The 87,694-nt window shown below is 59.2% G+C and carries 81 protein-coding genes and 7 pseudogenes; 27 read left to right on the top strand and 61 right to left on the bottom strand.

Annotated elements, in window-relative coordinates; genetic code table 11:
- The first annotated feature begins 239 nt into the window (after positions 1-239).
- Genes QCE64_RS24115 through QCE64_RS24125 form a run of 3 tightly spaced genes read left to right on the top strand, consistent with a single transcriptional unit; the run spans position 240 to position 4,153 of the window.
- Positions 240-602 carry a HigA family addiction module antitoxin gene (locus QCE64_RS24115; RefSeq protein WP_310006596.1) on the top strand — a complete coding sequence of 121 codons (363 nt, stop codon included), beginning with the start codon at positions 240-242 and terminating at the stop codon, positions 600-602.
- Complete coding sequence (locus tag QCE64_RS24120; RefSeq protein ID WP_310006598.1) at positions 592-2,091, top strand: ATPase domain-containing protein; 1,500 nt, start codon at positions 592-594, stop codon at positions 2,089-2,091. Before QCE64_RS24115 ends, QCE64_RS24120 begins: the two co-directional genes overlap by 11 nt.
- A gap of 7 nt (positions 2,092-2,098) precedes the next feature.
- On the top strand, positions 2,099-4,153 hold the full coding sequence (locus tag QCE64_RS24125) for an ATP-binding protein (RefSeq protein ID WP_310006599.1): 2,055 nt from the start codon (positions 2,099-2,101) through the stop codon (positions 4,151-4,153).
- Positions 4,154-4,548: 395 nt separating this feature from the next.
- Here QCE64_RS24125 and tnpC read toward each other — a convergent pair whose 3' ends face one another.
- The 9 genes from tnpC to QCE64_RS24165 form a co-directional block, all read right to left on the bottom strand.
- Positions 4,549-6,123, bottom strand: a complete 1,575-nt coding sequence (gene tnpC / locus QCE64_RS24130; RefSeq protein ID WP_310006601.1) for an IS66 family transposase — start codon at positions 6,121-6,123, stop codon at positions 4,549-4,551.
- 65 nt (positions 6,124-6,188) lie between these two features.
- The gene (gene tnpB, locus QCE64_RS24135) at positions 6,189-6,557 is read right to left on the bottom strand and encodes an IS66 family insertion sequence element accessory protein TnpB (protein ID WP_309839676.1); all 369 of its coding nucleotides are present in this window, start codon (positions 6,555-6,557) and stop codon (positions 6,189-6,191) included.
- A complete protein-coding gene (gene tnpA, locus QCE64_RS24140) occupies positions 6,524-6,910 on the bottom strand; it encodes an IS66-like element accessory protein TnpA (protein WP_310006603.1) in 387 nt (128 codons plus the stop codon). Before tnpA (QCE64_RS24140) ends, tnpB (QCE64_RS24135) begins: the two co-directional genes overlap by 34 nt.
- Before the next feature lie 508 nt (positions 6,911-7,418).
- Entirely contained in the window at positions 7,419-7,757 is a 339-nt protein-coding gene (locus QCE64_RS24145; RefSeq protein ID WP_310006605.1) for a type II toxin-antitoxin system RelE/ParE family toxin, read from the bottom strand.
- Complete coding sequence (locus tag QCE64_RS24150; protein ID WP_310006607.1) at positions 7,757-8,041, bottom strand: type II toxin-antitoxin system Phd/YefM family antitoxin; 285 nt, start codon at positions 8,039-8,041, stop codon at positions 7,757-7,759. The genes QCE64_RS24145 and QCE64_RS24150 overlap by 1 nt, the downstream gene beginning before the upstream one ends.
- A 597-nt stretch (positions 8,042-8,638) precedes the next feature.
- A complete protein-coding gene (locus tag QCE64_RS24155; protein WP_404987430.1) occupies positions 8,639-10,105 on the bottom strand; it encodes an ISNCY family transposase in 1,467 nt (488 codons plus the stop codon).
- 155 nt (positions 10,106-10,260) lie between these two features.
- On the bottom strand, positions 10,261-10,737 hold the full coding sequence (locus tag QCE64_RS37985; RefSeq protein ID WP_404987460.1) for a ProQ/FinO family protein: 477 nt from the start codon (positions 10,735-10,737) through the stop codon (positions 10,261-10,263).
- A 180-nt stretch (positions 10,738-10,917) separates the two neighbouring features.
- Complete coding sequence (locus QCE64_RS24160; protein ID WP_310006609.1) at positions 10,918-11,397, bottom strand: RES family NAD+ phosphorylase; 480 nt, start codon at positions 11,395-11,397, stop codon at positions 10,918-10,920.
- Positions 11,394-11,834 (bottom strand): antitoxin Xre/MbcA/ParS toxin-binding domain-containing protein, encoded by a 441-nt coding sequence (locus tag QCE64_RS24165; protein WP_310006611.1) that lies wholly within the window; start codon positions 11,832-11,834, stop codon positions 11,394-11,396. Before QCE64_RS24165 ends, QCE64_RS24160 begins: the two co-directional genes overlap by 4 nt.
- 163 nt (positions 11,835-11,997) lie before the next feature.
- Between QCE64_RS24165 and QCE64_RS24170 the strand changes: the two genes are divergently transcribed.
- Complete coding sequence (locus tag QCE64_RS24170; RefSeq protein ID WP_310006613.1) at positions 11,998-12,273, top strand: CsbD family protein; 276 nt, start codon at positions 11,998-12,000, stop codon at positions 12,271-12,273.
- A gap of 364 nt (positions 12,274-12,637) precedes the next feature.
- On the opposite strand, the gene QCE64_RS24175 is transcribed toward QCE64_RS24170, so the two are convergent.
- The gene (locus tag QCE64_RS24175) at positions 12,638-12,970 is read right to left on the bottom strand and encodes a ProQ/FinO family protein (protein WP_310006615.1); all 333 of its coding nucleotides are present in this window, start codon (positions 12,968-12,970) and stop codon (positions 12,638-12,640) included.
- Between the two features lie 474 nt (positions 12,971-13,444).
- Here QCE64_RS24175 and QCE64_RS24180 point away from each other — a divergent pair, with 474 nt between their 5' ends.
- Both QCE64_RS24180 and QCE64_RS24185 read left to right on the top strand, forming a co-directional pair.
- The gene (locus QCE64_RS24180; protein WP_310006617.1) at positions 13,445-13,915 is read left to right on the top strand and encodes a helix-turn-helix domain-containing protein; all 471 of its coding nucleotides are present in this window, start codon (positions 13,445-13,447) and stop codon (positions 13,913-13,915) included.
- A complete protein-coding gene (locus QCE64_RS24185; protein WP_310006619.1) occupies positions 13,915-14,496 on the top strand; it encodes a PIN domain-containing protein in 582 nt (193 codons plus the stop codon). Before QCE64_RS24180 ends, QCE64_RS24185 begins: the two co-directional genes overlap by 1 nt.
- A 191-nt stretch (positions 14,497-14,687) precedes the next feature.
- On the opposite strand, the gene QCE64_RS24190 is transcribed toward QCE64_RS24185, so the two are convergent.
- Both QCE64_RS24190 and QCE64_RS24195 read right to left on the bottom strand, forming a co-directional pair.
- The gene (locus QCE64_RS24190; RefSeq protein ID WP_310006621.1) at positions 14,688-15,107 is read right to left on the bottom strand and encodes a PIN domain-containing protein; all 420 of its coding nucleotides are present in this window, start codon (positions 15,105-15,107) and stop codon (positions 14,688-14,690) included.
- A 162-nt stretch (positions 15,108-15,269) separates the two neighbouring features.
- A complete protein-coding gene (locus QCE64_RS24195) occupies positions 15,270-16,343 on the bottom strand; it encodes a carboxyl transferase domain-containing protein (RefSeq protein ID WP_310006623.1) in 1,074 nt (357 codons plus the stop codon).
- Between QCE64_RS24195 and QCE64_RS24200 the strand changes: the two genes are divergently transcribed.
- Positions 16,243-16,869 (top strand): hypothetical protein, encoded by a 627-nt coding sequence (locus QCE64_RS24200; protein ID WP_310006625.1) that lies wholly within the window; start codon positions 16,243-16,245, stop codon positions 16,867-16,869. The genes QCE64_RS24195 and QCE64_RS24200 overlap by 101 nt on opposite strands.
- Positions 16,870-17,026: 157 nt before the next feature.
- Here QCE64_RS24200 and QCE64_RS24205 read toward each other — a convergent pair whose 3' ends face one another.
- The 9 genes from QCE64_RS24205 to QCE64_RS24245 form a co-directional block, all read right to left on the bottom strand.
- Positions 17,027-18,445 (bottom strand): amidase, encoded by a 1,419-nt coding sequence (locus QCE64_RS24205; RefSeq protein ID WP_310006628.1) that lies wholly within the window; start codon positions 18,443-18,445, stop codon positions 17,027-17,029.
- A complete protein-coding gene (locus QCE64_RS24210) occupies positions 18,442-18,645 on the bottom strand; it encodes a hypothetical protein (protein ID WP_310006630.1) in 204 nt (67 codons plus the stop codon). The genes QCE64_RS24205 and QCE64_RS24210 overlap by 4 nt, the downstream gene beginning before the upstream one ends.
- A gap of 58 nt (positions 18,646-18,703) precedes the next feature.
- Complete coding sequence (locus QCE64_RS24215; RefSeq protein ID WP_310006633.1) at positions 18,704-19,861, bottom strand: porin; 1,158 nt, start codon at positions 19,859-19,861, stop codon at positions 18,704-18,706.
- A gap of 77 nt (positions 19,862-19,938) precedes the next feature.
- Complete coding sequence (locus QCE64_RS24220; RefSeq protein ID WP_310006635.1) at positions 19,939-21,495, bottom strand: amidase; 1,557 nt, start codon at positions 21,493-21,495, stop codon at positions 19,939-19,941.
- A gap of 65 nt (positions 21,496-21,560) precedes the next feature.
- Positions 21,561-22,490: an ABC transporter permease gene (locus tag QCE64_RS24225; RefSeq protein ID WP_310006637.1), complete on the bottom strand. Its 930-nt coding sequence runs from the start codon at positions 22,488-22,490 to the stop codon at positions 21,561-21,563.
- A 23-nt stretch (positions 22,491-22,513) separates the two neighbouring features.
- Positions 22,514-23,461, bottom strand: coding sequence for an ABC transporter permease (locus tag QCE64_RS24230; protein WP_309834604.1), 948 nt, complete (start codon positions 23,459-23,461; stop codon positions 22,514-22,516).
- A gap of 76 nt (positions 23,462-23,537) precedes the next feature.
- A complete protein-coding gene (locus QCE64_RS24235; protein WP_310006639.1) occupies positions 23,538-25,091 on the bottom strand; it encodes an ABC transporter substrate-binding protein in 1,554 nt (517 codons plus the stop codon).
- A 61-nt stretch (positions 25,092-25,152) separates the two neighbouring features.
- The gene (locus QCE64_RS24240; RefSeq protein ID WP_310006642.1) at positions 25,153-25,956 is read right to left on the bottom strand and encodes an ATP-binding cassette domain-containing protein; all 804 of its coding nucleotides are present in this window, start codon (positions 25,954-25,956) and stop codon (positions 25,153-25,155) included.
- Positions 25,957-25,995: 39 nt separating this feature from the next.
- Complete coding sequence (locus tag QCE64_RS24245; RefSeq protein WP_310006644.1) at positions 25,996-26,961, bottom strand: ABC transporter ATP-binding protein; 966 nt, start codon at positions 26,959-26,961, stop codon at positions 25,996-25,998.
- 41 nt (positions 26,962-27,002) lie between these two features.
- On the opposite strand from QCE64_RS24245, the gene QCE64_RS24250 reads away from it, so the two are divergent.
- From QCE64_RS24250 to QCE64_RS24260, 3 genes are all read left to right on the top strand, one after another.
- A complete protein-coding gene (locus QCE64_RS24250) occupies positions 27,003-27,383 on the top strand; it encodes a hypothetical protein (RefSeq protein ID WP_310006646.1) in 381 nt (126 codons plus the stop codon).
- On the top strand, positions 27,380-28,150 hold the full coding sequence (locus tag QCE64_RS24255; RefSeq protein WP_310006648.1) for a GntR family transcriptional regulator: 771 nt from the start codon (positions 27,380-27,382) through the stop codon (positions 28,148-28,150). The genes QCE64_RS24250 and QCE64_RS24255 overlap by 4 nt, the downstream gene beginning before the upstream one ends.
- A gap of 383 nt (positions 28,151-28,533) precedes the next feature.
- A complete protein-coding gene (locus tag QCE64_RS24260; RefSeq protein ID WP_310006650.1) occupies positions 28,534-29,628 on the top strand; it encodes a hypothetical protein in 1,095 nt (364 codons plus the stop codon).
- A gap of 27 nt (positions 29,629-29,655) precedes the next feature.
- Here QCE64_RS24260 and QCE64_RS24265 read toward each other — a convergent pair.
- Positions 29,656-30,709, bottom strand: a pseudogene (locus tag QCE64_RS24265) (branched-chain amino acid ABC transporter substrate-binding protein).
- On the opposite strand from QCE64_RS24265, the pseudogene QCE64_RS24270 reads away from it, so the two are divergent.
- Both QCE64_RS24270 and QCE64_RS24275 read left to right on the top strand, forming a co-directional pair.
- Positions 30,702-31,190, top strand: a pseudogene (locus QCE64_RS24270) (LysR substrate-binding domain-containing protein); the annotation flags it as partial. The pseudogenes QCE64_RS24265 and QCE64_RS24270 sit on opposite strands and share 8 nt — an antisense overlap.
- Before the next feature lie 328 nt (positions 31,191-31,518).
- Positions 31,519-32,574, top strand: coding sequence for an SDR family oxidoreductase (locus tag QCE64_RS24275; RefSeq protein ID WP_310006651.1), 1,056 nt, complete (start codon positions 31,519-31,521; stop codon positions 32,572-32,574).
- 155 nt (positions 32,575-32,729) lie between these two features.
- Here the strand turns inward: QCE64_RS24275 and QCE64_RS24280 are convergent, their stop codons facing one another.
- The 11 genes from QCE64_RS24280 to QCE64_RS24330 all read right to left on the bottom strand — a co-directional run bounded on the left by QCE64_RS24280 (position 32,730) and on the right by QCE64_RS24330 (position 44,671).
- A complete protein-coding gene (locus tag QCE64_RS24280; RefSeq protein WP_310006653.1) occupies positions 32,730-33,791 on the bottom strand; it encodes a maleylacetate reductase in 1,062 nt (353 codons plus the stop codon).
- A gap of 38 nt (positions 33,792-33,829) precedes the next feature.
- Positions 33,830-34,126 (bottom strand): Dabb family protein, encoded by a 297-nt coding sequence (locus tag QCE64_RS24285; RefSeq protein ID WP_310006655.1) that lies wholly within the window; start codon positions 34,124-34,126, stop codon positions 33,830-33,832.
- Between the two features lie 141 nt (positions 34,127-34,267).
- Positions 34,268-35,491, bottom strand: a complete 1,224-nt coding sequence (gene mmsB, locus QCE64_RS24290; protein WP_404987431.1) for a multiple monosaccharide ABC transporter permease — start codon at positions 35,489-35,491, stop codon at positions 34,268-34,270.
- Positions 35,469-37,007 (bottom strand): multiple monosaccharide ABC transporter ATP-binding protein, encoded by a 1,539-nt coding sequence (gene mmsA / locus QCE64_RS24295; protein ID WP_310006657.1) that lies wholly within the window; start codon positions 37,005-37,007, stop codon positions 35,469-35,471. The genes mmsB and mmsA overlap by 23 nt, the downstream gene beginning before the upstream one ends.
- 90 nt (positions 37,008-37,097) lie before the next feature.
- Positions 37,098-38,168, bottom strand: coding sequence for a multiple monosaccharide ABC transporter substrate-binding protein (gene chvE, locus QCE64_RS24300; protein WP_310006659.1), 1,071 nt, complete (start codon positions 38,166-38,168; stop codon positions 37,098-37,100).
- 96 nt (positions 38,169-38,264) lie between these two features.
- Positions 38,265-39,353 carry a Gfo/Idh/MocA family oxidoreductase gene (locus QCE64_RS24305; protein WP_310006661.1) on the bottom strand — a complete coding sequence of 363 codons (1,089 nt, stop codon included), beginning with the start codon at positions 39,351-39,353 and terminating at the stop codon, positions 38,265-38,267.
- 24 nt (positions 39,354-39,377) lie between these two features.
- Positions 39,378-40,370, bottom strand: coding sequence for an inositol 2-dehydrogenase (iolG, locus tag QCE64_RS24310; protein ID WP_310006663.1), 993 nt, complete (start codon positions 40,368-40,370; stop codon positions 39,378-39,380).
- Between the two features lie 41 nt (positions 40,371-40,411).
- Positions 40,412-41,407: a TIM barrel protein gene (locus tag QCE64_RS24315; protein WP_310006666.1), complete on the bottom strand. Its 996-nt coding sequence runs from the start codon at positions 41,405-41,407 to the stop codon at positions 40,412-40,414.
- Entirely contained in the window at positions 41,356-42,195 is an 840-nt protein-coding gene (locus QCE64_RS24320) for an intradiol ring-cleavage dioxygenase (protein WP_310006668.1), read from the bottom strand. Before QCE64_RS24320 ends, QCE64_RS24315 begins: the two co-directional genes overlap by 52 nt.
- A 213-nt stretch (positions 42,196-42,408) precedes the next feature.
- A complete protein-coding gene (locus QCE64_RS24325; protein WP_310006670.1) occupies positions 42,409-43,323 on the bottom strand; it encodes a LysR family transcriptional regulator in 915 nt (304 codons plus the stop codon).
- Positions 43,324-43,468: 145 nt separating this feature from the next.
- Entirely contained in the window at positions 43,469-44,671 is a 1,203-nt protein-coding gene (locus tag QCE64_RS24330) for a phytanoyl-CoA dioxygenase family protein (protein WP_310006672.1), read from the bottom strand.
- Between the two features lie 89 nt (positions 44,672-44,760).
- On the opposite strand from QCE64_RS24330, the gene QCE64_RS24335 reads away from it, so the two are divergent.
- Positions 44,761-45,804 carry a LacI family DNA-binding transcriptional regulator gene (locus tag QCE64_RS24335; RefSeq protein WP_310006674.1) on the top strand — a complete coding sequence of 348 codons (1,044 nt, stop codon included), beginning with the start codon at positions 44,761-44,763 and terminating at the stop codon, positions 45,802-45,804.
- 62 nt (positions 45,805-45,866) lie between these two features.
- Here QCE64_RS24335 and QCE64_RS24340 read toward each other — a convergent pair whose 3' ends face one another.
- A complete protein-coding gene (locus QCE64_RS24340; RefSeq protein ID WP_310006677.1) occupies positions 45,867-47,171 on the bottom strand; it encodes a porin in 1,305 nt (434 codons plus the stop codon).
- A 389-nt stretch (positions 47,172-47,560) separates the two neighbouring features.
- On the opposite strand from QCE64_RS24340, the gene QCE64_RS24345 reads away from it, so the two are divergent.
- Together QCE64_RS24345 and QCE64_RS24350 are read left to right on the top strand one after the other, a co-directional pair.
- Positions 47,561-47,881: a hypothetical protein gene (locus tag QCE64_RS24345; RefSeq protein WP_310006679.1), complete on the top strand. Its 321-nt coding sequence runs from the start codon at positions 47,561-47,563 to the stop codon at positions 47,879-47,881.
- A gap of 471 nt (positions 47,882-48,352) precedes the next feature.
- Positions 48,353-48,685 (top strand): DUF4148 domain-containing protein, encoded by a 333-nt coding sequence (locus tag QCE64_RS24350; protein ID WP_310006681.1) that lies wholly within the window; start codon positions 48,353-48,355, stop codon positions 48,683-48,685.
- Between the two features lie 51 nt (positions 48,686-48,736).
- On the opposite strand, the gene QCE64_RS24355 is transcribed toward QCE64_RS24350, so the two are convergent.
- From QCE64_RS24355 to QCE64_RS24410, 12 genes are all read right to left on the bottom strand, one after another.
- Positions 48,737-50,026 (bottom strand): MFS transporter, encoded by a 1,290-nt coding sequence (locus QCE64_RS24355; protein ID WP_310006683.1) that lies wholly within the window; start codon positions 50,024-50,026, stop codon positions 48,737-48,739.
- Between the two features lie 40 nt (positions 50,027-50,066).
- The gene (locus QCE64_RS24360; RefSeq protein ID WP_310006685.1) at positions 50,067-51,086 is read right to left on the bottom strand and encodes a porin; all 1,020 of its coding nucleotides are present in this window, start codon (positions 51,084-51,086) and stop codon (positions 50,067-50,069) included.
- 78 nt (positions 51,087-51,164) lie between these two features.
- Positions 51,165-52,094, bottom strand: coding sequence for a phosphate ABC transporter substrate-binding protein (locus tag QCE64_RS24365; RefSeq protein ID WP_310006687.1), 930 nt, complete (start codon positions 52,092-52,094; stop codon positions 51,165-51,167).
- Entirely contained in the window at positions 52,094-52,951 is an 858-nt protein-coding gene (locus tag QCE64_RS24370) for an aldolase/citrate lyase family protein (RefSeq protein WP_310006689.1), read from the bottom strand. The genes QCE64_RS24365 and QCE64_RS24370 overlap by 1 nt, the downstream gene beginning before the upstream one ends.
- A 31-nt stretch (positions 52,952-52,982) precedes the next feature.
- Complete coding sequence (locus tag QCE64_RS24375) at positions 52,983-53,837, bottom strand: amidohydrolase family protein (RefSeq protein WP_310006691.1); 855 nt, start codon at positions 53,835-53,837, stop codon at positions 52,983-52,985.
- An 11-nt stretch (positions 53,838-53,848) separates the two neighbouring features.
- Entirely contained in the window at positions 53,849-54,874 is a 1,026-nt protein-coding gene (locus QCE64_RS24380) for an amidohydrolase family protein (protein WP_310006693.1), read from the bottom strand.
- Positions 54,875-54,889: 15 nt separating this feature from the next.
- Complete coding sequence (locus QCE64_RS24385) at positions 54,890-55,756, bottom strand: amidohydrolase family protein (RefSeq protein WP_309834569.1); 867 nt, start codon at positions 55,754-55,756, stop codon at positions 54,890-54,892.
- Positions 55,757-55,783: 27 nt separating this feature from the next.
- Positions 55,784-56,170, bottom strand: a complete 387-nt coding sequence (locus QCE64_RS24390) for a RidA family protein (RefSeq protein ID WP_310006695.1) — start codon at positions 56,168-56,170, stop codon at positions 55,784-55,786.
- Positions 56,171-56,184: 14 nt separating this feature from the next.
- On the bottom strand, positions 56,185-56,988 hold the full coding sequence (gene hpaH / locus QCE64_RS24395; protein ID WP_310006697.1) for a 2-oxo-hept-4-ene-1,7-dioate hydratase: 804 nt from the start codon (positions 56,986-56,988) through the stop codon (positions 56,185-56,187).
- A 5-nt stretch (positions 56,989-56,993) separates the two neighbouring features.
- On the bottom strand, positions 56,994-57,854 hold the full coding sequence (locus QCE64_RS24400) for a fumarylacetoacetate hydrolase family protein (RefSeq protein ID WP_310006699.1): 861 nt from the start codon (positions 57,852-57,854) through the stop codon (positions 56,994-56,996).
- A gap of 37 nt (positions 57,855-57,891) precedes the next feature.
- A complete protein-coding gene (locus QCE64_RS24405; protein ID WP_310006701.1) occupies positions 57,892-59,229 on the bottom strand; it encodes an MFS transporter in 1,338 nt (445 codons plus the stop codon).
- Between the two features lie 152 nt (positions 59,230-59,381).
- Positions 59,382-60,212 carry an IclR family transcriptional regulator gene (locus tag QCE64_RS24410; RefSeq protein ID WP_310006703.1) on the bottom strand — a complete coding sequence of 277 codons (831 nt, stop codon included), beginning with the start codon at positions 60,210-60,212 and terminating at the stop codon, positions 59,382-59,384.
- Between the two features lie 187 nt (positions 60,213-60,399).
- Between QCE64_RS24410 and QCE64_RS24415 the strand changes: the two genes are divergently transcribed.
- Entirely contained in the window at positions 60,400-61,209 is an 810-nt protein-coding gene (locus QCE64_RS24415) for an aldolase/citrate lyase family protein (RefSeq protein WP_310006705.1), read from the top strand.
- Between the two features lie 518 nt (positions 61,210-61,727).
- Here QCE64_RS24415 and QCE64_RS24425 read toward each other — a convergent pair.
- Positions 61,728-62,024, bottom strand: a complete 297-nt coding sequence (locus tag QCE64_RS24425; RefSeq protein WP_310007359.1) for an FCD domain-containing protein — start codon at positions 62,022-62,024, stop codon at positions 61,728-61,730.
- Positions 62,025-62,084: 60 nt separating this feature from the next.
- Positions 62,085-62,258 carry a hypothetical protein gene (locus QCE64_RS24430; protein ID WP_310007406.1) on the bottom strand — a complete coding sequence of 58 codons (174 nt, stop codon included), beginning with the start codon at positions 62,256-62,258 and terminating at the stop codon, positions 62,085-62,087.
- Between QCE64_RS24430 and QCE64_RS24435 the strand changes: the two are divergent.
- Positions 62,254-62,487: pseudogene (locus QCE64_RS24435) on the top strand (IS30 family transposase); the annotation flags it as partial. The gene QCE64_RS24430 and the pseudogene QCE64_RS24435 overlap by 5 nt on opposite strands.
- Positions 62,488-63,298: 811 nt before the next feature.
- Here the strand turns inward: QCE64_RS24435 and QCE64_RS24440 are convergent.
- Positions 63,299-64,381, bottom strand: coding sequence for a glycosyltransferase family 4 protein (locus QCE64_RS24440; RefSeq protein ID WP_310006707.1), 1,083 nt, complete (start codon positions 64,379-64,381; stop codon positions 63,299-63,301).
- Positions 64,382-64,476: 95 nt separating this feature from the next.
- On the opposite strand from QCE64_RS24440, the pseudogene QCE64_RS24445 reads away from it, so the two are divergent.
- A pseudogene (locus QCE64_RS24445) lies at positions 64,477-65,308 on the top strand (IS5 family transposase).
- A gap of 930 nt (positions 65,309-66,238) precedes the next feature.
- Here QCE64_RS24445 and QCE64_RS24450 read toward each other — a convergent pair.
- Positions 66,239-66,517, bottom strand: coding sequence for a hypothetical protein (locus QCE64_RS24450; RefSeq protein WP_310006709.1), 279 nt, complete (start codon positions 66,515-66,517; stop codon positions 66,239-66,241).
- Between the two features lie 357 nt (positions 66,518-66,874).
- Positions 66,875-68,404 (bottom strand): PLP-dependent aminotransferase family protein, encoded by a 1,530-nt coding sequence (locus tag QCE64_RS24455; protein WP_310006711.1) that lies wholly within the window; start codon positions 68,402-68,404, stop codon positions 66,875-66,877.
- Between the two features lie 111 nt (positions 68,405-68,515).
- Between QCE64_RS24455 and QCE64_RS24460 the strand changes: the two genes are divergently transcribed.
- Together QCE64_RS24460 and QCE64_RS24465 are read left to right on the top strand one after the other, a co-directional pair.
- Positions 68,516-69,253 carry an NAD(P)-dependent oxidoreductase gene (locus tag QCE64_RS24460; RefSeq protein ID WP_310006713.1) on the top strand — a complete coding sequence of 246 codons (738 nt, stop codon included), beginning with the start codon at positions 68,516-68,518 and terminating at the stop codon, positions 69,251-69,253.
- 251 nt (positions 69,254-69,504) lie between these two features.
- Complete coding sequence (locus QCE64_RS24465) at positions 69,505-69,771, top strand: cupin domain-containing protein (RefSeq protein WP_310007361.1); 267 nt, start codon at positions 69,505-69,507, stop codon at positions 69,769-69,771.
- Between the two features lie 161 nt (positions 69,772-69,932).
- Here the strand turns inward: QCE64_RS24465 and soxR are convergent.
- The 3 genes and pseudogenes from soxR to tnpA (QCE64_RS24480) form a co-directional block, all read right to left on the bottom strand.
- Positions 69,933-70,403: pseudogene (gene soxR, locus QCE64_RS24470) on the bottom strand (redox-sensitive transcriptional activator SoxR); the annotation flags it as partial.
- Positions 70,404-70,444: 41 nt separating this feature from the next.
- A pseudogene (gene tnpB, locus QCE64_RS24475) lies at positions 70,445-70,792 on the bottom strand (IS66 family insertion sequence element accessory protein TnpB).
- A complete protein-coding gene (gene tnpA / locus QCE64_RS24480; RefSeq protein ID WP_310006715.1) occupies positions 70,789-71,214 on the bottom strand; it encodes an IS66-like element accessory protein TnpA in 426 nt (141 codons plus the stop codon). Before tnpA (QCE64_RS24480) ends, tnpB (QCE64_RS24475) begins: the two are co-directional and overlap by 4 nt.
- Here tnpA (QCE64_RS24480) and QCE64_RS24485 point away from each other — a divergent pair.
- A complete protein-coding gene (locus QCE64_RS24485; protein ID WP_310006717.1) occupies positions 71,192-71,617 on the top strand; it encodes a hypothetical protein in 426 nt (141 codons plus the stop codon). The genes tnpA (QCE64_RS24480) and QCE64_RS24485 overlap by 23 nt on opposite strands.
- Before the next feature lie 608 nt (positions 71,618-72,225).
- Here the strand turns inward: QCE64_RS24485 and QCE64_RS24490 are convergent.
- Positions 72,226-73,470, bottom strand: a complete 1,245-nt coding sequence (locus QCE64_RS24490) for an alpha/beta fold hydrolase (protein WP_310006719.1) — start codon at positions 73,468-73,470, stop codon at positions 72,226-72,228.
- A 631-nt stretch (positions 73,471-74,101) separates the two neighbouring features.
- Positions 74,102-75,160 carry a LysR family transcriptional regulator gene (locus tag QCE64_RS24495; RefSeq protein ID WP_310006720.1) on the bottom strand — a complete coding sequence of 353 codons (1,059 nt, stop codon included), beginning with the start codon at positions 75,158-75,160 and terminating at the stop codon, positions 74,102-74,104.
- Positions 75,161-75,456: 296 nt separating this feature from the next.
- Here QCE64_RS24495 and QCE64_RS24500 point away from each other — a divergent pair, with 296 nt between their 5' ends.
- Both QCE64_RS24500 and QCE64_RS24505 read left to right on the top strand, forming a co-directional pair.
- Positions 75,457-75,900 carry a GNAT family N-acetyltransferase gene (locus QCE64_RS24500; RefSeq protein ID WP_310006722.1) on the top strand — a complete coding sequence of 148 codons (444 nt, stop codon included), beginning with the start codon at positions 75,457-75,459 and terminating at the stop codon, positions 75,898-75,900.
- A gap of 28 nt (positions 75,901-75,928) precedes the next feature.
- Complete coding sequence (locus QCE64_RS24505; protein WP_310006724.1) at positions 75,929-76,558, top strand: NAD(P)H-dependent oxidoreductase; 630 nt, start codon at positions 75,929-75,931, stop codon at positions 76,556-76,558.
- Here the strand turns inward: QCE64_RS24505 and QCE64_RS24510 are convergent, their stop codons facing one another.
- Positions 76,559-78,067, bottom strand: a complete 1,509-nt coding sequence (locus QCE64_RS24510) for a PLP-dependent aminotransferase family protein (RefSeq protein WP_310006726.1) — start codon at positions 78,065-78,067, stop codon at positions 76,559-76,561.
- Between the two features lie 195 nt (positions 78,068-78,262).
- A complete protein-coding gene (locus QCE64_RS24515; RefSeq protein ID WP_310006728.1) occupies positions 78,263-78,727 on the bottom strand; it encodes a carboxymuconolactone decarboxylase family protein in 465 nt (154 codons plus the stop codon).
- Between the two features lie 148 nt (positions 78,728-78,875).
- Here QCE64_RS24515 and QCE64_RS24520 point away from each other — a divergent pair, with 148 nt between their 5' ends.
- Positions 78,876-80,249, top strand: a complete 1,374-nt coding sequence (locus QCE64_RS24520; protein WP_310007363.1) for a PLP-dependent aminotransferase family protein — start codon at positions 78,876-78,878, stop codon at positions 80,247-80,249.
- Positions 80,250-81,318: 1,069 nt separating this feature from the next.
- On the opposite strand, the gene QCE64_RS24525 is transcribed toward QCE64_RS24520, so the two are convergent.
- Positions 81,319-82,344, bottom strand: a complete 1,026-nt coding sequence (locus QCE64_RS24525) for a hypothetical protein (RefSeq protein ID WP_310006730.1) — start codon at positions 82,342-82,344, stop codon at positions 81,319-81,321.
- Positions 82,345-82,759: 415 nt separating this feature from the next.
- On the opposite strand from QCE64_RS24525, the gene QCE64_RS24530 reads away from it, so the two are divergent.
- The 3 genes from QCE64_RS24530 to QCE64_RS24540 all read left to right on the top strand — a co-directional run bounded on the left by QCE64_RS24530 (position 82,760) and on the right by QCE64_RS24540 (position 85,951).
- Positions 82,760-82,957, top strand: a complete 198-nt coding sequence (locus QCE64_RS24530; RefSeq protein WP_310006732.1) for a GntR family transcriptional regulator — start codon at positions 82,760-82,762, stop codon at positions 82,955-82,957.
- 234 nt (positions 82,958-83,191) lie between these two features.
- On the top strand, positions 83,192-84,220 hold the full coding sequence (locus QCE64_RS24535; RefSeq protein WP_310006734.1) for a PLP-dependent aminotransferase family protein: 1,029 nt from the start codon (positions 83,192-83,194) through the stop codon (positions 84,218-84,220).
- A 597-nt stretch (positions 84,221-84,817) separates the two neighbouring features.
- A complete protein-coding gene (locus tag QCE64_RS24540; protein WP_310006736.1) occupies positions 84,818-85,951 on the top strand; it encodes an IS110 family transposase in 1,134 nt (377 codons plus the stop codon).
- 355 nt (positions 85,952-86,306) lie between these two features.
- Here the strand turns inward: QCE64_RS24540 and QCE64_RS24545 are convergent.
- Both QCE64_RS24545 and tnpB (QCE64_RS24550) read right to left on the bottom strand, forming a co-directional pair.
- Positions 86,307-86,822, bottom strand: a pseudogene (locus tag QCE64_RS24545) (transposase); the annotation flags it as partial.
- A 45-nt stretch (positions 86,823-86,867) separates the two neighbouring features.
- Positions 86,868-87,212: an IS66 family insertion sequence element accessory protein TnpB gene (gene tnpB, locus QCE64_RS24550; protein ID WP_250517964.1), complete on the bottom strand. Its 345-nt coding sequence runs from the start codon at positions 87,210-87,212 to the stop codon at positions 86,868-86,870.
- Positions 87,213-87,694: the final 482 nt, after the last annotated feature.

Here is an 87,694-nt window from a genome sequence, read left to right on the forward strand (position 1 = left end):
GGCAGCTTCGATCCCGCCGCCTTCGATCTCGTGCTAACGAATCAGCGGCTCTCAGAGGTCAAGTTCTGATCGTCAAGACGGCCTCAGATTGACGCTTACCAATTAGCCAATCCTTGCGCGAACAAGTAGCCCGCCCGAGTTGTTGGACCAAACCGCATAGCACGTCTTGGATCAGCTGTGCGGCCGCAGCGATGGGGACGTGCTATGCTGAACGATGTGTCACGCAGGAGGTTACACCCATGTCTGAATCAGTACCCTTGGAGGTGGCGCATTACCTTCGCGAGGCCCGACATCCGGGCGGCGTTCTGAAAGATTTTGTGCTGCCGTGTCTGGATCTCTCGGTTAGCCAGGCGGCTCGAGATCTGGGTGTGTCTCGACAAACCTTACATCGAATCTTCGACTCGAGCGCAAGCGTTACACCAGAAATGGCGGTGAGGCTTGAGGCGCTATGCGGAATCTCGGCCATGTTTTGGCTCGAACTGCAGTGTGCGTACGAGTTAGGCAATGCCCGCTCATCGCTGGCGCAATTGTTACCCCTTATTCCTCAATACTGCCTCCCGAATAAAGTGATAAAGAAGCTCGGAGCAACCGATGGACGCTAACACCCTTAATTCGACCTACGCAGAAACCGGGGTGCCCGGCTTGGATGACATCCTTGCCGGTGGCCTAAGCAGGGGCAGCGTGTTTTTGCTTGAAGGGAGCCCTGGCACCGGCAAGACGACGATAGCGCTTCGTTTTCTGATGGCTGGCGCAGAATTGGGCGAACCCTGCCTGTACATTACCTTGTCGGAAACGACGTCCGAATTACGACGGAGCTCACTGTCACATGGGTGGACGCTCGCAGACGAGATAAGCATTTTTGAAGTTAGCCCATCGGAGAACCTGCTGGACCCGGAACAACAACAGACGCTCCTCTATTCGTCCGACCTTGAGTTAGGTGAGACGACGCGCGCCATCCTCGAAGAGTTCGAGCGGATTCGGCCCATGCGAGTCGTGATCGACAGCCTCTCGGAGATTCGTCTGCTTGCACAGAGTTCGTTGCGCTATCGTAGACAGATCCTTGCGTTTAAGCATTATTTCGCTGGTCGCGATGCGACCGTCTTGCTGCTAGACGATATGACATCCGAAGCTGCCGACAAAACGGTGCATAGCGTGGCTCATGGTGTCATCAAGTTGGAGGAACTGTCGCCACAATACGGTGCGGAGAGGCGGCGTCTTAGGGTGCTTAAGTACCGAGGACAGAAGTTTCGCGGTGGCTATCATGACTTCGCGATCAAGAAGGGGGGTGTAGCAGTCTACCCACGATTGGTGTCCGGTGAACATCGCACCAGCTTTGAGCGAACTCAGATGACAAGCGATGTCGCGGAGTTGGATGCTCTGCTTGGTGGCGGGGTGGAGCAGGGCTCTAGTACACTCATTCTTGGCCCAGCTGGGACCGGGAAAAGCTTGTTCGCCATCCAATTCGTTGCGGCCGCTGTGCGGCGAGGCGAGAAAGCGGCGATGTTCGTGTTCGACGAAGAGCTCGGGTTACTGTTTGATCGGGTCCGCACTATGGGAATCGATCTTCAGGCAATGAAAGAGTCGGGCAACCTCCATATCGAACAACTGGATGCTGCTGAATTGTCACCCGGCGAATTCGCTCACCGAGTGCGAGCCAGCGTCGACGGGATGCAGGCAAAAACGGTCGTCATCGATAGTCTGAACGGCTACCAGGCGGCCATGCCTGAAGAGAATGCGCTCGTACTGCATATACACGAACTGCTCCAATATCTTAACCGGCAGGGCGCAAACACGTTCTTGACAGTCGCACAACATGGTCTGGTTGGGGATATGAAAGCGCCGGTAGACGTGACGTACCTGGCAGACACCGTGATCCTTCTTCGCTATTTTGAGGCGCTAGGTCGCGTCCGCCGTGCAGTATCCGTCATCAAGAAGCGCACGGGCGCACATGAAGAGTCGATCCGCGAGTTTCGTATCAGTTCCAAAGGGCTGACGCTAGGGGGCCCACTAGACGAGTTCCAGGGTGTGTTGCGTGGAGTACCGACCTTTGTGGGGAATTCCGCGCCGCTTCTCACGCCGAAACAGGACTAGCCGTCGGATGTCTGAGATCGAACACTGTCCGGCCCTCATTCTCACGCCGTTTGGACGCGACCTAAGCGTAGCTCAAGAGCTTTTGACTGCAACTGGAGTCCAATCCAGGGCCTGTGCCGACATGGGGCACCTATGTGCCGGACTGAGCGACGATATTTGTTGCGCAATCATTGCCGACGAGGCGTTAAATGGCACTGATATCACCGCGCTGACACAGTGGATAGAAGCACAGCCCCCATGGTCCGACGTACCGTTTATCGTTTTAACGCGTCGAATCGGCGCCACCGATCGCAGGCTAGTGGCTGAGCGGCTGACTAAAGCGCTTGGAAACGTGACGTTCATTGAGCGACCGTTTCACCCAACCACCTTCGTAAGCGTTGTGGAGACTGCGGTACGTGGCCGACGTCGCCAGTTTGAGGCTCGGGCCCGGATTCAGGAGTTGCATGAAGGGGAGCTGCGCCTACGCACAGCTTTAACCGCTGGGCAGCTCGGTTCGTGGACTTTAGACCTGGATACTTTGACGCTGACAGCATCAACAACCTGCAAGGCGATTTTTGGACGTGGTGAGGACGAAAGTTTCGCCTATGAGCAGCTTATCGCCAGTGTCCACCCAGAAGATCGACCGAGAATGCGGGCTGCGGTGAAAAGCAGCGTCCAGACGGGCTGTGATTATGTGATTGAATATCGCGTCGTCGTACCTGATGGATCAATTCGGTGGGTCGACATCCGTGCACGTATAGTGCTTGATAGTCTCGAAAAGGCGTCTCGGCTGGTCGGCGTATCTTCTGACATCACTGCGCGGAAGACAGCGGAAGATCAGCTGCGTCGAGTCAATGAGACGCTTGAAGCGAAAGTCATGGAGCGAACGGCCGAACTCCAGAATGCCCATCGGACTGTGCTCGAGGAAATTCAACAGCGCGAAGATACCGAGAAGTTGTTAAGGCAGATTCAGAAGCTCGAGATGATCGGGCAGTTGACTGGCGGCATCGCGCACGATTTCAACAATCTTCTCATGGCCATCATGGCGAATCTGGAGCTTGTGCGAAAAGAAGTGCCATCACAGGAACGCGTCGGCCGACTAGTGGATGGCGCATTCAAGGGCGCGCAACGAGGTGCCGCACTGACGCAACGGCTTCTTGCGTTCGCGCGCCAACAAGTGCTCAAGGTTGAGCCCGTGCAGATGTCGGGATTAGTGTCTGGAATGACCGACCTGCTCGAGCGATCGCTCACCTCGGTAATCGAGCTGAGAGTGAACGCGGTTACCAATCTTTCATTCACGATGGCCGATGCGAATCAAGTCGAACTGGCAATCTTGAACCTCGTTGTGAACGCCCGTGACGCTATGCCTGACGGAGGTACCATTGAGATTACAGTCGACACCTTGCATTCAATGGGCGACAGTGAACTGGCGGATGGGGAATATGTTCGTGTGACTGTCGCCGATACTGGCACAGGTATGGATGCCGCAACGCTTGCTAAAGCCACTGAGCCGTTTTTCACGACGAAGGAATTGGGTAAAGGAACGGGACTTGGCTTATCCATGATTCATGGTCTGGTCCGCCAGTTGCACGGGGCGCTCCGTCTAGAAAGCGAATTAGGAAGCGGCACGCGAGCAACGATCTGGCTTCCGGTCGCTGACACACGTGCCACGTCGGTCATCCCGGGACCGTTGCATAGTTACGCCCAGGAAGATACCCCGCAGTTACGGGCGACGGTGCTGGTTGTAGACGATGATCCGCTGATCTCCTCCAGCACGTCCTTCCTACTGCAGGACCTGGGACAAGATGTAATTGAAGTGAATTCGGGTCACGCCGCGCTTGAAGTCTTACGTAGCGATCGCGAGGTCGATGTGATGCTGACAGATTATTCGATGCCCAAAATGACTGGACTCGAACTGGCGAAGGCTGCTCAACTGCTGAGGCCTTCCTTGCCGGTCATCCTTGCAACGGGTTATGCGGAATTGCCCGAGGGTACAGAGGCCGATCTTCCGAAATTGCGAAAGCCCTATCAGCAAAGCCAACTCCTTTCGGAGATTGCGAAGGCGGTGAAGCCTAGCCATTGAGGTAGCTGGCTTACGGGCTAGCACGCGTACCTTACGATACCTCCAAATATGACCTCTGGACTACCAAGCTAAAGTTCGCTCCTCGGCGTGCGGTCGCGAGCGAATGGTCCTACCGAGCGATTGAAGGGCTGCTGCAGTATCGAGAGCGCCTAGCGTCTAATGGTCGAAGGTATTTCACCTTGGTCACCCTATGTACGAGTGGCATGCATCTGCGCGACGTCATACGGCCGCTCCAAGATCGGTACCGGCCATCTGCAGCGCGCTGGAACAAATGTCTCTTGAGGGTCGGGTGCCGCCGTTCGACGAACCTCCAGTAGAGCGCGAACGCGCATGCAATGAACGTTAGGGTCCATTCAGCGTAAGCGGCCAGGGAACCCGTCTTGACGAACGATGGATTACTCGACAGGTGCGAGAGGCTGCCAGTTATGCGGCAGCAAAGTTGCGATGTCGATTGCTTTGTGGGCCGACAGGCGGGTCAGGATGTCCTTGAGATATGTATGGGGTTCGTGCCCGTTGAGTTGCGCCGATCGGATGAGGCTCATGATCGCAGCGGCGCGTTGGCCAGCGCGCAGCGACCCTGCGAACAACCAGTTGGACCTGCCGATGGCCCATGGACGTATCTGATTTTCGACCCAATTGTTGTCGATTGGTACATGCCCGTCTTCGAGATAACGCGTCAGCGCTTGCCAGCGCTTCAGGCTGTAATCCAAAGCCTTAGCAATGGCGGAGCTGTCGGAAACGAGTTTGCGCTGCGTAACCAACAACTCGTAAAGCGCGTCGCTTACTGGCTTGGCCCGGCTCTGTCGAAGCCGGTGGCGGGCATCGGCATCGAGATTCGCGGCATCCCGCTCGATGGCATAGAGCTCAGTGAAGAATGGTAGCGCTTGCCCAGCGAGCTGGCTGCTGTGATTGGCGTGCAGCTCGAAGAATTTGCGCCTCGCGTGAGCTGCGCAGCCGATCTCGGTGACGCCCTGAAGGAAGGAGGCCTTGTAACCGCCGTAGTCGTCACATACCAGCTTGCCGTGCCAGCGGGTCAAGAAGGTGCGGGCATGCTCGCCGGCTCGGCTGCCGGCGAAGTCGTACACCACCGCGCGAAGGTTGCTGAACTGCGTAGGCGTATACGCCCACAGATAAGCCCGATGCGTCTTCCCCTTACCGGGGCTGAGCATTTGCACCGGGGTCTCGTCCGCGTGCAACACGCTTTCCTTCAAAATCTCTCGATGGAGGGCATAGACCAATGGCTTCAACTGCTCGCCGCAGGTGCCCACCCACGCGCCTAGCGTAGATCTCGGTATCGCCAGGCCCGCACGCGCAAAGATCTGCTCTTGGCGATATAGGGGCAGGTGATCTGCGAATTTGTTGACTAGGACCGATGCCAGAAGTCCGGTGGTTGGGATGCCCTTATCGATGACGTGCGAGGGTACGGGTGCCTGGATCAGCGTCTCACAGTTACGACATACCCATTTACCGCGAACGTGCCGCTCCACCGTAAACACGCCCGGTGCGTAATCCAACTTCTCGCTAATGTCTTCGCCGATACGAACACGTTCGCATCCGCATTGGCACACCGTGTTGTCCGGTTCATGACGGACGTCGACACGCGGCAACTGCGGCGGCAAGGGTGCGCGTTTTGGCTGCTCGGGTCGGCGCTTGCGTGCAGGCTCGAGCTCTTCGAGCTCTATCTCGATGGCGGCCAGGTCGCCATCAATCGCCTCGTCAAGCAGGCTCATTTGCTCGTTGTTGAGCTGCTCGCTGCGACGGCCAAACTGCTGGCGCCTGAGCACGGAGATCTCGTGAGTCAGTTGGTCGATGCGGGTTTGCCGGTAATGCAGCTCCCGTTCCAACGCATCGACTTCTCTGCGTTTCTCCGTCACCTCCTGGTCCTTCGCGCGGACCTCAGCGAGCAGTTGCGTGGCAAGGGCACGCAACTGCTCTGGACTGAGGTCGTCGAGGTCGGCCGGCGGGTTCATGCAGACCAGTCTGCCAGAATCCCGCACGCGCGAGAAGGAGAACTGTATACGTCACCGCCGACGCGTCAGATGATGCGGATCACGCCATCCTGGCCGATGCGTTGCCACGGCAGCCCCAGCACCAAGCCCGCCAATTGTTCGTGCGTGAGCACCTGCTGCTTGGGTTCGCTGCCAGCGTGGGGCCAGACGAACTGCCCCTGATTCAGCCGCCGCGCTGCCAACCAGATACCGATGCCGTCGTGGACCAGGACCTTGAGTCGGTTGGCGCGGCGGTTGGTGAACAGGTACGCGTGGTGCGGATGCGCGGCGCCGAAGACCTTCACCACGCGCCCCAACGCCGTGTCGAAGCCGGCCCGCATGTCCAGCGGATCAACTGCTAGCCAGATCTCGTCGACACGAATCACCGCAGCCACTCGCGCAGCCATGTCGCGCATTGCGCGGCTTCGGAGACCGGCCAGCTCACCGTTATCGACTGATTGCCCCGGCGAACTTCGACCTTGATCTCCGTCGAAGCTACCTGCTTCGCCGCCATAGCAACAGGAACGAACGCTGGTAGTGGTGTCGATTGAGCTTCTACCGGGCGTTCAGACAACCGCTTCGGAAGTCTGCCTTCTGCCTGATCAAGCCAGCGTCGCAGTAGGTTCGCGTTGAGCCGATGTTCCAGCGCGACCGCCGACACCGACACGCCGGTACCCTGGCAAGCGGCAACAACGCGTGCCTTAAAGTCTTCGGTGTAGCGCCGACGACGGCGACGGGTCGGCAACGCCTCTTCTTCGATCGTGTTCACGTGTCCGCTTATTCGCTTTAGTGGACACGATACTCCCAAGCGCTTCAACGACAATCAAGGCGAGTTGGCCAGCCGCTTACCATTCAGCTGCTACCGATTGACAAACATTCGGTTCGGTCGGTTGAGCAGCGGTTGATTGTTGGCCGGAGATGCAGGAGAAGAGCCCGGTGGGTATCGAGCAACCCAACATACCCACGGATGGGTGCGATGCCGCGGCTGAGCTGATTGGCACCGTTTGGACGCGCGCAACGACCTCCTCCTAAGCGCCATTACGGCAAATATGAGCGGCAAGATGGTGAGATGGTGGACTGGTACGCCGACGATGGCGAATGGAAGCGCTCGAAATAATTGCCGTCACACGGCCCCGGCCACGCCTTCGGATCCGAAGCCGCGGTCTTGCGAGCGAAATACCAGCGATCCAAATCGCTCAGCGCGCATCGGTTGGCCACGGCTAAGGAAGCGTCGTTCGCGCAAGGTTGCTGCTGCCGTACCCGAGCGATACGATTCGCTACATCAGGCGAACGACAATTCGCTGTAGAAGCGCCTGTAAATCACGCCGGGTGTCGCAGACGAGATGAACATAAAGAACATCGGCGCGCACCTGATAAATGATCCGGTTCTTACCGGAAAGCACCTGTCGGAAAGTCTCGTCGGCGAACCCGTCGAGCTCCGGAGGAACGCGACCACTCTCAGGAAACTGGCGGATATGCGCGATGGTTTCTTGGAGATGCGCCGAAGTCTGACGCCACGTCTCCCAACCGAATGTGCGGACGATGTAGCTTCTCAATTCATCTATACCAATCCGCGCCGTCGGCAGGACACGGTACTTCAACGGCGGGATTTGCATCAACGGATTTTCTGCTGCCGGTCGAGTTCGTCGAGTTCCGAGAAAAAATCCTCCCCGTCGAAATGGTCGCCTTGGTCAATCTGCTTCTGTCCGAGCGCGAGAAGTTTCAGCAGCGCGAGCGTCTGTTGCGTGGCTTCGTAGCTCCGAACATCCTGAACGACGAGCTTCGCTTCGCCGTTCTGAGTGATGATGAGCGGCTCACCCGAGTCGGCCAGGTCTTTGACGATCTGGGCCGCCTCGCTTTTGAGGTAGCTGATGGGTTTCACATGGTCCGCGAGGTGCATCCTACCTCCGTAGTGATGATGCCAATAAGGACTGAATATAGACTAAGTTTAGTTCGACAGCAACGCGGGTCTATGCTGCCTGTACGCGGTGCTCCCCGGAGACCGCTCAGGAACCTGTTCCGCCCGGTAGTCGCTTGAGATGAGAGCATACCTTGCTCTGAAAGACGTTTGCTGCCCTGTGGCCACACGCCACATTACGAATACTGTATATACGTACAGTATCTGAGGCTACGTTGGAGCATCTGGTTAAAGTGCCCATTGAGGATGATCGCCTATCGCTGGAACATTTGCGGAGAGAGAAAGGCGACATTGCTATTGCCCGGGCAGTCGAACAGTGCGGTCGATCAGGCAAACTCTGTGTCCCCGCGGTCTGCAGGGATTAGTCCTCAGAACGCCTGCGTTTTCAGCGCGCAGTCAACCAGCGACCAGTCCAGTGGCCGAAGAGCGATTGGTTACAATTCGCAGCATCCTGACCGCCCGCACTAAACCGACTCGGACGAGTATCGGATTGCCGCTGATTGCTGCCATGAGATAAGCCGCGCGCGGCCTTCAAGTACTTCATGTTGTTGCCGCTAAGTTCAAATGTCGGGGTCTCCGCTAAGTAGAAATGTCGGGTTTCGAAGCGATGTTTCTGTTCGGGTTGTGGGGTTGGGGCGGCGCAGCCGCCCCCCGTTCCCTCATTGCTTTTGCGCTGACTTCGAGAATCGCTTCGTTCATGTCGGCGATGCTTAGTGCGCGTTGCTTCTTCAGTCCTTCAAGCGCCTTTTTGGCCCGAACCTGTTCACCGCGAGGCGTGCGTGAAGGTGCATCACATGCACGACGATCGTCTCGTTTGGCTTGCAGCAGCCGTGCGGCCTCGAGTGCATGCGCCAAACGCTTGTTCTCGACTTCCGCGCCCTGATCAATCCGCGCAATACGGTCGTAAGTGCCGCGGGAAAGCACCTCGCCGCCTGCCTGCACCTCGACGCAGCCGCTCGGGTATTCGACCACCTCGACCTGCTGGTGAATCAATAGGCGATTGGCAGGCGTGTCTTCCAGCAGATACATCACCCGATCGTATTGCACCGTCAGCGCGTGCGTGACCTTGCGCCACACGCGATGTGCCAGTAGTTGCGTCAAATCGTCGTCAGCACGCAAGGGCCGATGAGCATCGTGGTCGCTACGTGGCGGCTTGCCGAAACGTTGATTGAAGTCAGCGATGAAGGAGGGCGCATAGGCATTGGCTGCTTCCCATGTGCTAATGCTGCGCAAGCGCAACTCTTTGACCAGCCGGTCCTGCAGGGTCAGGTTGGCGCGCTCGACACGCCCCTTGGCCTGACTCGTATTCGCGCAGAACGCATCGATGTTCAGTTCGTACAAGGCTCGCCCGAACTGCGTCACGCCTTTGCCAGCGGTCTGCGAGCGGTTCTTGACGTAAAAGACGCTGGCCTTGTCGCTATAGAACGCGATGGGCTTACCGTGCGCGTGCAGATACTTCGACAGCGCTTCAAAGTAACTAAAGGTCGACTCGGTCGCGGTGAAGTGCAGCGTCATCAGCCGGCCCGTCGCATCGTCGATAAATACCAGCAGCGTGCAGGCCGGCGCGCGCTCCTCGAACCAGCGGTGATCGCTGCCATCGATCTGGATTAGCTCGCCCAGACACGAGCGGCGGTTGCGGGGCTGGTGAATCCGCGGCGGGCGCTGTTTGCGAGGCACCCAAAGGCCCGCAGCCGTCATCAGGGAACGAATCGTCTCGACGGCCAGTTCAATGCCGTGGCATTCCCGTAACTTCTCGCACGCCAGTGTCGGACCAAAATCAGCGTAACGCTCGCGGATCAACGCGAGCGCGCGTTGCGCCACGCCGTCCGGCAGACGGTGGTTACTCGCGCGTCCGCGCTTGCCGGACACCAGAGCACGTGCACCGTCCGCACGATAACGCAAGACGAGCCTCTCGATTTGCCGCACGCTCACGCGCAGCCGATCGGCGGCACGGCCTGGCTTGAGCTGGCGTTCGGCGACTGCCTGAATCACTCTGAGTCGGTCCAGTTCGCGCATCGACATGGTGATGGTCCCGGTCGTGTTCATCGCCAGCGCTCCTCAAACGCTTGTCTGGCAACGAAGCTACGTCAAAATGCGACATCTCTATTTGGCAGAAACACGACATTTGAACTTGGGACCTACACATGTAATATCGATCATTAGGTTTATGTCAAATATAGCCTGCGGTTAGGTTTCGCCGGTCAACGCATATGACCATGTCGATTGTTCGCAATCTGTTCTCGCCTGCGCGCGAGCCGGGCCTTCTCCTGACTTGCGCCGTACTCCGCTTCGGCAGCGGACACAACGCCAGTGATTGCGCCGGTAAGATCCACGCGTATGTTGCCTTCGACGAGACAGGTCCAATAGCGTTGGCCGCGACACCAGAGCTTGACGCCATTACGAGCGTCTCGGTCGCTCGGCCCAGGCGACGCCGCTCGGGCAAGCACATCCTTGAGAATCCCAACCTTGAGAGGCACCTTTCTTGCGGGACTGTGCGGAAAGGCGTGCGGAAAATGTCGTTGCAGCGTAGTGACTGCACGCGTGGCCGCGTCAGCAGATGTTCGCGGACGCTTCGGTGGCTGCTTAATTTCCCTTTCGACTCCTACTGGCGCCGACGTCCGGTGCGATGCGGCCTTTTTGCCCTTCGCGTCCTGGTTCAGCTGCGCCTTAAGCGCAATGAGCTGTTCGAATCACATGGTGCATGCCTGCAATCAGTCGCCAGATTTTACCAGTCGCCTTCAAACGTCGACGTTCAGCGCCCGTGGCGGTTCTCCTAGGCGGCAGTGCCGAACGCGGCCGAAACTCTAGCTCAATCCCGTTTGCGAAAACAAAATGCCGGTTGCACGCAACGACCGTTGTCATGCATCGTTTCGAGCGGCGCGCCGCAACAATCGTGGGTCAGTTTCCCATTCATCGCGCGCCCCAAGCGCGATTTGCGCGAAGTCTGGATGACTGGGGTTGAGCAGGTAGTTAGTTTCGGCAGGGACGACCGCGCTCGGCACCGCAAGCACCGCGCTCGTTCGCTTCTGCGCCCACGTAGCACCAATCTGTTGCAGCTCGGTCCGTGCACTGAGCTCTCTCCAGTCGGGCGGCAAATTCGCAGCATCGACTCGCTCGATCAGGGTCTCAGGAATTCGCGCCGGGATCATCACATACCGGGCCCGCAGCGGTGAGTCCTGCACGAGCATCTCGAGAAGCGCAAGCGATTGTGTCTGTGCTGTATATACGAGCGCGACCCCTTTCGGGTTCCACCGCCCACCATAGAGGCGCGCACCTTCGCCGGAAAAGGCGCTATCGGCATACCGCTCTGTCACTACCCGCCATGCCATCAAGGTCATGCAAAAACACCATGCTCGATGCGCCCGAGCGTATCCATCACGCTATCAGCACCAATGTCCGTATCGAGAAGACTGAGCGGAGTAGCATCGCCTAGTGCCGCTGCCGGCGCCTTGAGCCACCCGACCGCGAGATCGAGATCTTCAAATACTTCCGCCGCGCGCGCCGCGACACGCGCGAGTCGTAGCAACTTGGCAGACTCCTCGCGGCTGAAAACGCCTTCTCGCTTGCGCCGCGCCAAGGTGCGCTCAGGAATATCGAGCGCCTGCGCCAGTTCTGACTGCGAAATCGCGATGGATTTGAGCATTGAGTCGAGCGCCTGGGAGGAGATGCCGTGACGAACGATATCCACCCAATCGAGGCCCGACCGCGGTGCGCGGCGCAAGACCGAGCGTCCGCCCAACAACGAGTCCGCCGAAATTTTGTCGATGACGGTCATAGCGCCTCCTGCCAATTGGCATCTATATTACACCAAATTGGCAGCGCCGGCCGCTGGCGTACTTTCGCCGCTCAGAACGAGTTGACCGAGGCCGCGTGCAATCCGTAGGTATGGCGGTTGCGCGGCAGCCCTCGCTGAGCCGACAACTTCTGGGAGACTGGAAATGGACACGACCGAGGCGAAAGGAATGTTGAAGGAGGCGACAGGCACGGTACAGGAGGCCATCGGCAGCGGTGCCGGCGACGCGATGAGTCAAATCAAAGGTAGGGTCGGGCAAGTCGCCGGGACCACTCAAGAGTTCGTGGGCCGCACGGTGGACATGGTTCGGGATCAGACCGGCGAAAATCCGCTGGCCGTCCTGGGCATCGTTGCGGTCTCGAGCTTTTTGCTAGGTCTGTTGATCGGCAGTGCAGGCGCGTCGAAACAATTATTTCGGTGAGGGCCCTCGCTCACCCATTGATTGAGTCAAAGGGGTCGCGCGGCGCTCGCCGCGCGAGTACAGTCCGCATGCTCGCTGATTGAACTATCCCATGCAACCGAACGGCCTACGCGCGACGCAGTTTGGGTCATCAACCGATCGTGACCGTCCGTGAGGCTCCTCTGTGCTCGCCGAACCCGAAGCTGCACCAATTGGCTGTTGCTAGAGGAAACATCTAGGACGACCCTCTCTTCTCATTCCAGTTTGCTTGACGGTTTCTCGGAACACCACTAGCCTGCCAATCCGATTGCGTCCGCATGTTACGTTTTGGAATGCGAACTATTATATTACTTATGTCAAGGTATTATCGCGACCGTCTTGCCGATCACCGTGGCCGATCAAGTCGCTTGTTCACCATCTGCTCTTGCCTGCGCGCGAGCTGAGCCTTCTCTTGACGTGTGCCGTACTCCGCTTCGGCAGCCGAGACAACGACGGTGATTGCGCCGGCAAGATCCACGCGCGCACTGCCTTCGATGAGGCAGGTCCAGTAGCTGTGGCCACGACACCAGCGCTTGACGCCGTTACGCGCGTCTCGCTCGCGCAACCCAAGCGACAACGCTTGCGCAAGCATGTCCTTGAGGATCCCAACCTTGAGAGGAACCTTCGGAGCGGGACTGCGTGGAAACGCGTGCGGGAATTGTCGTTGCAGCGTACTCACAGCGCGCGCGGCAGCACGATGGGATGCGAAAAGCTCGCTGCGCTCAAAGCGCAGCTGACCCAAGGCGAAAGCAGCAAAACGGTTGCTTCACGCACGACGTCATCGCCGGTGGCCGTCACACGGAAAGCAGGAAGCCAGCAAAGCCTCCGCGAACATCTGCTGCGCCTTCAAACATCGCCGCCGCCAGCCTGCGTCCTCACTGTCACCACAGTGTCGACCTCTCGCGTCACTTCGTGCATAGCTCTCGACGCTCTTGGCTGCATCCTAAAACTTATTGAGGTCCGGTTCGTCGCGCTCAAGCAGGCCTCCACTGACGACGACATTCCTCGCCAAATCCATCGCGCCGCGAGTCCAGCGCCTAGGTCTGTACCGCCCGCGGCCCATCCGGAGCAGGGGCGGACAGATGTTTCACCTGTTGCATTTATTTCGTTTATGGCGTAGTCTGGTCTAGAAAATTAAGACGAGGGGTATCCCATGACAACGACGAATCGAATCCGCGAGGTGTCTCCGCCTCCGATGAGTCAGCATGATCTCGAGATGGCGCGGGTTGCACAGCGTTGCATTATGGAAGCGCTCGATCACTCGCGTGCGGCCGCGATTACATTGACGACCGACACGGGCGAGCATCCGTCTATCGACGTGCCGCCAGCGGCGCTCAAGCTCATTGGTCAGCTTCTGGGTGCAATGAGCGAAGGGTGCGCGATCTCGGTCGTGCCAAGTCAGAAAGAGTTCACGACCGTCGAAGCAGCGCACTTCCTCAACGTTTCACGGCCTTTCGTGATCAAGGAAATCGAAGCGGGAAGACTTCCGCATCGGATGGTCGGGACGCATCGGCGAGTGGCTTTCGGAGATCTGATGGCCTACGCCAATCAAATGCGCGAGCGGCAAGAATCTGCATTGGACCGTATGGCAGACAACGCACGCGATCTCGGCCTGGATTACTGATGGCGGGGAATGCGCGCTACACAGCCATACTTGATGCTTGCGTGCTCTACTCTATCGCCCAGACGGATGCGCTGCTTAGTCTGGCAACCGCTGGGCTTTTCAGCGCCAAATGGTCGAGCAGAATCGAAGAAGAATGGATGCTGGCGCTTGTGCAACGTCGTCCGGATCTGAAGGACAGGCTGGGGGTACGACGAGACGCTATGCGCGACGCCGTACCAGACTGGCAAGTGCTTGATGAAGCGTGGTCTCCGCTGGTCGAAAGTCTCAATCTCCCCGACCCCAATGACAGGCATGTTCTGGCGGCCGCCCTAGCCGGTCATGCGGATTGCATCGTCACCGCTAATGTGCGCGATTTCCCCCGAAGCGCGGTTGCGCCGTACGGAATTGAAATTGTACATCCTGATCGATTCATCGTGAACCAATGGGATCTTGAGCCGCTAGTCGCGATCTCATCATTCAAACGAATGCGTGCTCGGCGCAAACGACCACAAAGTTCAGTGGAAGAGTTCGCGACAGTGCTCGAGCAAAATGAGCTGCCGATGGCCGCTCAGCGAATTCGTGAAGCTGGCGAGTTGATCTAGACTCCGCAGCGCTCGTGCAACGTCCGCTGCTCCCTCCGTGAGTTCCTCATGCCCTCGGCCCGATCAATATTTCGCATCACATATTAATGTGTGCCAGTGTTCATCGTGAAAAATGTTACTGCGGAGCTGGAGCCTGCGTGCTTTGAACGATCGCTTCCGAGGCCTCACTAGTGCGGTCGCTTTGAGAACGGTTAAGAAAAGGGGTTGATCACAGTCAGCTGGTCGAAGATAACTTGACCATGATGCATGTCTTCGCTGTAGGGCACCTCGCAATCTGCGAGCAATGCAAAAGCAACGATGCAAGAATCGTAAAACCTAAATCCGTAATGAGCTGCAACTCGGCGCGCTTCTTTATGAACGTCGAGCGCCAGGGGCACGACTTCGCAAAGCACTTCGACGTCGTCTAAGATGCGCTCGATTCCACGCCACGATAGGCCCATCTTCTGGCTCATCACAAGCGTGACCTCGTTCATGACCTGGGTACTGATGACTGGCTTGGAATTTCCGCCAGCCACCAGTGCTTCAGCCCTGTCAGCCTTTGCGACGTCGCCAGAAAACAGATTGACGATGACGTTGCTGTCGACGGCGAAGCGAGTCGGTGCTGCCTCCATGTTCCTGCCGCCGTCTCCCGGTGTGCTGTGCGCCTTGTACGGCATGGTCGTTTGAGGCGCCGCTGGGCTAAAGACGCTGGCCGACGTGCTGCGTCATCAGGCGCTATCCCGATCGCCGAGTGATTCCCGATCGAACTTGAAATCCGCGGGCAGACGAGCACTTTAGGCATCCACGCGATGCTTGAACCCCGTCCTGCGTTTTTTCGTAACCCGCTCCAACGTCTGCACAATGACGCGACGCGTTTCAGCCGGATCGATGACATCGTCGATCAATCCAAGTGCAGCCGCTTCGTAGGCACTCGATTGCGCGTCTATAGTCGCCGCGATCTCGGCGCGTCGCGCGTCCGGATCCGCCGCCGCAGCGATCTCGCGGCCGTGCATCAGTTCCACGACCGCCTCGGGACCCATCACATCGAAATGCGCGCCCGGCCATGCAACGATGGCATCGGGTCCACTCGCGCGTCCACCCAGCGCGAGATAAGCCAGTCCGATCGCCTTGCGAGCGACGATCGTGATTTTCGGCACCGATGCGCCATAGACCGAATTCAACAACCGGCTGGCGAGCGACACCATGCCTTCCTTCTCGATCTCCGGTCCTACCAGAAAACCCGGCGCATCCGCGATAAAAACGAGCGGGACATGAAACGCATCGCAGAGGTCGACGAACTTGCGCATCTTTCGCGCGTTGCGCTGGTCGAGCACGCCCGCGCGCATCATCGGGTTGGAAGCCACCACGCCCACCGAATGCCCGTCGATGCGGGCGAGCGCCGTCGTCACGCCGGGACCGAAGCGGGCGCCGTACTCGAAGAACACGCCGCCGTCCGTGAGCAGCGCCAGCACCTTGCGCATGTCGTAAGCCTGGCGACGTGAATCAGGAATCAACGCGCGCAGCCGGGCAGCGCCCGCTTCGCTGTCGACCGCGGCCGCTTGCGACGGCATACGGGGCGGAAGCTCGTCACAGTTAGAGGGCAAGTACGACAGAAACGCGCGGATCGCTGCGAGCGTATCGGCCTCCGTTTCGCCTATGTGATCGGCCTGACCCGTCACGGCGGTGCTCATCTGCGCACCGCCGATGTCTTCCCGCTCGACCTCGGTGCCGATCCCGACCTTGACCACCAGCGGACCGGACATTCCCATGAAGCCCGTTCCCTTCACGATGCTCGTGAAGTCCGACTGGCATGCGGTGAACGATGGGCCGCCAAAGGCCGGTCCCATGACCGCGGCGATCTGCGGCACCCGCCCCGAGAGCCTGAAGTGCTCGGCAAAGCGCGTCCCCATTCCGGCGGCGGCCGCGCCGAAGGTCTCGTGCACGCGCGCCGCGCGCAACCGCAGCTACAGCCATGCGGCGAGCGCTCGTCCCGCCGACGATCCGCAAATCCTGCAGATCGCAGGCCGCGTGCGAGCCCATGCATGGGCCGCCGGTGCAACGGCGGCGCATGCCGCACGCGCCGTGGAACGCGCCGCGCACGCGCAGGCGCGCGGCGCGGGCGATTCGCTGGCGGTGCTCGCCGAAGCAGAGATCGAAGTGTGGCAGGCGCAGACCGTGGCGTCGCAACTGGTCATCGATGCGGCGGCGAGCGTCTTCGATGCGCTCGGCGCGTCGGCGACGCTGCGTCAGGCTGGACTCGACCGCCACTGGCGCAATGCGCGCACGGTTGCATCGCACAATCCGCGGATTTACAAGGATCGAATCGTCGGCGACTTCGCCGTGAATGGCACGCTTCCGCCCGGGCAATGGCGTATCGGGACGCCTGATTCGTGACCCGGGAGAGGAAGACTGTCCGGCTGGTGACGTCGATGGTGGCCGTGCGCCGGGAGGGCTAGCACTTTTTCCAGTTGGCGTCGCGTTGCGCAGGGGTTCGAGGCTCAGATCCGTTCCCGACACCGTCCTCCCCGGCACGCCGCGTTCAACCTGAGTTTCAGCAGAACGCCGGCCGCCGCCGATGCCAATCCGTTGCACGTTCATGCGCTCTCGCCGCCCGCAAGACCAGTCTGTCCTCGTGCAGACGGCCTGCGATTTGTATCGATAGCGGAAGATCGTGTGCATCGAATCCAGCGGGGATCGCAATGGCCGGCTGACCTGTCATATTGAAAGGCGGGCAATAGCGCGTCAGCGCGGCCATCAGGTTTTCGGTCGACCCGCCGAAGGACACCTCGTCCGCGCCGACCGGCCACGCGGGAAAGGGCATGACCGGCATGGCGAGCAGGTCGACATCGTCCATGACTCGTGCGTAAGCGAGCGCGATCTTCTGGCGCACGCGCTGCGCATGTACATATTCGGTCGCAGGAAGAAGCGCGCCTTGCAGGATCGAATCTCGCACGCGCTCTGAATAGGCCTCGGGCGTGTTGCGCAAATGATCGCGATGCGCTTCGGCAAGTTCGGTCGCGGCGATCGCCCACATCACCTCGCGCGAAAGAAGGTGATCGGGCAGGGTCACGTCGATCAGCCGGGCGCCCGCGCGTTCCAGTGTCTGGATCGCCATCGCGCAGGCCTGCTGCACTTCCGGCTCGATTGCCTCGCTCGGCTGAACCCGCGGCACACCGATCCGGAGGCCGTCGATGCCGTCCTCGATCCCGTCGAGAAAGTTTGGCGCGGCGCGCTGCGAACCCGCGGGATCGCGGGGATCGGGGCCTGCAAGCGTCTGCAGCATCAACGCACAATCCGTCACCGTTCGGGTGAGCGGCCCGATGTGATCGAGACTGTATCCGGCGGCCAGAACGCCCGCCCGGCTGACGATCCCGTACGTTGGTTTCAGTCCGACCAGCCCGCAGGCCGCCGCCGGAAGCCGGATCGAGCCGCCGGTGTCGGTGCCGAGCGAGCCGAAGGCGAGACCTGCGGCGACCGCCGCCGCCGGCCCGCTGCTCGATGCGCCGCAAGCGCGTGCGAGGTCCCACGGATTGCGCGTCTCCCCAAAATCCGCATGGACGCCGCCAAACGCCAGTTCATACAGGTTGAGCTTGCCGAGCAGCACGGCGCCCGCGTCATGCAAGCGCTGCACCACGGTCGCATCCTGCTGGGGAATCCAGTCCGCGAAGATTTTCGATGCGCCCGTGGTTCGGATGCCTGCCGTCGCGATGTTGTCCTTGACGGCGATCGGCACGCCGTGCAGCGGGCCCACCCTGCCGCCGCTTGCCAGCAACGCGTCCAGGCTTTTCGCGCGGGCCAGCGCGGTATCCGCCACGACGGTGATGAAGGCGTTGAGCGAGGGGTTGAGCGCTGCAATGCGATCGAGCATCAACGCTGTCACTTCGGCGGAACTGATCTCGCGTGAAGCGATATGCCGGGCGAGTTCCACTATCGACAGAAACGGCAGGTCTGCGTCAGCGGGCCGGCTCATGATTGCACCCGGTCGATCGGAAAGGCGACGAAGGGCTCGACGCCGTCCACATTCACCGCGCGTAATGCCGCCAGTCCGGCGAGGCCCGCCGAAAGGCTCCGGGCCAGCCTCGTGCAGTCGTCGGCGGACAGCGTGATATCGAACATCGCCGCGTACGCGCCGATACGCCCGGCGGTCACTTCAAAAGCAGGACGGTCCATTTTCAGATCCTCTGCAAGTGTGCGCCGCCACTCCGAAGAGTCCCGGCGATGGAAAAATTCAAAACGAGTGCCGGATGCCTACGATCGCCATCTCCTGCGTACTCGCGCCCGAGGCAATGTCATACGATCCGACCACCGCTTGCGCCGGACTCAACACACCGCTCGCGTCACGTTGCTCGCCGAGCGCATGGACATAGGCGGCCAGCGCATAGACGACCGTGCGTTTGCTGAGCGCGTAGTTCGCTCCGAGTTCGAAAGAGTGATACTTGGCCGAAGCGTCACCGAGCGCCCGCGAATAGTTGTAGCCGAGGCCCACCAGAAATGCCGGCGTGATGTTGTACGCCGCGAACACCGAGCCGTTATGAAACTTCTGCTTGTTCGCGAACGTCGATGAGCCGTCGCGGTTGTAGACGGAATAGCTATAGGCCGCGCCGGCCTGCACGCCGTGATCGACATATTCCGCGCCCACTCGTGCGATGTCGACCGAACTGGCGGACGCATAGCCTGCGTTGACGGGACTGTTGAAGAGCGAATCGGCGCTGCTCGTGCCGCGCGCGACAACCGTCGGATTGCCGTTGTCGATATGCAGATAGCCTGCAGCGAGGAACACGGGCCCCGCGTGGTATGCGAGGGCGCCGGACCACGTCTGCCCGGAGCCGGTCGCGCCCGCCACGCCGCCGAGCGAATACATCGCCTCCGCCTGCACCCCACGGTAAGCCGGGCTGGTCCACTTGACCGCGTTACTGAAACGCGCGGAATCGTCGTAGTTGTCGAAGTCGCCGGGTGGGGCGAAGATCGGTCCGAATACCCAGTCGGCGGTGATCGCCTGGACCAGGTCGGTGACCGGATCGTATTGCCGTCCAAGCGTGAAGGTGCCGAACGTGCTGCTCGCCAGACCCACATACGCGGAACGCCCGAACTCCAGATTGTTTCCCCCGAGTCGTCCCGTCCCCACGCTGAAGCCGTCTTCCAGAACGAAAATGGCCTTGAGCCCTCCTCCGAGATCCTCCTCGCCCTTCAGGCCCCACCGTGGACCCGCCTCTCCCACGGTCATCGCGATCTGTGTCGCCTTGCCGCCGCTGTTGTGAATATAGGCAATTCCCGAATCGAGAATGCCGTAGAGCGTGACTGAACTCTGAGCGCTCGCTACTTGCGAAGTAATTAGCATGCCTGCATACGAAAGCGAAACAAGGCTGGTCTTGACCGCACGATTCATGATGGCCGTCTGATTGAGAATTGCGTGTTGAGGAAAATGCCCGCCCGGGCGTTCGGACGGGCGCGGGAACCTCTGTCTTACATCGTCTTCCAGTCGCCGAGGCTTTCGAATGCCGCGGATGCCGCGATCAGTGTCGAGTCCTCCAGGCGCCGCCCGGTCAGCATCATGCCGATCGGCAGGCCGTCGGACATCCCGCACGGGATGCTCATCGAAGGATGACCGGTGACGTCCGCGACACAGGTGTTGCGAAGCATGTTGAACGAGCTGCCGATCGTCTCGGCGATCGACGCATCGCGACCCACGCGCTTGGTCGCGACGATCGGCGTGGTCGGCATGACCAGGATGTCATAGGAGGCGAGCGCGTCGTCATAGGCTTGCACGACGAGACGGCGCAGATTCTGCCCCTTGCTGTAGTAGCGGCCGAAATAGCGGCGGCGCATGTATTCCCCCGTCAGCAGCACCGAAAGCACCTGGGCCGGGACCTCGCCTGGATGCGACTTCATCCCGCGCGCAAGCGCTTCGCTCAGGTTCGTGTCATAGAAGCCGAGCCAGTTGCTGCCCACGCCCATGCCCTTGATCATGAAGTCCGTCGCGCCTTCCAGCATGATCGCCGTGTAGACGTGGTAAGCGCTCAGATGCATCGGCAACGAGACTTCTTCGACGATCGCGCCGAGATCGCGGAATTGCTGCGCGGCCGCGTGCACGCGGGCATCCACCTCCGGCTGCGACGACGGCACGCCCATCTCGGTTCCGTCGATCTTGAAGCCCTCGCGCACGATACCGATCCGCAAGCCCTTCACCGGTTTCTCGAGCGACTCCATGTAATCGAACTTGAAGTCTTTTGGAATCACACCGCGCTGACGCGGATCGAGCGGGTCGGTGCCGGCGATCGCGGTCAGCAGTTTGGCGATTCCCGCAGTACTGTTCGCCATCGGGCCAATGTGATCCATCGTCTGCTCGATCATGCCGCAGCCGGTGTAAGGCACGAGACCATAGGTCGGCTTGAGACCGTAACATCCCGACCAGGAGGCGGGAATGCGGATCGAGCCGCCCTGGTCACCGCCGATCGCCATGCTCACGTCGCCCGCGCCGATCACAGCGGCGCTGCCGCACGAGGACGCGCCCGGATTGTGATCCGGCTTGAACGGGTTGCCGACCGGACCGTGGCTGCACGTATGACCCGTGCCCGAGAACGAGGTGTCGTCCGTATTGGTCTTGCCGACGATAGTGCCGCCTGCATCCAGGATGCGGGTGACGATGGTCGCATCGTAGTCCGGGACATAGCCCTCCAGCAGACGCGATCCGTTGGTGAACGGAAGTCCCGCTACCGAAACGACGTCCTTCAGGCCAATCCGTTCGCCCTTGAGGATACCTTCCGGCGCACCCTCGATTTCGCAGCGCCACATCCAGCCGTTGAGCAGGTTGTCGACGGGCTCCGGGCGGTATCCGGCATCGCGCTTGTACTTGACCGGCAACTTCGGTTCGGGCATGGCCTCGACGGCGCGGTACGAGTTGATCGAATTCTTCATGAGCGAGCGATAAGTCGCCGCATCTTCGCCGCTGAGACTGATGCCGTAGTCGCGAGCAATGGCGACGAGTTCATCTGTGGAAGGATATTCCGGACCGATAGGCATGAAACCGACTCCTTAGGATGACGATATGTTGGAAGTAGCCGCCGGCCCCACGCGGGCCGATCGGACTACTTTCTGCGCAGGGTGCGCTGGCGCGGATCCAGAGCATCGCGGATGCCGTCGCCGATGAAGTTGAAGGCCAGTGCGACGACGACGACGATCACGCCGGGAATCGTGGCGACGAGCGGACTCGTGCTGAGCACGGCAAGACCGTCGGAAGACATGATTCCCCAGTCGGAGATCGGCGGCTGCACGCCCAGCCCGAGAAAGCTCAGGCCGGAAGCAAAGACGATCATTGCACCGATGGCCGTGGTGGCATACACGAGCACGGGCGCCAGCACGTTTGGCAGGACCTCCTTGAGCAGAATGCCCAGCGTGGAGCTTCCCGCGATGCGCGCGGCATCGATGTAATCGCGGCTGCGCACGCCGACCGTTTCCACATACACGACGCGCGTGAAGTACGGCACCATCACGATCGACATCGACAACATGACGTTCATCATTCCCGGGCCAAGCACCGCGGAGACGGCAATCGCGAGCAGCACCATCGGGAAGGCGAACAGCACGTCCATCGGGCGCATGATCAGATTGCCGATCCGTTCGCCGAAGAATCCGGCGGTGATGCCGAACACGAGCGCAACCACCGTGGTCACGAGCGGCGGCAAAATGCCGATCGGCAGGGAGACGCGCCCACCCCAGATCAAACGGCTGAACACGTCGCGTCCCTGACCGTCCGTGCCCAGCCAGTGGCCCGGCGAGAAGACCGGCAAGAAGGTCTGCACCGTATCGCCGGCGGTGTTGGGATCGTAAGGCGCAAGCCACGGCGCCAGCAGCGACGCCATGGCCACCAGTATCACGAACGCGAGACTGAGCGTGGCGGGACGATCCGCCAGGAAGGCACGGCAGGCGAGCCGCCATTGCCGCTCGGTATGGGGTGCGACTGGCGCCTTCACCGGTTCAACAACCTCGGCGCCCTTCTCGATCGACAGATTGGTCATTCGAATGCTCCAGTATCGCTGGCTTAACGGCGCACGCGGGGATCGAACGCGGCCTGCGTCACGTCCGAGACGAAGTTCACCAGCACGAACACCGCGCCCACGACGAGCACCACGGCCTGGATGGTGGGTACGTCCCGCGAGATGATCGAGTTGTACATGAGCTGACCGATCCCCGGCCAGTTGAAAACGACCTCGCTGAACAACGCGGTTCCAAACATGTAGCCAAGCTGCATGCCGCAGATGTTCACCACGCCCGGCAGCACGTTGCGCAGTGCGTGTCCTGCGATCACGCGCCGCTCCGGCAGCCCGCGCGCCCGCGCGGCCGTGATGAACTGCTGCTTGAGGGTATCGATCATGGCCTGGCGCGTCAGGCGCATGATGACCGCGAGCGGAATCAACGCGGCGGTGACGGCGGGCAGGATCAGGTGAGCGACTATTACGCCGGCGCCGCCTGGCCGTCCGATGACGGTCATGCCCGAAGCCGGCAGCCAGTGCAGCCTGAGCGCGAAGTACAGGACCAGCAGGAAGCCGAGCCAGAACGGCGGCGCGTTCGCCAGCACGAGCGCGACGGTCACGCTCGCGCGATCGAGGATCGAGTTCTGCGTGACTGCCGCCAGCACACCGAAGCCTACCCCCAGCACACAGGCGATGACGAACGCCGCCAGCGTGAGGAGTCCGCTGTTGAAGGCGCGCGGGAGGAGCACCTCCGTCACCGGCATGCTCAATGCGATCGAGCGGCCGAAGTCGCCGGTGATCACATGCTTGAGCCAGATCCAGTATTGCAGCACCGGCGGCAGGTCGAGTCCGAGATTCTGGCGCAACGAGACCAGCGCGTCGGCAGTCGCGTACGGACCCAGCAGCGCGGCGGCCGCGTCGCCCGGGATCATCCGCATCAGCGCGAAGACCAGCACGGAGACTCCGAAGATGATGAACGGCACGGCAATGATGCGGCGTAACGCGAATCGCAGCATGCTGACTCCCAGCGGAGAGTTGATCGGACTGACGCGGTGACGGCCCGGCGGCCGCACCCGTCATGCAGGAACGCGCCTACTGCGTGATCCAGATGTTTGTGTAGTCTTCGAGCCAGTCGGAAGCACGGACGAAGCCATGCACCTTCTGAGACATCGCGAACGCACCGAGATCGCTGACGATGGGAATGTGGTACACCTCGCTCATATTCCGCTCGGCGATCTTGCGCGCAAATCCGACCCGCTGGCTGTCCGAGTCGGCCGCCACCATCTGGTCCAGCAGGCCGTCCATCTGCGGATCGTCAATACGGCCCGAGTTCGGTTTCGACGTGCTGCGAAACGGTTGCTGCAACCAGAAATCGGAGTTCGATCCCCACGACTGCTGGTCCATGCCGACATCCGGGCCCATGCCGTTGAGCCAGCGGCCCAGGTAGGTATTCCACTCGTACGTCTTGAGCGCAACCTTGATGCCGATCTTCGCGAGGTCCCGCTGGATCCACTCGGCCATCGGCACCGGGATCATCTCGCCCGATCCTGACGTAGCCTCTTCGTAAATGGTCGAGAAGCCATTCGGGTAGCCGGCATCGGCAAGCAGTTTCTTTGCGCCGACCGGATCGTACGGGTACGGCGGCTTCCAGTTGGGGTCCCACGCAGGCGAGGTGCGGCTCACCATGGAAAATGCCGGCGCCGCGGTGTTGCGCAAAAGCTCGCGCGCCATGCCGTCCTTGTCGATGGCCATGGCCACGGCGCGGCGTACCCGCACGTCGTCGAACGGCTTCGCATGCACGTTGAGCGTCAGATACCAGATGTGCGGCAACGGATTGGTCGCGACAATGAATTGGTCCTTGCGCAACGGCGCGACGTCGTTCGGCGGCACACTCACGATCATGTCTACTTCGCCGGCGCGCAGCGCATTGACGCGCGTGAGCGGGTCCGGAATCTGCCGGAAGATCAACTGATCCACGTACGGATAAGGTTTGTTCCAGTAGTCCGGATTGCGCTTCATCGCCACGTATTGACCTTTCACTTGCTCGGTGACGATGAACGGCCCGGTGCCCACCGGATGATTGCCGAAGTCGTCGTTGCCGTACTTCGCGATCGCCGTCGGGCTGCCGATGGTTGGAAGCCCAGGCGATGCGCTTTCCGCAAGCTGATAGACGAAGAACGAATTCTTCTTGCTCAGGGTGAACACCACTGTGTTGTCGTCGGTGGCCTTGACGTCTTTCAGATAGAGATAGCGAAACGGCGGAATGCCCGCGGCTCGCTTGGTGAAGTACTGGAACGACGGGTCCCAGACGCGCCGGACGTTGAATACGACCGCCTGCGCATTGAACGGCGTGCCGTCCGTGAATTTCACGTTCTTGCGCAGGTGAAACGTGTAGGTAAGCTGATCGGCGCTCACGTCCCAGCTCGTCGCGAGTTTCGCGACGACCGGCGGCGGCGCGCCCTTGGTGTCGGCCTTCAGATCACGCGCGACCAGCCCCTCGAAGATGAGCTGGTTTACACGCGCCGCGGCACCCGACTCGCTGATCGCCGGGTCGCGCGTTCCGAGTTCTGTTTCCGCGCCGACCACCAGCGTCCCGCCGGGAACGGGCGTGGCGGGCGCCGCCGCGGCTGCGGCAGAAAGGGTCATCAGGCCGAGCAATCCGGCCCTGCCAATCAAACGTCCGAACTTCATCTCTTCGATCTCCGGTTCAGGATGGTGTGGAAGGACTGACCGCATGCCGCACATTCAGCGAAGCGTCGATCAGGCGTTGCGTGAAGGATTGCGCAGGATGCTCGAACACATCGTCGGCATCCCCCGTTTCGATGATTCGGCCCCGGTCGAGGATCGCCACGCGATCGCTCATGAATCGCGCCATCAACAGGTTGTTGGCCACGAACAGATACGTCAGGCCAAGCGACGACTGGAGTTCCTTGAGCAGGTTCGCCACTTGGGCTTGCACAGAAACATCGAGGGCGGACAACGGTTCGTCGAGAAAGATGAAGCGCGGATCGGTCGCGAGTGCGCGCGCGATACCGGCACGCTGACACTGGCCGCCGCTCAGTTCGTGCGGATACCGGAGCGCGAAACGGGCGTCGAGCCCGACGACGCCCAGCAGGTGCGCGATCTTCTCGCGCCGCTCACGTGGCGTGCCGAGCTGGAAATTGACGAGCGGAAGTTCCAGACTCTCACCGATGGTGCGGCGCGGATTGAACGCCGCCAGCGGGTTCTGGAAGATCATCTGGATGTCGCGCCGCTGGCTCATCGCCGCGGCGCCCCGCCATAGAAGCGGCTTCCCCGCGTAGCGCAGCACGCCTTCGCTCGGCTTGAGCAGGCCAAGCACCAGCCTGCCGAGCGTGGACTTGCCCGATCCGGAAGGCCCGACGAGCCCGAGCGTTTCTCCTTCGTAAATCGACAGATCGATGTTCTCGACGATCTGCCGATCGCCGATACGCAAGCCCAGCCCGCGCATCTCGACGAGGGTTTTCGTCGTCTTTTCGGTTGCCACGTTCATCGCATACGCTCCGTGCGCCCGTTCGGGCGAGGAAGAAATTCAGGCTGCGTCCGAGTAGAGCCAGCAGCGGGCCGTTCGTCCGTCGCCGACCGGCAGCGCGACCGGCTCATCGCTGCCGCAACGCGTCTGCGCACGATCGCAGCGCGCGCGGAACGCGCAGCCGGCCGGCAATCTCGCCAGATCGGGAATCTCGCCGGGGATTTGCCGCAGCCGTCCGCGCGCATTGGCGTCGGGCACGGACGCAATCAGACCGCGTGAATAGGGATGACGCGGTTCGCCCAGCAAGGCATCGACGGGACCGGACTCGACGGCCCTCCCGCCATACATGACGACTACCCGGTCCGCGAGGCGCGAGACCACGCCGAAGTCGTGCGTGATCAGCCAGATCGCCATGCCAGTACGCGCCTGTATCTGCTTGAGCAAGGTCAGGATTTCATCCTGCGCGACGGCGTCGAGCAAGCTCGTCGGCTCGTCGGCGATCAGGAGATCCGGTTCGCCCGCAAGCGCGAACGCCAGCATGGCCCGTTGCGCGTCGCCCGCGCTGACGTCGAACGAATAGCGCTTCATCAGTGCGGGCGGATCGACGAAGCCCAAGCTTCTGAGCAGATCGACGCCGATGCGCAGGGCATCGCTACGCGATACTTCGCGATGCAGCACGATGGTTTCAAGGAGCTGATCCCCAATGCTGCGCAACGGATGAAGGGCCGCGAAGGCGTTCTGGAACAGCATCGCTACGCGTCGGCCGAGAAGACGGCGCATTTTGCGCATGGGCAGCGCAAGCATGTCTTCGCCGTCGAGCAGCGCGCGGCCGCTCTCGATGATGGCGGGCGGTTGCGGCACGAGACGCGTGGCGGACAGCGCGGTCACGCTCTTACCCGATCCCGACTCACCGACCACCGCTAGCACTTCACCCCGGTCGATCGAGAAACTGACCTGGTTGACCGCCCTGACGGGCCCCGACGCCGACGGAAACACCGTCGTCAAATCTTCAAGCGAGAGCAACATAATGAATACGTAGTCCTGATTGAGTGAACAGGAGCGGGACGATGACAGACGCGCCGACTACGAAATTTCCGGGTCGCAAGGACCCTGCTGCGAACGAACTGAAGCGATGCGATGCGATGCGATGCGATGCGGAGAACCGTGGTGCCGCCCGAGATTTGCTGCACTGCGATACGGTGAATGAAGCGTATTGGATGCTGTCGACAGTCGTCAATAAGAAAAAAAATAAAGCGAACCTCTGTCAGCGCTCGCTGCACAGGAAGCTGGCATGTCGTCTGTCGACAATTCGTTGGCTTGGCCGTAGAATCCAGTTCAAAATGCCCGGAGATGGCGCATTCCCGGAACGGTCGGACCCGATCTACGAGGGTCTATTCGCGCCCACTCAACAGCCGGTCATATGTTTCCTAGTCGAGGATCACCCATGAGTGAATTCGCCGCGCTCACCCGCGTTCCTTCACTGGCCGAGCAGGCAGTAGAGAAGCTCACCAAGGCTATCGTCGCCGGGCACTTCCAGCCTGGGCAGAGGCTGATCGAAACCGAACTGTCTCTCACCCTCGGAATCAGTCGTGCCATGTTGCGCGAAGCATTGCGCACGCTCGCCAGCGAAGGGCTGGTCGAAACACGTAACAACCGAGGCTGCTACGTGATCGAACCGTCGCGTGAGGACATGGCTCAAGTCGTCATGCAGCGCGCCATTCTCGAAGGCGCGGCAGCGCGCATCGTTGCATTCAGACGGGACCCTGACGCACTCGCCAAGCTATCGCGCATCTATCAGGGCATGCAGCTGGCGACGGTGTCGTCGGACACCTTCCGTTTCCGCAACGAACTGTGGAACTTCCATCGCTCACTGATGGCAGCGACCGGCAATCGCTTCATGCAGCAGTCGTGGTCGAATATCAGCAACATGCTGCAGTTGTATATCGTGCAGGCGCCCTCCGAGACCTCGGACCCGAACTTCATACTGAAGCACATGCAGTGCTTTCTGCAGTGTCTTCACGAAGGCTCACCCGAGGAGGCCGAGCAACTCTTTCGCAGCCAGATCATCTGGATCGCTTACGAGATGCTGGGCGCTCCGATCGAAGATGAGCTGCAGGGTTACCTCACTATCGTGGCAGACGACCGTGGCCGTATTCGTCGTCTTGGCGAAGCGGAAGTCAAAGCGCGTTTGCGCTCTACCGTCGAGCGGAAATAGCCGAGACTGCGTCGCCGGAATCGGCGAGATACGCGCCGCGTTCGAAGAGCCGTCCGGGCGCAGTTTCGTCGGCTGGAGAAGGGCGCTATTCCTGGCCACCGACGATGACCGGTTCACGCGGTTACCACGATACGGCCTGGTCTGTCACGATCCGCGTGCTGCCGAAAACCACAGCACCGATCATGCTGCTCGTACCGTAGACACACTCGCTCGAGCGTTTTCACGAAGCGCCCGAGCGCGCCGAGCGAAAGCGAGCGAAAACACTCATCCTGCAGCCGCATGATCGAAGTATTAAGCGATCGCTATAATCGTCCGGCGCACGATAGCTGCGTATCGAGATACGCCTAAAACCCTCAACAAAAACATTTCCGGAGGAGACGTCCATGGCTTTCCCTGCTAACCGCATTGCAAGAGCAGGCTCCATCGCGCTGTGCGTGGCATCGCTGCTTGGGGCATGCGCCGCACAGCCGGCGCGAACGGATGCGGTCGACTTGCATGCGCCGTTGCAGATCCAATCGCAGGGCAGCTTCTTCGTGGGCGGCACCGCCAGACCCGCGACCGACCTGAGCGGCACGAGCGAAGGACCGGAAGTGACCCGGCAGGGAACCGTCACGACCGGCCAGATGTACGTCCAGTATCAGGTTCCGGTCAAGGCAAATCACCTGCCCGTCGTGATGATTCACGGCGGTGCGCTCAGTGGCCAGGGTTATGACACGACACCCGATGGAAGAATGGGTTGGAGCGAATATTTCCTTCGCCAGCAACGCCCGGTCTATGTAGTGGATCAGGTGGGCCGGGCGCGGTCCGGATACGACGGGTCGAAGATCAACGCGGTCCGGGCGGGACACCTGCCTGCGAACGCGTTGCCGCCGGTTCTCAACATCGGGCATGAAATGGCATGGACGTGGTTCCGGATCGGCCCTACGTTCGGCGTGCCATTCGCGGACACGCAGTTCCCTGTGGACGCCGTCGACGCGTTCTACAAGATGTGGATTCCCGACTGGAATGCCGCGTTGCCGGCGCAGAACCCCACCTACGCGAATCTCGCTGCGCTGTCGGACAAGGTGGGCGGTGCGGTGCTGATCGGACACTCCGAGTCGTTCATGTTTCCCGAGCGCGCGGCGCTGGTCGATCCGGCTCACATCAAGGGCATCATCAGCCTGGAGAGCGGCTATGCGTGCAATACGACCTTTACCGAGGGGCAACGCGCAACACTTGCGCGCATTCCCATCCTGATCATGTTCGCCGATCATCAGCGCGACGCACCGGAACCCTTTGCCTCGACCTGGACGAAGTCGATGGCGCAATGCCGTGCATTCGCCGACGACATACGCGCCGCCGGCGGCGATGTCACGTTCATTCATTTGCCCGAAATGGGAATACACGGCAACACGCACATGTTCATGCTCGACAGGAACAATCTGCAGATCGCCGATCTCCTGATTCATTGGATCAACGAGCACGTGGAGCGTCGGTAAGGCAAGGCCAAGGCTTTGCATGCCTGCTTACTTCGCGGCCACCCGCTGGCCGCCGCCGAGCATCTTCTTAATGCTCCATTCGCCATTGACCACCTTGAAAATGGTGAACGCCGGATCGCGCAGATTGCCTTGCGCATCGAAGGCGATCGTTCCGGTGATGCCCTGCCGGCTGACCGCGTGTACCGCGGCAGTGGGCGTGGCCGGATCGGTCGACTGAGTTTGTTCGACCGCCACAATCAGCGTGGCAGCGGCGTCGTAGGCAAATGGCGCTTGCAATTCGACCGGATGATGAAACCTCGCGCGATAAGCTTCGTCGAATTGATTTCCGCCCGGCATCCGGTCGAGCGGCCGGCCCGGTTCGAGCGCAATCACCCCGTCCGCGCCCGCTCCGGCAAGTTGCACGAAGGTGTGGCTCGTGCCGCCCGCGCGCAGCAAGGTCGCCTTGATGTTCAACTTCTTCAGACGGCGCGCCACTTGCGCCTCTTCCGTATCGAGTCCGCCAAAGAACAGCACGTCGACGTGCTCGGCCTTCAGGCTCGTCAACACGCCGTTGAAGTCGACCGTCTTGTCGTCCACATACTCGTGATCCACAATCGTCCCGCCACTGGCTTCGACGCCCTTGACGAATTGCGTGGCAAGCCCGGAACCGAAAGCAGTCCCGTCGTCGATCACGCCAATGTGCCTGCCTTGCAGCGTCTTGACCGCATATGCCCCGATTATCGCGCCCCTCAGGTCATCGTGGCCCATGATGCGAAAAGCCGTGTCATAGCCTTGCAACGTATATTGATGGCCGGTGGATGCAAGCGCCTTCTCGGGAATGCCCGCAGTGATAGACCCGTGAAACAGGAATGCTGCAGCCCGTGTTCCAGTGCCCCACCACACCCACCACGTGCTGATCGACGAGTTGCTGCGCGACGGTGATGGCCGTGCGCGGGTCGGATGCGTCGTCGACGGAGACCAGCGCGAACGTGACCGGTTTGCCGTCTAGCGTAGGATGCCGGGCGTTGGCGTCGTCGACGGCCAGTCGTGCGCCGTTTTCGAGGTCCTTGCCGATGCGGGCGGACGGACCGGTGAGCGGCATCTCAATCCGTTGTGGCGCGGGTGATTGGCCGGGTTACACACGAAAGAAGCTGATGTCTGGAAAGGTGGTGCCCGTGTGCAGCCGGGCATTCCTGTCGAAGCATGGTCCGGTCAATGCAGCCACGGATCTCACCGGCTTTCCGCTGATCCATGACGAGGACCGCGCAACCTGGGTGGCGTGGCTGCCTCAGCAAGGCGTGCCGAACGTGCATCATGCGCTCGGGCCGCTCTTCGAGGACGGGCAGCTGACGCTGAACGCGGCGCAGGCGGCGCTTGGCGTTGCGCTGTTACGCGAGCCGCTGATCTGCCGCGAACTGGCGTCGGGAGAACTGGTCAGACTCTTCGACACGCCGCTGGACGACGGCCGGGACTATTAGCTCTGCGCCAGAAGCGGCGCCGAACTGCCGGCCGGTGCCCTGCGTCTCGCGAACTGGATTGAAGAGGAGATGGGAAGCGAAGCTCCGGCGCGCGCCGGCACGTGATGAAAACGCGGTAGCAGGATAGCACCGTTCGCGGTCGCGCAAGCCGTGATGCGCGTGTCCTGATGCTGCCGTCCGCTTTCGAAGCCTGTTCCCCCTGACGATGGGTGAATCTTGTTTCTGCAGGTCTCCAGTTGCGCGCGAGACGGCACCACCTTCGTGAAGACGCCGGCTGTCAGGCCGGCCCCGGACACCCACGGCTCAACGAAACCGATGCTACGATCGGCCATCCCGGTAGGCATCGCATCGGCTGCGCTGAATCGAGCCAACATCGCGGCGCGTGTCGCGGAGAGATGCCGGACATTCTTAATTGCACAGCGGAGAAAGCTGGATGACACGAACGAAAAAACATGCTCTGGTCGCCGGAGGAATGGGCGTCATTGGCCGTACGCTTGTCGAGCACCTCTCTTCACAACCGGGCTGTACCGTCACGGCGATTTCTCGCCGGCCGCCTGACTTCGAGTCCGCCGCTTCCTTCGTTTCCGTGGATTTGCTGGACGAGGCCGCGACGAGGCAATGCCTTGCTCATCTCGACGATGTCGACCACATTTTCTACGCGGCCTATCAGGCGCATGAAGATGTCAGGAGAAGAGGCGACACGAACCTCGCGATGCTTGCCAACCTCGTCAATGCCGTCGATGAGTGTTCACCCGCACTTCAACGGGTGTGCCTTTACGAGGGAGGCAAATACTACGGATCCCACCTCGGTGCCTTCCCCACTCCCGCCCTCGAGAGCGACCCCCGGCACATGCCGCCGATGTTCTACTACGACCAGGAGGACTGGCTCAGGGAGCGCGCGCGAGACCGCCCCTGGGATCACATCGTCCTGCGACCCGACACGGTATGTGGCCTCGCGCTGGACAACCCGATGAACCTGGCCATGGTGATCGCGGTGTACGCAGCCATTTCCAAAGAGCTGGGCTTGCCGCTGCGGTTTCCGGGCTCGGTCGACTGCTACAACCGTCTTGCCCAAGTCACGGATGCGACGCAGTTGGCGCGCGCTTCCGAGTGGGCTGCGGAACACGCGACCAGAAGCGAGGCCTACAACATAACGAATGGCGACCTCTTCCGCTGGCGCCCGATGTGGGAGAAATTTGCACGCTTCTTCGACATGCCGCTTGCAGACCCGATGCCGATCTCCCTCGTATCGATGATGGCGGACAAGGGCGATGTCTGGAACCGCGTCGTCGCCCGATACGGATTGAGCACGACCCCGTATGAGCGCGTTGCTTCCTGGGCGTTCGGCGACTACATTTTTCAGCGCGACTACGACGTCATCTTCTCGACGACGAAGATACGTCAGGCCGGTTTCCACAGCGTCGTTGATTCGGAGTCGATGTTCTGCGCGCTCTTCAATGAGCTGAGATCGCGCCGAATTATTCCCTGACGACTGATGTCGGCGGTTCACGCCCGGCCTGTTTCCTGGCTGGTGCGCAACGCGGGACCGATACGGCCATCGCGTTCGACGTGAACCTCGGTCAGCGCGACTTTCCGGTGCCCGTGCCGTGCAACTTCGGCGACGGGAACCCGCCACCGTCGCACCTATGCCGCCGGACGGGCACCTTCCCACGCGCGTTGCAAGAGTGCTCGTAGCGGCTTCTCCTCGATCGGCCGAGGATTCCAGTAAGGATTCGACAGCGCGACTTCACACGCATGGTCGAGGTCGCTTTCTTTCAGACCGATATCGCGCAGGCCTCGCTGCACCCCGAGTTCCTCGTTCAGTTCGTAAAGCCCGTCGGACGCTGACTTCACATCCAGTGCACGCGCGATGCGCTCCATCGCTTCATCGGCCACCATGCTGTTGTACGCGAGCGCATGAGGCAGCACGATGGCGTGCGTCTCGGCGTGCGGCAAGTTGAACGTACCGCCCAGGGTATGGCAGAGCTTGTGATGAAGCGCCATCCCCACAGTGCCGAGCACCATTCCGCACAGCCACGCGCCGTACAGACACTCGCTACGCGCCGCCTTGTTCCCGCCATTCGTGTTCACCCCACGCAGACCACTGGCGAGCGAGCGAATGCCCTCCTCGGCCATCAACGAGATGACCGGATTGCCGTCCTGCGCGTAGAGGCCCTCTGCCGCGTGAGCAATGGCGTTCAGGCCACTCACGATGGAAAGCCGCACCGGCAGACCCATGCTCAGTTCCGGGTCATACAACACCGTCTTTGGAATCACCTTGGCATCGCGGCCGGTCTTCTTCACTCCGTTCTCGGTTATCCCGTAGATCGGCGTCATCTCCGACCCGGCATAGGTCGTCGGAATAGCAATGATCGGAAGCGCCGATTCGAGCGCGATCGCCTTGCCGAGCCCGATCGTCGAACCGCCGCCGATCGCCACGGCGCAGTCCGCATCAACGGCCTTCGCGTGCTTGCGCGCGCGGCGCGCGTTCTCGATAGGCACATGCATCTGGGCACCGTCGAAGACGCCGGCACTCGAAGGACCCAGGAGCGAAGCGATGACTTCGGCCTGAGCCCTCTGTTCGGGCGTACACAGGACGAGTGCCCGGCGCGCGCCCAACGTCTCCACTTCTTGTTGAATCAGCTTCATGCTTCCAGCGCCGAATACGACTCTGGCCGCCTGCGTGGTGTAGGTAAACTCGTACATGGAGTGGAATTCCTGTTGCGTCGAGCGGGGCCGCTCGTTCAAATGTAGTCAACCTGATGACGAGCGATACGGACATCACCCACGACACCCTTGACCCGCAGATGCTCGGGATGTGACGCGTATGCGTCGAGCAATTCCTGACTCTCGAACTCCGTGTACAGCACGATGTCACAGGCATAGTCCACGGCGCTGACATCCAGCCCGACTTCGAGTCGGGTCAGTCCGGGAATCTTTCCGCTCAGACTCTCGAACGCGGATTTCACGAGCAGCGCGGACGCTCTTCTTTGCTCGGGTGTGTCACCGCGAACGTTCCACATCACGATATGCTTAACCATGTTTCGTTTCCGGTAATGCTGCGTCTGGCGTAGCCAGGTTGTCCAGGTGACGCGTATGACTTTCGTCTGCACATGGACAGGGCCGGTTTGAACGAAAAGGCCCTCCCGAACTGCATTCCTGGCCCGCTTTGCAAAGCGTGGTTACGCCTTGTTCTTGTTGTACACATCGACGAACACCGCCGCGAGCAGCACGATCCCCTTGATGACCTGCTGGTAATCGACGCCGATGCCCATGATGGACATGCCGTTGTTCATCAAGCCCATGATGAACGCGCCCACGACCGCGCCGACCACCTTGCCGACGCCGCCGGACGCGGATGCACCTCCGATGAAGCAGGCCGCGATGACATCCAGCTCGAAGCCCGTGCCCGCCTTCGGCGTGCCGCTATTCAGACGCGCGGCGAAGATCAGACCCGCGAGCGCCGCCAGGATGCCCATATTCACGAATGTGAGGAAGCTGACCGCCGGCACGCTGACGCCAGAAAGCCGCGCGGCCTTGGCATTGCCGCCCACTGCGTAGATGCGGCGACCGATGGTCGTGCGATTCATCAGGAACGTATAGATCCCAATCAACACGCCCATGATGACGAGCACCGTCGGCAGGCCGCGATAGGAGGCGAGCAGATAGCAAAAGCTCACGATGAGGGCGGTCAGCACGACGTTCTTGGTGACGAAAATCGTGAACGATCCGCTTTCGACTCCGTGTTTGGCCGCACCCGCCCGGTGACGCAGTTCGATCACGAAGAACAGCGCCCCCACGAGCAGGCCAAGCAGGATGGAGGTGACGTGAAGCGCCTGACCGTGGAACACGTCCGGAATGAAGCCGGAGCTCATCGCACCGAACTCAGCGGGGAACGGACCGATGGACTGGCCCTGCAGCACGAGGTTTGTCATGCCGCGGAATACCAGCATGCCCGCCAGCGTGACGATGAATGACGGCATCCGCCAGAACGCAATGAAGTAACCCTGCGCGGCGCCGATCAACGCACCGGCCGCAATGCAGATGAGCGTGGCCCAGACGTAATTGATTTCGTACTGCACCATCAGCACCGCCGCCAGCGCACCGACGAGACCCGCCGTCGAGCCCACGGACAAGTCGATGTGTCCTGAGACGATCACCATGAGCATGCCGAGGGCCATGATGACGATGTAGCTGTTCTGGAGCACCAGGTTGGTCAGGTTCAACGGCTGCATCAGCACGCCATTGGTTGCGACCTGGAAGAACACCATGATGATAACGAGCGACAGGAGCAGCCCATAATCGCTGCCGATACGCTTGACCATGCCGAATACTTCGCTTTTCCGGACCTCGGCGCCTTCGGCGGCTACCGGAGAGAGTGCCTTACGCATTTTGAATGTCTCCATTTCGCATGATTGCCCGCATGATGCTTTCCTGCGAGGCTTCTTCCGCGGTTAATTCACCGACAAACCGGCCTTCATTCATCACGTAGATGCGATCGCACATACCCAGCAGCTCTGGCATTTCCGAGGAAATCATGACCACGCACTTGCCCGCTGCGACCGCCTGATTGATGATGCTGTAGATCTCGTACTTCGCTCCCACGTCGATGCCGCGCGTCGGTTCGTCGAGAATCAACACGTCTGGCTCGGAATACAGCCACTTGCTGATGACGACTTTCTGCTGATTGCCCCCCGACAAATTTCCGACGACGTGGGTGACGCCCTGCGCCCGAATGCGAAGCTTCTTGAGAAAATCGGCCGCGACCGTGATTTCCTCGTGTTCATTGACAATGCCGAGTTTCGACACGCCGGACAGATTCGCCAGCGTGATGTTTCGCTTGATGTTGTCGTCCAGAAGCAGGCCATTGCCTTTCCGGTCCTCCGTAACGTAGGCGATGCCGGCCTTGATGGCCTTCTGGACCGAAGACGTATCGACTGGTTTTCCGTACATCAGCACGTCGCCGGTAATGTCCCGTCCATACGTGCCACCGAACACGCTCATGGCAAGTTCGGTGCGGCCCGAGCCCATGAGTCCGGCAATCCCGACGATTTCCCCCTTGCGCGCCTTCAAATTCACGCCCTTGATGACCGCGCGGGCACGCTGGGTCGGATGCTGGACACGCCAATCCTTGACTTCGAAAATGATCTCGCCGATATCGGGCGTGCGCGACGGATAGCGGTCCGACATCTCCCGACCGACCATCGCCTTGATGATGCGGTCCTCGCTGACAATTTCAGCCCGGCAATCGAGGACGTCGACGGTGGAGCCGTCTCGAATGACTGTGATACCGTCCGCGACACGCGAGATCTCATTGAGCTTGTGCGAAATGATGATCGACGTGACACCGTTTCCCTTCAATTCGAGAAGAAGTGTGAGAAGCGTGTCGCTATCCTTCTCGTTCAGGCTCGCGGTGGGCTCGTCGAGAATCAGCAGACGTACTTCTTTCGACAGCGCCTTCGCGATTTCAACGAGCTGCTGTTTGCCGATCCCGAGCGTGCCGACTGCAGCGTCCGGCGAATCAGTCAGGCCGACCTTCGCCAGCAAGTCGCGAGCCTTCTTGCGCGACACCTGCCAGTCGATGACGCCGCGTTTGGACTGCTCGTTGCCGAGAAAAATATTCTCGGTAATCGACAGCATGGGGACGAGCGCCAGTTCCTGATGAATGATGATGATTCCGACCGCTTCGCTATCGGAGATATCAGCGAACGCTCGCTCCTGACCGTCGTACAGGACGTCGCCGGCGTACGAGCCGTGGGGATAGACGCCACTAAGAATTTTCATCAGGGTGGACTTTCCAGCGCCGTTCTCGCCGCAAATGGCGTGGATCTCGCCCTGACGCACCCTCAGATTGACGTTATTCAAAGCTTTGACAGCGCCAAAGCTCTTTTGAATCCCGCGCATCTCCAGAATGGTTTCCATGTTCGAATTCCTCTGATCGGCAAGCCGGAAGCATGCCCGCGTGAGCCGGAGCCTCTGTTGAAACTCCGTCACGCCGATGTTCAGACAGCCTTACTTGATCTGCGCCTGGGTGTAGTAGCCACTGGTGACCAGTTCCGACTGATAGTTGGATTTGTCCACGAGAACGGGCTTCACGAGGTAGGTCGGAACGATCTTTGCGCCGTTGTTGTAGCTCTTCGTGTCGTTGATCGTCACCTGCTTGCCCGCCAACGCGTTATCGACCATGTCGGCCGTCACGCCAGCGAGCTTGCGCGTGTCCTTGAACACCGTGGAGGTCTGCTCGCCCCGGACGATGCTCTTCACGTTCTGGACATCGGCGTCCTGTCCCGTGATGACGGGCATCGCTTGCTGACCGGAGCCGTATCCCACGCCCTTGAGCGAAGAGATGATGCCGATCGCCAGCGCGTCGTTCGGCGCCCAGACCGCATCGAGATGGTCCTTTCCATAGAAGGCGCTCAGCAGGTTGTCCATGCGGGCCTGAGCAGTTGCGCCGTCCCAGTTGCGGGTGGCGACTTTTTCGAAGCTGACCTGCTTGCTGCGAATCACGAACTTGCCGCTGTCGATGTACGGCTTCAGAACCGACATGCCGCCCGCGTAGACCATGTGCGCGTTGTTGTCGTCAGAAGATCCGCCGAAGATCTCGATATTGAACGGCGTCTTGCTGCCGGCCTTCTGCCACGCACTGACAATGCTTTGCCCTTGCAGCACGCCGACGCCATAGTTGTCGAAGGTCGCGTAGTAGTCCACGTCCTTGGTCTGGCTGATCAGCCGATCATAGGAGATGATCTTGATGCCCTTCTTCTGTGCGAGCGCCAGGGCATCGGAAAAAGTCTTGCCGTCGATGGGCGCGATGACCAGTGCCTTCACACCCTTCGCCAGCATGTTTTCGACCTGATTCACCTGCGTAGGAACGTCGTAGTTCGCATACTGCAGGTCCGCCGAGTATCCTTTCGCCTTCAGTGCATCGACCATGCTTTTCCCATCGGTAATCCAGCGGGATTCGGTCTTGTCTGGCAATGAGATGCCGACGACTCCCTTGTCCTGGGCGTACACAACACTCGACATCGCTGCGAAAGCGGCCGACGCGGCCAGCGTCACCGCGACATGCTTAAAAATCTTCATGACATCGTCTCCTGATTAGGATTACCTATTTAAGTATTCGACTATTTCCGCCAGGGATGCGGCGACGACGCTGGCGGGCGTCGTCCATTCAGCTCCCTAGCCGATAAGGACCTCCGTCCCCGCCTCTTTGGAAGAAGCGAACATGGCCTCGATCACCCGGCTGATATTGAACGCCTGGGTTGCCGGCACCACCGATGGCGTGCCGTTGCGCAGAGCATCCATGAACGCGTTGGACTCGCGGTCGAAATACACCGGATTGCCGATTTCCGCGATATCGGGTGAATACTCCGTTTTCTTTGTGGCCCAGATCTCGGGGAAGCTGGTTTCTTGCCACTCGGTCCAGCCTTCCGGATGGTCGCCTTTGCCCGCGTCGTAAATCTTGAAGCTCGCGGGCAACGAGCGTGACGACATGATGCCTTCCGTTCCGTAGGCGGTGATGTCCCAGCTCTCGGTCCACGGCAGAACATCCCAGGACATGAAATCGACCGTGACGATCTTGTCTTCGTAGTTCAGCACGGCGCCGGCTGCGTCTTCGCGCGATTCATCGCCGTGAAAGTTCGGAAATTTGGTGATTCGCGCGTTCACCGAGCGGGGCAAGCCGAAGTGAAGAAGAATTCGGTCGATAAGATGGCAGCCGATGACGAACACCGCACCGCCGATATCGCCCGGCTGCGTCATATGCGGCGTACCTGCCTCGTCGTGCGAGCAACCGCCGTGAGCACGTACCTGGACTACTTTTCCAAGGCGCCCGCTCTTGAGCGCGGCCTGCATGGCGTCGACCGATGGAGCGAATCGCCAGCAATACCCCACCTGAAAAAGTCCGCCGGTGCGCTCGACCGCCTCGACGATGCGCTTCGCATCCGCCGAACTGCGGCCGGCGGGCTTCTCGCACAGCACGGCCTTGCCAGCTTCGAGCGCCTCGATGGCCAGATCAGCCATCTTTTCGCTCTTCGAATGAACGAGCACAACGTGCACGTTCTCGTCCGCCAGAATCTCTTCCTTCGAGCGCGCCTCCAGCCCAAGTGCCTCGACGAACGGCGTGAGCAGAGGACTCGTATCCCACGCACCGAGCATCTTCGCGTCGGCGCGACGCTGGATCGCCTTGACTCGTCCGGACGTATGCGGGTGCGTGATGCCAAGGCATGCCACACCGACCGTTTCGTTGAGTTCAATTTTTCGCGTCATGACTTATCTCCTCCGGATTCCTGGTTACACTCTGACCGCTTTACCCGTCAGCGCGGACTCAAGCGCCGCGTCCGCCAGGCGCAGTGCCTTCAGCCCGTCTTGGACCGAAGTCGGCAGCGGCGAATTCGTATTCAGGGCGTCCACGAATGCTTCCAGTTCGGCCTTGTATGCCTCGACATAGCGTTCGAGGAAGAAGTTGAGCAGCGGCTCACGCGCGTCCGTGACATCCTTCGACCAGCGGCGCACCGTCGACGGGCGGAGATTCTCTTGAAGCAGCATGCCTTTGGAACCCGACACTTCCATGCGCTGGTCGTAGCCGTAGACCGCCTCGCGACAGCAGTTGATATGACACTGCTTGCCGGAAGCCGTGCGCAACTGAACCATCACCGTATCGAAGTCGGTCAGCTTCTCCAGCGATTCGTCGATCAGGCGGCTGGCCATCGCCATGACTTCGACCGGCTCCTCGCCGAGCAGCCAACGCGCCATGTCGAGGTCGTGAATGACCATGTCGCGGAAGATACCGCCCGAATGTTCGACGTAATCGCGCGGAGGCATGCCGGGGTCGCGACTCGAAATGATGACCTGTCGCACGTCGCCTACGTCACCCGCATCAATTGCCTTGCGGAAGGCCTGCGAGGTGGGATCGAAGCGGCGATTGAAGGCGAGCATCACCCGGCCGTTCTGGCGCTCGACCGCGTTTGCTGCGGCGAGCGATTTCTCCATGTCGAGGTCGATCGGCTTTTCGCATAAGACGGCCTTGCCGCGCTTGACGGCTTCGAGCATGAACGTGATATGCGTGTCGGTCGGTGTACCGATCACGATTGCGTCGACGTCGCTACGCTCCAGGACACCCACAGGGTCCGTCGAGGCCTCGCAACCGAGTTTTGTTGCCAACGATTGCGCGGCGCTCTCGATCGGGTCAGCCACCACCACCAGCGTGGCGTTCGGGTTGGCGGCGACGTTGCCAGCGTGAATGCGACCAATGCGGCCTGCACCGAGTACGGCGATTCGAATCATGTGAGTCTCCGGAAATGCTTAGTCGTTTGAAGGCAAGTGTTTCAGGCAGAAGTCGCGGCGTTTGTCGAGAACTGAGCGACGGTCGTGTCGTAGGCGCGTTTGGCCATCTCGTCGAGCGGGAACTTGCGGTGCGCCTCGGAGATGAGTTCCACCCCGTAATACGGCAGCGTGCAGCCTGCTTGTTCGAGCGCATCGACGAATGCGCGGCAGTCGCCTGCGCCGTCACCGCACAACTGGCGGTGGAAGGTCGAGTCTTCGAAGAGCGAACCCTTCACGTGCGCGCCGACGTCGTCCATCTCTACGCCCTTGATGAAACGCGCCGGAATTCGCGCGACCTCGCTATACGGTGTGTTGGCGCGTGCAACATGCCAGTGATCGACCATCAAGCCGCCGTTTGGCTGATCCGCACCCTGCGCCACCTTCAGCGCCTCTGCGACGTTGCGGATAGGAGAGAAAGGCATGAATTCGATCGCGACCGTTGCGCCGACCGTCCCCACGTCCTGGCAAAGCAGGGCAAACTCATCCGTCATGCGGGCGAAGTCGGCGGGATTCTTGTCGAAGGGGCTTGCACCGATTTTCAGATTGCGCATGCCAAGCTCGCCGCCCAGATCGATGAAGCGGCGACGGCTGGCGTCGGACTTGACCCGGGCTTCGCCGTCGAAATACCAGTCCATCAGGATTTCGAGTTCGAAGTACTTCATGCCCGTGTCGTCCAAAATGTTCTTCACGCCGGTCAGACCGTACTTCGCGATGCTGTATTCGAGGTCATCGAGAATGAGGCCGACACCGCTCCAGCCCGCGCGCATGGCCGCTTCGCAACGCTCACGCAGCGGAAACGGGCTGATTTCATTCGCCGCACACGGGTAGACGTCGCCGGCAAGGGTCCAGTACGCAGCCAGTAGTTCTTTTTTCGCGCTCATATTCAGTAATCCTCTTTCTCTCAGTGTCATCAATTGTTTCGGTGGCAGATTCCCGTGCCAAGCGATTAACGCGTCGCGGAGATAGTCTCGCTGGACGATGCGAGCCTGAAATCCCACGACACCGACCAGAATGGCGACGAGAAGCCCACCCGCTTAGCCGCTTCCGGATCGTCGAGTTTCTGAAATTCGGCAATGAGTTCGGGCTTGACGCCGAATACCGCGTCTTCGGGCAGATACGGACAATCGGGCGTGAAGATATGAGTGATGACCGGGTCGAAGCCAGGAGCGGTCACGATGAAGTGCAGGTGGGCTGCGCGGTTCGGGTGCCGTCCCATCGCGCCCAGAAGCTTCCCGACCGGTCCATCGGAAGGAATCGGGTAGTGACGCGGCTTCACGGACTTGAACCAGTAGCGACCTTCGGAATCCGAGGTGAACACGCCGCGCAGATTCGAATCTGGCTGAATGCTCTTCTGTTGCACGTCGTAGAAACCATCGTCGTTGGTCTGCCAGACTTCGAGCTTCGCGTTCGGAACCGGCTTGCCGTCGATATCGGTCACGCGACCTTCAACCACCATGGGTTCGCCCTTTCCATCTAGGCATATGTTCCCGCCGTTCGGGTACTGCGGCGCGTTCGCGACGTAGAACGGGCCAAGGATCGTATTCGGCGTTGCGCCACTTGGGCGACGATGGTTGATTGCATCGACCAGCATCGAGACGCCCAGAATGTCCGAGAGCAGGATGTACTCCTGACGCCAGTCGCTGCACATCTGACCCGTCTCGGTCAAGAAGCGGACGGCAGCGAACCACTCTTCATGCGTCGGCTCGATTTCCTTGATAGCCGCATGAAGATGCCTCACCAGCACCGACATGACCTCGCGCAGGCGCGGGCTTGCTTCCTCACTCATGCGGGCATTGACGACTTCATCTGAGCGCGCTTCATCGAAGTACGGCGACGAGGGCTGAATGGCGGGGGATGCGCTTTGCATTGCGTGTCTCCATCAATCTTGTCAGTAGCTTTGAGACCAGTCTATATTCGCTTCGACTGGCAAAACAGAGCTGAAAAGGGAAAGTCTTTCGCGTCGGGCGGGAAGAAGCGCCAGCGGCAGTGAGCGCTGCGCTCAGGCCGTCCAGTGACGTTCGTAGTCGTTCTGTTGGAAGCGCTCCACGAGCGCATCGATGAACAAGCGCACCTTCACCGGCAGATGTGTGCGGGTCTGGAAGGCGATGTTCATCGTCAGACGAGGAAGATCCCAGTCGTCGAGCACCGGGACGAGGCGGCCGGCCTCGAGGTCGTCGAAGATGATGTATTTGGGCTGCACCAGGATGCCCATGTTGTCGAGCGCCGCAACCCGCAACACCTGACCGTCATTCGACTCCACCAGGGGTCTTACTCTGACGACGACGTTCTCGCCGCCGCGTGTGAACGAGAGTTCGCGTGGATTGTCCGCGAGTTGATAGTTCAGCAGCCTGTGCTTTGCGAGTTCGGCCGGAAATCGAGGCCGGCCATGGGCCTCGATATAGCCGGGCGACGCCGCCAGAATCCTGCGTGTACATGCCAATCTTCGAATCGTGATGTTGCTGTCCGGCTCCAGCACCTTCGTGCGTATCGCAATGTCGATGCCATTCTCGATGATGTCGCAGTAACGATTGGCCGCTATCACGTCCACCGTGATGTCCGGATAGCGCGCCGTGAATTCGGGAAGCATCGGTGCGATGTGCAGCAAGCAGAAGGATAACGAGGCCGTGACCCGCAGGACCCCGCTCGGGCGGACAACTGCGTCCTTGATGACTGCTTCGGCTTCGCCCAGTTCAGCGAGAATCGATTTGCAGCGACGATGAAATTCGGCACCGGCTTCGGTCAAGTACAGATTGCGGGTCGTTCGGCGCACCAGTTGAACGCCGAGCCGAGCCTCCAGTGAAATCAGATACCGGCTGGCCGCCGAAATGGAAAGCTCGACCGCTTCGGCAGCCCGGCTGATGCTTCCGGTCTCCGCTACCTCGACGAACAGCTGTAGTTCCTTGAACTGGTCCATGCCCGTACACCGTTACGCTTGTCTCTGCCCACATCGAACCGGATGCGGGAGCTCACGCGGCCTTCGTAGAGAGATGATTCGCGCGTGGGGCTCATCATAGTTCAGCGAATCTATCTTTTCCGTTCTGAAATACATCAATAATCTATCATGGAACGGCTTGGCAGGTTCGGCGGCGGCATGCGTGCGCTTTCAGCGCACTCGAGAAGTCAACAGGCGTCCAGTCTTCTCGAAGTGCTCGAAACATCAACTGCCCTTGACTCTCAGGCGCCATGCCTTCCACGGGCGGGTCACGGTCGAGATTCGTCGGAAATGCGTAGGCTTCTGCACACGAGGCAATCACCGACTGCACCTCACAGTCAGTGATCCTGCCCGCTTGCAGTCGGCTTCGCAGGACGGGGTAGACCGTCTCGGACATGCGAGTTCGATCCACTACCTCCATCGCCCGTCCGTAGACTGAGGAGATCTGCAGGAGGTTCGCGATTCGCTGAACATGGCCCGTCCGGTTTGCGCCGGCAGCATGAAAAAGCGCAGGACTGAAGAAGACTGCATCGCCCTTCTCGAGCGGCAGTTGCACGAAGTGCGCTTCGAAATACGTCCGAAAGTCCTCTCGTTGCCACGCGACATAGCCTTCGGCGTACTGCTGCGAATAAGGCAGGAGCTTGGTCGGTCCACTTTCGACCGGCATGTCGCTATGGGCCACCGCGCCCTGCAGGGTCAGAAACGCCGACATGCGATGAACGTGCGGCGGGAAAGACGCGGCGACTTCCGCGGACTGGAAGCCCAGGTGGTAATCGCGATGCGCCTGCTGCGCCTCTGCGCCTGGCCTGACTGCGTTGACCTGCGAGGTCACTTGAAAGAAGGGGCCGAGCCACGCCTCGGCAGCGGCCGACAGCATCGGATTGGAGAAATACTCGATGAAGGTCGCAGGTGCGCTGAGACATAGCTTTTCCTGTGCATTCCAGATTCGATCGTTGGCCCCGGCCTTCGCGAAGTGATCTGCTCTCGCTCCCAATCGCTTCTCGGCCTCGATGATCGATTCGAAGACGACAGTCGCGTCGTCGACGCATTGGGTGTTGGTGAAGGCGTGCTTGAGCACGAAGACGCCTGCGCCGTCCTGCAGAACATTCGCCCATTCGGCAAGAAGACGAGGTCTTTCTCCTGGAGATATCAGCACGCGTTGCAAGTCGCGGCATTCGTAGACGGGTATCCGCTGAACGATATCGGCCGCGTAGCGCGGCTTGTGTGCTTCGTTCGTTTCGAGCAACGCAATAAAATCTTCCAGACGACAGTCGCCTTGCCGATACCAGTTGGGTTGGTCAACCCGATGTCCTTCGACGTGATGGTCCATTGGTGTCTCCTGATGAGGTAGCATAGCTTGCTCGCGATCGTTCTGATTTCCAAAAACACCTCAAAAACACATCAGCGAAGGAGAGTCCATTGGCTCACCGCTTCTTGATCAAGGAAATCGCCCTGCAAGCGGGTCTAGGCATAGCGACCGTCGACCGGGTCCTGAACGGACGTGCAAATGTCCGGGAGCACACCCGCAGGCGGGTCGAGCAGGCAATAAAAGATCTCGAGAAGCAGGCGCTCAATCTGGCGAATACCGGCCGCAAGCTCATTGTCGATGTCATCGCCGAGGCACCATCGCGGTTCAGCGACGAGATGAGGCACGCCCTCGAAGGAGAGCTCGCCCTAATGCATTCAGCGGTCGTGCGACCGCGCTTTTTGCTGCAGGAGACGATGACGACCCATGAAGTCGTGGAGGCTCTCCGGTCGATCGCCCGACGAGGAAGTCACGGGGTCTTTCTTAAGGCGCGGGACGTTCCCGCGATTGCCGAAGCAGTAGCCGAGTTGCAGCGCCAGGGAATTCCAGTGGTCACCGTCGTCACCGACATCCCGCTGTCGGGCCGCATCGCGTACGCCGGACTCGACAACCGTGTCGCCGGCGCCACGGCCGCTTACCTCCTCGGCTTGTTGCTGGGACCCCGGCCCGCCAATGTGTTAATTACAATGAGCGACGAACACTTCCGGGGAGAGGAAGAGCGTGAGATCAGCTTCCGTCGGGCGTTGCGCACGCACCATCCTCAACTGAGGCTGATCGATGCGAGCGGCGGACATGGCCTCGATTCGCTGACCGGGGACCGCGTCCATGCCGTTCTGAAGGGACAGACAACCATTGCTGCCGTGTATTCCATGGGCGGAGGCAACGTCGCGATTCTTCGCTCGCTCGAGAAGCAACAGCAAGAACGCGCCATTTTCATCGGACACGATCTGGACCGAGATAACGTACAACTTCTACGGGAAGGCCGGATTCACGCCATCCTGCATCACGACCTGAGACAGGACATGCGTAGCGCCTGTCAGCACGTGATGCACTATCACAAGCTCCTGCCTGCTTCAGCCGTATCGCCATCTTCGTCCGTTGTGGTGGTGACCCCCGCCAACATCCCGGACCACATCGCATTGCGCTTTCGAGACTGAGCAGGTATCGCATGGCCCTCCGATGTCCGGAGAACGCCCTCTCCGGGACATCACGATGCGGCCTAGAACCGCGTCGCCAGCCCTGCAATCAGGCCCAGCTGGCTCTTGCCATAGTTGGGATTGGTGCTTGACGTGTTTCCATTGACCGGGTCGTTATTCGTGTTCGCGCCATACAGGCCACTATCGAGACCGAGGTTGGACGTTGAACTGTTGCGGATGTAAGCAAGCTCCGTGTACAGGAGCGTACGCTTCGAGAGCGAATAGTTCGCGCCCAGCGTGTAGAGCGTGGCGTTCCCGTTTCCCTTGTTCGCGTTCGCGTGATACACCGCGCCCGTGATGGCCAGCGCGGGCGTGGTCTGCCAGATTGCGCCGATCCATTCATGATTGACGGACGTCGGGAGACTGGTTCCCCCCGGTAACGCCGATGCAGCGTTCGCACCGAAATATCCCGCGTTGGACGCGTCTGGGGCGCTCAGGTGCTGATAGCCGACATACGCGGTCACGGGCCCGAACGCGTAGGTCAAACCCGTGAGAATGGAGCGTGAAGTCAGGTACACGTTGCTGAACTGACCGTTCGGATCGCGGACTTCGTCGTAAGTGGCTTGCCAGAAAAGACCCTGATTGCCATAAGACAGTTTGATGCCATCGGAACGACCTTGAGCGCTGCCCAGGCCGCTCGACGTTCCGAGCTGACCGGGCGCGCTTCCTGGATTCCCGGCGTTCCACGTCGGCGCATTGGTCAAGTCATACTGACCTTGTAGCGTAAAGCCGGCGATTGTCGGCGACAGATATTCCACGCCATTTGCGGCTTGCGAGAAGATGCGGCCGCGAACCAGCGTGCCGATCGAATACTTCTTCGTCTGCTGCGGATCGACGTCGCCCGAGTACTGGCTGATCTCCGCCGAGCCCATGTTGCCGAACTTGATTTGCCCCCAAGCATCGTTTTGCATGCCCACGGTCGCCTGCCCTTCGAAAAAGCTGCCGTTCGCGAAGCTTCCGTTCATCGTGTTCAGGCGCGACTCCAGCTGGAAGACCGCATGCGTTCCACCACCGAGGTCCTCCGCGCCCTTAAGGCCGAATCGTGATTGCGCCCAGCCGCCACTCTGCGCGCCGAATACATGTCCCTTTGGCAGGTTCGTCTCGTAGGCGATACCGTTGTCGACGATGCCGTATAAGGTGACGCTGCTTTGAGCACTTGCGCCTGCAGTGGCGGACAATGCAAACAGGCTGAACAGAAGCTTCTTCATCGTTATCTCCGTGAATATAGTTATGCTGCTTAATTGACTCGTCGCAGGGGGCGTTCGAATCGCTCGCCTCTCCGCTTCTTCAAACCATGTCGTTCGCTCAATCACGTATGCTTCGGCCAAACGAGGTCCTGCGCGAAGCAGCGCACATAAAGAAACAACGGGGAAAAGCAGGCACGGGAAGAAGCTCGCGGAACACGATGATGTCCGTGACGCGCATCTCCTGAACTGCTTTGTATTTTTGCCCGAGTCTATATTCCTCATTCGCTCGAACAAAGAGCCGAAGCAGGAATCTCTTTCGCGTAATCAGGGAAAGTGAGCGTTGGAGAGGCGTTCGGGACGCTTTCAGCGTTATGCTGTGCAAGGTCTTCGCGGTGAGGCCGCTTGTCCCTGTCGACGTTGCATCGAGTATGGTCCGGGCGGGCAGACGCGTAGAGACAGGACTTCTGACGAACGGGTTCTCGCCTCGCCAGAAGGCTTACCTTGCTAAACACATCCGTACGGAGATGGATATGAATTTCAAGCAGAGGTCTTTCTTTGCTGTCTCAACATGCGTGGCCTTGACTCTCTTCTCGTCTCCGATGCTGCCCGCACGGGCAGCAACCGCCGATGCCGGCGCCTCCGGCACTGCCTTGTCGAAGGAGGAATTGAAGGCTCAGAAAAAGGCCGACCGGCAGGCGCGGCGGGCGAAGAAAAACGCTGAACTGAGCACGCTGGAAAAGAATGGATATAACCCCGCCGGCAATCAGACGAACTACCCACAGAATCTGCAGAATGCCCAGCAAAAGGCAGCCGGTCAGAAGCCCACGAACGCACCGGCTGTAGCGCCGTAGTCGAGCAGAGAGAGAAGTCGCTTGCGCCGTTCGACCCTTGTCTGGAACCGCGCGGCGACTGGAGAATTTGCTATCCCTGTTTCGGATCGCGACTCCGCGCGTTTCAGGATGTACGGCTCCAACGAGCTCCCAGCCCATGCGCCACGCGATTTGCGTCGCTGACTGCTTCGCTCGTATCCACACGATCAGTCCTTGGTAACTCCCCACGGAATATGGGTAGCCACTGCGATGGGGGACACGTTTGCAGCGGCTGGGTCTGAGCGTTCGTCTCCTCGTTTCACTCGAGCACGGTCGTCAGCGGGAAGAACGGTACGCGGCCTGGCGAAAACCGAATGTGGGCGCAGCGCGCGTTTGTGGCTGGAACCAATGACACGAACAAGGGCCAGGAGATCGACTACGGTTACTGCCTGAAAGAAAAGTCCGCCGGGCGGAAAACCATTTCGATTAATTGAAGACTAAGCGTATTCCCTCATGGGGTTTTCACCTACACTTCATCCTGTTGCTGCAAGAACCGCAGCGCCACTTTTCAAACAGGATCAAACCATGCGCTCATTCGTCAAATTCGTCGTGCCGTTCATCTTCGCGATCCCGGCGATTGCGCTGGCTCAATCGAGCGAACCGTTCAGTCGCGCTCAGGCGCACGAGCATATGGTGCGCCTCGAGAAAGCCGGATATAGCCCGCTGGTGAACGACCCGCTTTATCCGCATCGCCTTCAGCAGGCCGAAGCGGCACTATTGAAGCAGGAAGCCGACAATGCGGCGTACGGAACGCAAGCAGACGGCACGGCTGCTTCGGGAAAGTAAGCGTCGATTGCAGAAAGAGATACGCGCGCCACGGCGCGCGTATCGACTGCTTCAGATGGCCGCCTCTTCGTTGACCTTTGGCGCCCATTCGCGCCGCATCAGAATGACAGCGCTGGCTCCGCCAGTAAAAAGAAACACGCACACCGACAGCATCGGCAAGGTATAGCTGCCGCCTACATGCAACAGCCAGCCACACAGGCTGGCGGACACGCCTCCCGCGAGGCTCGTCGCGACCGTCAGCAGGCCCGTGTTCAATCCGATGGCAGGCTTGGGTATCAAGGTCAGCTTGGAAAGCGCCAGGTTGTTCGCCGTGGCGATGCCGGCGAGCGAAAGCGACGCGACATTCCAGAACAACGCCATCGCCTGCGACTCGGCGTAGGCGCCGAGTATCACAGTCATTCCGCCCAATGCCCCCGCAACGACAAAGGCCTTGCGCACGATCAACGGATCTTTTCCTCGCGCGATGATGCGGTCCGCGGCCCACCCCGCTGCGACCGCCACGATGGCGACGGAGACGAAGCTGATGAAGGTCAGAACGCCCGACCTCATGAGGCTCAATCCGCGCTGCTCGACCAGATACGACGGCATCCAGGTCGCGCAGTAAAACACAAAATAGCTATAGCTGAAGGTCATGATGAAGCCACCCCAGACCACCGGACTCACGAGAAGATTCCTGAGCGGCACACTAGTGGCGCGACGCTTCGCAATCGCGAGTTGCTCCTTCGACGGGAAATCGTTCTTGGCCATGGCAAGCCACGGCATCAACCAGATCAAACCCAGCAATCCGGTGATGACGAACATGTCCTTCCACGAGTAGGCGACAATGAGCCAGGCCGCTACCGCCGCGCCGATGGCAGGCCCTATCTTGCCGCCGAGCGAGAAGATGCCGGTCGCCGTTCCCTTGTGCGATTCATCGAAGCTGTTCGCAATGAAGCGATAACTGGCAGGAAGCACCACCGCTTCACTTGCGCCGATCAGCAGACGCACGATCACCAGTGACGAAAGCGAATGCGTCAGGCTGGTTGCCGCCGCGGCGATGCACCACAATGCAAAACAGATCGTATAGGGCCATTTGACGCCGTATCGATCGACGACCCAACCCATTGGCAACTGCAATATCGCATAAGACCAGAAGATCGCCGACCCCAGCAATCCTCGCTCAACGCTCGTCAAGGCGAACTCGTGAATGAAGGCCTTGTCTGCCATCGCGGATGACAGACTGGTTCTGTCGATGAACGAGATCATCCAACCGACCGTGAGTAGCAACAGAAGGGCCCACGGCCTGTCGGTCAATGTGTTTGCCCGCTCGCTTGTGACGGCCATTTCCAGATTCCTATTCATGCTTTCCCCTTGCCTTGCAAGTTTCCTTCTCGGACCAGCGTCAGAAAGCGTGGTTCATACCGATCGTCGCGCCGATCTGATGCGGGATTTTCTGCGCATTCAACGACGCGTTCGTAATGTAGCTGCCGCCATACTTCGTGTAATCGACTTCCGCGTACAGCAAGGTACGTTTCGACAAGGCATAGGTGACGCTGCCAATGCCGAGGCTTCGCTTGCCGCTTTGATTCGGCAGGTCCGTCATGTAGTACGCCGCGCCCAGCCGCACGCTCGGGCTGAGATCGTACGTTGCGCCGCCCCAGTAGTTGAGCGTTCGAACGTCGGAAACCGGAGCAGCCTGCGTCTGGTTGTCGTTCATGTAGCCGCCGGCCAGACGCAACGCGCCGAAGGTCAACTCGGCCCCGAACGTGTAGTAATTATCCGGTCGATAGATCGTCGACGTGCCCTGCTGAAGGTTGCGATACTCATATGAGCCTCCCACCTTGAGCCAGTTCCAGCGGTACTGCACGCCTACGCCGCGCATCGCAGCCGCGTTGAAGTTGCCTGCCATGCCGCCGAACGAGTTCTCCGCGCGAACATCGAGCCCGCCTACTTTCGCGATGTACTTGACGTCGTTGCTCACGCGAAATCCGGCCGATGCACCCGACACCGGAATCAGCGTCGGATACAGAAGATTGAACGGATCGTAGTCGTAGGCCACGTCATGCGCGATGGTGAATTGACGCCCCGCGATCACCGTACCGTACGGACCGCGCATGCCAATGTACGACGCGCGGTTGAACAGCACATTGGTCGTATTGTCCAGCTGGCCCGTAGCCAGGAAGAACCCGGATTCGAGTCGGAAGAACGTGGCCCAACCGGCGCCCAGATCTTCACTACCTGTAAACACGACGCGGTTCGAGCTGTACCAACCGCGATTGTTTGTCGAATAGGTCGTGCCTGCCTTCGAATCCGTGTAGCGGACGCCTCCATCGAGCACGCCCGAAAGCGTCACGCTCGACTGCGCGCATGCAACGCCCGCGAACGAGCCAAAGGCAAGCACAAGCGAGATTCTCTTCATCATCCTTTTCGTCTCCAATATATTTTTTATGTACGACTAATTTTTTCGAATTAGAGCGGCTTCACTCAGCCGCACGAAGGTTCAGCCAAGCGATCCCGTGACGTCGTCGAATAGTTCATCCACGGTCAGCCGGCGAGGAATGATTTTCTGTTCAAATGCCCAGTCGATGGCGAGTTGCAGGTTCTTTCTATTCGCTTCTAGTCCGATAGCCGGAAAAATCGGCGGAAGACCTTCGGCAAGGTCACGGCTCTCGACGATCATGCGATAGATATCGCGCACGATATCGGGGCGTCGCTTCGACAATTCCTCGTGCACGGCGAACATGTGATTGATCGGCACGACGCCCTCGCGTGCAAACCAGTCCTTTGCCGCTGCGTGTGCATCCGGAATGAGCGTGCGCACGGCCGGATCCTTCGGCATGTCCGGCGCGCCCAACAGCGCCGCGGCAAGATCGCCGTCGAGCATGCGCTGTGCGATCGAGCTGCCGTGAGGCAGGCGCTCGCAGCCGGCGGGATCGGCATACTCTGCCAAGTGCCCGTCTTCCAGCGTCTTCCAGTGAACCTTGTCGAGATCAACGCCGTACTCGTGGCGCAGAATTCCTCTGACCCAGAGGCCGGTCGTTTGCGCATACGACCGCACACCGACCCGTTTGCCTTCGATATCTTTGGGTCCGATGTCACCGAAGGCAGAGTTATAAACCGCGCAATGATGCTGAAGCCGTCCGAGAATCGGCGCGGGCAACAACACGAAAGGCTTTCCATAGGCCTTGGCCTGAAGGAACGTAACGATGGCGAGTTCGCCGGCATTGAAGCCGATTTGGCGCAGCATCGACTTGAAGCCGTTGTGCGCAGGAGATGGTCCGCAATAGTCCAGACGGACGAGGTTCGACGTCACCCGTCCGTCGCGCATCGCCTTCGATATCGGATGCATGTCCAGATTGACTCGCAGGGTGGGCACTTCCTGACACTTTTCCATATAAATTTCCGTTTGGCGGTCGAGCGCGCTGCGCATCAATAACCGGCGAGTTCCCGCGTCTCGCTGACGACGCCATAGCTTCGCGAAGGCGCGGACATCAGGAAGCGGTAAGCTTCATTCAACACGCGCTCGTGATTCTTCGACGTGACATGCGGATGCCCGACGACCACGCCATGCTTCTTGCACGTCTCGACAATCCTGGCCATCGCGCCGAGCACTTCGGGATGCTCGTATTGACGCGCATAGCCGAGCTGCTGGCTGAGATCGCCCTCGCCGATCAGGATGAGCCCGATACCGGGCACATTGGCGAGGATGTCGTCGAGGTTCTCGATCGCCTCGACGCTTTCGCACATCAGGCCCACGAGAATCTCACCGTGCGGCGCGAGCGGCCATACGTCGGCCTTCGCGTAATATTCGGCGAGGCCGAGGCCCCAATAACGCGCAGCCGTTCCGGGACCGTCGCCGCGCACGCCCTTTGGTTCATAGAGCGGCGCGTTCTTCGGTCGTGCGTAACGGCACGACGCCACTGCGTTATACGCCTGCTCGACCGTCGATACATGCGGCCAGATCACGCCGTAGCAACCGCGATCGAGCACCTGCTTGGCAAAGGCCTGGTTCATCTCCACCCCATTCGACGGAATCCGCGCAATGGGTGTGACGCGGGGCGAAAGGGAGCCGGACATTGCTATCTCCTTGCGGTTCAACATGTATTGCAGAGCATCGCCGAGCGCGGAGACGTCGTACGGGTTGTGCTCCATTTCGAAGACAATGCCGTCATAAGGCGCATCACTCATTTCGATGGCCGTCTGCTTGTCGAGCTTCGCAAACGCCGTCAGTGCGGGCTTGCCGGATTCGAATGCACGGATAATGCTGTTGAGTCGCGCGGCGCTCATGATGAATGTCCTTGCGTAAAAACTGTCTGTTTCAAAGTGGGCCAAGCGCCGGATACAGCCGCTGCGCAGTCTTGCCGAGGATCCACTCACGATCTTCCGCGCCGACGCAGGAGAGACTTTCCTGCATGGTGTGCAGAATGTCGCCGAGCGTGCCCGGCGAAGTTGGATAGTTCGAACCCCAGGCCAGCCGTTGCGCGCCGAACGCATCAATCAATTTGGGAAAGAAGGTTTCCGGGGTCGCCAATTCCGCTCGCGCGTCGGCGCAATTCTTCGGGGTGATCTTCAGATACACATTGTCGAACGAAGCCAGCTCGAAGAACGTCTGCGCCTGGCGGTACGGCGGCCCGTCCTTGAGATTCGGCCGCGCCATGTGATCGATGACGATCGTGACATCGGGAAACCGCCTGGCTAGCGCCTTGACCTGGGCCAGCCCCGCCGAACTCGTCGTGATGCACATCGGAAGATTGAGTTCCGAGCACAGCTCCCATGAAGGATAAGCTCGCGGATCTTCGAGCACGCTCGCATCGAACGCCTGCGTGCTGCCGCCCGTGAAGAGACGGAGGCCCACCAGACCGCGTTCGACCCAGTTGCGGATTGTGTCCGGCGCGTTCGGATCGAGCACGTCGACCGAGCCGACCGCGACGAGCCGGTCGGGATAGCCTGCGCAACCATCGACGACATAGCTATTGTCAAAGCCATACGTGGTCGATGAATGCACCACCGCAGCCTTCGTGACTCCCGCACGGTCCATCTGTTCGATTAGCGTTTCGACCGTGGTCGGCCGCTCCTTCGACCACTCGGAGCGTTTTCCGAACAGCGGCGCCGGCGGATAGCGGCCGTCGTCGCCGGAAATGATGTGCGGGTGTATATCGATGATCTGTGACATGATCCGTGTCCTTACTTGCCGCGCGCTTTCAGACGCTTGTCCAGGCGCGGATAGACGCGCCGCACGTTACCTTCGAAAATCTTGAAGCGATCTTCTTCGGTCAATGCCGGGCACGCGTCGATATAGCGCTTGGTGTCGTCGAAATACTCGCCGGTGGACGGATCGCGTCCACGCACCGCGCCGATCATCTCGGACCCGAACAGCACGTTGTCGGAAGGAATGACCTTCGTCAGCAATTCAACGCCCGGTTGATGATAGACGCACGAATCGAAGAAAATATTGTCGAGCAGACCTTCGAGCGGACGCTCACGCATTTCCAGCGACATGCCGCGATAACGGCCCCAGTGATAAGGCACCGCACCACCACCGTGAGGAATCACGATGCGCAGCGTCGGGAAATCCTTGAACAGATCGGACTGGAGAATCTGCATGAACACGGACGTATCCGCGTTCAGATAGTGCGCGCCGGTGCCGTGAAAACACGGGTTGCAGGAGGAGGCGACATGGATCATCGCGGGCACATCGAGATCGCAGAGCGCTTCGTAAAGCGGATACCATTCGCGATCCGTCACCGGCGTGCCGGTCCAGTATCCGCCGCTCGGATCGGGATTGAGATTACAGCCGACGAAGCCCAGTTGCTCCACGCAGCGCCGCAACTCCGCAACCGAATTCGCGGGCGCCGCGCCCGGCGACTGGGGCAACTGGCAAACCGGCGCGAAGTTGTCCGGGAACAGTTCGGTCACACGATGCACCAGGTCATTCGACAACTCGGCCCATTCGAGGCTGGTGCGCTCGTTGCCGAGATGATGGCTCATCAGGCCCGCGATCGGCGAGAACAGCGTGAGGTCGCTGCCGCGCTCGCGTTGCAGCTTCAGCTGACCATTGACGATGGCCTCGCGCAATGCGTCGTCGCTGACGTAGGCCTCATCCCGCGATGGGCCGTTCGCCGGATCGTTCGCATGGTCGACCTGCTTCGCGCGCCAGTTCTTGAATGACGCCGGCACAGTCGTGAAATGACCGTGGCAATCGATGATCATTATTTCTTCCTCGACTCAGAATCCGAACAGTTTTGCGGGGTTGTCCACCAGAACGCGCTTGAGCGTCGCTTCGTCGGGAACGTAGCGATAAAGCAGTTCCAGCAAGTCAGCATCGTTCGGCGGCTGCTTCGGCGATACAGGATGCGGCCAGTCGGTGCCGTAGATGCAGCGGTCCGGCGCGGCGGCGACGAGTTTGTGCGCGATCGGAAGCACATCGTCCCAGGGGCGGCCTGTCTTCGTGATCTTCTCGCCGAGCGACAGCATGGTCCACGTGTTGCCTTCTGCGAGCATGTCGAGCACGACTTTCAGCGAAGGGTCGGCGTCGCCCGCTTCGGGGTTGGGCCGGCCCATGTGGTCGATCACGAGCGGCACGCTCAGCTTGCGGAACGGCGCAATCGTCGATGCGATGCCACCCGGCTCCGGCTGTACTTTCACGTACCAGCCGAGTTCCTTCACGCGCGCCAATGCCCGCTCGACATCCTTCTCGTCCATCGACGGGCCGAGTCCTGCTCGTGAGAACCGCGCACCGCGCACGCCTGCATCGTGCAGTTTCGCAATATAGGCGTCATCACGCTCCTTGAGCACGACCGCATTGGCGCAACCACGATAGTTGGGACCCGCGGCGGCAAGACCATCGAGCACGATCTGATGATCCGCGCCATAAGTCGTGGCCTGCACAATGACGCCTCGCGTAAAGCCCAGCACGGAATGCAGATGCAACGCGCGTTCAATTGTAGCGCTCGGCATCTCATACGCCGCGCCGGCCAGGACCGGATAGCGCTCGGCCGGACCGAATACGTGAAACTGGCTGTCGCAGGCGAGCGGCGGCGGCATCTTCGACGGCGTGCGCGGCTCGGGATCGAACGGAAAATAGTCTGACATGGATAAACGTCCTGGAAATCCGATGGTTTAGCGCGGGAAAACAGCCATCACGTCGCACTGCACGAGTGATGGACCCTCCGCCGTTAAAGGCAGCGCGTGACGCGCGGGCCGGTCGTCGTGATGGGGAAAGAGCTTGATCCATTCATCATTGACGGGTTGCCTTTGCGAAGGGTCGCGCAGCCAGACCGTCATCTTGACGATGTCGTCCGGCGTGCCGCCGCCGGCCTCGACGATTGCCAGGACGTGACCGAACATGTTGGCGCACTGCGCCTGAATGTCGGATGGCATCTCGCCCGTCGCCGGATCGATGCCAAGGATGATTCCCGAGGTCAACACGCCGTCGATCACGCACGCGTTAGGAATCGGATTCTTGTGCTTGAAGCCGGGAATGTAGATGCTCTTGCGGCGGGACATGTCGTTCTCTCCTGTCAGATGAAGCGGCATGAAATCGAGCCGCACGGACCGTAGTCCGCGTGAATCACATCGCCCGCGGCGACATCGATCATTCGCGTGAACGATCCCGCCAGAACGATCTCGCCTTTCGCGAGCGACTGGCCATGCTGTGCGAGCCGGTTGGCGAGCCACGCCACACCCAGCGCCGGATGTCCGAGCACCCCTGCGGCGACACCCGTTTCGCTGATACTGCCGTTGTGATACAGCAGCGCGGAGACCCAGCGCAGATCGAAATCGTGCACTTTGAAGGGCCGCGCGCCGAGCACGAGCGCGGCATTTGCCGCGTTGTCGGCGATCGTGTCCATGACCTTGCGGCCCCGCTTGGACACGGGATCGACGCGATGCAGACGGGCGTCGAGAATCTCAAGAGCGGGAACGACGTAGCGCGTGGCATCGAGCACGTCGAACAGCGTGCAGCCGGGACCGGACAGCGGTTTGTCGAGAATGAACGCCAGTTCCACTTCGATGCGCGGCGCACGAAAGCGCGAAGCATCGATGCTGGCGCCGTCGTACTCGAGCATGTCGTCGAGCAGCACGCCGAAGTCGGGTTCGTCGATCCCCACGGCGTCCTGCATCGCCTTGGAGGTCAGCCCGATCTTGTGGCCGATCACCGAGCGGCCGTTCTCGCATTTAATGCGCATCCACTCGGCCTGAATGGCGTAGGCATCTTCGATCGTAATGTCGGGATGCGCGTGCGAGAAAATATCGAGTGGCTGGCGGCTGCGCTCCGATTCTTCGAGCGATTGCGCGAGGCGCGTGATGATGTCGGGTGTGAGCATGACGATCACGCCTCCTGTGCGACGGTGTTGCGAAGCGTGCCGATATTGGGCGAATGAATCTCCACTACGTCGCCGGGCTTGAGCCAGCACGGCGGGTCCTGACGCCATCCCGTTCCGGTCGGCGTGCCCGTCAGAATCAGGTCGCCGGGTTGCAGCGTGGCGAAGGTGCTGAGGTACGCGATCAGCGCATCGAACGGGAACATCAGGCGCGCGGTCGTATCGTCCTGGCGAAGCTCGCCGTTCACGCGTGTCTGAATGGCCTGCTGGGCCGACGGATCGCATTCGTCGGCGGTCACGATCCACGGGCCGAGACTTCCCGATGCATCGAAGTTCTTCCCTTGCGTCACGTTGAACTTGCCGTGCTTGAGCCAGTCGCGCACCGAGCCTTCGTTGGCAAGCATCATGCCGGCGATGTGTTCGAACGCACGCTCGCGCGGAATATGGCGTCCCGCCTTGCCGATCACGAGTACGAGTTCGCCTTCGTAGTCGAGTTGTTCGGAGACGCGCGGACGGATCAGCGCGGCGTCGTGACCGACGAAGGAGCCGACATTGCGCACGAACAGGCTGGGATAGCGCGGCAGCTCCGAATTGTCCTGATACTCCTCGTTGCGCTCCTTATAGTTCACGCCGATACACCAGATCTTTTGCGGCGCAGTCAGGGGCGGAAGCAACTGAGCGTTGGACAGCGGAATGCGCGATGCGCCCGCCGCATCGATCGCACGATGCGCGACCGCCAGCAGATCGTCGGACGCCAGCAGGTCGTCCAGCGTCGCGACCTCGTGCATTTCGACGATGCCGTCGTCGAGCAGCACGCCGGTGCGCGCGAGTGCATCGCCATCGCGCAAAGTGAAGCGTAGAAGTTTCATGAGCTGATCCTGTTAGTCGTTGAATGAGAAGCCGCGTCTAACGACGCTGGCCGTTCTTGAGCAGGGAGTCATCGTCGCGCGTGGCAGGCTCCGGGGCGGCCACCCCCGCCGTCAGGCGGCGGCCGCGCGTCTCCGGCAGCACGAAGGACACGCCGATGAAAACGATGGCGGCGGGCAGCGCGATCAACATGCCGCGCTGAAGGTCGTGGTCGAAGACACCGGCAGCAAAGGGCACGAGCAGCGGCGCAAGACTGCCCGCCGCGCGTCCGAACATGTAGATCGTCGAGACCGCGGTTGCTCGGACCTCGATCGGATAGAGCTCGGAAAGCCATGCCCCGACCACGCCGAGCGCGCTGCTGCCGATAGCGAAGACAACCGGCACCCAGAAGATTGGCCAGGTCAGATACGATCCCGCGTAGTGCGCATGGGGCGCCGCCAGCAAAAGACCCAGCGCGATGAGCCAGAACACGCTCGGTGCGAGCGCCCCGAAACGGCGGCCCAAACGGTCGTTCAACCAGCCCATCACGATGTAGCTCACGCCGCCCGCCACAGCCGCCGTGACCGTCGACGCGCGCACGACTTCGGGGGGTGTCTTGAGGACGTTGAGCATGAGGCTCGGCACGAACACCACCACGGCGTAGTAGCAGAACATGTAAGCGGTGAGCCACACGGCGGCCGCAACCGAGATCGCCTTGAGGCGGCCGCTGAACATCGCGGCGAACGTGTTGGATCGACTCTGCGTGAGACGCGCGCGGCGCGCCTGGTCGTATTGCTCCCATGCCCGCGATTCCGGCATCCAGAAGCGAATGAAGACGGCGAGGATCACCGGAGCGCCACCCGTCAGCAGACCGACGCGCCAGCCCCAATCGACGCTGAACGAGTGAACCGCCCACAGGCCGACGATCGAAGCGCCCGCGCCCGCCAGCGTCGCCGAACCCTGGATGAGCGCAGTACCGAGACCTCGCCGTTGCGGATTCCACGTCTCGTTGAACAGCACCATGCCCGCGCCCCACTCACCGCCGAGTCCGACGCCGACGACGAAGCGCAGCAGCGCCAGTGCCGCGAAATTCCATGCGAGCGCAGAGCCCACCGAGGCCAGCGCGAACACGACGAGCGTCCATTGCAGCGCGGCCTTGCGTCCGATGCGATCCCCGAGCCAGCCGAAGAGTCCGCCACCGACCACCGAACCGATCAGCGTGATCGTGGTGATGCTCGCTGCTTCGCCGAGCGTCACCTGCATCGAACGCTGAATGGACGGCATCAAGTAAGGCATGATCAGCACGTCGTACAGGTCGAGCGCGAAGCCGAGCATGCACGACACGATGATGGCCAGTCGCTGCGCGGGGGCATAAGGTGTGGCTGCGGTGTCGTTCATGCGCGTCTCCTGGCGCGCAATCATCGTTGCGCTGTCGTTTCGTATGGCTCGATGATTCCATTTCGAGGAATCGGGAGCCATTGCAAAACCGCGCGAATTTCCGCAGGGTGGATTTTTTTCGAAGCGCAGTCGAAGCGCAGTTCCAGGCGCGTTTAGCGCGCCCGTCCTCGCCCTGCCCGCTGCATTTCCGTCAGTCGTTTTGTGATGAGAACGGCCTTGTTCCGCATTGCCTTGACGATCCGCGGCAACTCGGACTCGGCCAGACGCTCTGCCATGGCCGCCACCGCGATGACGGCCACGGTCTTGCCCTCTTCGTCGAACACGGGGATCGAAAGCGCGCGCGTGCCGTGCAGGACGCCCTCTTCGGAATACGCGTAACCGTCGCGGCGCGCCGCTTCGACGCGGGCGCGGACGATGTCCATCGACGGCCCGTCAGCCGGCAGGCGCGCGGCGTTCATGTCGCAGATGTGATCTGCCTCCTCGCGCGGCATCGAGGCAAGCAGCATGACGCCCGCTATGCTGACGCCCAGCGGACGACGGGTGCCGACATCGATGGCAAGCACCTTGATCGGATAGGACCCGGTCTTCCGCTCGATCGCCACCGAGTCCCATCCGGCGCGGATGGTCAGGAACGTGGTGTCGCCGATTTCGTTCGCAAGCCCCGCGAGATAAGGCTCGGCTGCGGTGCGCACCGGAAAGTTCGCCGGCCGGCTGAGGCCCAGCAGGCTGATTTCCGGGCCGACGCGATAACGCCGGGTGGCGACATCCTGCTCTCCGACACCCTCGGCGATCAGCGTCTGCAGAATGCGATGCACCGTTGGATGACTCAAGCCGGAATAGGCCACCACATCAGTGAGCCTCACGCCGCGCTCGCCACCCAATGCCAGGATGCGCAGCACCTGGAACGCGCGGCCAATCACGCGCACGCTGGACGATTCGTCGTCTTCCTTCTTGCTTGTCGATGCGCTTTTCTTGTCTGCCATAGCTCTCGTCATCACGTGTGATTTGGTCTTGCGAGGTTAAACCTTGCCCTTTTGCCAGCGTTCGAGACACAGGGGCATATCCTACATTTTTCCACCTGGTGGACATTTTTGGCATCGGGCAGGCTGCCCGGACGGGGCGGCGTACTAACCTTAGGGTTTTCGCAGTTCGACACTACACAGGGCGCGTATGGATCTGCCAATCAACGGTTTCAAAAGGAGCGTTTCCGAGGGCATTCCACAGTTCGGTCTGTGGGCTGCGTTCGCGGACGGTTACGTAACGGAGGCATTGGCGTCGGCAGGCTTCGACTGGTTGTTGATCGACAACGAGCACGCGCCGAACGATTTGCGCAGCACGCTCGCGCAATTGCAAGCCATGGCCCCGTATCGCTCGCACGCGGTCGTGCGGCCGGTTCGCAGCGACACCGCCCTGATCAAGCAACTGCTCGACATCGGCGCACAGACACTTCTTTTGCCCATGATCGATACACCCGAGCAGGCGCGTGAAGCTGTCGCCGCATCACGCTATCCGCCGCATGGCGTGCGAGGCGTGGGCGCGGCGCTGGGACGGGCGTCGCGATGGAATCGCGTACCCGACTATCTGAGCCGCGCCGCCGACGAGATCTGCGTGCTGCTCCAGGTCGAAACAACGGCCGGACTGAGCAACCTCGCGGCGATCGCCAATATCGAAGGCGTGGACGGCGTGTTCTTTGGACCGGCCGATCTGAGCGCTTCGATGGGTTTGCTGGGCAAGGCAGGTGCGGAGCCGGTACGCGAGGCAATTCGCGACGGCATCGCTTTGGTCCGGCAGGCCGGGAAAGCGGCGGGTGTGCTGGCTCCGGACGAAACTCACGCGCGCGAGTATTTGGCCGCTGGCGCGACGTTCGTGGCTATCGGAACCGACGTGAGCTTACTGACAGGAGCCGCGAACAAACTTCTTGCGGGCTATAAAGACGTCAAGGATGCGAGCCCGGTGAACGCAGGAAAAGGCGGCTATTGACGGTCGACCCTGCGCCACGTGTCCGTCGCGCCGACATGATTCACGCAGCTGCGATTCGCTCGAACGGGACGACTCTGCACGCCGCAGACGGCTCATTGGTGCGGGAGACCCACCACCCTGTCGAGCGATCTGCCGCTGCATTCGGCGTGGCGGGTGCATCGATGAAAGGACACACATGGTCTACGTATCTGCGATCTCCGACCCGGCCGATGCAAAGAAGCCTTCGTGCACGCCGCAATTCCCGGCGCTGATGCGCTCCGGCTCTTCGGTGGAGAGACGTTCGGCTTGCTGTCGACGATGCGTCAGCGAGCGTCGCGGAATGATGAAGACGAGTTCGGCGCGCGCTGAGTCCGGGAGTTGCCAATCGATCGATCACAGCGGTATTCACCCTCGCCCGCTCCGATCCAGCAAAATCGACGTCATCCCGGACGCGCGCATCCTATACTTCGTCCCATTGCATGACCTTGCCATGCTATTGCGATTCGCTACCGACTTCGGCCCCGCTGGCGAAGGCGGCGTCAGACGCGTGCTGATTTAAGTACGGACCAGCCCGACTCGATGTGCTTGCGCATGGCAAGCATCGCACCCGTAACGTCGCCGGCTGCAAGTGCCTGCAAGATCTCTTCATGTTCCTCGACGGCGTCTTCACCGCGGTTCTCTGCCGCGTTGATATCGAACGGATAACGCGCCCAGAGGATCTGCGTGAAATGCAAAGTTTGCGGCATGTCTGCTATATCGTACAGCCGGCGGTGAAAACGATAATTGATCCCGCGTGCGTTGGGGGGCGGTCGCCTCTTTTGAACGCGTTCGCGAATGCGTCGGCAAGTTCGCGAAGCTCCATGAGATCCTGAGCCTTGATCCCTTCTGTTGCCCCTTTACCGAGCTGTCTCGAGCCACACGCGCAAGCCAAGGATCTCGGCAGAGGTCGCCGGATCGAACGGAACCACGCGCGCTCCGCGATACGAATCACCGCCGACGTAATCTTCCGCTTCGAGGAGCTTGAGGGCCTCGCGAACCGGCGTAATGCTCAAGCCGAGTTCCTCGGCCACCGACGTTGCCGTCTATTTCTGCGATCCCAAACACCCATGGCAGCGTGGTTCCAACGAGAATACCAATGGGCTGTTGAGACAGTACTTTCCAAAGGGCATCGATCTGTCGGCATATTCACAGGCCAAACTCAACGCCGTCGCGAGACGGCTGAACGAGCGCCCAAGGAAGACATTGGAATACGAGACGCCAGCCGAACGATTCCATCGGGCTATTGCATCGACCGGTTGAATCTGCCACCAGGTAACGGCCATTGACCAACTACGCGAGCGATTGTCCGGTACAGGTCGGAAAGGAGCGTTGAAGCTTGCTCGCGAAGGCTATCGTCGGTCTGTTCGGGTGTCGAATAAGAGGTTGTGACAACAGAAGCGAAGCTTGATAGATGCCGTCGATAAGGATTACATAAAAACATTTGCTAATGGTTATTATGTCAAATTGGTTGGCCCCATGATCCGTATTATTGCCTTTGTCGCGACGGCGTTGCTGACTTCGACCGCCCTAGCCGCCCCTGTCATTCCCGGAAGCTACGAATTGGTCGCGTCTTACTTCCGGGCGGGCGGCACTACGGAACATGATACATCGATCGTGTCCCCTTCGGCGCGGTCCCGAACCGGACGCCCCGGTTTCTTGCCTGTCGACTCAAGCAGCGTCTAATTGATCCGAAAATCTCGGAGCGAGACAGCATTCACCGAAAATTCAGAGACCAGTTCGACAGAGCGGGTGTCTGTTGTGCCCGGGAAGACTGGCCGTACAACGGAAGCTGCGCCGGACAGTGCGTTGAAGATCTTCTCGAAACTGGAATCGAGTCTGATCGGCTTCGAACTATATTACGCCTCACACCTCATGGCACGTGACTTACCAACCTGGCGCACACATTGGGCCCGTGGCCAGCGGAATATGTGAGGCCTTCTGGGTTTGTAAGCAAGGACGATGCGAAGGATGCTTCCGCTTTCTGCGCAGCGGTCTTGTATTTCTACGCTAAATCCGATCAACAAGCACAGGAACCGGGTGACTTGGGTTCAGGAATATACATGCTCCGGCATCATTTGTTTAATTGCAATTGCTGCATCACCGTGTTCAGTTCCGCGACGTGCTTTTCGATGCTTGGATCGTACAGTACGCTAGCTCGTGGTTGTCGTACCCGAACATCGCCCACGCGCGCTTGCTCAATTGCTGCCTCGACTGCGGCCGCAAATGTAGCATCGATTTCACGCGTGAACGTGAATTTTGCGTTGGGCGAAACTACCTCTGCCGCACCAACGTTGTCCGCAACAATGATTGGGGTACCGCACATCACAGACTCGATCGCGACGTATCCAAACGGTTCGTATACCGACGGAACAAGAGTGAAGTCGACCGCCGCGAAAAGTCGCTCGATGTCGCGTCGGTAGCCTACGCACCGGATCGTCTTCGCGCTCTCTCGAACTGGCCGCCCGGCGACAACAAGACATATCGGCAAGGACGTCTGCTCGAAGTAAGTTCGGATCAGTTCGTAGCCCTTTCGAAAATGGCTTGTCGATGAAAAAAAGAAAAGGACTCGATCGTGTGGCAAGTTTAGCTCGTCACGCACTCGCGCACGTTCAGCATTTGTCAGCGGTGAAAAGCGGACCGGATCGACTGGGGGATACATGACCCGGATTTTTTCTTCAGGCACTCCGTAGAGAACTTTGAGTTCATGAGCCATCAAATTCGAGTGGGCGACGATAGCGCGCGCGCTGGCGTACGTGCTTTTTTCTAGTTCGATCTGCCTACGATCATTCCATCGCCAACTACGTCGAGACGCTCTCAGCCATCCGCAGTGTGTGCCGACACATACGGCAATATCCGAGGATGTGGTGCAGTTGATCGACAAAACACACCTTGGCCGGGCCCGTGACATTTCCCGGTTGAAAACCCAGTCATAGACCATTGCTCGCAATTTCGGCGGTGCCCATCTTACGGAGAGACGTTTTGAAATCACCCATGATGACTCTATTAGCGAGTCATCAATCTCACGAGCGTAGAGCGTAGGCCGAATTCCTAGCTCGTGCAGGCCCCGGATCAAATCGCGTGTATAACGTTCAGCCCCGCCGCTGTGTTTTAGGGCGGAACTGGTAATGACGATATCTTCTGGTATGTAAAGCATGTTTGAATCAGAACCCTTAACAAAATGATGAAGAGAGGTGGCTAACCTTCGATGAACGCTGTTAACCCGCTCGTTGTTCCAGCGATGAAACGGATATGGCTAAGCCTATATTCGACGGCGAGCTCTGGGGACTCATCGAACCGTTACTGGCCCCCTCCCAACCTACGGCGCCACCGTTACCCCGGATGAAAAACGCTCGACAATCGTTCGGTCCTTTCAGGCATGCTCTTCGTCTTGCAAATCGGCTTGAGCTAAGACCCTCTTCCTCGCAAGATGGGTTGCGGTAGCGGCTTGAGTTGCTGGCGCGCCTGCGTGACTGGCAGGAGGCAGGTGCCGGAGATCAGTTGCACGAGTGGCTCCTTGCGCGGCTACGGCCGCCGACCGAATCGACTGGTCTCGCGTCATCGTCTACTCCTCTTCAATACGTGCTGTGGCTCAAGTCAAAAACGGGACCGCATCCCACAGATCGTGCACCCGGCTCAAAGCATCACCTCATCACCGATGCGCAAGGCCTCCCGCTCGCGGTGCTACTGACCGGCGCCAACCGCAACGACGTCACTTACCTTCGAACGCTGGCCGAGGCTAACGCCCATCAGCGGAAAGCCTGGAAGACCACTATCGAAGCCCTGGGGTCACTCAAGGCGGCAGAGGCTTCGACCACGACAAACATCGACGCTCGTTACATGCAGCGGGCATCGCCACCGAAATTGCCCCGGCGTGGCCAGCCTCACCGCGGCGGATTGGGTAAAACACGCTGGGTCGTGGAGTACACCATTTTCGTGGCCTCACAACTTCCGCCGACTACGCATCCGCTTTGACCGGCTCGCGTTTATCCATGAAGCCTTCATGAAAATCGCTTGCTGCATCGTATGCTGGCAACAACTCCAAACGTCATTTTGCAAACGCTTCTTACTAAGCCTTAATTAGGCGCCGCCAAAGCGTCTTCAAAAAATAGCCAGATTCAGAGATGGTCTACTTGTACACGATATGGGACTCGCTGGGTGATCGCTCGAATCACTCGATAGGAAGCGGTACGCCACCTCTCTCGCGCCGTTCGATATCAGGTTCACGATATCACTGGCCAGACACTTGAAATGCGAATGCCTGCTGCCAATGACAGTGGACCCATGAATGGTGCGGCGAGCGCAACCGAAAGGGCCGTCGCGGTAACGGTGAGACTGGCGGTTGTATGCGACGCCGCAAACGTCGTTGCGAGAGCCGGCAGCAGCGGTTGCGTAGTGTAGACGGCAAGGAAAGGACAAACGGTGTACGATACGATAGCCTCCGACTGCATCACGTCCGGTTTGGAAGGTGTGCTCCTGGCTTCTCGTCGTTTCGCCAGTACTTTCAATGTCCTTGCCACCTCTTAACCCGAGCGCATTTTATTTTCAAGTTCGGAGACAATACTCTTTCTTTGAATAGACGAGTTGCCATTGCGTATCGGTAAAATGCCACGTTCGATCTCGCCCGATGAGCTCTTGCCGACTGCAGTTGGATACGAGGGCTGCAACTCCCTCTTCTGCTTCTCTGATGTGGCGCTCGGCCCAGGCAAGACTTCGCCGCGTTGTGGCTCCGTTTGGCATGGTCAAAACTGTCATGAATGAGGTCGCGCGCTCTCTGTTTTTGCTCTGTGGTCATCAGGCCGCTCACGACCCCGGAAGTTGCTTCGGTTCGCCGCTGCCGCCGCCGCCGCCCGTTCGCATCAGAACCTCATGTATCGCCTCCAGCCGAATCACACGGCCGGTTAGCCTCGCGATTCTGGCCTGCTGCGCTTTGGCCGTCGCACCCAACGCAACCACCTTGTCATTCATCTTGGTGACGGTTATGAGTGCACCCGACACCTTTCCGTGACGCCCATTACTCTTTCGCTCCTTCCATTGCTTCGATGCGGTTGTTGGACTCCGCAATGAACGCGATTACGTCGTCCAATGCGTCGGTCGCCTCTTGTGTTGAGGCGTTTGCGCGATCGACCAGAGCAACAATGTCCTGCTCGTCGTTTTTGCTCGGTTTGAAGTCATGTGCTGCCCGTCGCATGAATTGGCTAACAGGCAAACTGAGCCGCTCGACCGTGCTTGCAATCGCGCGCTTCTGAACTGCCGTAACCTGTACTACGATACTTGCCGTTGCCGTTGCCATCGTTACACGCACGACGAGGGGCCGCCGGAACTCCAAAGAGCGTTCGACGACTCGGCAACCACTTTAACGACTGGCATCCTTAATCTCGTCTACTTGCTCGACCTGGAAAAAATCATCTTGGGCGGCCCTTTAAGTGCCTTATTTCCGCGCGTCGAAAAGAGGGTCAAAATACTGCTTGCAGCAAATCTATTACATGGTTTTGAGCCACCTCCCATCTATGTCACTCGATTCGGCGCTGATGGCGCTGGGATCGGAGCCGCCCTCGTCGTCCGCGACGGGTTTTTTTGTCGAAGCTGGAATTGAATTAATCTTCATGGTCGACCAAAGCATTGGAGACCAATTTGCTTGCCAACCCTCTCATAATTTCGTTTCGCCTCGCTGCAAGTCGCCAGACATCGACTTTTCAAGTGCCGCAGCAAGTGTGTCCACACCCTCGTGAATTGCGTCCACATCCACGGCCGCGAAACCAAGCACGAGACCAGGCTGGGAAGAACGCCTGAAACTGTAGTACGACAACGGCCGAGTTTCGATTCCTGCCGATGCGGCACACTCCCAGGCGATTGAATCATTGGCCCCGGCATTCAGAAAAGCTGGTGTATCGAGTCCCATCGTGATGGGCGGAAGATGAAGCATACCGCCGAGACGCCGGTGAATAGCTTGCTCTAGTGCCTGCGCCCTTTCGCCATAGAGTAGTCTCATGCGGCGCACGTGCCTACCAAGATGGCCTTCCGCTATGAAAGCATGCAATATCGATTGCTGATCAATCGCAACATATCGGAAACTTAAGGAAAGCGCCGCAACGAATGCGTCAACCAGTCTATCGGGGACGACTGCATAGGCTATTCGCAAAGCCGGGAACAGAAGTTTGCTGAACGTTCCGCAATAGATTACATGACCCAAAGTATCAAGGCTCTTAAGTGCAGCAAGAGGACGTCCCTCGAACCGAAACTCGCTGTCGTAGTCGTCTTCCAGGATTAACATACCTGTATCTTTAGCCCACGAAAGAAGCGCCAGACGACGTTCAAGCGACAACGTAGGGCCCAACGGTGCCTGGCGTCCTGCGGTTACATAGATCAGGCGCGCGCCGGGCTCAGTCTGTCGTGCTAAGGCAACGTCAATACCTTCGCTGTCTACGGGCACACCGATGACTCGAGCTCCAGCGGCTGCGAAGACAAGGTTGCCACCCGGATATCCTGGATCCTCCACAATTGCTGTGTCGCCCGGATCGAGTAGCAGTCGGACGGTTAGGTCGATCGCCTGCTGCACGCTTCCAAGGATTACAATGTTGTCACCCGAGCACCCAATACCTCGCGAGGTTCGCACGTGATCTGCAATCGCGTCGCGCAATGGCCGATAACCCTGCGCCTCCCCGTCCGCCAAGAGTTCGCCGCGCGCGCGGCGATGGCGGCGCGATGCCAGTTTGGACCACAAAGCAAACGGAAAGGCGGCCAGATCTGGCTGGCTCGGGCGAAATGCGCGAGTGGAGAAATCGCGTCCCTGGATACGGAACGGACTCTGCGCGAGAAGACGGCCGCGATTAGAAAGCTCGATCTTCGTATTCTGTTCCGGACTTACGGATGTCAACTGGGCGGATTTCCGTTTTTGCGTCGGCAGCCGGTCTTCGGGGAGTTCAGCTGCAACAAAGCTACCCCGTCCGACAACGGCAAATAGATAGCCCTCAGCGGTCAGTTGGGCGAAAGCTTCCACGACCGTTCCTCGGGAGATCTTGAAGCGTTCAGCAAAATCGCGCGTTGGGGGGAGGCGGCTACCCGGCGCGAAGGTCCCCCGAAGAATTGACTTTCTTATCTCGTCATACAGCCATTGCTGTAGCGGCGCCCCTTCAGGACGTGGCGCGAGCGCGATGTCGATGTCTTTTGCCCGTCTCAATTTTCACCCCAAATTGGTACAGCGATTTTCACGAAAATGGATCTTTCTGGTTGCCAATATGATAGCTAATCTGAGCACCACAGTACTTCGGACCCAATCAGAGGACATCTCATGGCAGACATCGTTTTCCTGGCGGGAGCGACCGGCGCAGTCGGTACGGCCCTCATCCCATTTCTGAAAGCAGCCGGTTACACGATATACGGAAGCACGCGCACAACCGAAGGAGCGAAAAAACTGGAGAACGCTGGCATTTCCCCAGTCGTCGTTGATGTGTTTAACGCTTCGGCCCTGTCGGACGCGTTGTGCAAAATTAGGCCCCAGTCGGTGATCCACCAACTCACTGATCTTCCTCGTGGACTTGATCCAGCCCAGATGAAGCAGGCAGTCGTCAATAATGCCCGTATTCGTAATGAGGGTACCCGCAATCTTGTTGAGGCCGCGAAAGCCGCTGGGAGTAGAAGACTGGTCGCGCAGAGTATCGCCTGGGCATACCGCGCTGGCGCAAAACCCTATTTGGAAACATCCCCACTGGACATGGAGGCACCGGAGCCGCGCAGTGTCAGTGTCAATGGTGTGGTCGCACTGGAACGATGGGTTTTAACTGTTCCGGAACTGGAAGGCACCGTGCTGCGATACGGTCAGATCTATGGCCCCGGCACCGGTGCAGACACGCCCGCTGGTGCAAGCCCTTTACACGTGGAGGCCGCCGCCGCCGCCGCCCTGCTGGCGCTCCAACGCTCCCACGGAGGGACGTACAACATCGCCGAAGACCAAGCCGAGGTCAGCAGCGAGAAGGCTAAGCGTGAGTTGGGCTGGTCGCCATCCATGCGCCAGGCGGACGGGGCATGAACCCGCTGCGGTTCAATCGCGCGGGCTCAGCGAGAATCGGCTTGCTGATGGCCGCAGCTAGCCTCCTCGCGATCGGGCCGGCAGCACCCCAGTCCGCGCTGCGCTGGTTGGCGGGCCTGTGCGGCACCCGCAACCCGCCACTTCTGTCTGTGGACTCCGGGCCGAACGCTAGCACTCGCCCTCGCACGACAAATCAGACACTTTCTTGCGAGATCCTGCCAAACGCACCCGGGAAATCAATCACGACGATGATGGTGACTTTCCCACCGAATGGCTACACCCCCGCACACAGACATCCAGGTTCGGTAAATGCCGTCGTCCTGGAGGGTACGGTCCGATCGCAGATGGAGGGAGGCCCGCCAACGGCATACACCGTAGGGCAGACGTGGTTTGAAGCGCCGCGTGCTCTGCATATGTTTGCTGAGAATCCTGATCCTGTTCATCCCGCGAAGCTCCTCGCAACGTTTGTCGCCGACACGAATTGTGGTCCATTGATGTTGCCGCCAGATGAGAATTAGCTCGTTTTGAAATGCCCGAGCACGGCAAGATTCCCGGATAAAAGCCGTTGCCGCGACCCTGGTAATGGTAAGCCGCTCAGTCTACGGTCTTTAAAGTGCGCGTCCGTGGTACATGTTGACCTAAGCGCAAACAGTTCGTGAGGATTGTGCTCGGCGCGAGCGCCCATCCATATGATCGCGCCAAGACCGATGCATCCCGCCCTATCGTCCGGGCTCGCGGGCTTGCAATTGCTTAGCGACAAACAGCCCCACCCGATGCAATGGCTCATGTGCGCGTCGAGTCATTGCAACTCGGCTATCCGTTCGTGCAATGCGCGTTGCCAGTCCGCCGAAAGTAATTAACCGTTTCTGTTCGTCGGTAATGTGTCAGGAGATAGGCTCGCGAGTTGTCCAGCTATCTCATCGAGCGAATTGCCGATGCGTTGTGCAAGAACGACGAATCCTATCCGTCGAAGCGACGAGCGTGGATAGTACCGACGACTGGTTCTTTACCGCTAAAAAAATATCAGGCCACGCGATTCCTTAAATTTCAGCGCGGATGGAGCAACACTGCTGCGCCTGGCGACTTCGCCGATAAGGGCGAGTCGATCAAGTACAGCGCATGTTGGGGTCGTTAAAACTCCATGTCTCATTCGCGCGCGTCATCCAGGCAGTTTGCGCGCTAGCAACGAGTTTACAACGCTGAGGTCGGTCGAACCGTTCTCGTCGGTTGCCGCCAGTCGATGCCTTCGAGCAGCATTGATAGTTGCGCCGGGCTCAGGCTAATGACGCCACCATCGGCTTGAGGCCATACGAAGCGCCTCTTCTCGAGTCGCTTCATCAGCAGGCACATGCCATCTCCACTCTACCACAGCACTTTGAGTAGATCGCCGCGTTTGCCACGAAACACGAAGACGTGTCCGCAGAACGGATCGCGTTCAAGCACTGTCTGCACCTTGGTGGCGAGACTGTTGAATCCGGCCCGCATGTCGGTCACGCCCGCAGCAAGCCACACACGTGTGCCGGAAGGAAGACCGATCATGTCTCGGCCTCCGCAGCGGCACGCAACGTACGCAAGACAACACGCAGCGTGGCTGCGTCGGGCGTGCCCTCGATACGCACGCGTGCGATGCCGACGCAAATCTCAATGTCGCCCGCGACGACCGGCTGTGCCTTGCTCTGCAACTGAACCGGCAATCCGGCCGCGCTCTCAATCAAGCGTTCCTCGTGAGCTACCTCTACCGGCAACAGTGTCGGCGGTTCATACTGTCCCGCTTGATAGGCTCGACGCCACTTGAACAATAGATTTTTATTTAGCCCGTATTCCATAGCCAGTCGGGCAACCGAGACACCTGGTTCAGATGCCAGCTTTGCGAGCTCTCGCCGAAACTCGATGGGGTGGTTGGGGGTAACCCGCGCGCTTACCGTGCAGCACGATCGCGTGCTGTATCTGCTGGAAGACACCGATGAGAACCGGCGTCTGATTCATCGCTACATCGAGGTGTGGGAGTACCCGGATGGCCGTATCGAGATCCGAACGCCTGAGCGCGCGCTGGCCTATCGGGAATATGATCGGCTCGACGAGGTGGATCAGGGAGCGGTGGTGGACAACAAGCGTCTGAGCCGCGCGCTGGAGCTTGCGCAGAGGATGCAGGAGCAGCGTGATAACCGACGCATCTCAGGTTCGCCCTCGCGCACGAATCGCGGCATCGAAGTGCGTTTGCCCGAGAAGCTGCCGGGCACCAAGAAGCAGCGCGAGTTCACGCGCGAGGATGTGAACCAGATGATCACGCAGTTGGCGCAGGAGCATGTGATTGCGCGCAAAACTATGGGCAAACCCGGTTCTCGGTCAGGCAACGTACGCTGAAAGAACATCTACGCCCTGCCCGTTCAAGCCTGATCCTTCAACGCTGCGTGTGACCAACCCGAAGAACAAATCCGATATCTGTATTTAGCCCGCACTACGAGATCTGTGTTTGGCCGTGACATCGTCATGAATATCCGCGTTGACCTAACAGAACGAGCCTGTACCTTTTGCCGATCGCAATTGTCGCGCGACCAGGTCCGCGAACAAGCTTTCAGGGCGAATTTCGTTGGAGCGATGTCTTCGGCGGTTCTCGCGTCGCCCGCTTTCTCATGGGGCGGTTGACCAACTCCGGCTTTCCAGGTCATGCCTTGACGGTAGCTCACTCACGCAGATTACGGCGAAAAAAAACTTATCGGCTGACGAAAAAATCAACGATCTTGGCCCGGTTGACCACCAAGAGTCGATGTCGCTCGACGCGCCGGAACCTGCTCAAAATTTAGAATCCGACAAGATTAGCGACACGGAACAACAGTCTCTTTCGGCCGCGCCGAATTCTTACAGACTTCGACTGATGCGCAAGTCATCTAGCGAAGTGATGAAGCGAGTGTGGGGACTGTTTCCTGGCAACAGAAGCTCTTCGACACTCGCTCCCCTCTACGGCGCGTCAATTAACTACGTTTCTTACTATCAAGCCACTTAACGACATCCGTCGCCGCGCCACCTTTACCAGCCCCGTCCAGCACAGAATAATGATCCTTGCCAGGGTAGAGACGGAACTCAGCAGGAGTACCGGCAGCGCGCGCGTTCCGAACGGCCTGAAGCGTCACAGCCATCTTGATCGAAGGATCCTTATCTCCCTGTAGCAAGAGCATAGGACCGGGAGTACGGCCGCGAGGAACGCTTTGTTCGTCCAGCCAATGTTGCAACGCCAGAGCGGCCTCAGGACTTTGTGGGGTGAACTGGTAGTCGTTTAGCTTACTACCCAGGTTTGCGGAGAAGCTTTCCCAGATTTTGAAAGTGCACTCGTTGCGTGTCTCATCAAACATCGCAAGTGCTTGCTTTCCGAGGTAGTCCGCGTACTTGAGCTCGGGATGTATGGTTGCAATACCTTGCAACGCCAGCAAATAGAATCCACGGTCGACCGGACCGGGCGAACCGTAGTAATAGGCCTGTCCGACATTCGTAACCGGAGCGAGGCCGACGGTCCCACGAAAATCCAGACCGCTCCCCCAGCTCGGAGCAAGCTCACCTGCAGCAATCACGGCCTGGCCTCCCTGGGAGTGGCCGACAGCAAACCAAGAGTCGGACAGCGAGCGGTCTGCCTCCATCCCCGCGCGAACAGCGTCAATGACACCCCGACCTTCACTGTCAGCGACGATGTAAGGATGCTCGCCGCTCATCCCGAGACCTTCGTAGTCAGTTGCCACCACGGCGTAACCCGCCTTCAGCAACTCTGACACGAATGGGCCATACCCGTATAGGTCGATTCTCCCGTCCTTGTTTGAAGCAAGGGACGGCGCACATGCGTCACTGGTTCCCGAGGACCCATGTGCCCACGATACAACTGGCCATCCTCCTTGAGGCGCTGCTCCCCGTGGGACCAGAAGCACACCACTGACTGATATCCTCCTGCCGTCGAGTGAATACGATCGATAGCTGATGCGGTCGGCTCGTGCGGCATGCGTTGCGAGCTCAGGTGCTAGGTTCTGAATAGCCTCGTCGGTCAACAATGCTCCAGAATCGCTGGGTCTCGCAACCGACGGCACGACTGACAACGCGACATTGCTCCACTTTACTTTCTGAGCGTTTGTCGACGTCGTCACAACTGACGCGGGTTCGGCCGCGCCAACAAACATTGGCGCAACCAAGGTAGCGCCAAGCGAAAGCTTAAGCAGATTGAATTTCGGTTTCATGACTTCTCCTTTTCTATAAAGCTAAATTTAAGCGACTTCCTTCCTCTGGAAAAGAACCAGGAATCACGCAATCCAGTATACCGAGATCTCGTTTTGACAACCTGTAATACGCATACCTAATCGATAACACAGATGTTCTGCATCGTATGCAACGGAGAAGCTATCCACGATGTCAATCTTGGCGGCAGGAGTCGATCGACTCTCTTTAATCTTTTGATAGGAGTGTAATACCGCGACCTCGAGCTATCCCATCTTTCGCTGGTGTATGCCAGTTCTGGCGAAGATTGGAAAGTGAGCAAAAAAAGATGCTGGCGCGATGCCAGCAACTGAACAGGCAAGTCGGGGCAACAAGCCCGAGAGAGACAGCGTTAGACTGGCTGCGGGATTGTCGCATTCTAGGACTACGATAGCGCCCGCCCTACCTTATCTTCAAATTTGCTTCGTCAGGGGCTTTTTGACTCATCGACCATGAAAACAATTCGACACCTTCATGTTCCAGAATCCCGGCCCACAGATTTCGACCCGCATGATCGGCGTACCGGTTCCTTCCCCTGTCAGATCTTGCGCTGGAAGCAGCGCGGTTTTTAGCGAATCATCGCATCTCGATTTTGGTGCTGTGCAAAGTCCACCATCAGCAAGATGACGAGCTACAAGTAGGCTCCAGTATGCGTTGACCGCAATCCTTCCAGTTAAATGACGGAACCTCACTAGTACGGGTGCTTGAGCCACGTGAAGGATCCAGTCGTGCGGACGGCGGAGTTGCGTTGGAACTTTCATCTTCAGCGGTCTTCGTTACTTCCCGGATGTGTTCCTGCAAAAGTCGAATCCATCTTGAAGTTTTGGCGTCGAGATACTCGCGTGACGGATAGAGGGCGTACGCGGTGAAGTCATTCATGGTCGTGTTCGGCAGGATCCGAACGAGCGTTCCGGCTTCGACCAAGGGCTTTGCCGTGATCCATGGCAATGCACCAATTCCGAGCCCCTCTTGAATTGACGCCGAGAGAGCATCCATACAACTGACCCTAATTCGTGAACGCTCTAAATCAAAGGTTTCTTCCCGACCCGAGTTGTGAATTACCCATCTTACGTCACCACGGGAGCCCTCTATCAACTGCAGAACTACATGGGCATGCAACGACGCAAGCGTCTCTGGCGTTCCTGTTTTCTGTAAGTATCCTGGCGAAGCGCACAACACGGTGGCGGTGTCGAACAGTTTGACTGCAACCAACCCAGAGTCCGGCAGTGCGGTTTGCGAGAAGCAGATCACGACGTCAAATGCTGAGCCAACGGGCTCAATAGCATCAGGGGACAGCGTCAGATCTATCTGGACGTCCGGATTGTCTTCCAGATATCGCGAGCATACGGGTACCACGTACTGCTTTCCGAATACTGGTGGTGCATGGACCTTGAGTCGTCCGATCGGCTTTGTGCTCGCATGAAGCGCCTCTTGATCCGCGAGTTCAGCTAACCGGAGTATCTCGCGGCATCGCGCAAAATACTTTTCTCCAGCATCGGTCAAAGACAGGCGTCGCGTCGTACGTTGAATCAGGCGCGTTTTCAGAGCAACCTCAAGCTCGGAGATGCTCCTTGAAACCACCCCAGCGTGCAGACCAAGCTTCTGCGCGGCGCCCGTGAAGCTGCGTGCCGCACAAACATTGACAAAAATACGCATATGTCGCATCTCAGCCATGACGACTCCAACGATCTCGAATGCATTCAATGTAGCGCTTATCAACGCAGGCTAAGCGTTCTTTTCGACATGGCATGCTCATCTATTGAAGAGATGGCCCAGAATCATATGTCTCGAGTGTCCCATGTCGTTGCGCCATCGCTGATCACTGCAGCTAGTGCGTCCTTTCATCTGGGGATCACGACGCCATAGAATGGGCGCCTTCTGGGTTGGCCCAGTCTAGGATGATGTTCTTGGCTCTTTCGACTAAGCCCTTGTGCGGTTAATGTATCGATTCTTCTCAAGTGGAGAGACGTATGACCGAATCGCTTACATTCGTTCACCTTGAGGAGCCTGCGGAAATCTATGCCGCTTTCGATCTTATGAAACAACTGCGAACGCATTTGAGGGATCCAGACGCATTTGTCGCGCAAATCAAACACCAGCATCAACAGGGATATCGCTTGCTTGCCGCTCGATCCGGCAGCGAGCTGCTTGGACTGTCTGGCTATCGTACGCAGTCCAATCTGCTTTACGGAAGCTTTATCTACGTTGACGATCTCGTCGTCGACAGTAGCCAGCAGCGCGGAGGTATTGGTGCACAGTTGCTCCAGGCTACGCGCGAGATCGCACGTAAGGCAGGTTGTGCGTTTTTCGTCCTTGATACAGGCCTCCACATGGCGCTGGCACAGCGCTTCTATTTTCGACAAGGGTTGCTCGCTAGGGGCATGCACTTTTCTCAACAACTCCCTTTGCCATGAACCCGACGAGTGTACTGGAGCGCTTACGATGAGAATGCTTTCGATTAACGCAAGTCCGCACGGCTACGCGAGCACCGGGTGCGGGATAGCCGACGAAATCGAACAACGTTTGAAAGGCGACGCGAGACGTGAAGTCGAAGTGGTATATCGCGATCTTGCCGCTGAACCGCTGCCTCCGATCTCTCGGCAGTATGCACGCGCGATTACATCGCGCGACGCAGATCCCTCACAGTTTGAAATGTCCGAGGGCTTGATTCGAGAGTTGGAATCAACCGATTTGCTCGTGATCAACACGCCGGTTCACAACTTCACGGTGCCAGCGGCACTGAAATTGTGGATCGACCATGTGCTGCGTATTGGACGTACCTTCGTATCGACGTCATCTGGAAAGGTCGGGCTATTGAAGGATCGCCCCACCATTGTCATCGTAGGTGCCGGTGGATTCCACCACGGTGAACACGCTCAGCAGCCCGACTTTCTCTCTCCATATCTGACCTATGCGCTCAGTTCCATTGGCATCTCGAATGTGCAGTACATACGGCTACAAGGGCTAGTGTACGGTCCGGAGAAGGTCAATCTCGCTTTCGAAGGAGCGCGTGCGCAACTGGATGTTCACCCATTATTTCTTTCCTCGCCGGCCCATACGGACGTGAGATAGCTAATGCGATCCTAATGGCGCCTTCCAGCTGGCGTCGAGGCACTGCACCAGAGTTCTTGCGTGCGCCAGCGCTTCCTCAGCCTGGGTGATGTTTGCGAATCCCAGAACCAGTCCTCGAGGCGTGTTGGTCGCATGCACGTTCGTGTGCCAAATAGAAAGTGGCATTACGCCCATTCCGCGGTCGCGGGCGAGGTTAGCCACCGCCGAATCATTGACTGGTCCTTTTGCTGCCTCGGCAAACTGGACTGAGAGCTGTATGCCGCCGGGAGGCAGCTGTATGGTCATACCTTCGCCGAATATCGTTCGAAAAGCTGAGGCAATTAATGCGCGCCTGAATTCATACAATGGGCGCATTCGCTTCAGGTGCCTACCAAAATGGCCTTCGGCTATGAAATCCGCAACAGATGACTGAATGAGCGTCGGTGCGCCGGCATTCATGCTGCGGGCGACCTGACCGACCCGAGCTACAGCACGCTCGGGCACGACGGCATACGCTAGCCGCAATCCTGGAAACATCACCTTACTGAACGTGCCGCAGTAAATTACGCAATCGTGGGTGTCAAGACTTTTCAACGGAGGTAAAGGGCGGCCGACGTATCGGAACTCACTGTCATAGTCGTCCTCGATGATCCAGCTTTTCGCGTCTTTTGCCCAATCGATCAGCGCGAGACGCCGGGCCAGCGATAGCGTGTGTCCAAGCGGGCTCTGATGAGATGGGGTGACGATTGCGAATCGCGCATCTCCAGCCAACTGTCTACCACAAGCGACGTCGATACCTTGCTCGTCTACAGGAACCGGTACTAGCTTGACTCCGAAGTGCTCCAGAAACTGGCGAGCGAGCAGGTATCCTGGGTCCTCGAACCAGACGCGATCATTTTGTTTCGAGAGACTGCGAAGCATGAGTTCGAGCGTGGCACGATATCCGCTCGTGATGAAGACCTGCTCAGGGGCACATGCGACGCCCCGTGACAGACTTAGATAGGTTGCGATGTACTCCCGCAGGGGCGCATAGCCCGCCGGGTCAGGATATCCCAGTAGTCCGGTACCTTCGTCATGCAAGCGACGGGTGACAATACGCTTCCACACCTTGCCTGGAAATGCATCAAGTGCGGGCAATCCGGGCTGGAGAGGGCGTGGTGACGGTCCAGGAGCCGATAGCGATTGACGAATGCATTTCTGAGAAACGGGGAGCTGGGGCGGTACGGTCGACTGTAACGCTAGACGCACGCCCGCGCGCGAGGTTACCTGTGCCAGCGCGGGAGACACTATCGTGCCCGCAGCGCCGCGCATCTGGAGATAACCTTCATTTACAAGGATGGTATAGGCTAGCTCGACAGTGCCTCGCGCTGTATTGAGCTGCAGTGCGAGGCCCCGCTGAGCGGGTACTCGATCGCCTGGCTTCAGGCGACCAGCTGCAATCGCCCTTTTGAACCGTTCGCAGATCTGTAGGTATATAGGTAGATCGCGTTGGCGGTCGATATCAATCTGCAATGGTAGTTGGCGAGCCATAGCGCGAGGGGGCCGTTTAAAATATTCGACCGTGCGAGAATCCACTTCCGCGATACATAAAGCTTGAGCGACTCCGCAGTCGGTGAAAGCGCCCTGAGCGCTCGGGCTTCTGCGCATGCCCCAAACGGGTGACACGGACTGTTGCCGGGAGTCGCAATCAAAACTGGCGGAAGGTTTCCGCACAGACTCAATAGTTCATCCCGCACTTGCGGCTTCGACGGCCTTCGGTACTTTCCGGAAGCTAATTGCGAGCCGGTTGAAGAGGTTCATGAGGCCGATCGTAATTGTGAGATCTGCCAGTTCCTTGCCGTCGAATACGTTGGCGGCTGCGGCGTAGGCCTCGTCAGGAATGTGAGTCTCCGCGACGCGAGTTACCGTTTCTGCCCAAGCCAGCGCTGCCCTCTCGCGCTCCGTGAAAAGCGACTCGGCCTCATACCATACTGGTACCAGGACAATCTTCTCAGTGCTCACTCCACGGGTTTGCAGGTCCCTGGTATGCGTGTCGATGCAATATGCGCAGCCGTTTATCTGGCTGACGCGCAGGAACACAAAATCAATCAGAATAGGGTCCAGTCCGCACTGGGACACATAGCCATACACACCACCAAGTGCCTTGTAACCGACCGGTGCCGCGTTTATGTAGTCAAGCCGCTGGCTCATTGCAATCTCCTTCGCCGTATCAAAGATGGGGGAAGCCACACTTTGGATGATTTCTGGTCTACACGAAAGTACCGAGAGAGTGTTTTTCTGCTGTACCATAACTCTCATGAAACATCGACTCGACATCGCACTGGATCGTACGGCAGATATGCCGTTGACGGAGCAGATATACACGGGTATCGCATCCGCTATCGAAACCGGTGTTCTTCTGCCTGGCGGGCGACTGCCCTCGTGGCTCGATCTCGCATCCCAACTCGGTGTCTCGAGAGGCACGGTCAAATCGGCCTACGAGCGACTCGCCGATCAACAACTCGTGGTCAGTTCGCCTCATGCCGGAACGCGGGTGGCAGATCATCCCATCAAGCGAAGTCCAGATACTCGACTCGAAAATGGAGAGACCGCGCCAACTGCTTTTCGCGATTTCCCTTCTAATATAATTGGCGCGTTTCAAAACGGAGTTCCAGCATCCGACTGCTTCCCGGCAGCCTTGTTTGCCCGCTTGCGTTCTCGGGCAGCACGACTGGAAACCACGTCCCCTCTGCTTTATCCCGATCCTCACGGTGCCGAGGAACTACGGCGGGCGATTTCCGCGAACCTGGCAATATCCAGAGGGCTCGAGTGCCATCCGTCGCAGGTGTTCGTGACACACGGGTACTCGGGAGCACTAGCCTTCGCACTACATGTGCTTCCAATTAACGGTCGGGAAGCTTGGACCGAGAATCCCGGGTACTTTCCTGCCCGCCGCGCCCTAGAAATAGCCGGGCTTCAGCCCGTACCGATTTCCGTCGATCATGACGGAATTGACGTAACGTGCGGAGAGCGTCTTGCACCAAACGCCGGCTTGGCACTTGTGACCCCTGGCCAGCAGGCTCCGCTTGGTTCGACGTTGTCCCTCGCGCGTCGTTGTCAACTTCTCGAGTGGGCGCGGAATCGACAAGCGTGGATCATAGAGGATGATTATCTCGGTGAGCTGCAGCTCCGGCGTCGTGCAGCGCCCGCCCTGGCTTCAGTCGATACTGCTGGACGAGTTATACACATCGGCTCCTTCAGCAAGACGATCAGTCCGACGCTACGCTTGGGCTTCTTAATTTCGCCGCCTGCGCTGGTCGAGCGGTTTGCGGAAGCCGCTGCGTGTTTTTCACCGGCTCCCGACCCCGCCGTACAACTGGCAACCGCCGAGTTCATGCGAGATGGTCACTACCTGAGGCATCTGCGCAAAATGAAACGCGTATACGCGTCGCGTAGCTCCGCCCTCCAGCACAGTCTCGAATCGAAAGGCTACGTAGTACATCCTGCCTGTTTGGCAATCGTGTTAAAGCTTCCTGACGGCCTGTACGACCGTGAAATCGCAAGCAGGGCACGCCAGGAAGGCTTGTCGCCTGTACCACTCTCGATATGGTACGCAGGCCAAGCAACGCAGCGGGACAATCACGGCCTTTTGCTCGGGGTTGCTACGGCGAACGAAGAGCGAATCGCCAGAGATTCACATCGGCTCGATAGATTGATCAGGGGCACCGGTTGAACGTTTCTTGAGTTGGTAGTTCGGTGCTTTCGCATCGGAGTCTAGTAGTACCGAGTCGTAAACGGCTTTAAGGTAACGCGGCAATACGGACATCTCTGCGGTCGCCTGGAGTTGTATGCAGGGATTTGGCAGCGCAGGGTTGCGATCGAGTCAACTACGTGTCGCTGCATTCGTTGGGAAGCCGTGTGGGGTGTAGTCCAAGGTCCGCGACGGTTAAAAGTACTATTTAGACGGGGTGAAGCATCGGTCCGATGCTGAAGAAGTAAAGCCGTCGAACATCGGCGCGAAGAATTTCACCGCGCTTTCAGGAGAGCCGGGCGGTGAAGTTGGGCCTTCCGCCGAGCGTGGCCCTTGGCGTGTGCTACTTTCCGCTCGAAACCATCAATAACGAATGGCGGTCACATTAGACTGCGGTGGTACATTCAATCGCTCGCGATTGTTTAATAGCCGACTATTGGCGGTGTGGCTACGAAATAGTCAGTGACGGTAATATACTACATCCGACGAAAAGAGTGACGCGGAAGGCAGGAGGTCGGCCCTTACTTACGCGGAACGGCGTTATCAGGGATCGATGCGGTACTTGCGTCGCCTACCCTTGTTTGACCGATGTTTTCGAGCTATTAGCCGCCAATGTAGCACATCCCGATCCTGGGACCTTCAGGCCCTCCTCTTACAACCATGTTCACTTTTATGGGCCCAAGCCCCGCACAACGCGCCGCGTCATTTCCATCGAGCACTTGCCTTACCGGAAATCGGGAATTGCTTATTCTACGAAAAATGGAATCATCGAGCGCGTCGAGACTCACTGTTACTCTATCGAGACCGGCAACTTACAGTTCATTCGCATACTTCGCTAGCAGAGCACCGTTCGTCGTCGTGGCTAGTTCGAGAATGGTCTTTGAGCGACGATCTGAGCCCTGAGGCAGCAAACTCCGTTCATCAATGCAACGCGAGACCTAGTCTGGTTGGCTCTTGCGTTTGATGGGGACGGCATGCCATCCATCATTGCTGGAATTTCCCTATAGTGCGACGCAACGCGTGTTTCGGCAACACGGCGGCAGCAAAGCCCCTATACGCGCACCCCAACCATTCCTACGATGATCACCAATGAAAAAGTGAAGGCAAGAGCAATAAGTCCACCGCAGATTCGATTCGCACGAGCGACGTCAACATTGTGGGCGAGCATCACTGTCCGAACGCCACAGATAGCGTGACACAAGAGAAATATGACACCAACGCTGTAATGCGGGATTAGGCGCGTCGACCAAGCGTCGCGAATTAGACCGACTGGCTGGTTTGTAGCCCAGACGTAATCCGTCTCTGTGCCAAAATGCCGTGCGAGTGTAAAAACCGAATTCATATGACACGGGATGAATGCAAGCAAGAAGGAACCGGATGCGATTTGCAAACTGACGAAAAAATCCTGCTTTCTCTCCATCTTTTCTGAAACGAGGAACAGTCCACTCAACACCTGAAACAGCATCAGCCCTACAATGCCCGGTTGAACCCATTTATTCAGGTAGACGTATCTGATAACGTGCTGCATCGCTTTATGGAGGTCATTCCCGAAAATTCCGAGACTGTGATTTACCAGGTGCGGCATAAGGAACACTACCAGCAGCAAAGCGGCTGAGACACCGTGCAGCACGCGAATACGGCTGGCATCTCGCTTTCCGGTACGAAGCATTTCGGAAGATTCTGGAATTGAATACCCGAGGGCAACAGTGGTCAGAAGCATTGTCCACCCTGCGCTCCACACGTATTTGTCGGCATCGTTGATTTTCATCATATACAGAACGACGCCTAGCAGAACATACAACGATGGCGTGGCGATTGTCGCGAGTGAGGCGAGCCTCACAATGTGCGACCGCCGACTGCGGTCCTGCGCACATGACAATGCCGTGAAACTAGCGAATGCGGTTGCGGGGATGCCAAACACGACAAGCATCGCGAAAGCAGCGACCACCGTATTTCCGATCGCAACTTCTGATGCAAACCAGCTAAGATACCAGGGGTAGCCGAGCGCAGCAATCGTCGGCAGCAAGTGAAGGATGAGGGAGGATCTCGTCTCCCTCGCATGGGTTATTGCGTTCATCCTAGGCTCCACCCTCATCTTCAAGAGGGATGTTAAAATAAAACGTTAGGCAGCGCAGCAAGAAACCAACATCGCTTTTCAACCGCTTTCGCAGCGTGGTGCTTTTACGTACGAGCAGATTTGGTATCTCGGTCGATCGTCTCGACGTGCGTGTTTGTGTGTTGCGCTACGAATCTCTTTTGGGCGGGTAGCACGACATACCCCGCTGGCTCCGGCAATGAAAACGCTGAGGCTCATATGGTCTTCCCTTCAAAGGTCGATCGCGATCAAGACGATTTGCCGCGCCGACCATGCAATGCATTCGGTTTGATTCGTTGCAGTATAGGGTTGCGTCGTCAACCTAGTGGGCCATAATCGACGTCGCAAATTGGTCCGCTCCACCACATACCTGATATAACCAACTGCAGACAGCAAATTGAATGATCTCCTGATCGAACTCGGCAGCAGCGGTCCGATGCAGCAGCGCGTCTACGAAGGAATCTATGCTGCGCTGCGCGACGGGCGGCTAAAACCCGGCCAACGGCTACCGGCGTCGCGCATATGGGCCTTGGAGCTCGGCGTGGCGAGGAACACGATTCGCGACGCGACCACGGCTTTAATCGCTGAAGGTTAGCTGGAGGCACGCACAGGCTCGGGACTGTTCGTCCGAAAGCAGCCTGTTTTGCGCTCGGAGCAAGACGACCCTTCGACGGACACTCCCATTCCGTCAGGCGGCGGGCTCCTTTCGACTTGGGCGAAGGCACTACCTACCGCACACCCTGTATTCTCGACGTCGAGGCTTCTCGTCGATTTCCGGCCCGGCATCGTTTCGTCAGACGCAGAAAGACTTTTTCGGTACAGACGACCGGTGCAAAATAGCGACGCTGCAACGGCGGCGCTCTGTGAATACGGCGAGCCGATAGGCGAGCGTTCCTTGCGAGAGCGAATTGCAACATATCTTCGCCAATCCAGATCCGTACGGTGCTGTCCCGACGATATCGTCATCACAAGCGGAACACACCAATCTATGGACCTTCTTTCCCGTCTGCTACTTGAGCCAGGCCGGTCACTCGCTGTTGAGGATCCCGGCTACCCCGTCATCGGGCACGCGGCAAAGCTGGCTGGTGCCGCGCTAAACCATATTGGGGTGGACGAAAACGGCCTCAGGATTGACGAACTACCGTCAACAGTCGCGGGAGTCTACTGCACTCCAAATCACCAGTTTCCTCTTGGAGTCGCGTTGAGCCGGTCAAGGCGTCGCAAGTTGCTGGATCGTGCCGCTCGCGAAGGCTTTTTTGTTATCGAGGACGACTATGACTGTGAGTTCTACCACGGTGCAGCCCCATCAGCATCTCTTCAGGCAGATGATTCGGCCGAGCGAGTGATTTATGTGGGATCCGTTTCGAAAATTCTCGCACCTGCGCTCCGCATTGGCTATATAGTCGCTCCGAGTTGGTTACAGAACAGTCTGCGTCGTGCTAAATGGCTTACCGATAGGCAGACATCGTCTTACGCACAAAATGCTCTGCTAACAATTATGACAAGTGGAGATTTTGCGACACATTTACACAAGATGCGGCTTGAGTACGGGAAGCGCCGTACAGCGTTGCTGGACGGGATACGAAGTAAGTTAAATCATTGCATGGTCGTACTGGAAAGCACTTGTGGAATGCATGTGGCCGCGCGTGTTATTAACGGTCACGATGCAAACGTCCTTTGCAGACTTGCACAAGCCGCAGGCGTCGGGATCTATGAAGGCAACCAATTTTCAGTCTTAGGTTCTGCCAGCGATATTGTTGTCTTTGCGTTTGGAAACACCGACACCCATGCCATTGAGCGCGGACTTAAACTTATCCAAAGAGCCTGGACTTCACAGATAAGTGAACATCTGCCGTGAGAACGTTGATTGATGTTAGCACAGACGTGCAGTGTCTCACTTCCGCACGTGGGCTCGTCAGCGACCGGGCCATCAGGAAGTCCTCCCGGTTTCACGTGCCAAACAGGCCACTCGGCGTGGGACACTCGGCTCCCGCTTAACCACCATCCGTGCAGTGCGGCCCTTCGGAGTCTCGGATATTCATAGGCTTGAAACGGTCTACTGGATGCTCATCCGCACTTAAACCCCAGATGGAAAACGCGAGCGGAGATGAGCCATTGAGGAAATCGCGTGTACGCCGCGAGCTCAGGAAGAGGCTCTTTATAAGGTGAACAAGTTTTTCGGTTCTTTGAGAGCTTAATCAGCGTGTAACCTCCACAGTCGGTACTCGTTTCTCATAGCTTGGAGAAACACAGTAAAGGCTTCAGCATATTTCCCCGGCCGCCCTCCGTCTGCGCGTTTCAGTTTCTGGATTGCCCGAACTACCGTAAGTCAGTATGACTTTCCGTGGGTAGAGGGGCTGGCCTGACGTGGGGCATCAACGCGGGTTAGCATCGCTGCCAGAGCCGCATGGGTGGGCAAAGGCCGCACCCCGGCAACTTCCCCACGGAGGCCAGCATGGACAACGATAGCACGGTGTACGTCGGACTTGATGTGCATAAGGAGTCGATCACAGTTGCCTATACGATTGATTCGGGTGAAGTTGAGCTAATGGGCAAGATCGGGACGACGCCGACGGAAATTGATCGCCTGTGCAAGCGACTGCGATCCAAAGGGCGGCATATCCGAGTCGTCTACGAGGCTGGGCCCTGCGGTTACGGGCTGTACCGGCGTCTGGTCAAGCAAGGCTTCGACTGCATGGTATGTGCGCCGTCATTGATTCCACGAAAGCCTGGAGAACGGGTCAAGACTGACCGACGCGACGCGATAAAGCTGGCGCGTTCGCTGCGTGCCGGCGACCTTTCAGCGGTATATGTACCAAGCGTCGAGGACGAGGCGTTCAGGGATTTGGCGCGAGCCTGGGCATCGGCGAGGGACGATTTACGGCACGCGCGACAACGACTGAAGTCCTTCCTGCTAAGCCACGGTGTGCACTATGTCGGACGCGCGGACTGGGGCGCCGCACATCGACGCTGGCTAAGCAAATATTCCTTCGAGACAGCATGGAGGCAACTTGCGTTTGAAGAACATCGACGCACAATCGAGGATCGGCTAGCACAGTGTGAGCGACTGGAAGTAGCGCTACGTGAAGCCGTCGTCGAGTGGGGCTTCTATCCGGCAGTGCTGGCGTTACAGGCGATGCGCGGCATCCAGTTCATTACGGCAGTCGGCATGATCTCCGAGCTCGGCGATCTCTCACGCTTCGAGCATCCACGCCAGTTGATGGCGTGGCTGGGCATCACACCTTCAGAACATTCGTCCGGAGGAACGCGACGCCAAGGGGGCGTCACCAAGGCGGGCAACAGCTATGCAAGAAAGCTGTTGGTCGAAGCAGCGTGGAGCTACCGACATCCGGCCCGCGTAGGTAAAACACTGCAGCCTCGACACGAAGGCATTCCAAAGGCGATCGTCGATCGTGCGTGGGACGCACAGCTACGGCTATGCAAGAAGTATCGCAAACTTGCGACGCGAGGCAAGAACGTCAATGTTGCGGTGGTAGCTGTCGCCCGGGAACTCGCGGGCTTTATCTGGGATATCGGCCGAATGGCGATGTCACTGGCATTGCCGCGGCACGCTGCACAGCAGGCATAACACTTACGAGGCAAAACACCGTCACAACATTCTTGAGAGTTTCCTGAAGGCGGCGTAGCCCGGTACAAGAGCAACCCACGGCGCCGCTTCGCGACGGCAGACAGCAGGCCGACTCGCGGCGTAAGAAAGTGGCAGGCTCATATGACGGACTTCCGTAATGCGGTACCCAACCCGCGGATATCAGCGTGATTCACCGTCGGCCTTACTGCTACGTCGCCCTCAGGAAATTCCTTTGCCTATGGAAAAGCCAAAAACGCAGGTATCGCGATTGACATGGAAAGTCATATCAGCGGCTCACCTAGGCCGTGTGTAGAGGCGTCCGCGCCTGGGCGCAGGATTGCATCAGATGGAGCGGCTAGATATCTTGATGTGGTGAACTCGCCGCTGCGTGCAGCTTCTCGGCCACACGCCATGGCAAGAGCTCGTCGATGACAGAGATTCTATGGTCGGCGATTCTCGGCAACACATAGTTTAGGTACGCGCGCGGATCGATGTCGTTGAGGGCGCACGTGCCAATCAACGAGTACATTGCAGCAGCACGTTCACCACCGCTGTCGGAGCCCGCAAACAGGAAGTTCTTGCGGCCCAAACTCACACAGCGCAGCGCGTTCTCCGCGATGTTGTTGTCGATCTCGAGCCTACCGTCCACGCAATAGAGCGTCAGCGCGGGCCACTGATTGAGCGAGTAGCTGATCGCCTTGGACGTGTCAGACTTCGACGACAACGCTTCGAGCTTGGTCTTGAGCCACGTTTCGTAGATGCGAAGCAGTGGCTTGGCTTTCTCGTGCCGTATTCGCAGCCGTTCGTCCGCAGGCTTGCCGCGAATGGAAGCTTCAATGTCGTACAACGCACCAATGTATTCGAGGGCTTCGGCGCCGTTCGACATGCACGGCAGCATACGAGTGTTCCGCGCGGTTTACAACATCGATAACGCGGCGGTGCGCCGGGGCTGTCGCCAATCGATGCCCTCGAGAAGCATTGACAGTTGCGCGGAGCTCAGATGAATCTTCCCGTCGTTGGCCTGGGGCCAGATAAAGCGGCCCCGCTCAAGACGCTTTGCCAGGAGCCAGATGCCATCCTCCGTCGCCCAGAGGACCTTTATAAGATCGCCTCGGCGGCCTCGGAAGACGTAGACGTTGCCGCCCAATGGATTCTCTTCAAGCGCCGTTTGCACCTTTGCCGCTAGCCCCTGAAACCCACAGCGCATGTCGGTCACGCCTGCAGCAATCCAGATACGCGTGCCAGCCGGGAGCGAGATCATGATCGCAGACTGCCCAACACGGTACGCAGCATGTCGGCGTCGACCAGACCATCTATCTTGACCACCACACGGCCGATTCGGATTTCAATCGTGCCCGCAGGTGGCGCCGGGTTTGCATCTAATGCTGGTAAATCGCCTGACGGCGCGGCCAGGGCCTGCGTCGGTGGGTCACTCAGCAGTACGACTGGCAGCAGGCCGGCAGGCTGAGCGTGCCGCTCGGTAAGATATCGGCGCCGCCAGGTATTGATGCCATTCTCACGGGCGAGTCTCGCAACGGAGACGCCTGGTTCACATGCCGCTGCCGCCAGCCGGTCCCGAAGCTCCCTTGGGTAATTTGGACGGCCCGCTCGAACCCGGCTTCTTCTCTGAGAACTCTGACAAAGTGTAAGCGTCATTCTGCGGCCGCATGGACAGAGCTGAAGCCGGTGTTCAAAGTAATGTCCGTTACTTCAAGTGATGGGGACTACTTTGGACACACGGAA

The organism is Caballeronia sp. LZ043 (assembly GCF_031451075.1).
GTDB lineage: Bacteria > Pseudomonadota > Gammaproteobacteria > Burkholderiales > Burkholderiaceae > Caballeronia.

Excerpts from the sequence above, each read along its gene's own strand:
- QCE64_RS24180 (WP_310006617.1), top strand. The coding sequence starts at position 13,445 with ATGACAACGACGAATCGAATCCGCGAGGTGTCTCCGCCTCCGATGAGT.
- QCE64_RS24320 (WP_310006668.1), bottom strand. The coding sequence starts at position 42,195 with ATGAGTGAGGAAGCAAGCCCGCGCCTGCGCGAGGTCATGTCGGTGCTG.
- QCE64_RS24525 (WP_310006730.1), bottom strand. The coding sequence starts at position 82,344 with ATGAACGCAATAACCCATGCGAGGGAGACGAGATCCTCCCTCATCCTT.
- tnpC (WP_310006601.1), bottom strand. The coding sequence starts at position 6,123 with ATGAACCCGCCGGCCGACCTCGACGACCTCAGTCCAGAGCAGTTGCGT.
- QCE64_RS24215 (WP_310006633.1), bottom strand. The coding sequence starts at position 19,861 with ATGAATCGTGCGGTCAAGACCAGCCTTGTTTCGCTTTCGTATGCAGGC.
- QCE64_RS24400 (WP_310006699.1), bottom strand. The coding sequence starts at position 57,854 with ATGAAACTTCTACGCTTCACTTTGCGCGATGGCGATGCACTCGCGCGC.
- QCE64_RS24120 (WP_310006598.1), top strand. The coding sequence starts at position 592 with ATGGACGCTAACACCCTTAATTCGACCTACGCAGAAACCGGGGTGCCC.
- QCE64_RS24325 (WP_310006670.1), bottom strand. The coding sequence starts at position 43,323 with ATGGACCAGTTCAAGGAACTACAGCTGTTCGTCGAGGTAGCGGAGACC.
- QCE64_RS24540 (WP_310006736.1), top strand. The coding sequence starts at position 84,818 with ATGGACAACGATAGCACGGTGTACGTCGGACTTGATGTGCATAAGGAG.
- hpaH (WP_310006697.1), bottom strand. The coding sequence starts at position 56,988 with ATGCTCACACCCGACATCATCACGCGCCTCGCGCAATCGCTCGAAGAA.
- QCE64_RS24390 (WP_310006695.1), bottom strand. The coding sequence starts at position 56,170 with ATGTCCCGCCGCAAGAGCATCTACATTCCCGGCTTCAAGCACAAGAAT.
- tnpB (WP_309839676.1), bottom strand. The coding sequence starts at position 6,557 with ATGCGCGACATGGCTGCGCGAGTGGCTGCGGTGATTCGTGTCGACGAG.
- QCE64_RS24495 (WP_310006720.1), bottom strand. The coding sequence starts at position 75,160 with ATGGCTGAGATGCGACATATGCGTATTTTTGTCAATGTTTGTGCGGCA.
- QCE64_RS24245 (WP_310006644.1), bottom strand. The coding sequence starts at position 26,961 with ATGTTGCTCTCGCTTGAAGATTTGACGACGGTGTTTCCGTCGGCGTCG.
- QCE64_RS24370 (WP_310006689.1), bottom strand. The coding sequence starts at position 52,951 with ATGAGCGCCGCGCGACTCAACAGCATTATCCGTGCATTCGAATCCGGC.
- QCE64_RS24500 (WP_310006722.1), top strand. The coding sequence starts at position 75,457 with ATGACCGAATCGCTTACATTCGTTCACCTTGAGGAGCCTGCGGAAATC.
- QCE64_RS24125 (WP_310006599.1), top strand. The coding sequence starts at position 2,099 with ATGTCTGAGATCGAACACTGTCCGGCCCTCATTCTCACGCCGTTTGGA.
- QCE64_RS24260 (WP_310006650.1), top strand. The coding sequence starts at position 28,534 with ATGGCTTTCCCTGCTAACCGCATTGCAAGAGCAGGCTCCATCGCGCTG.
- QCE64_RS24330 (WP_310006672.1), bottom strand. The coding sequence starts at position 44,671 with ATGGACCATCACGTCGAAGGACATCGGGTTGACCAACCCAACTGGTAT.
- mmsB (WP_404987431.1), bottom strand. The coding sequence starts at position 35,491 with ATGGAGACATTCAAAATGCGTAAGGCACTCTCTCCGGTAGCCGCCGAA.
- tnpB (WP_250517964.1), bottom strand. The coding sequence starts at position 87,212 with ATGATCTCGCTCCCGGCTGGCACGCGTATCTGGATTGCTGCAGGCGTG.
- QCE64_RS24160 (WP_310006609.1), bottom strand. The coding sequence starts at position 11,397 with ATGACCTTGATGGCATGGCGGGTAGTGACAGAGCGGTATGCCGATAGC.
- QCE64_RS24520 (WP_310007363.1), top strand. The coding sequence starts at position 78,876 with ATGCCGTTGACGGAGCAGATATACACGGGTATCGCATCCGCTATCGAA.
- QCE64_RS24360 (WP_310006685.1), bottom strand. The coding sequence starts at position 51,086 with ATGATGAAGAGAATCTCGCTTGTGCTTGCCTTTGGCTCGTTCGCGGGC.
- QCE64_RS24210 (WP_310006630.1), bottom strand. The coding sequence starts at position 18,645 with ATGGACCGTCCTGCTTTTGAAGTGACCGCCGGGCGTATCGGCGCGTAC.
- QCE64_RS24440 (WP_310006707.1), bottom strand. The coding sequence starts at position 64,381 with ATGCTTTACATACCAGAAGATATCGTCATTACCAGTTCCGCCCTAAAA.
- QCE64_RS24450 (WP_310006709.1), bottom strand. The coding sequence starts at position 66,517 with ATGGCAACGGCAACGGCAAGTATCGTAGTACAGGTTACGGCAGTTCAG.
- QCE64_RS24375 (WP_310006691.1), bottom strand. The coding sequence starts at position 53,837 with ATGTCACAGATCATCGATATACACCCGCACATCATTTCCGGCGACGAC.
- QCE64_RS24250 (WP_310006646.1), top strand. The coding sequence starts at position 27,003 with ATGACAGACGCGCCGACTACGAAATTTCCGGGTCGCAAGGACCCTGCT.
- QCE64_RS24150 (WP_310006607.1), bottom strand. The coding sequence starts at position 8,041 with ATGCACCTCGCGGACCATGTGAAACCCATCAGCTACCTCAAAAGCGAG.
- QCE64_RS24275 (WP_310006651.1), top strand. The coding sequence starts at position 31,519 with ATGACACGAACGAAAAAACATGCTCTGGTCGCCGGAGGAATGGGCGTC.
- QCE64_RS24235 (WP_310006639.1), bottom strand. The coding sequence starts at position 25,091 with ATGACCCTTTCTGCCGCAGCCGCGGCGGCGCCCGCCACGCCCGTTCCC.
- QCE64_RS24200 (WP_310006625.1), top strand. The coding sequence starts at position 16,243 with ATGAAGCCCGTTCCCTTCACGATGCTCGTGAAGTCCGACTGGCATGCG.
- QCE64_RS24155 (WP_404987430.1), bottom strand. The coding sequence starts at position 10,105 with ATGAACACGACCGGGACCATCACCATGTCGATGCGCGAACTGGACCGA.
- QCE64_RS24255 (WP_310006648.1), top strand. The coding sequence starts at position 27,380 with ATGAGTGAATTCGCCGCGCTCACCCGCGTTCCTTCACTGGCCGAGCAG.
- QCE64_RS24380 (WP_310006693.1), bottom strand. The coding sequence starts at position 54,874 with ATGATCATCGATTGCCACGGTCATTTCACGACTGTGCCGGCGTCATTC.
- QCE64_RS24350 (WP_310006681.1), top strand. The coding sequence starts at position 48,353 with ATGGGGTTTTCACCTACACTTCATCCTGTTGCTGCAAGAACCGCAGCG.
- QCE64_RS24190 (WP_310006621.1), bottom strand. The coding sequence starts at position 15,107 with ATGGAGGCAGCACCGACTCGCTTCGCCGTCGACAGCAACGTCATCGTC.
- QCE64_RS24145 (WP_310006605.1), bottom strand. The coding sequence starts at position 7,757 with ATGCAAATCCCGCCGTTGAAGTACCGTGTCCTGCCGACGGCGCGGATT.
- QCE64_RS24355 (WP_310006683.1), bottom strand. The coding sequence starts at position 50,026 with ATGAATAGGAATCTGGAAATGGCCGTCACAAGCGAGCGGGCAAACACA.
- QCE64_RS24490 (WP_310006719.1), bottom strand. The coding sequence starts at position 73,470 with ATGAAACCGAAATTCAATCTGCTTAAGCTTTCGCTTGGCGCTACCTTG.
- chvE (WP_310006659.1), bottom strand. The coding sequence starts at position 38,168 with ATGAAGATTTTTAAGCATGTCGCGGTGACGCTGGCCGCGTCGGCCGCT.
- QCE64_RS24240 (WP_310006642.1), bottom strand. The coding sequence starts at position 25,956 with ATGAACGTGGCAACCGAAAAGACGACGAAAACCCTCGTCGAGATGCGC.
- iolG (WP_310006663.1), bottom strand. The coding sequence starts at position 40,370 with ATGATTCGAATCGCCGTACTCGGTGCAGGCCGCATTGGTCGCATTCAC.
- QCE64_RS24225 (WP_310006637.1), bottom strand. The coding sequence starts at position 22,490 with ATGACCAATCTGTCGATCGAGAAGGGCGCCGAGGTTGTTGAACCGGTG.
- QCE64_RS24405 (WP_310006701.1), bottom strand. The coding sequence starts at position 59,229 with ATGAACGACACCGCAGCCACACCTTATGCCCCCGCGCAGCGACTGGCC.
- QCE64_RS24305 (WP_310006661.1), bottom strand. The coding sequence starts at position 39,353 with ATGACGCGAAAAATTGAACTCAACGAAACGGTCGGTGTGGCATGCCTT.
- mmsA (WP_310006657.1), bottom strand. The coding sequence starts at position 37,007 with ATGGAAACCATTCTGGAGATGCGCGGGATTCAAAAGAGCTTTGGCGCT.
- QCE64_RS24185 (WP_310006619.1), top strand. The coding sequence starts at position 13,915 with ATGGCGGGGAATGCGCGCTACACAGCCATACTTGATGCTTGCGTGCTC.
- QCE64_RS24280 (WP_310006653.1), bottom strand. The coding sequence starts at position 33,791 with ATGTACGAGTTTACCTACACCACGCAGGCGGCCAGAGTCGTATTCGGC.
- QCE64_RS24410 (WP_310006703.1), bottom strand. The coding sequence starts at position 60,212 with ATGGCAGACAAGAAAAGCGCATCGACAAGCAAGAAGGAAGACGACGAA.
- QCE64_RS24510 (WP_310006726.1), bottom strand. The coding sequence starts at position 78,067 with ATGGCTCGCCAACTACCATTGCAGATTGATATCGACCGCCAACGCGAT.
- QCE64_RS24465 (WP_310007361.1), top strand. The coding sequence starts at position 69,505 with ATGGTGACTTTCCCACCGAATGGCTACACCCCCGCACACAGACATCCA.
- QCE64_RS24385 (WP_309834569.1), bottom strand. The coding sequence starts at position 55,756 with ATGTCAGACTATTTTCCGTTCGATCCCGAGCCGCGCACGCCGTCGAAG.
- QCE64_RS24415 (WP_310006705.1), top strand. The coding sequence starts at position 60,400 with ATGGATCTGCCAATCAACGGTTTCAAAAGGAGCGTTTCCGAGGGCATT.
- QCE64_RS24165 (WP_310006611.1), bottom strand. The coding sequence starts at position 11,834 with ATGACCGTCATCGACAAAATTTCGGCGGACTCGTTGTTGGGCGGACGC.
- QCE64_RS24505 (WP_310006724.1), top strand. The coding sequence starts at position 75,929 with ATGAGAATGCTTTCGATTAACGCAAGTCCGCACGGCTACGCGAGCACC.
- QCE64_RS24205 (WP_310006628.1), bottom strand. The coding sequence starts at position 18,445 with ATGAGCCGGCCCGCTGACGCAGACCTGCCGTTTCTGTCGATAGTGGAA.
- QCE64_RS24515 (WP_310006728.1), bottom strand. The coding sequence starts at position 78,727 with ATGAGCCAGCGGCTTGACTACATAAACGCGGCACCGGTCGGTTACAAG.
- QCE64_RS24460 (WP_310006713.1), top strand. The coding sequence starts at position 68,516 with ATGGCAGACATCGTTTTCCTGGCGGGAGCGACCGGCGCAGTCGGTACG.
- QCE64_RS24365 (WP_310006687.1), bottom strand. The coding sequence starts at position 52,094 with ATGCGCAGCGCGCTCGACCGCCAAACGGAAATTTATATGGAAAAGTGT.
- QCE64_RS24220 (WP_310006635.1), bottom strand. The coding sequence starts at position 21,495 with ATGCCTATCGGTCCGGAATATCCTTCCACAGATGAACTCGTCGCCATT.
- QCE64_RS24230 (WP_309834604.1), bottom strand. The coding sequence starts at position 23,461 with ATGCTGCGATTCGCGTTACGCCGCATCATTGCCGTGCCGTTCATCATC.
- QCE64_RS24115 (WP_310006596.1), top strand. The coding sequence starts at position 240 with ATGTCTGAATCAGTACCCTTGGAGGTGGCGCATTACCTTCGCGAGGCC.
- QCE64_RS24285 (WP_310006655.1), bottom strand. The coding sequence starts at position 34,126 with ATGGTTAAGCATATCGTGATGTGGAACGTTCGCGGTGACACACCCGAG.
- QCE64_RS24345 (WP_310006679.1), top strand. The coding sequence starts at position 47,561 with ATGAATTTCAAGCAGAGGTCTTTCTTTGCTGTCTCAACATGCGTGGCC.
- QCE64_RS24170 (WP_310006613.1), top strand. The coding sequence starts at position 11,998 with ATGGACACGACCGAGGCGAAAGGAATGTTGAAGGAGGCGACAGGCACG.